The organism is Pseudomonas sp. COW5, assembly GCF_026240005.1.
Taxonomy (GTDB): domain Bacteria; phylum Pseudomonadota; class Gammaproteobacteria; order Pseudomonadales; family Pseudomonadaceae; genus Aquipseudomonas; species Aquipseudomonas kribbensis.
Window position 1 is genome coordinate 3,771,929 of the sequence record NZ_JAPHVP010000001.1, and the last position, 114,995, is coordinate 3,886,923.

Below are 114,995 nucleotides of genomic sequence, written 5' to 3' on the forward strand. Positions count from 1 at the left end.
GAGTTGCGTGTCTCGGTTATCAGTCCGGGCAATGAACAAGGTGATTTCTTTTCGTCATTACGCATTTCCCGCATCAACCTTCAATTGCACCTGCCGGCGACAAGGCTGCAAACACTGAGACTGGATGACCAGATGTTGCCGCTGGACCGGGTCTTGCCTTTGTGCCTGGGTGCGCTCGGCTCGTCTGCTCACCGATTCACGTGTGTGCCGGCGCAGGATGATCCGTGGCAGGGCACGCGGGCGTCCTTGAACATTGAGGCTAATCCACAAAACGCGATCGTCGCCGACCCGGACTGGGGCAAGGACAAGCCGCTGGATGACTATTCGAGTCTCTTGTGTCCGGATATCGATGGTGAGCCTCCGCATCTTTTCAAACTGCAACTACTGAACGAGTTCAACGCTCCACCCTACGACATTGCGGTCTCACTGGGTCACCACCGCTTGAAGTTCCTGGAGCTGGAGAGGGCGAAGCATTACGTGGTGCTGGAGTACGGCCAATCCGCAAAAGTTGGTGTTCGCGTTGGCTCTCACTACACCGACAGGGCGCTGGAAGGCCGGTTGGTAACCTGGACGGTTGAAGGCACAAACGTAAAAAGTACGACGCCGACCGATCCTGATGGATGGGCCTGGTTTGACCACAAACCGCTTGCCGCTGGCGATCTGCAAATTCTGGCATCGATTGAAAGTCCTTATTACGCCAGTGGTGTCGTGACTCAGGCTTTTGAGGCCAAGGTGCTGGCTACCGACCCGTTGAAGGAGGTCCGCACGCTAGTCGCAGAAGAGGAGCGGCCGTGGGAGCAGAAGGGCTATCCCAACCGGGGGACGATCTACAAGTTGCAGATCATATTTCCTGACGTTCTGCATAACACTCAAGCAACGTTGCGTTGGACCGGCACCACGCCCGAGCAGTTGGGCGTCAGAGTCACCCCGCCGCTTGAATCTGCCGTTGCGGTAGGTCCATCGGGAATGGTCGAGTATCAACTGGATAACGACGACAGACTGGATGGCCAGTTTTCTCTGCGGCTGATCTCTTCGCATTTGTTGGAGCATTCGCCCGAGAAACGGATGTCACTGGCCCGTAACGTCGTCAAGCCCGGGGATGTCCGTGAGCCTGACAGGGTTTGCGTGGTCGATGAAAACGAAAGTGCACGGATGTGGGTGCAGGTGCTGCACGATACGGCGCTCGGTGACGGCGATCCGGTCGAGCGCGCACTGGTTTTCTGGAAGGATCCGGACGGGACCGTAACGAAACGGTTTACGGGCGCGGGTGGTTGGTCCAGTCACAGCTATCAGCCGCTTGCTGCCGGAGAACACCCGGTCACTGCCACGATCAAGGCACACGAGGAGGCCGAGCCGAGTGAAAAAAACTTCATTGTGAAGGCGATTGCGACCAGTCTCTGGAAACAGCACGTGGAGATTCTTCTGGATGGAAAAACCGTCGATCTCAAGTCACTCGGTTTGATCTGTTGGCATGGCCAGATGCATACCTTGAGGGTTGTACCTGTTTCCGGAAGCTCATGGATCGGCACTAAAAGCATCAGCCTGGACTGGGGAGACGAGGACCCGAATATCGGCCTGAAGTCCGCTAACCTTGGCACTCCTTTTCCTCTGACGGCTGACGGCGTGAACTGGACGCTCGAATCCAATACGGAGGCCAGCATCAGCAGTCCGTTCGAGATGAGATTGAAGGCTGATGGTGTTGCGGATGATCGGGAATTGGTCGGCCGTTTCATCAATCCGGACCTGACGCGAGAGGTGAGCGTAAAGTTCGATCAGGTATCGGCAGCGCTCGACGGGCAAAAGCTTTATCCCTGCCTTGGAGCAGAACATCGTTTTTCAATCTGGCCTGCTGCCTTGAGCCCGTTGGTGGGACTGATGGCATCGTTGACATGGTCCGGGACGCCCGCCGATCAGCTGGGAGCAAGTGTTCTTCCTCCCTTGAGCGAGTCTCAACCATTGGGCGCCGAAGGTGCGTTCTGGGCGTTGGGTTTCATCTCCAGTACGGCGGCAGGCCAGTTTGCCCTGACGTTGAGTCTGCCTCAATTGGCGTTTGTCGCGACCGCCACGCCGATGGACCTGGGGCATCACGCGGTGAGTTTCAACCATCTGCTTGAATCGCCCGTGGATCCGGTGGTGGATCAAGATCCGGTCTGGACATGGGCGAATGTGATTTCGCGCTTTACCGGGAAGGTTGTTGCAGGTGTACCGGTGACATGGCAGGCCGCGGGTGACCCCGTTATCGCAAACACCGACGATGAAGGTAACTCCGGTTTTGGCTTTGTTCCGGCGAGTGCGGGCATTCATACAGTGCGGTCGTCGTTGATCAGCCTCTACGACAATTACACAGAAGAAAAAAGCACGACGATCCAGCCCTTGACGGTCGACCCGTGGTCGCAAGTGAAGATGAGCATCGACGGGCAGCCACAGCAGACCTGGGGCAACAGCACCGGATTTCCTCGCCGAAAAGGCGTGCACAGTGTCGTGGCATTTCTTCCAGAAGAACTGGAGGGTCAGGTTGTGCGTCTCGGGCAGACCGGAACCGCACCGTCGGTACTGGGCAATCGCTACGAGCCGGAATTGGGTGTGGCGCAGGTTGTCGCAAACGGGATCGCGAGGTTTTCGCTGCGAGCGGGCGACTTGAAGAACGGCAGCTTTGCGCTGCGGCTCTCTGCCGAGCGGCTGGCGCGGCTGTCACAGGCCCTGCCAATGTCCCAGGGCCCCGGTTCTCAAGTGCTGAAAATCAATACGGTCAGTCAGGCTCGTTCGGAGTTACTTTGGGGGGAGGATTTTGAAGCGAGCATAGAGGTCGTTTCGTCCATCAGCGGGAAGCCGATGGGAGATCTGCTCGTGAGGTTCAGTCATCCTGACTTGGGCGTTGTAGAAACGGTGACAGATTTTTACGGACGGGCGACGGTAAGGTTTGTTCCCGTAACGCCTGGTGCCAGTCAGGTGACCGCGACGGTCGGCGATACCCTGAATTCCGTTTCGGTCGAGATGGATCTTGACCTCGCAGAGCCGAGGCAAATCGTTGAACTGTATGAACCGACCGGTTCCAGACAACCACCGGATGTGTCTCAGGCGCACGCCAAAGCCAAGGTGACGTCTGCCTTGACGGGGTTGCCCTTGGCGGATGTTCCAGTGGCGTGGGAGTTTGCCGGGCACGCAATGAACTCGGTCACCAATGCTGAAGGCATCGCTGATTTGACCTTCACGTATTCGGATGAGGGCGATGGTGTGTTGTCGGCCACGGTACAAGGGGGGATTGGTGGTTGGGATATGGCGGTATTGGCGTATATCGGGGAGGTGCCGGTGATCGAGTCGATGACCAGTCCCGCTACAACGATCGTGTCAGGAGACTTGGCGAGGGCCGATGTCAAGATCGTTGATCGGCGTAACGGGCAGGCAATGGACAAGGTCAGGGTCTACTGGTTTATCGGGGAGGTCCCATTCACTTCTACATTGACGGGGCCTGATGGTAAGACGTTTTTTGAGGGATGGGTGGACGAACCCGGAGAGTTTGTAATCACCGCCAGGGTAGGATTTGGATATGAGAGGTTCTTGGAATTTATCGTAATCAGCGAGTTGGCTGACTTGCAGCTATCAATTTATGAAGTGCCACTTGGCGGTGATATTACGGTTGAGACTCGTGTAGTCCCTGCAATTGCTGGGGCGGAAGTTGTGCTGCGTTTTACAGGCGAGCTGGACCAACGTGTCACTACGAATGCCGCTGGTTTGGCGAGTGCTGTATTCACGGCAAACCAAATCCCGGAGGGGCAGTTTGCAACGGTAAGTGCTACGGTAGGTGCAACTGGCGATGCGGGGAAAGAGGCGGGAATGACGCTCGTGAGGATGGTCTGGGTCAAAGATCCTGCCGCGGCTAATACGATGTCATTTTTTTGGAACAGCCAACCTATCTCCAATCCTGGTACGGCTTGGCCCATTAAACCCAATACGCTTGTGGGACTGGGAATGAATACAGCGTCAGTAAACCGCAGCAAGGAATACGCAGTGTTTTGCAATCGGTCTGACGTTTCTATATCTCCTCCGCCAGGTTTCTTCAGAAGCTTTTATGATGCCCATCCTTTGAATTGGTCGGTGAATGTTAATCTCCCCAAGCACACGTCAATTATTATTGTTTTTGCCTCCAGAGACTCTACCGTGTCGGGGCGTTTAGCTCTCTATGTGAGCGAGTACGGAGATCAATTTGCTTGAAACCTCGATAAACCAGGGGAGACTAAAACTCCCCGACTCTTTTCCAACTCATATACCGTGTAACCAATGCCGCGCCCAGCCTTGTGGGTTCGACGTCCACCGCCAGCGCTCCATGAGTGCTCAACCGCTCATGGAGTTCTGCCCGAGTATTCAGATAGTCCACCGTCGCGCAGTAACTTAGTGTTTCTTGCAGCGTTTGTACCGACGTTTGGCGAGTGGTTTCGGATGTCACTTCGCACAAACTTGCAATCAGAACGCGATGCTGCCGAGATAGATGTCTGACGGCGCTGAGCAATTCATCATCGTCATCCCGTAAATTGGTCACCAGCACCACCAGTGCCCGACGTTTTTGTTTGATCAGCAGTTGAGTGGCGGCTGCCAAATAATCTGCCGCACGTTGCGTGCTATCCACATCGTAAACACCATTGAGCAACACCTTGAGCTGTCCCGCACCTTTGACCGGTGCAATAAATCGCGGCTGATCACTGGCAAAGGTGGACAGCCCCACTGCATCCCCCTGCCGCAACGCCACATAACTCAATAACAGACACGCATTCAACGCATGATCGAAATGCGACAGCTCTCCATCCTGACTGCGCATGTTCCGCCCGCAATCGAGCATGAAGATGATCTGCTGATCCCGTTCGTCTTCGTACTCCCGGGCAATCGGTGTGCGATGGCGGGCGGTGGCTTTCCAGTCGATCTGGCGCAGGCTGTCGCCTTCGCGAAACTCCCGCAGTTGATGGAATTCCATCCCCTGGCCACGACGTTGGCGCTGGCGTACGCCGAGCTGGCTGAGCCAGTTGTCGACCGCCAGCAACTGGCCGCCGTAGAGGCGGGCGAAGTCGGGGTAGACGCGGGTGTGATCGGTGAGGTTCAGCAGGCGTTTACCGGACCACAGGCCGAAGGGACTCGGCAGGTTGAGTTCGCAGGTGTCGAAGGTGAAGTGGCCGCGTTTGAGCGGGCGCAGGCGATAGCCGATCAGGCTGCGCTGGCCGGGCTGCAGCTCGGTGGAGAGCGGCAGGTTTTCGAAGCTCAGTCCATCGGGTACGTGGTCGAAGAGTTGAATGGTCAGTGGTTGGTCGAAATCGTGTTCGACTTCCAACCGGATTTCGCTCCAGCGACCGAGGGCCAGACTGCCGGGCATCTGTCGTTGCACCCGGGGCGAGGGCAGGCGTTTGAGGCGCAGCGCGTCCAGCAGGCTCAGCGCCAACAGAGCCAGCAACAATCCCCAGTTGATCGACAACAGGCTCGATGGCACCTCGACGTCCAGCGCCTGCAACGTGCCCAGCACTATGCCGATGGCCAGCAGGATCGCCAGCCAGTTCAACAACAGGCGCGAGGGTTTCACAGGCGCGGCACCGGGATCTGGTCAAGCAGTTGCTGAAGCACTTGATCGACTTGCAGCCCTTCGATGTCCAGCTCCGGCGCAAGGCGTACGCGGTGACGCAGCACCGCCAGCGCGCAACCCTTGATGTCGTCCGGGATCACGAACTCGCCGCCGCGCAACAGGGCCCGGGCGCGGGCGCAACGGACCAGTGCGATGGACGCTCGGGGGCCGGCGCCGAGGCTCAGCCCCGGCCAGGTGCGGGTGCTGCGGGCGAGGCGCACGGCGTAATCGAGCACTTGATCGTCCAGCGGCAAATCACTGGCGATGCGTTGCAGGGCTTGCACGTCCTTGGCTTGCAACACGGTGCGCAGCGGTTGCACGTCGAGCATGTCGGCGCGGGTCGAGCGGCTGACCTGGCGCACCATGTCCAGCTCCTGATCGGCGTCGGGGTAATCCATGCGCACCTTGAGCATGAAGCGGTCGAGCTCGGCTTCCGGCAGGGGGTAAGTGCCTTCCTGTTCGATCGGGTTTTGCGTGGCGAGCACCATGAACGGTTGGGCAATCGGCAGGGCGCGGCCTTCGAGGGTGACCTGACGTTCCTGCATTGCTTCGAGCAGTGCGGCTTGAGTCTTGGCCGGGGCGCGGTTGATCTCGTCGGCCAGCAGCAGATTGGTGAACAGCGGGCCTTTGCGCAGTTTGAATTGCTCGGTCTGCAGGTCGTAGACCGCGTGGCCGGTGACGTCGCTGGGCATCAGGTCCGGGGTGAACTGGATGCGCGCGAACTCGCCGCCGAAGCATTTGGCGAGGGCGCGTACCAGCAGGGTTTTGCCAAGGCCGGGAACGCCTTCGAGCAGCACGTGACCGCCGGCGATCAGCGCGGTCAGCACGTCGTCGATCACCGGGTTCTGGCCGATCAGCGCCTTTTGCAATTCACCGCGTACCGCTTGCGCCAACTGACTGGCTCGGTGGCGTTGCTGGGCCGCGTGGCTGGGCGAGCCGGGTTCGATGTGTTCGGTCATAGCGAGTTCCTCAAGGCTTGCAGGTGGGCGACCTGGCGGCAGAATTCGGCGCTGGACAGGCGCCGCTTCGGTGCCGGGCTCAGCGCCTGGCTGATGGCACGGGTCGGCTGGCGGGTCAGGCGCGACAGGGCCAGCCATTGTTCGGCGACGTTCAGTTGGTCGAAACCGGGATGTCGGTGACGGGCGCGGCGCAAGACGTCCTGCTGCAAGGCTTGCAGCAAGGTCTGTTGACCGTTGTGACGCAGGATGAAATCGGCGCTGGCGCGCAGGTGTTCCATCAACTGACGACGACCACTTGGGGCGGGCGCCTGCACCGGGCCTTGGCGTACGCCGACATGCCACAACCACAGTCCGATCAAAGTGAGCAGGGCGACGATGGCTTGCGGGAAATAGCGCCAGAGCAAGGTCAGCAGACCGTCGTGTTCGGTGTTGTACAGCAAGGTCACGGCGGTGTCGGCGCTCAGGTACCAGAGCAGCCACGCGTTGTCGTGTTGAGCGATGGCCGGGGTTTTCCACAGATCGGCATCGGTGACCACGGTGATCGTGCCGACGCCGTAGGGCAGTTGCATCATGTGCGTGGCGCGGGCGCTGTTGGCCCAGGCCTGGGCGAGGTTTTTCGGGTCGTCGAGGTGGAACGCGGTGTCGAACCCGGCGTAGGCGGGGGCGTCTTCGTCTTCCAGATAGAGCTTGGTCAGGTTGGGCCAGGGATCGTCGTCGGCATCCGGCGGCGGATCTTTCAGATCCTTGCTCAGGGACTGATGCAGCTGTACGCGGTCGAGCAGCAGGTCGTTGCTCTGGCCGGTCTTTTCATCCCACAGCGACTCGGCGACGAATACCAGCCGCCCGCCGGCCCGGGCCCAGTTCAAGACCTGATCGACCTGGCGCGGCGTCATTTTTGAACGGTCGTTGAACAGCAGCAGTGTGTGTCGGCGCGGGTCAATCTCGGGCAACACGGCGAGGCTCTCGGCATGGCCGACAGTTATCCCGTGACTGCGTAGAAACATCTCCGCCGCCAGATAAGGATTGGCTTGCGCGGCGGGGGAAGGGCCGTGATCGACCACGGCCTGGTAAGGCGTGGCCTTGAGGTACAGATAAACGCCCAGCGCACCCAACAAGGCAACAATCAATGCGCCGGTCAGCCAGAGTGCGCGCCGGTTCAACGGGCAGCTCCATGGCCGAACAGGGATCGCCAGCCATCGCACAATTCCTGTTGCAGATGCGCCGCCGGAACGCGGTGCCCGTAGGCCATGTTCTGCCAGTGGCCGGTGAGATGGCGGCTGTAAGCGAGCAAGTCCGGACGCTGCAAATGCTCGATCCGGGCCAGCACCTCGCTTTCGGTGTCAGCAGGTTTAAGGGTCAGGTTGAAGTCGTGCAGCAGATGACTTAGCAGCGCCCGATACAACAGGCCGAGCGCCGCACGGGGCTGGGTCTGCCAGAGCTGTTCGGCGCTGGCGGCGATATCGTCGGGCAGGGTTTCCCGGCTCAGGTCGAGGCCGAAGGCTTGCTGTGGCACGGGGCGTTTTATCCGCTCGGGCAATCGCGGGCGACGGTTGACGAATGTTTGCAGAAACTCTCGGTAGCGCCAGATCAACCAGCCGAGCGCCCCGATCACGACGGCCCAGAGCAACACTTCAATGGCCTTGGCCAGCCCGTTGAGGTGTTGACCATTGAGCCAGCCCAGCAAGGTTTTCAGCCATTGTGGGGCTTTGCTGTCCTTGGGTTTTTCGGCGGTGGCAGGATCTTCGCCGAAGCGATAACGGGTGACGGTTTCCTTGTTCTTGAACGGCGGTTGTTCCAGCAAGTCCTTGATGCTGTCGCGGGAGGCCTGACTGGTCAGTGGCTGATTCAGGAGCCGGGGCGCATCCGGGGCGGTGGCAGGGTCGGCGGCCCATGCCGAGGGCAATCCGGGCAGCAGCAGACAGACCACCAGCAGCAAACCGAGTGCGCTGCTGTTCAGGCGTTGGCGCAAACGGCGGAACACCAGTTCGATGTCCCACGCTTCCAATACCGTGCGCCGGTTCAGGTAGAGGCTGAAACCGCAGGCGACGTAGATCGGTTCCCAGATCACCAGTATCAGTGCGTAGAAGGCATTGGTCAGGTGCTCGAGCCAGCGCCATTGGTGGTCGGCGGCGAAGATCAGGCTTTGCCAGTCCCAATCGGTTTCGACCTGTTGCGGCAGAAGCAGGTAAAACAACACCATCAGGCCGATCCACAGTGCCGTTTCCAGATGGACGCCGATGATCGTCAGCCACTGGGCTGCGCCGGCATTGCGTTGCAGCAGCACCCGCAAACGCTGCTGACGTGCGAGGCCGTCCAGGCCTTCAAGCTGTACCACCGGCATCAGGAAGCTGCGACTGAAGCTCAGGCGTCGCCAGGTCAGACTCGCCAGCAGTTGAGGTTTGAGCAGTTTTGGCCATTGGCGTAATGCCTGTTTCAGCGTGGGTGTTTCGCCGAACAGCGCTTTGGACAGGATGTACAGCGGCAAGCGTTCGTACGCCGGTTTCAGCCACCAGAAGATGAACACCGCGAGCGACGGCGAATCCCAGAGCAACAGACTGAGCACCACGAACAGCGGCAGGGTGACGATGGCCCAACTGGTCATCAACAGACGCCGGTGCTGCTGGCTCATACGCACGCCCAGGTCCATGGCTTCCCAGGTATTGCGCGGACGGATCACCACAGTCGCGTCACTCAGGCGCATGGCGGGTCCTTCCGGCGAACAGCAGATACGTCGCCACGCAGAGCCAGAGCCCGGCGCCGACCAGGTATTTGGTCTGCGGCGTAACCCCGGTGCGTGACGACCAGTACGCCTCGATAAACGCGGCGATCAACAAAAACAGCATCACCCCGCAGATCAGCAGCACGCTCTGGCGCGCGGCATGTCTCAAGGCCTCGCCGCGTGTCAGGCGTCCCGGCGCGATCAACGCCCAGCCCAGTTTCAGCCCCGCAGCGCCGGCCAAAGCAATGGCGGTGAGTTCGAACGCACCGTGCCCGATCACGAACGACCAGAAGGTCTGGCCGTAGCCGATTTCACTGAGGTGCCCGGCCACGGTGCCGATGATCAAGCCGTTGTAAAACAGGAAAAACGCGCTGCCCACCCCCAGCAGCAATCCGCTGGCGAAGGTCTGAAAGGCGATGCCGATGTTGTGCATGATGTAGTAGCCGAACATCACCCAGTCTTCGCTGGCGGCGCGTTCGGCCGAACGCCCGAGGTGGCCGGCGGCGGGGTCGTACATGCTCTGCATCTCGCGCACCTGATCGGCGGGGATCAGGTTGTAGACCAGCTCGGGGAACAGGTAAACCAGCAACCCGAAACCGATCAGGCTGCCAAAAAACAGCAACCCGGCGGCCAGTACGAAGCGCCATTCGGCGCGTACCAGCCGTGGGAATCCGGCCAGGATGAAGCCCAGCAGGTTGGCGCCGAGCTGGCTGCGGTGACGGTAAAGTTGTTGATGACCGCGCAGCACGAGCTGCTGCAACGAATCGACGAGAAAACTGCTGTAGCCACGTTCCTGCGCCAGCGCCAGATGCTGGCAGAGTCGCCGGTAGGCCTTGGGAAATTCAGCCACCTGCGAAGTGTCCTTGCCTCGTTCCAGACGTTCGAGGGCGAGCGTAAAGCGCTCCCATTCGGCCTTGTGGCGGGTTTCGAAAAGGCTTTGCTTCATGTCGGCCCCAACAGGCCACGGGCGATGCCGTTGAGTTCACCGACGGCTTTCGGCGCGCTGACGTGCAGCGGCTGAGCCAGGAGTGCCGCGAGTTCGTTGACCCGCGCGGTCGACAGTTCACCCTGACGCTCGGCGAAAGCGAGCAGGGCCCGTTGTTCGGTCAGGGTCAGCGGGACCGGCGAGCGGCGGGGGGCGGCATCGGGCAATTGCGGGCGCTTGAGCGGGCGTTCGCTGTAGATCACCAGCGTGCCGGCAGCGATGTCGCCGAGGCGTTTGAAGGTCGGGTGTTGCAGGCAACTGATGGCGCCAAGGAAATAGCCGAACGGCATCAGGTCAACGAAACGCAGCAGGTTGCGCAGCAAGGAGGCCGACCAGCCCACCGGGGTTCCATCGTCGTGCACTACCCGCAGGCCCATCCATTGCTTGCCCGGCGAACGACCCTGACGCAGCACTTCGAACAGCACCATGTACCACCAGCTCACTGCAAACAACAGCAGCGAGCCCAGACCGATGCCGAGTTTGCCGAGCAGCGCCAGCAACATGAACAGCAGCCCCAGGATCAGCCCGCGCAAAACCAGATCGATGGTGAAGGCCACGGCACGCACCATCAGGCCGGCGGGACGCAGCGGCAGGTCGATGCCTTCCGGCGTTTCGACCTGATGCCGTGTGTCCAGCGGCGGGGCCAGCGTTGCTTTCCTTGGCGGTGCTGTGGTCTCGAGCATGGGCTACCTGATGTTGCCGGATCGGGATGCGAGTGAATCCGATGCTAGCAGCCTCTCGGGGGAAAACGACATAACTATGTCATTCACATCGTTCAACCAAAGGTGACTGAATGATGCGGTGCTGGCCGCGACGGCGGTCGAACGCCTAGACTTTGCCGATCTTCAGTTCAGGAACCGCCCGTGACTTCCATCTTCTGGTACGACTACGAAACCACCGGCATCAATCCGCGATGCGACCGACCGTTGCAGGTGGCCGGGATTCGCACCGACCACGATCTCAACGAAATCGACGAACCGGTCAATCTTTACTGCCAGCCCAGCGAAGACATCCTGCCGCACCCGGCGGCGTGCGCAATCACCGGCATCACCCCGAGTCGCCTTGCCGAACAAGGTTTGAGCGAAGCCGATTTCATGACCCGGGTCCACGCCCAGCTCGCGGCGCCCGGCACCTGCGGCGCGGGGTACAACACCCTGCGCTTCGATGACGAGATGACTCGTTACAGCTTGTATCGCAACTTTTTCGATCCTTATGCCCGTGAATGGCAGGGCGGTAACAGCCGCTGGGATCTGATCGATGTGGTGCGCGCCGCTTACGCATTGCGTCCCGATGGTCTGGTCTGGCCGACCGATGACGAAGGCAAGGTCACGCTCAAGCTCGAACGCCTGAGCGCCGCCAATGGCATCGATCACGGCAATGCCCACGAGGCGTTGTCGGACGTTCGCGCCACCATCGCTCTGGCCCGATTGATCCGCGAGAAGCAGCCGAAGTTGTATGACTGGTTGTTCCAGCTGCGCAGCAAACAGAAGGTCATGGACCAGATTCGTCTGTTGCAGCCGATGGTGCACATTTCCGGACGCTTCTCGGCGGCGCGCAGTTTTGTCGGTGTGGTGCTGCCGCTGGCCTGGCATCCGCGCAACAAGAACGCGCTGATTGTCTGTGATCTGCACCTGGACCCTCAGGGCCTGCTGGATCTGGATGCGCAGACCTTGCGCCAGCGCCTGTATACCCGCCGTGAAGATCTGGCCGAAGGCGAATTGCCGGTGCCGCTCAAGCTCATTCACATCAACAAGTGCCCGGTGGTGGCACCGTTGTCGGTGTTGAGGGCTGAAGATCAGCAGCGTCTGGGTCTGGACATGGCGCTGTATCAGGCCCGTGCATTGCGACTAAGTGACGCACAACAAGTTTGGAAAGATAAAGTCCCGACGATTTATGCCAGCGAAGATTTCACCCCGAGTGAAGATCCCGAACAACAGTTGTACGACGGATTTATCGGCGATCGTGATCGTCGTTTATGTGAGCAAGTGAGGACGGTGGATCCTGCGCAATTGGCGCGAGAGCAATGGCCGTTCGATGACGAACGTTTGCCTGAATTGTTGTTTCGATATCGCGCACGTAACTTTCCGGATACGTTGAATTTCGAAGAGCAAGAACGCTGGCAAATCTTTTGTCGGCAGCGCTTGTCCGAGCCTGAATGGGGTGCGCCTAATACCTTGCAATCTTTTACAGAGGCCGCGGAGCAATGGTTGCTTAGTGCCTCGCCATTACAGCGCGAGGTGCTGGGTGAATGGCAGAGTTATGTCCAGGCATTGCGCAAACGTTTGAATCTTTGAAATCGAACATGTCCGTTGCCTGAACGGCGGGCATAAAAAAACGCCAGCGGATGCTGGCGTTTCTTTGTGTCGCGGACGGGTCTGCGACAAGGGTTGCGGCTTAGCCCAGCAGGGTAGCCCAGCCTTCAACCACGTCACCGCCCCACTTGGCTTTCCACTCTTTCAGAGTCTTGTGGTTGCCACCTTTGGTTTCGATGACTTCGCCGTTGTGCGGGTTTTTGTATTGTTTAACTTTGCGTGCACGCTTGGTGCCGGTAGTTTTTACTGCGCCGCCACGTGGGGCCTTGGTTTTGGACTCTGGATCCAGCAGCGCGATGATGTCACGCAGGGACTTGGAGTATTCGCCCATCAGGGTGCGCAGTTTGCCTTCGAATTCCAGCTCGGCTTGCAGTTTGTCGTCTTGCGACAGGTTCTTCAAACGGGCTTGCAGCTCTTTGATGGCTTCTTCGGTGGCACGATATTCGTTGATCAAGGACATGATTACTACCTTATTGGGAGTGCGCGATGGCAGGGGACAGTGCGGCAATAATAGTCAGGCTGTTTCATCAAGTAAACATTTAACCGGGCTTTTTATTTGGATTAGTTACGTTGAAAAGCCCTGAATTGAATATTCAGTTAAATAATGTGATGCAGTCTTCACAGATATTCACAGAGACCGGTTGGTGCAGGGCTATTAGCGCGCCATCATCCTGACGATTGCCTGCGTCAAAAAAGCTGCGGCGAGGCCAGGCGGGGCCCAAGGCTCATCGATACTGCAGTTTTGCGGCGTAGTCGCTAGAATGTCCGCCTTTGCGAAGTTCTGGAGTTTCCCCCTCATGCGCACTTTTCGGCTGGTGATTTCTTGCCCGGACCGCGTTGGCATCGTTGCCAAAGTCAGTAACTTTCTGGCGGCCCACAATGGCTGGATCACCGAAGCGAGCCACCACTCGGACAATCAGGTCGGCTGGTTCTTCATGCGTCACGAAATCCGTGCCGATTCCCTGCCTTTCGGTATCGAGGTGTTGCGCGAGAAGTTTGCACCGATCGCCGAAGAGTTCTCGATGGACTGGCGCATCACCGACACCGAGCAGAAAAAACGTGTGGTGCTGATGGCCAGCCGTGAGTCCCACTGCCTGGCCGACCTGCTGCACCGCTGGCACAGCGATGAACTCGATTGCGAGATCTCCTGCGTGATTTCCAACCACGACGACCTGCGCAGCATGGTCGAGTGGCACGGCATTCCTTATTACCACGTTCCGGTCAATCCGCAGGACAAGCAACCGGCCTTCGACGAAGTGTCGCGTCTGGTCAAGCAGCACGACGCCGAAGTGGTGGTGCTGGCGCGCTACATGCAGATCCTGCCGCCGGACATGTGCCGCGAATACGCGCACAAGGTCATCAACATTCACCACAGTTTCCTGCCGTCGTTTGTCGGCGCCAAGCCGTATCACCAGGCGTCGCTGCGCGGCGTGAAACTGATCGGCGCAACCTGCCACTACGTGACCGAAGAGCTGGATGCCGGCCCGATCATTGAGCAGGACGTGGTGCGCGTCAGCCACAGCGACAGCATCGAAGACATGGTGCGTTTCGGCCGTGACGTCGAGAAGATGGTGCTGGCCCGCGGCCTGCGCTATCACCTGGAAGACCGCGTGCTGGTGCACGGCAACAAGACCGTGGTGTTCTGATTCAGGCTCGTTCCCACGCTCTGCGTGGGAATGCTTCTTCAGACGCTCCGCGTCTGCCTTGGGACGCAGAGCGTCCCGGGCTGCGTTCCCACGCAGAGCGTGGGAACGATCCACGATTCACGGACTTTGAGGGGATTCATATGAGCGATCCACTGGACAAAGCCACCTCCAAAGCGCCCGCCACTCTGGGCGAAGGCTGCCTGAGCCGCTATGACCCGGATGACCTGAGCCCGGAGGATGGCACGGACTTCCCCGACGCCGCCGCGTTGTGGGAACAGCTCAAGGAAGAGAAACCCGACGACGTCAAGCCTGGCGCACCTTCATCAGCTTCCTGAGCAGCGGGCGCCCGAGCATCAGCAGGAAAATCGGCCCGCCGACCAGCAAGTAGAAGTAAAACGTCATCGCCCGCCAGATCAGGATCGCCGCCGCAGCGGTCGACGCCCCCACCATGGGTGCCAGCAGCGCCGCCGACGTCAGTTCCGCCGCCCCGGCCCCGCCCGGCAGCAGGCTGAACTGTCCCGCCCCCAGTGAAAGCATCTGAATCAGAAACGTCCAGGCCCACTGCACATCCGCCCCCAGCCCCCGCAGCGCCAGATACAGCACGCTGTAACGCAGCGACCAATGCACGCACGTCAGGGCAAACACCTTGAACAGCGTTTGTCGCGGCAGTTTCAGAGCATCGGTGAACGCCGCGAGAAAATGCAGCAGCTTGCGCGCCCAGCGCCATCGCGTGGCGGTTTGCACGTTCATGCGCGCCAGCAACCGGCCACTCCAGCGAATCAGCATCCGGTGATAACGCGCCACCAGCACACAACCGAACAACCCGCCGAACAACGAAATGGCGCTGACAATCAGCAGCCATTCCATCCGGTCGCTCAGATGCTGGAACAAGGCATAAATCAGAATCCCGCCCAACGCACACAGAAAGAACAGCAGGTCGCTCAACTGATCCATTGCAAACACTGCGCTGCCCCGGGCCGGGCGCACCCCGCTGCGGGCCAGCAGCGCCATGATCGTCAACGGCCCGCCAGTGCCGCCGGGCGTGGCACACCAGGCGAACTCGGCGGCCATGACCACGCCAAGGCTCTTCAGCGGCGTGACCCGTTCACGCTGATCGCCGAGCAGCAGGCGCAGGCGCAAGGTATTGATGCCCCAGCACAGCAGAACCATGGCCAGCAGGATGGACAGCCAGTGCAGAGGAAAGGCTTGCAGCCGCGTCCAGGTTTCACCGCCGCCCAATAACGAAGGGATCAGCACGGCGGCCAGCAGACCGATCAGCAACAGAATGCCGCGACTCATGCGCGATGTCCGTGCTGGCGCGTTAGCGTGATTTCAGTGATTTGCACAGTGAACGCCCCTTCGCTCGTTGATTGCCGTCGATTGACCTTTATCAAGAATAGATGTTCGGTCGGGGTTTGCGGCGGGGGGGCAGCAGAGGGATTTGTGGTGGGGTTGAGGGCCTCAAGCCCTCACCCTAACCCTCTCCCAGAGGGAGAGGGGACTGACCGAGGTGTTTGGTCGTGATACATCGACCTGAAAGTCCGGAGTCGAGCTCGGGATTTGAAAAGCGTGGAGATCTGCTCCCTTTCCCCTCGCCCCCCTGGGGGAGAGGGCTGGGGTGAGGGGGGAGGCTTTTGATCTTGATCTTAGATTCGGAAACTACCCACCAACTGCTTCAGCCGCGAAGCCTGCTGTTCCAGATCCGAGCAGGCACGCAAGGTCGCCTGCAGGTTCTCGACGCCTTCCTGGTTCAGCGTATTGATCTCGGTGATGTCGACGTTGATCGATTCGACCACGGCGGTCTGTTCCTCGGTCGCGGTGGCCACCGACTGGTTCATGCCGTCGATTTCGCCGATGCGCTGGGTCACGCTGTTCAGGCGCTCGCCGGCGAGGTTGGCGATCTCCACGCTGTCCTGGCTGTGGCGCTGGCTGTCGCTCATGGTGCTGACCGATTCACGGGCGCCGACTTGCAGCTCCTCGATCATGGTCTGCACCTGCTGCGCCGATTCCTGGGTGCGGTGGGCGAGGTTGCGCACCTCGTCCGCCACCACCGCAAAACCGCGACCGGCTTCACCGGCCCGCGCAGCTTCGATGGCGGCGTTGAGCGCCAGCAGGTTGGTTTGCTGGGAGATGCTGGTGATCACTTCCAGAATCTGGCCGATGTTCACGGTTTTGCTGTTCAGCGATTCGATGTTGTTGCTCGACGCGCTGAGCATGCTCGACAACTGATTCATTGCCTTGATGCTGCGATCCACCACTTGCTGGCCGTCTTCGGCCAGGCCACGGGCGTCGCTGGCCTGGGTCGAGGCCTGTGCGGCGTTGCGGGCGATTTCCTGAGCGGCAGCGCCGAGCTGGTTGATTGCGGCGGCCACGCTGTTGGTGCGCGAGGCTTGCTGGTCAGAGTTGTACATCGACGAGTTCGAGGCCGCGACCACGCGCAGGGCGACTTCGTTGACTTGCCCGGTGGCGGACGACACTTCGCGGATCGAACCGTGAATCCGCTCGACGAAGCGGTTGAATGCCGTACCCAGCACGCCGAATTCGTCCTGATTCTGGATGGTCAGGCGTTTGGTCAGGTCGCCTTCGCCGTCGGCGATGTCTTCCATGGCGCGGGTCATGACGTGCAGCGGCTGGATCAGGATGCGGATCAGCATGCCGAGCAGGGCGATGATGATCGCCACGGCAATCACGGTCGCGATCACCGCCGAGGTGCGGAACTGGCTGAGCATCGAGAAGGCTTTGTCCTTGTCCACGGACAGGCCGATGTACCAGTTCACCGACGGCAGGCCCTTGATCGGGGCGAAGGTGACGATGCGGGTTTTTCCGTCGACAGTGATTTCACTGAAATCGCTGCTGATGCGCGGAGTGTCCTGCGGATAGGCTTCCTTGAGCGATTTCATTACCAGGGCCTTGTCCGGGTGCACCAGGATCTTGCCGTCGGCGCTGACCAGGAACGCGTAGCCCATGCCGGAGAAGTCCCGGGCGCTGAGGGTGTCGATCAGGGTTTGCAGGCTCAGGTCGCCGCCCACCACGCCGACGCTCTGACCGGCCTTTTTCGCGGAGGTGGCGATGGAAATGATGGTCTGGCCGGTGGCCGCGTCGATGTACGGTTCGGTCAGGGTCGAGGTGCTGCTGCTTTCGGCACCTTTATACCAGGGGCGGACCCGCGGATCGAAACCGTCCGGCATCTTCGCATCCGGACGGATGGTGAAGTGCCCGGTGGCGTCGCCGAGGTAGGACGCCATGAAGGTCGATGTCAGGGCTTTCTGTTCCAGCAGGCTGGCGACGGCGGACGGCTCGGGGTTGATCGCAATGTTCTGTGCGGCGTTCTCGATCAGCAGGATGCGCCCGCTGAGCCAGGTCTGGATGTTGTCGGCAGTGACCTCGCCCATCTCGTTGAGGTAGTTGTTCAGGTCGTCGCGGATTGCATTGCGCTGCAGCCAGTCGTTGTACAGCGTGAACGAGGCGAAGGCGGCAATGACGATAAGGGCGGCGGCAAGCAAGATTTTATGGCTGAAGCGTAGATTTTTGTTCATGGCTTGGGGTTCCGCTAAGGTCTTAATGTCCAGGGCGTGCTTTTATAAAGGCGCGCAATATGGGCAGGGGTGAAAGCTCACTGATATTTCCGTCTCTCCTTAGGGAAATCTCAGACCGGACTTTTGATCGGGTCTCTCACTCCTCTCTATCGGCCATGCTCGACAAAGATTAACTATTGGGTGACCAAATGCCTGACTCCTCGCAACTCGTTATCGGCGCCGATCTCGCCGGGCAACCGATCGCCCAGGCGATGCGCCTGGCCAACCGTCACGGACTGGTGGCCGGTGCGACCGGTACCGGCAAGACCGTTACTTTGCAGCGTCTGGCCGAAGCCTTCAGTGACGCCGGGGTCGCGGTGTTCGCCGCCGACATCAAGGGTGACCTGTGCGGCCTCGGCGCTGCCGGCAACCCTCAGGGCAAGGTCGCCGAGCGCATCGCCGGCATGCCATGGCTCAACTACAAGCCTCAGGCTTATCCCGTGACCTTGTGGGACATTCACGGGGAGTCCGGTCATCCGCTGCGCACCACGTTGAGTGAAATGGGACCGTTATTGATCGGTGCGTTGCTGGAGCTGACCGACAGCCAGCAGTCGGCGCTGTACGCAGCGTTCAAGGTCGCCGACCGTGAAGGGCTGTTGCTGCTGGATCTGAAAGACCTGAAAGCATTGCTCAATCACCTCAAGGACAACCCGCAACTGCTCGGCGACGACGCGGCGCTGTTCACCACTGGCTCCAGCCAGGCGCTGTTGCGGCGTCTGGCCATCCTCGAACAGCAGGGCGCCGAAGCTTTGTTCGGCGAACCGGCGCTGCAACTGGAAGACATCCTGCAACCGGCCGCCGACGGTCGCGGGCGCATTCATTTGCTGGATGCCAGTCGTTTGGTGCATGAAGCGCCGAAGGTCTATGCGACATTCCTGCTCTGGTTGCTCGCCGAGCTGTTCGAGCAACTGCCGGAGCGGGGCGACGCCGACAAACCGTTGCTGGCGCTGTTCTTCGACGAAGCGCACTTGTTGTTCGGTGATACGCCCAAGGCCTTGCAGGAACGTCTGGAACAAGTGGTGCGCCTGATCCGTTCCAAGGGCGTCGGGGTGTATTTCGTCACCCAGTCACCGGGCGATCTGCCGGACAACGTGCTGGCGCAACTCGGGTTGCGCGTGCAGCACGGTTTGCGGGCGTTCACCGCCAAGGAGCAGAAATCCCTGCGGGCGGTGGCAGACGGTTTCCGGCCGAATCCGGCGTTCGATACGTTGTCGGTGTTGACCGAACTCGGGATTGGCGAGGCGCTGGTCGGCACCTTGCAGGAAAAGGGCACGCCGGAAATGGTCCAGCGCGTGCTGGTGGCGCCGCCGCAGTCGCGGATCGGGCCGTTGACCGAGACTGAACGCACGGTGCTGATTGCCGGGTCGCCATTCAAGGGGCGTTATGACAAGCCGATCGACCGCGAGTCGGCTTATGAAATCCTCACCGGGCGCAAGAACCTGGGGCCTGAGGCCGAGGCGTTACCTGGCCAACCGGCGCCTGAAGAGCCGAGCCTGGCAGACAAGGCCGGGGAGTTCCTCGGGACAGCGGCGGGGCAGGCGTTGAAGTCGGCGATGCGTCAGGCGGCGAACCAGTTGGGCCGGCAGTTGGTGCGTGGATTGATGGGATCGTTGCTCGGTGGCAGCAAGCGCCGCTAAATCGGGTGGTATGGAGATCTGAATGTGGGAGCGGGCTTGCTCGCGAAGGCGTCCGTTCAGTCCGCATCGCGGTTAACTGACAGACCGCTTTCGTCGGATCGCCGCCCGGAGCAAGCCCGCTCCCACATTGATTGGGTTGATCTCAGGATTTGGCCTTGGCGTGCGCTGCGAGACGCTCCAGCGCCGCCCGCAGGCTCGGATCGCTGATCCCGTCGGCGGTGGATTGGATGGTCGCTGCGGCATCCGTCGACAGATCCATCGTGTGTCCGGCTGCTCTTGGCTGGATGACGGGTGGTCGCACCGAAAACTTGATCCGCGTCAGACCGGCGAACTCGTCGAACATCTGCAATTGCCGCAGCAGGCGTTTTTGTTGATAGCGCAGGCGAGTGGCCCAATGACCGTCGGTGACCACCAGCGACAGTTCGCCCTCGCGCCACTTGGCCACATGGCAGTGCTCGCGGGCGGCGGGTTGCAGCTGGCTGTCGAGCAGACGCTGCAGATGGGCCAGGCGTTGAGCATGGCCGAGGATGGCTTTCAACGGCCTGGCTTCGCGTAGCAGAACGGCGGGCGCTCTGGCTGTAAGAGGGCGAAATGCCATGATCCAACACCTGAAGTTGCAAAGGCGCCATGGTAGCAGATGGGCCCCATTTCACTCGCCCATTGCTTTTGTCCCTGCTTTGCCCATTAAATCAACGATTAACTTCTGCCGCCAACGGCTTGAAGTTGAGCAAAACGCCCCTATTTTAAGTGAGCCCCGTCAAAGCGCAGTGCCAGCATCGTGGAATATCCCCACTTTCCTCACCACCGTTTCCGGGTAGAATGCTCGTTCGCATGCGGCCATGAGGGCTGCACGGGCGACTCACGGGGCCGCCCTCCATCCCTTTAGTGTGGAAGATCCTGCCGATATGTTTGCGCCTTTGTTAAAGAAACTTTTTGGAAGCAAGAACGAGCGTGAAGTCAAACGCATGCTCAAGACGGTGCAGCTCGTCAATGCCTTCGAAGAGAAGATGGTCGCCCTCTCGGACGATCAACTGCGCGCCAAGACCGCAGAGTTCAAGGACCGCATTGCCAAGGGGGAGACCCTCGACAAGCTGTTGCCGGAAGCCTTTGCGGTCGCCCGCGAAGCCGGCAAGCGCGTCATGGGCATGCGCCACTTCGACGTCCAGCTGATCGGCGGCATGACGCTGCATGAAGGCCGGATCGCCGAAATGCGTACCGGTGAAGGCAAGACCCTGGTGGGTACCCTGGGCGTTTACCTCAACGCACTGTCCGGCAAGGGCGTGCACGTTGTGACCGTGAACGACTACCTGGCCCGCCGTGACGCCAACTGGATGCGTCCGCTGTATGAATTCCTCGGCCTGACCGTCGGCATCGTGACGCCGTTCCAGCCGCCGGAAGAGAAGCGCGCCGCCTACGCCGCCGACATCACCTACGGCACCAACAACGAATTCGGTTTCGACTACCTGCGCGACAACATGGCGTTCAGCATGGAAGAGAAATTCCAGCGCGAACTCAACTTTGCCGTGATCGACGAAGTCGACTCCATCCTCATCGACGAAGCACGTACTCCGCTGATCATTTCCGGTCAGGCCGAGGACAGCTCCAAGCTGTACATCGAGATCAACAAGCTGATCCCGAAACTCAAGCTGCACGTTGAAGAAGTCGAAGGCGAAGTCACCCAGGAAGGTCACTTCACCGTCGACGAGAAGACCCGTCAGGTCGAACTCAACGAAGCCGGTCACCAGTTCATCGAAGACCAGCTGACCAGCATCGGTCTGCTGGCCGAGGGCGAGAGCCTGTACTCGGCGCACAACCTGAGCCTGCTGACTCACGTCTACGCCGGCCTGCGTGCGCACAAACTGTTCAACCGCAACGTCGAATACATCGTGCAGGACGGTCAGGTCGTACTGGTCGACGAACACACCGGTCGTACCATGCCGGGCCGTCGTCTGTCCGAAGGCTTGCACCAGGCCATCGAGGCCAAGGAAAACCTGAACATCCAGGCCGAAAGCCAGACCCTGGCCTCGACCACGTTCCAGAACTACTTCCGTCTGTACGAAAAACTGTCCGGCATGACCGGTACTGCGGACACCGAAGCGTTCGAATTCCACCAGATCTATAACCTGCCGGTCATCGTGATCCCGACCAACAAGCCGTTGGCCCGTAAGGACTACAACGACCTGGTGTTCCTGACCGCCGAAGAGAAATACGCGGCGATCGTCAACGACATCAAGGAAAGCATGGCTGCCGGCCGTCCGGTGCTGGTGGGTACTGCGACCATCGAAACTTCCGAGCACATGTCCGCATTGCTCGTGAAGGAAGGCATCGAACACAAGGTTCTGAACGCCAAGTTCCACGAAAAAGAAGCCGAGATCATCGCGCAGGCCGGTCGTCCGGGCGCCCTGACCATTGCCACCAACATGGCCGGTCGTGGTACCGACATCCTGTTGGGCGGTAACTGGGAAGTGGAAGTGGCGTCGCTGGAAAACCCGACCCCTGAGCAGATCGCCCAGATCAAGGCCGACTGGCAGAAGCGTCACCAGCAAGTGCTGGAGTCCGGCGGTCTGCAGGTGATCGCGTCCGAGCGTCATGAATCCCGTCGTATCGACAACCAGCTGCGTGGCCGTGCCGGCCGTCAGGGCGACGCCGGTTCCAGCCGCTTCTACCTGTCGCTGGAAGACAGCCTGATGCGCATCTTCGCCTCCGACCGGGTGAAGAACTTTATGAAGGCCCTGGGCATGCAGCCTGGCGAAGCGATCGAGCACCGCATGGTGACCAACGCCATCGAGAAGGCCCAGCGCAAGGTTGAAGGTCGCAACTTCGACATCCGTAAACAACTGCTGGAGTTCGACGACGTCAACAACGAGCAGCGTAAAGTGATCTATCACATGCGCAACACGTTGCTGGCCGCCGACAACATCGGCGAAACCATCGCTGATTTCCGTCAGGACGTCCTGAACGCCACCGTCAGCGCGCACATTCCTCCGCAATCGCTGCCTGAGCAGTGGGACGTGGCAGGTCTGGAAGCTGCGATTGCCAGCGACTTCGGCGTGAAGCTGCCGATCCAGCAATGGCTCGACGAAGACGATCACCTGTACGAAGAAACCCTGCGCGAGAAGCTGATGAACGAGCTGATCGCCGCGTACAACGAGAAAGAAGACCAGGCCGGTGCCGACGCACTGCGCTCCTTCGAGAAGCAAATCGTGCTGCGCGTGCTGGACGACCTGTGGAAAGACCACCTGTCGACCATGGATCACCTGCGTCACGGCATCCACTTGCGTGGTTATGCGCAGAAGAACCCGAAGCAGGAATACAAGCGCGAGTCCTTCACGCTGTTCTCCGAGCTGCTGGATTCGATCAAGCGCGACTCGATTCGTGTGCTGTCGCACGTTCAGGTGCGCCGCGAAGATCCGGCTGAGGAAGAGGCGCGTCTGCGTCAGGAAGCCGAGGCACTGGCCGCTCGCATGCAGTTCGAACACGCCGAAGCCCCGGGTCTGGAGCAGCCGGAAGCACTGGTCGGTGAAGAGGTCGATGTGGCCCTGGCCACCGCACCGGTTCGCAACGAGCAGAAGCTGGGCCGCAACGAACTGTGCTACTGCGGTTCGGGCAAGAAATTCAAGCATTGCCACGGGCAGATCCAGTAAAACCCGTTTCAATCGCTGAAATACCCGCGCCGCGACCGGCACCAGCCGTCGCGGCGTTTTGCCATTTACACCACCGCCACTACGCTTGGCGGTGCTGACATCATTGAGTAAGGAGCGCATTCATGGCTGTTGGTCTTGGTCCTTTGCCAACGTTGCACCCGGTTGCCGGTTTTGAACTCGGTATCGCTTCGGCCGGCATCAAGCGCCCTGGGCGCAAGGATGTCGTCGTGATGCGTTGCGCCGAAGGTTCGACCGTGGCGGGCGTGTTCACGTTGAACGCTTTCTGTGCAGCGCCGGTGATCCTGGCCAAGAAGCGCGTGCAGAACGCTGTGCGCTACCTGTTGACCAACACCGGCAATGCCAACGCCGGCACTGGCGAACCAGGCCTGGCTGCCGCCGAGCGCACGACCGCCAAACTGGCTGAACTGACCGGCGTGGATGCCAGCCAGATCCTGCCGTACTCCACCGGCGTGATCGGCGAGCCGCTGCCGGTCGAGAAGATCGAAGGCGCCTTGCAGGCCGCGCTGGACGATCTGTCGGAAAACAACTGGGAAGTCGCCGCCACCGGCATCATGACCACCGACACCTTGCCCAAGGGCGCCAGCCGCCAGTTCCAGCATGACGACGTGACCATCACCGTCACCGGCATCAGCAAGGGCGCGGGCATGATCCGTCCGAACATGGCGACCATGCTCGGCTACATCGCCACCGACGCCAAAGTCTCCCGCGAGGTGTTGCATAACCTGATGCTGGACGGCGCCAACAAGTCGTTCAACCGCATCACCATCGACGGCGACACCTCGACCAACGACTGCTGCATGCTGATCGCCACCGGCAAGGCTGCGCTGCCGGAAATCACCCGCGCCGAAGGCGAGCTGTTCGCCAAGTTGAAGCAGGCCGTGTTCGAGGTGTGCATGGACGTGGCCCAGGCCATCGTGCGTGACGGCGAAGGCGCGACCAAGTTCGTGACCGTTGAAGTCAACGGCGGCGGCAATCACCAGGAATGCCTGGACGTCGGCTACACCGTGGCTCACTCGCCGCTGATCAAGACGGCACTGTTCGCCTCCGACCCGAACTGGGGCCGCATCCTCGCCGCTGTCGGCCGTGCCGGCGTGCCGGATCTGGACGTAAGCAAGATCGACGTGTTCCTCGGCGAAGTGTGCATCGCCAGCCGTGGCGCCCGCGCCGCGACCTACACCGAAGCCCAGGGCTCGGCAGTGATGCAGCAGGAGGAGATCACCATCCGTATCGAGCTGGGTCGCGGCGATTGCAGCGAAACCATCTGGACCACCGACCTGTCCCACGAGTACGTGAAGATCAACGCCGAATACCGCACCTGATCCCTGCCGAAGAGGGAGGTCTGCGGACCTCCTTTTCTTCTGTCCCATGAAAGGACCCGAACATGAGCCTTCACCTGATCATCGGCGACAAATTGCTTTCCTCATGGTCCCTGCGCGCGGCACTGGCGCTTGAGCTGACCGGCGCACCTTACACCGAAGAACTGATCAAGCTCGGCAAGCCCGACACCCGCGAGCGCCTGCTCAAGCATTCGCCCACCGGCAAGGTGCCGTTGCTGACCACCGCACGGGGCACCATCGCCGATTCCCTGGCGATTGCCGAATACCTGGCCGAACAGTTTCCATCCGAACAGCTCTGGCCGACCGATATAGCGGCTCGCGCTCAGGCGCGCTCTGCCTGCGCGCAGATGCACAGTGGCTTTTTTGCGATGCGCAATCACATGCCGTTCAACCTGAGCCACGATGCACCGCTCAACCCGGTGCCGCCGGAAGTGAAGGTCGATGTCGAGCGCATGCTGGCGCTGTGGGCCGAATGCCGCGCCGCGGCGACCGAAGCCGGGCCGTTCCTGTTTGGTCGCGTGTCGTTGGCGGATGCCTTCTTCGCACCGATTGCCGTACGCCTGCGTACCTATCAGGTGCAGCTGCCGACCGAAGATGAAGCCTATGTTGAAACCGTCTACCGATGGCCGGCCTTCAAGGCCTGGCAAAAGGCCGGACTGGAGGAGTTGCAGTCGTGAAACGTGTACACGTCGCTGCTGCCGTCATTCGTGACGACAGCGGCAAAATCCTGATCGCCCGCCGGGCTGACACTAAGCATCAGGGCGGTCTTTGGGAATTTCCCGGTGGCAAGGTCGAAGCCGACGAGTCGGTGCAGACCGCGCTGGCCCGTGAGCTGCACGAAGAACTGGGCATTGTCGTCGGCGCCGCCCGACCGCTGATCAAGGTGCGCCACGATTACCCGGACAAGCAGGTGTTGCTGGATGTCTGGGAAGTCTCGAGCTTTACCGGCGAACCTCACGGCGCCGAAGGCCAGCCGTTGGCCTGGGTGTCGGCGAAGGAACTGACGAGCTACGAGTTCCCGGCGGCCAACCAGCCGATCGTCGCGGCGGCGCGTTTGCCCGCTGAATACCTCATCACCCCGGAAGACCTGGAAGCCCCGGCCTTGTTGCGCGGCATCCAGAAGGCAATTGCCGGTGGCATCAAGCTGATCCAGCTGCGTGCGCCCAATGGCTATGACCCGAAATACCGCGACCTCGCGGTGGACGCGGTCGGCCTGTGTGCCGGCAAGGCGCAGTTGATGATCAAGGGCCCGTTCGAGTGGCTGGGGGATTTCCCGTCCGCCGGTTGGCACATCACTTCGGCTCAGTTGCGCAAGTACGCGGCAGCCGGGCGTCCGCTACCGGCGGAGCGCTGGCTGGCGGCGTCCTGCCACAATGCTGAAGAACTGGCGCTGGCCGAGCAGATGGGCGTGGATTTCGTCACCCTGTCGCCGGTGCAGCCGACCCTGACTCATCCGGATGCGCAGCCGTTGGGCTGGGAGCAGGCTTCGACACTGATCGAAGGCTTCAGCAAGCCGGTGTTTCTGTTGGGTGGAGTCGGCCCGGCTGAGCGCGAGAAAGCGTGGAATGCCGGGGCTCAAGGTGTGGCGGGGATTCGGGCGTTCTGGCCTGAGGCTTGATTTGGCATTGATGCATTTGGCCCCTTCGCGAGCAGGCTCGCTCCCACATTTGATTGCATTCCAACTGTAGGAATACATTTCCCTGTGGGAGCGGGCCTGCTCCGGGCGGCGTTCCGACGAAGGCGTCCTGACCGGCGCTACACCTCTGTGGGTTTCGCCGCCGGTTGCCACAGGATTTCTGCAATGCCCTGGCGCCGCGCAATCAGCCTCGCCACCACAAACAACAAATCCGACAAGCGATTGATGTAAGCCAGGCCAACCCCGGCCAACGGTTCGATCGCATTCAAATGCTGACAACGCCGCTCGGCACTGCGCGCCAGGCTGCGGCACACATGGGCCTGGGCAATCAGCATCGAACCACCGGGCAGAATGAAGTTCTCCAGCGGCCCCAATTCCTCGTTCCACACATCGATGGCGGCTTCCAGCCGTTCGATTTCTGCTTCGTTCAGCGCCTGATATTCCGGCATCGCCAGTTCGCCACCCAGGTCGAACAGTCGATGTTGGCAGGGCGCCAACACGTCGATCAATTCATTGAGTTCGGGGCAGTTTTCGCGTTCGGCGATCAACCCGGCCAGCAGCACGCCGACCTGGCTGTTCAGGGTGTCGACCTCGCCAATGGCCTCGATGCGCGGATGATCCTTCGGAACGCGGCGACCATCGCCGAGGCCGGTTTCGCCTTTGTCGCCGGTGCGGGTGTAGATCTTCGACAAGCGAAAGCCCATGGTTTACCTCGGTAGTTGATTGGTTTCGGCGGCAATGGGTGCAGGTTGCGCGAGCGGCAGGCGCAGGGTGAAGCAGGTGCCTTGGCCCGGTGCCGACTGCACTTCCATCTGCCCTTTGTGATTGTTGGTGATGATGAAGTACGACACCGAGAGCCCGAGCCCCGTGCCCTGGCCGATTTCCTTGGTGGTGAAGAACGGCTCGAAGGTGCGTTTGCGCACGTTCTCGCTCATGCCGATGCCGTTGTCTTCAACCTGAATCTCGGCCCACGGCGGATTGAGCTTCGTGCGCAGGATGATTCGCCCCGGCTCGCTGTCGTCTTCGCGCAGGTGGATCGCCTGTGCAGCGTTTTTCAGCAGGTTGAGCAGCACTTGTTCCAGCTCGTTGGCGGTGCCCGGAACCGGTCCCAGCGCCGGGTCAAACTGACGGATGATCGCCTGGCCCTTGAAGTCGAAGCCGATGGCCAGGTCGAAGTCGTTGCCGGCGATTTCCACGGCTTGATCGATCAGCGCCGGCAGGTCGCACGGCGCCATCTGGCGGGTGCTGCGGCGGCTGAAACTGAGCATGTGGGTGACGATTTTTGCCGCCCGGGCTCCGGCCTGCTGGATGCCGTCGAGCAGTTGCGGAACTTCCCGGCCTTGCAGGTAACGGTTCACGGTTTCCAGTTCGATGCCCAGTTGCTCGGCCTGTTCAAGGTTTTTCGGCAGGTCGGGTGACAGGCGCCGGCGAATGTTCTGCACGTTATGCAAGATCGCGCCCAGCGGGTTGTTGATCTCGTGAGCCATGCCGGCCGCGAGGCCGCCGACCGAGAGCATTTTTTCCGACTGCACCATCATGTCCTCCAGCGACAGGCGCTGGGTGATGTCGTCGATCCGGATCACTACGCCACGCCCGGCACCGCCCATCAGCGGGTAGAAGGTCAGGGCGTAATGCTTGGGCTCGTCGTCCTTGAACCAGGTCACCCGCTCGATTTTCGCCACGGTGTGTTGTTCGACGGTCTGCTTGAGCTGCGGCAGGAACGGCTTGAGCGGTTCGAACGCGAGGAAGATCGGCTGATTCAGTGCTTCGTCCAGCCGGGTGCCGGAGAGGGCACTGGCTTCCTGGTTCCACTGCGTGACGTAGAGCTGCTCGTCGAGGGCGATCAGCGCCGAGGGCATGGAGTCGATGATGCTGTTGAGGTAGTTCTGGAAACCCGTGAGCTTCTTCTCGATCTTGCTGCGCACCTGGACTTCCAGCTCCAGCTTGCGGTTGGTATGGCGGGTTTCTTCGGCCAGCCCCTGAGCCTGATCGTAGGCGGCTTGCGAGTCATCGCGGGCGCGCTTGAGCTGCTGCTCCCGGGCCTCGATGCGTGAAAGCATGGTGTTGAAGGCCTCGGCGAGGCTGCCGATTTCGTCGTGGTTGCCGCGCGAGGCGCGCAGGGCGTAGTTCTCCTCGCGGGTGACCTGACGGGACAGTTCTTCGAGTTCGTGGATCGGCCGGGTGATCAGGCGCTTGATCTGCCGGGCGATCACCAGCCACAACAGCACGCTGAAAATCAGGATTCCCAGACTCGCCGTCAGGGTGCCGGTGTAGAACGCCATCGGCAATTCACTGCTGGCCACCAGCAACAGATGACCCGGCGCTGTGCCGGGGCGGGGCAGGGTGATCAATTGATTGCTGCGAAACTCGGTGAGTTGCCAGGCTTCGATGTACCGGTAGCGCTCCGGCAGGTTGAGCTTGTCGCCGCGTTGCACCTGAGCGATGCGGTCGCCCTTGCCGTCATACAGGGCGGCGGCCCGCAGCGGCGAGTAGCTGTCGAGCTCCTTGAGCAGGCGTTCGGCACTCTGCGGTGATTGCAGCGCTTCGGCGATCAGGCTCGGGTTTGCGACCAGTCGGCCAATGGTCTGCAGCGCCTGGGGCGCCATGCTTTCCTGGGAAATGTAATAGGCCGCGCTGATGAAGGTCAGGTTGGCGACCAGTAACACGGTGGTCAACAGCACCAGCAGGGCGGCCAGCAGTTTCTGGCCGACCGGCAGGTTTTCGAGGCGCTGGCGCAATGGCATCGGGCTTATCGCAACAAAGGAACAAGTGGGCAGCGTAGCCGCTGCTCAGTCCACGGGCAATCCGAGACTGTGCAGATGGGCTGTCAGCCGCTGCTGCAATTGTTTCAGATGCGGCAGGTTGAGTTGATGCCGCTGCGCAGCCTTGCAGGCATGGCCCAGCAGATAGCTGATTTCGGTGCGGCGCTTGTTGGCCACGTCCTGATACATGGAGGAGAAATTGGCGGCGGTAGCCGAAATCACCCGCTCGACTTCCTGTTGCAGGTTGTCCGCCGCCGCAGGCTGGCCGCAACGCTCCAGCAACTCGGTCAGTTCGGCGCACAGAGTGGCGACTTCGCAATGGTGTTCCTGCAATCCGCCGTTGCGGCAGTCGTGCAACACCGTCAGTGGATTGATCGCACAGTTGAGCGCCAGTTTTCGCCACAGTCGGGTGAGGATGTCTGCGCTCCATTCATGAGGAATCTTTGCCGCCTCAAGATCATCCAGCCAGAACGGTGCCACGGGATGACCGACATCACCGAGCCAGGTGTAACCGTGGCCGGCGAACACAACGCGCCAGTCGCCGTCGCGAAACGCGCCTTCGGTGCTGGAGGCGCTGATGCAGCGGGCCTGCGGGACTTGCGCGGCAACTGTTTCCTGGCTGCCGAGGCCGTTTTGCAAAAGAATCAGTTCTGCGTCCGGCGCCAGACGATGAGCGACCCCGGCCACGGCGCTTTCGGCATCGTAGGCCTTGCACGCCACCAGCAGGCGGCGGATCGGACCGGGGCTGTCCGGGGTTTCGCCGGGGATGGCATAGCTGCTGGCCACGCCTTGCTCCACCAGCGTCAGGCCGCCCGCCGTCGCATAGTCATGCAAGCGGTCGATGTCGCGCAGGATCAACCGGACCGGCAATCCGGCCCGGGCCAGACGCGTGGCCCAGAGGGTGCCGAGACTTCCGGCGCCAAGGATGTGCCAGGGGGTGGACATCAGTTTTTCACTCGGTAAGGTACAGGCATGCAAGGCTCGCCGTGTCGGTGGGAAAAGACCCGTTATAATGAGCCCGATTTTAACCGCAAGCCAAGCGCGCCGCGTCCTGAACGAGCGCGCCTTTTTATTGGAGAGATTACATGCCGTCGTTCGACGTGGTATCCGAACTGGACAAACACGAACTCACCAACGCGGTCGAGAACGCCGTGAAGGAACTCGATCGTCGTTATGACCTGAAAGGCAAGGGCAGCTTTGAATTCAAGGAAAAGGACCTGACCGTCCACTTGACCGCTGAAGCCGATTTCCAGCTGGAAGCGATGATCGAGATCCTCAAGCTGGCCCTGGTCAAGCGCAAGATCGACGTGCAGTGCCTCGAGGTCAAAGACTCTTTCGCATCGGGCAAGCTGATGAAGCAGGACGCCGTTCTGAAGGAAGGCATCGACAAGGAACTGGCGAAGAAGATCGTCGGCCACATCAAGGAAGCCAAGCTCAAGGTGCAGGCCGCCATTCAGGGCGAGCAGGTACGGGTGACCGGCAAGAAGCGTGACGATCTGCAGGAAGCCATCGCTGCCCTGCGTGCCAAGGAATTCGGCATGCCACTGCAATTCAACAACTTCCGCGACTGAGCCATCCGAGTCGGGAACCTCTCGGCGTTTTCAGCGTCCGAGGCCCAAGCAGCGGCAGAAACGATTGAGCCCCAACAGGCCCGGTCGTTCTGCCGCTGATTTTTTCAGCCCGGGAAGCCGGCAATCAGGAGATAAAAGATGGATTTGAATGCTGAGGTAGACAACCTGGTCAAGGCGTCCCAGGCGTGGATTCCGATGATCATGGAATACGGCAGCCGTGTGCTGCTGGCGGTGATTACCCTGGCCATCGGCTGGTGGCTGATCAACAAGGTCACGCAAAAGCTCGGTGGCTTGCTGGCTCTGCGCAATGCCGATCTGGCACTGCAGGGTTTCATCAGCAGCCTGGCCAACATCATTCTCAAGGTTCTGTTGATCGTCAGCGTGGCGTCGATGATCGGCGTCGAGACCACTTCGTTCGTGGCGGCGATCGGTGCGGCCGGCCTGGCCATCGGCCTGGCGTTGCAGGGCAGCCTGGCGAACTTCGCCGGCGGCGTGCTGATTCTGCTGTTCCGTCCGTTCCGTATCGGTGACTGGATCGAAGCGCAGGGCGTGGCGGGTACTGTCGACAGCATCCAGATCTTCCACACCGTGCTGCGTACCGGCGACAACAAGACCATCATCGTACCGAACGGCAATCTGTCGAATGGCATCATCACCAACACCAACCGTCAGCCAACCCGCAAGGTTGTGTTCGATGTGGGTGTCGATTACGAAGCCGATCTGCAAAAGGCCCGTCAGGTACTGCTGGATCTGGCGAAAGATGATCGTGTGTTGCAGGATCCGGCGCCACAGGCTGTCATTTCGACGCTGGGTGATAGTTCGATCACTGTTTCCCTGCGTGTCTGGGTCAAGACAGCAGACTACTGGGATGTGATGTTCATGTTTAACGAACAGTCCCGTGATCGTTTAAAGACTGCCGGCATTGATATTCCATTTCCACAGCGTGTGATTCGTGTGGTTCAGGAATCGGCGGTGTAATGATAGGTTGCTAATTAAATGCCTGACTTGTTGGTCAGGCATTTATTGCAAGTGACAGATAACAAAAAAGGCCCATCCGAAGATGGGCCTTTTTCATTCAACCAAACTAACCACTGACGATTACAAGATGTTCAGTGGGTACTCGGTGATCAGACGGAACTCTTTAACGTCGCCTTCGCCTTGGTCGGCGTTGGCGGTGTGCCAGGCTTGACGAATGCGGAAGGACAGATCTTTCGCAGGGCCAGACTGAACTACGTATTTGGCTTCGAAGTTGGTTTCGTGGTGTTTGCCGTCTTCACCGTACAGCGGTGCGCCAGTGCTGGTGCGGTATTGGCTGTTTGCAGCCAGACCGGTACCGTCGATATCCCAACCTTTAACGTAACGAACCATGAAGCTCAGGCCAGGAACGCCGTACTCAGCCATTTTCAGGTCGTAACGCGCTTGCAGGGATTTCTCGCCTGGGCCGTTGAAGTCAGAGTACTGGATGGAGTTGGCGAGGAAGATCGAGTCGCCGCCACGGTTGTTCTTGCCCACGCCGACGTAGTCGAACGGAGTGTCACCGTTGACCTTCTGGAAGGCCAGGGTGAAGGTGTGTGCTTTCAGGAACGACAGCGCAGTTGCCAGGGAGAAGGCAGTGTTGCTGATGTCGCCAGCCAGCTTGTCACCGGTGTCGGTGGTGCGATAGATGTTGAAGTCAGTGTTCAACGAAGTGTCACCACCGAATGGAGTGGTGAGGTTCACGTTCGCGTAGTACTGGTTCCAGACGTCTTCCAGCTTGGCACCGTAGAGCGATGCGCTCAGGTTTTCGGTGATGCCGTACTTGCCACCGAAATAGTCGATGGTTTTGGCTTCTACGCCGGCGTAGTTCGCGAACAGGCCGCCATCACGGGCGTTCTTGTCCTGGCTGGTAGCCGAGTAGAAGTGACCGGCTTCGAGGTCAAGGTCTTTGACTTCGCTGCTCTGCAGCTGGAAGCCGCTGGCAGTTTGCGGAATGATACGGGAACCGCCGACAGCGAACACTGGAGCAGTGCTTGGCTGCTGGTCGCCGATTTTCAGCTCGGTTTTGGAAATGCGGAACTTGATGGCAGCGCCGGCTTTGCCTTGGCTGTTGTCAACGTCGTGGGCGTAACCGTTGGCTTTGACGACGTCGCTGCGGCTCATGTTGCCTGTGCCGGTGGTGCCATCGCCGCCATCCAGTTTGATGGCCAGGTAACCGAATGCATCGACACCGACGCCGACGGTGCCTTGGGTATAACCGGAGCTGAAGTTGCCGAGGAAGCCCTGGGTCCAGTCTTTCTGGTCGTGGCCGCCGTTCTTGTTGTCGCGGTTGAAGTAGTAGTTCTTCAACGTCTCGGTCAGTTTTGCGTCTTCAACAAAGCCTTTGGCTTCAGATTGATCACTAACAAACGGTGCGGCCGTAGCCAACTGAGTACTGGCTGCTGTAACGGCCAGTGCGATCATGCTCCACTTCATCACGCGCATCGTGATTTGCTCCTTTGGTTTTAGAAGAGTACTGCCGTCCCACCTGTTTTATTATCTGGGCGGCTCTTTCTTTTTGTGTCGGCGCAAACTTATATCACGCCGACAATGTTGGCGATACTTGCACATACAACCTTTCATGTTCTTTACGACGCTGTCGCAAATGGCTTGGTCGATGTCGCAAATTCACAGTACCCATGCAGTCGGGCTGACAACTTTATCGCTGTTTCTGGGCCTTTTTGCATCGGTAAAAAAGAGTCCCTGGCAAAACACTTGAATCTCCATCGGGCAACCCTGCCACTGTTTTTTTCGGGGTTTGAACCACCACTTCCCGTGGCGGGCTCATAGCCCATATGAGTACGAATGCAACAAGCGTGCACAAACCGCAAAATTGATGCGGTTATTTTTCCATGGCCCCGCTTGTTGCTGTAAAAGCCTTGTAAATGCGGGCCCGCGCGCCCCTTTTTTATCAGGGTTGACGCGCTTCCTCGCTTGGTGTTGCCTCGCTCGATTTTGCGCATGACAACCAAAAACGTTACCGGTTCACCCTGTCAGTGAGTATTTGGCGGATGCCCGAGCCATTGAGCGTAGACCCGCTGTACGGTTTTGGTGCAAATATTTTTTCCGGCTGTACTGAATTCAAACACTTGAGCCCTGTCATGACCCTGAACACGGTAGTGAGTCACGTTCATTTCGGCGGGTTGCTTGGCACGGCGGGTCTCGTGCTGGTGCGTGAGCGCCGGAAATGTTCCATGGCGGGGCGCCGCTTCATCGTGAAGGGCAGGGCATTCGAAGGTATGCTGCCGTCCTGTCGTTTAGTGCGCCGTCCACCGGGCAGGCCCACTAAGCTGAATATTGTCGACCAGCCGGGAGTACACCCAGTGTTTGCTTTAGATTCACGCCTTCAACAGGACACGCTGACCATCGGCGACTTCCCGCTCTGCCGGTTGCTGCTGTCCAACGACGCCAACTACCCGTGGTTCATCCTGGTGCCTCGTCGCGACGATATCAGCGAGTTGTTTCAATTGGATGTCGCCGATCAGCAGCGACTGTGGCAGGAAACCACGGCCCTGGCGGAGGTGCTCAAGGACTCGTTCGATGCCGACAAGATGAACGTTGCCACCCTGGGTAACGTCGTCAGCCAGTTGCACATGCATGTGATCGTGCGCAAACGTGATGACGCCGCGTGGCCGGCGCCGGTCTGGGGCAAGCACCCGGCCAAGCCTTACAGCGCCGGACAGGTGGCCGCGATCCGCGAGCGCCTGCGCCTGGTGCTGGACGAAGATTTCAAGTTTCTGGAGGGCTGATCATGGGCCTGGAACAACGCGTTACCGATCTGGAAAGCCGCCTGGCATTTCAGGACGACACCATTCAGGCGTTGAATGATGTGCTGGTGGAGCAGCAGCGAGTCGTGGAGCGTCTGCAGTTGCAGATGGCCGCGCTGCTCAAGCGCCAGGAAGAAATGGTCGGCCAGTTCGGCTCCTTTGAGGAAGACGCACCGCCGCCGCACTACTGAGTTTGCGTATTTCGCAAGGGCAATAAAAAACCGCGAGCAGCCAGGCTGTTCGCGGTTTTTTCGTTCTGGATCAGCGACGCGGCAGGGCGGCGATCACGTCTTCGGCTTGCAGGCCTTTGTCACGGTTCATCACCGAGAACTCCACGCGCTGGCCTTCGACCAGGACGCGGTGGCCTTCGCCACGGATGGCGCGAAAGTGCACGAAAATATCATCGCCGGAATCCCGGGAGATAAAGCCGAAGCCCTTGGAGGTGTTGAACCACTTGACGGTGCCGGTATCGCGGTTGCTCATGTCGTAGCTTTGCGCGGCGGCGGCCGGTGAGGATTTGTAGAAGCTGACGGCCAGGTGCAGGATCACGGCGACCAGGGCGATCACCAGGCTGAACAGCACGGCTGGCTGGCCGGCGATGACAGGCATCGGCGCGATCAGGGTCAGGGTTTGCAGGACGACGGTCAGCACCAGCAGTGCGCTGACCAGATTTTGCAGATGCTGGCGCGGGCCTTTGTTCCAGTAAGGGATCACCGGGGCAATGACCAGGTTCAGCAGGCCGAAAAAGGCCAGGTAAAGTGCATCGGGTTGTTGCAGGTAAGGAACGGCTTCGGATTTCAAGCTGGGTATGAACGACAGCAGCAACGCCGCTGCGCCCATTAGCAGGTGGACGATTTTCAACATTTTTATTGACTCACGTTATGACGGCTCACAAGGAAGAGCTGAAGGCGCACGGTTCGCTTCGAAACAATAAGAGGCGTTGGACACGTGCCCGGCATCAGCCTATGCGCAACGCCCGGAAAACAGGGCGTAGCGACACACTGCCTATTTAACAGCAAAGCCCACAGCTACTCAAATCACGCCGGCCAGCGGCAAGGCGTGGGGCTATTTGTCGCCTCTATCGGGTCGATACGGGGGCTGCCATGGGAGGAAGGCCTTGCTACAGTGAACCGACACCTGCTGGATGAATTCAATCGCCGTTAGGGGGTAAGCATGGCAATCGATATCGGTATCAGTGAAGAAGACCGCAAATCCATCGTCGAAGGGCTGTCGCGTCTGCTGTCGGACACCTACGTGCTCTATTTGAAGACCCACAACTTCCACTGGAACGTCACCGGACCGATGTTCCGGACCCTGCACCTGATGTTCGAGGAGCAGTACAACGAACTGGCACTGGCCGTGGATTCGATCGCCGAACGCATCCGCGCCCTGGGTTTTCCAGCGCCGGGCGCCTATGCGACCTACGCGCGTCTTTCCTCTATTAAAGAAGAGGTGGGCGTGCCGAGTGCCGAAGACATGATCAAACAGCTGGTCGAAGGCCAGGAGGCAGTCACTCGCACGGCGCGGGGGATTTTCCCGCTGCTGGATAAGGTCAGTGACGAGCCGACGGCTGATCTTCTGACTCAGCGCATGCAAGTCCACGAGAAAACCGCGTGGATGCTCAGGGCGCTGCTCGAAGCCTGATCGCCCGTGGCGCACGGACACGAATTGTCGGCCGTGCGCCCGTCCTGGCGAGGAAAAAGCACTCGCGTTTGTAGGATGCGAGGAAAGCACTTCGCTGGTCCATGATCCTCCCTTTTCTGTTGGCTTATCCTACGAGGACGGTCAAAAAGTCGTCTGGCCATGCCTTTGTCCCTGCGCTTTTAATGAGGTCACAGGATGTTGCCTTGGCAACAAGCAGAGATGGCAAAGGAGTGTCAACGATATGGAAGTTGGAGACAGGCGAAGCGGAATCATCATCGGCTCGCGGCAGGACAGGGCCGTGGCGCCGTTTCTTGAAGAGTTCGACATGGCATTGATCCGGCCCTTGGCCCGATCGGTGCGTTTGAACGGGTTTGCGACCTGCATGCGGCTGGAGCAGGTCTATTGGAATATTCTGGGCCGTATGGCCGAGGATAATTGCTGTTCGGTCGGCACCTTGCTGTCCCGTGTCGATCGAGAGGTGCACTTGCGTCACGGTGGGGTGAAGAACTTCAGCGGTCTGGTGCGGGTGGTATGTGTCGTGCACGGCCTGCGGGATGCGCCGGTGACCATCGGGGGTTGCCAGTGACTAGGCGGCCCGTGCAGTCTTCCGGCTGCACAGGCCGCATTTAATGGATATAATCCCGCTCTTTCGCCACACCGCCCTGCGGGAGCTGGCAATCTGATCGCCGAGACAACTCCATGCCGATGTACGATTACCAATGTGCTTCCTGTGGTCATCAGTTGGAAGCCATTCAAAAGATCAGTGATGCACCGCTGGTCGATTGCCCTGCCTGTCAGGCACCAGAGCTCAAGAAACAGCTGTCCATGCCAGGCTTTCGCCTCAGCGGCAGCGGTTGGTACGAAACCGATTTCAAGACCGGCGCGAAGAAGAATCTGGCCGGTGGCGACAAATCTGACTAGGGTTCAGGCCCAGGTCTTACGACACGCGCGAGCATCCACCGGTCGCACAGAGCTTGAGTGCGGCGGATCTCCACCGAATTTCGAATTACGAGAAGCGAAACCACTACCATGATGCGCAGCCATTATTGCGGCCAACTGAACGAAAGCCTGGAAGGCCAGGAAATTACCCTTTGCGGATGGGTTCACCGTCGCCGCGACCACGGCGGGGTGATTTTCCTCGATATCCGTGATCGTGACGGTCTGGCCCAGGTGGTCTTCGATCCGGATCGCGCCGAGAGCTTCGCCGCCGCCGATCGCGTGCGCAGCGAATACGTCGTGAAGATCACCGGCAAGGTGCGTCTGCGTCCGGCCGGTGCCACCAACGCCAACATGGCGTCGGGCATGATCGAAGTCCTGGGCTACGAACTGGAAGTGCTGAACGAGTCGGAAACCCCGCCGTTCCCGCTGAACGAGTTCTCCGACGTCGGTGAAGAAACCCGTCTGCGCTATCGCTTCCTCGACCTGCGTCGTCCGGAAATGGCCGAGAAGCTGCGTCTGCGTTCGCGCATGACCACCAGCATCCGTCGCTACCTCGACGAGAACGGCTTCCTCGACGTGGAAACGCCGATCCTGACCCGTGCGACTCCGGAAGGCGCGCGTGACTACCTCGTGCCGAGCCGTACCCACGCCGGTTCGTTCTTCGCTCTGCCGCAATCGCCTCAGCTGTTCAAGCAACTGCTGATGGTCGCCGGCTTCGACCGTTACTACCAGATCGCCAAGTGCTTCCGCGACGAAGACCTGCGTGCCGACCGTCAGCCTGAGTTCACTCAGATCGACATCGAGACCAGCTTCCTCGACGAAAAAGACATCATGGGCCTGACCGAAGGCATGATCCGCAACCTGTTCAAGGAAGTGCTGGATCTGGAATTCGGTGAATTCCCGCACATGACTTTCGAAGAAGCCATGCGCCGCTACGGTTCCGACAAGCCTGACCTGCGTAACCCGCTGGAACTGGTGGACGTTGCCGATCAACTGAAAGAAGTTGATTTCAAGGTGTTCAGCGGCCCGGCCAACGATCCGAAATGCCGTATCGCCGCACTGCGCGTTCCAGGCGGGGCGAGCATGCCGCGCAAGCAGATCGACGACTACACCAAGTTCGTCGGCATCTACGGTGCCAAGGGTCTGGCATACATCAAGGTCAACGAGCGTGCTGCCGGTGTTGAAGGTCTGCAGTCGCCGATCGTGAAAAACATCCCGGAAGCCAACCTGAACGTGATCCTCGATCGCGTCGGTGCAGTCGACGGCGACATCGTGTTCTTCGGCGCCGACAAGGCCAAGATCGTCAGCGAAGCCCTAGGCGCGCTGCGTATCAAGCTCGGTCACGACCTGAAGCTGCTGACCTGTGAATGGGCACCGATGTGGGTCGTCGACTTCCCGATGTTCGAAGAGAACGATGACGGCAGCTTCTCCGCCCTGCACCACCCGTTCACCGCGCCGAAGTGCACCCCGGAAGAGCTCGAAGCCAACCCGGCTGGCGCGCTGTCCCGTGCCTATGACATGGTCCTGAACGGCACCGAGCTGGGTGGCGGTTCGATCCGTATCCACCGCAAAGAGATGCAGCAAGCGGTATTCCGTCTGCTGGGCATCAACGAAGCGGAACAGGAAGAGAAGTTCGGCTTCCTGCTCGACGCGCTGAAGTACGGTGCACCGCCGCACGGTGGTCTGGCCTTCGGTCTGGACCGTCTGGTGATGCTGATGACCGGCGCCCAGTCGATCCGTGAAGTGATCGCCTTCCCGAAAACCCAGAGTGCTGCCGACGTGATGACGCAGGCACCGGGTGTCGTGGACGCCAAGGCACTGCGCGAACTGCACATTCGTTTGCGTGAAACACCAAAGGCTGAGTAAGACGGGCCTGAAGGCGCATCTTCGGATGCGCCTTTTTTCTTTCTATAGAGAGCAGGTCGAGATTTTTTTGTTTGCTGGCTGTGCGATGTGCGCGGCGGGCAACGTTTCAAAGAGAATTCGGAGCGAGATATGGCAGGTCATTCCAAGTGGGCGAACATCAAGCACCGCAAAGAACGTCAGGATGCCAAACGAGGCAAGATCTTCACCAAGTGGATCCGTGAACTGACCGTTGCGGCCCGTCAGGGCGGCGGCGATCCGGGTTCCAACCCGCGTCTGCGTCTGGCCCTGGACAAGGCGCTGGGCGCCAACATGAGTCGGGACATCATCGACCGTGCGGTGGCCCGTGGTGCCGGTGCGACCGAAGCCGACAACGTTGAAGAGCTGACCTACGAAGGTTACGGCCCGGGTGGCGTGGCGGTGATGGTCGAGTGCATGACCGACAACCGCAACCGTACCGCCGCGGCCGTGCGCCATGCGTTCAGCAAGTGTGGCGGCAACCTCGGAACTGACGGTTCGGTGGCCTACCTGTTCGAACGCAAGGGCCAGATCAGCTTCGCACCGGGTGTCGACGAAGATGCGCTGACCGAAGCGGCACTGGAAGCCGATGCCGACGACGTGGTCACTCATGAAGACGGCTCGATTGATGTGTTCACGTCGTTCACCAGTTTCTATGCCGTGCGAAACGCGCTGGAAGCGGCCGGTTTCAAGGGTGATGACGCGGAAATCGTCATGCAGCCGACCACCAGTGCCGAACTGGATCTGGAAGGCGCGGAGAAGGTGCTCAAGCTGATCGACATGCTCGAGGATCTGGATGATGTGCAGAACGTCTATTCCAATGCCGACATTCCGGAAGACGTGGCGGCTCAGCTCGGCTGATAACGGCTAGGCTTCAATGTGGGAGATTCCATGTTTGAGGGTTCATCTCGAACATGGAATCTCCCACATTTGTTTTTGTGTTTTTTCGAAACCAGCAGGCTTATGACTTTAATTCTTGGTATCGACCCCGGTTCACGCATCACCGGATATGGCGTGGTACGCGATACCGGGCGTGGTTGTGTCTACGTGGCTTCCGGCTGCATTCGTACCGGTGCCGGCGAGTTGCATGAGCGTTTGCAGATCGTCTATCGCGGTGTGCGGGAAATCATCCAGACCTACGGTCCGGTGACCATGGGCATCGAAAAGGTGTTCATGGCGAAAAACGCCGACTCGGCGCTGAAGCTCGGGCAGGCCCGTGGGGCCGCGATCGTCGCGGGTGCCGAAGAGAGCCTGGAGATCGCCGAGTACACAGCCACTCAGGTCAAACAGGCCGTAGTCGGCACCGGTGCAGCCAATAAGGAGCAGGTGCAGATGATGGTCATGCACATGCTCAAACTGACCAGCAAGCCACAAATCGATGCCTCGGACGCCCTGGCCATTGCCATTTGCCATGCGCACACCCGCTCCAGCCTGTTGCCTCACGGCCTGGGAACCGCACGCAGTCGTGGCGGGCGCCTGCGTCTCTGATAGCATCAGCAATCAATTTTCCGGTATATGGATTTTGTGCCTGGGTCGTCGGCCCGAATCCGTATTCCGTTTTGTCGCCAGCCCGCGGCTGGCCAACGCTCAAGGATCTGAAACGTGATTGGACGCTTGCGCGGCACCCTCGCTGAAAAACAGCCGCCGCACCTGATTCTGGATGTAAACGGCCTCGGGTATGAGCTGGAAGTGCCCATGACCACCCTGTATCGCCTGCCGTCGGTCGGTGAACCGCTGACCTTGCACACCCATTTGGTCGTACGCGAAGACGCGCAGTTACTCTATGGTTTCGCTGGCAAGCGTGAGCGAGACTTTTTTCGCGAGTTGATCCGTCTCAATGGTGTGGGCCCGAAACTGGCCCTGGCCTTGATGTCGAGTCTGGAAGTCGATGAGCTGATCCGTTGCGTGCAGTCCCAGGACACTTCGGCGCTGACCAAAGTGCCGGGTGTGGGCAAGAAAACCGCCGAGCGTCTGCTGGTCGAACTCAAGGACCGCTTCAAGGCCTGGGAAACCTCGCCGGCCATGTTTGCGCTGGTACCGAACCAGCCGGACGGCCCGGCACCGGTCAATACCGCCGAGAACGACGCGGTCAGCGCGCTGATTTCCCTGGGCTACAAGCCACAGGAAGCAAGCAAGGCGATTTCCGCGATCAAGGAGAAAGGCTTGAGCAGTGAAGACATGATCCGACGCGCCCTGAAGGGAATGATTTAAGTGATTGAAGCTGATCGTCTGATCGCCGCCACGCACAGTCCGCGTGAGCGCGAAGAAGTCCAGGATCGGGCGATACGTCCCGTCAGTCTGGCCGAATACATTGGCCAGCCGACCGTTCGCGAGCAGATGGAACTGTTTATCCAGGCCGCCCGTGGCCGTAGCGAATCCCTCGACCACACCCTGATCTTCGGCCCGCCGGGGTTGGGCAAGACCACCCTGGCCAACATCATTGCCCAGGAAATGGGCGTGTCGATCAAGAGCACTTCAGGCCCGGTGCTCGAACGGCCGGGGGATCTGGCCGCGCTGTTGACCAACCTTGAACCCCACGATGTGTTGTTCATCGATGAAATCCATCGTCTGTCGCCGATCGTCGAAGAAGTGCTGTACCCGGCGATGGAAGACTTCCAGCTCGACATCATGATCGGTGAGGGGCCGGCAGCGCGTTCGATCAAACTTGATCTGCCGCCGTTCACCCTCGTTGGCGCGACGACGCGGGCGGGGATGCTGACCAATCCGTTGCGTGACCGTTTCGGTATTGTCCAGCGTCTCGAGTTCTACAGCACCGCCGACCTGGCGACGATTGTCAGCCGTTCGGCGAACATCCTCGGTCTGCCGCTGGACCCGGAAGGCTCTTTCGAGATTGCCCGCCGTGCCCGTGGCACGCCGCGGATCGCCAACCGCCTGCTGCGCCGGGTGCGGGATTTCGCCGAAGTCCGGGCCAAGGGTCATATCACCAAATCCGTTGCCGACCTGGCACTGAATCTGCTGGATGTCGATGAACACGGCTTCGATCATCAGGACCGGCGATTGCTGCTGACCATGATCGAGAAGTTCGATGGTGGCCCTGTCGGCATCGACAGCCTGGCGGCTGCGATCAGTGAAGAGCGCCACACCATCGAAGATGTGCTGGAGCCATACCTGATTCAGCAGGGCTACATCATGCGTACGCCTCGGGGCAGGGTGGTGACCCGGCACGCGTATCTGCATTTTGGTTTAAACATTCCGTCACGAATGGGCGAAATGCCCGTGGCAGACGAGTTTCTCGATGCCGTGGATGATTGAAACACATTTATTGGCGATTTATTCAGCGTTTGTACTGTCTCAGGACGGTACTTTTGCGGTAAAGCCTTCGAACTATGAAAAACAGTTGCCTGGCCGGATTGGCAACCCGAGGAGTAAGCACTAGAGTATGCGCGCGCAAAACGGGCTTGAGCCGTTCGCACATCGTTGTCGCGTTTATTACGAGGACACCGATGCGGGCGGCATCGTGTATTACGTTAATTACCTCAAGTTTATGGAACGGGCTCGAACCGAGCGGCTCCGGGAGCTGGGCTTTGCCCAGTCGGCGCTGGCAGGGGAGGACCTGTTGTTCGTCGTGCACTCCAGCGAAGCGCGTTATCACGCGCCGGCGCGACTGGACGACGAGCTGCTGGTAAGCGCTGATGTAATCGAATTGAACCGTGCCAGCCTGCGCTTTCGACAGCAGGTCAGGCGGGCAACGGATAATGTGCTGCTCTGTGAGGGGCAGTTTCTGGTGGCCTGTGTGCGCACTAACAGTTTGAAACCCCGGGCCCTTCCCGAAGACTTGCGTGCGGCTTTCGCCGACGCGGTCGGCACGGGTACACACTTGAAGCAGGAGATAAAGCGTGGAAGCTAACGTCGTCGACCATTCCTCCATGTGGAGCCTGGTCAGCAATGCCAGCATCGTGGTGCAGTTGGTAATGTTGACCCTGGTAGCCGCATCGGTGACCTCATGGATCATGATCTTTCAGCGCAGCAATCTGCTGCGCGCCGGTCGACGTGCCCTGGAGAGCTTCGAGGAGCGCTTCTGGTCGGGTATCGACCTGTCCAAACTGTACCGCCAGGCCGGCAGCAACCCGGATCCGGATTCGGGCGTCGAGCAGATCTTCCGTGCCGGTTTCAAGGAATTCTCGCGTCTGCGCCAGCAGCCGGGCGTCGACCCTGAAGCGGTCATGGAAGGCGTGGCCCGTGCCATGCGCGTAGCGATCTCCCGCGAGGAAGAGAAGCTCGAGCAAAGCCTGCCATTCCTCGCCACCGTCGGTTCGGTCAGCCCGTACATCGGTCTGTTCGGTACCGTGTGGGGGATCATGAACTCCTTCCGTGGTCTGGCCAGTGCACAACAGGCCACCCTGGCCACTGTGGCCCCAGGTATCGCCGAAGCCCTGATCGCCACCGCGATCGGCCTGTTCGCCGCGATCCCGGCCGTTATCGCTTACAACCGTTTCTCTGCCCGCAGTGAAACCTTGCTGAGCCGCTACTACACCTTCGCCGATGAATTCCAGGCGATCCTGCACCGCAAAGTGCACACCAGCGAAGAATAAGCAGGTATTTACCGATGGCTTTAATCACTCGAGCCCGACACAAGCGCAAGCCGGTCGCCGAGATGAACGTAGTGCCTTACATCGACGTGATGCTGGTGCTGCTGGTCATCTTCATGGTGACTGCGCCGATGCTCAATCAGGGCGTGAAAGTGGATCTGCCCAAGGTTTCCAGCGAAGCCTTGCCGCAGGACAACAACACCCAGGTGCTGACCATTTCGATCAAGGCTGACAAGACCTACTACTGGAACCTTGGCAGCGAAGTCGACACCGAAAAGCAACAGGACCGGGCCATGACCCTGCCACAGATGACCGACGCGGTGACCAAGATCATCCGCGCCGGCACTGAAGGCGGCAAGCGTACCCAGGTCTTCATCCGTGGCGACAAGTCCGTCGATTATGGTTCCGTCATGGGCGCCATGGGCGGGTTGCAGAAAGCCGGGGTCGGTAATGTTGGCTTGATCACCGAGGCCCCCTGATGCAGCAACAGCGAGAGCCGTCCGCCTCGGAAAGCTACTTCTGGCCCAGTGTCTGGGCGATTGGCTTGCACGTGCTGGTGTTCGGCATGCTGTTCGTCAGTTTCGCCATGACACCGGAGCTGCCGCCGGCCAAGCCGATTGTCCAGGCAACCCTTTACCAGCTGAAATCGAAAAGTCAGGCAACCACCCAGACCAATCAGAAGATTGCGGGTGAGGCGAAGAAATCCGCCGCGCGCCAGACCGAAGTCGAGCAGATGGAGCAGAAAAAGGTCGAGCAGGAAGCGGTGAAGGCTGCGGAACAAAAGAAAGAAGAAGCGGCTCAAAAGGCCGAGGAAGCCAAGAAGGCCGATGAGGCGAAGAAAGCGGAACAGGCGAAGAAGGCTGACGAAGCCAAGAAAGCCGAAGACGCGAAGAAAGCCGCCGAAGCCAAGAAGGCAGAAGAGAAACAATTGGCTGATATAGCCAAGAAGAAAGCTGAAGAAGAAGCCAAGAAGGCTGCTGAAGAAGAGGCCAAGAAAGAGGCCGCTGAAGAAGCCAAGAAGAAAATCGTCGAAGACGCGAAGAAGAAAGCCGCCGAAGACGCCAAGAAGAAAGCCGAGGCTGAAGAGGCGAAGAAGAAAGTCGCCGATGAAGCCAAGAAGAAAGCTGCTGCCGATGCTGCGAAGAAGAAAGCGCAGGACGCGGCACGCAAATCGGTCGAGGACAAGAAGGCCCAGGCTCTGGCCGACCTGCTGTCCGACAAGACCGAGCGTCAGCAGGCTTTGGCGGATGAACGTGGTGACGAAACCGCAGGCAGCTTCGATGACTTGATTCGTGCGCGGGCAGCGGAAGGTTGGGCACGTCCTCCTTCGGCACGCAAAGGCATGACGGTTGTACTGCAGATCGGCATGTTGCCGGACGGTACGGTGACTACGGTCAGCGTGGCCAAGTCCAGTGGCGACGGTCCGTTCGATGCGTCGGCAGTGGCGGCGGTCAAGAATATTGGACGTTTGACGGAAATGCAGGGAATGAAGCCGAGCGATTTCGCTCCGTATCGTTCATTCAAGATGACATTCACACCTGAGGATCTAGCCTTGTGAGAAACCTTCTTCGAGGAATGCTGGTCGTGATCTGCTGCATGGCAGGGATCGCGATGGCGGATGAAAAGAACATTCTGGTCACCAGCGGCAGCGATCGGGCGACCCCGATCGCCGTCGTACCGTTCGGTTTCCAGGGCGGTGCCGTCCTGCCGGATGACATGGCTGAAATCATTGGCAACGACCTGCGGAACTCGGGTTATTACTCGCCGATTCCAAAACAGAACATGATCAGCCAGCCAAGCCAGCCGAGCGAAATCATCTTCCGTGACTGGAAGGCAGTAGGTGCCCAGTACATGATGGTCGGCAATATCACGCCGGCCGGTGGTCGCCTGCAGGTTCAGTGGGCGTTGTTCAACGTTGCCACCGAACAGAAAGTGGCGGACGGCAGTGTTTCCGGTACGACCGAGCAAATTCGGGACATGGCGCACTTCATCTCTGACCAGTCGTTCCAGAAACTGACCGGTATCGACGGTGCGTTCTCGACTCGCCTGCTGTACGTGACGGCTGAACGCTTCTCCGAGAAGAACACCCGTTACACCCTGCAGCGTTCGGACTATGACGGTGCCCGCGCCGTGACTCTGCTGCAATCGCGCGAGCCGATCCTGTCGCCGCGTTTCGCACCGGACGGCAAGCGTATTGCCTATGTATCGTTCGAGCAGAAGCGTCCGCGCATCTTCATGCAGAACATCGACACCGGTCGCCGCGAGCAGATTACCAACTTCGAAGGCCTGAACGGCGCTCCGGCCTGGTCGCCGGATGGCAATCGCCTGGCGTTCGTGCTGTCGAAGGACGGTAACCCGGACATCTACGTGATGAACCTCGGTTCGCGCCAGATCACTCGTGTGACTGCCGGTCCTGGCATCAACACCGAACCGTACTGGGGCAAGGATGGCTCGACCATCTACTTCACTTCCGACCGTGGCGGCAAGCCGCAGATCTACAAGACCAGCGCCAATGGCGGTGGTGCCGAGCGCGTGACGTTCGTGGGCAACTACAACGCCAACCCGAAGCTGTCGGCTGATGAAAAGACCCTGGTGATGATCCATCGTCAGGACGGTTTCACCAATTTCAAAGTGGCGGCTCAGGATTTGCAGCGCGGAAGTGTAAAAATCCTCACTGATAGCACTCTGGACGAGTCGCCTACTGTTGCGCCCAACGGCACCATGGTAATCTACGCCACCCGCCAACAGGGCCGGGGAGTCTTGATGCTCGTGTCCATTAATGGACGCGTTAGGCTCCCGCTTCCTACCGCTCAAGGCGAAGTCAGAGAACCGTCCTGGTCCCCTTACCTGAAGTGAGCGGGCGCTACACGTTTTACTTAACACACTGGGGTTCATTAGGAGTTTCACGATGGAAATGCTGAAGTTTGGTAAATTTGCTGCGCTGGCTCTGGCCATGGCTGTAGCTGTAGGTTGCTCGTCCAAAGGCGGCGACAACGCCGGTGAAGGCGCTGTTGATCCAAACGCTGGTTACGGCGCAAACACCGGTGCCGTTGACGGTTCCCTGAGCGAAGAAGCTGCTCTGCGCGCAATCACCACCTTCTACTTCGAATACGACAGCTCGGACCTGAAGCCAGAAGCCATGCGCGCTCTGGACGTTCACGCCAAAGACCTGAAAGCAAACGGCGCTCGCGTTGTTCTGGAAGGCAACACCGACGAACGTGGTACTCGTGAGTACAACATGGCACTGGGCGAGCGTCGTGCGAAAGCCGTTCAGCGCTACCTGGTACTGCAAGGTGTTTCCCCAGCTCAGCTGGAACTGGTTTCCTACGGCGAAGAGCGTCCAGTTGCTACCGGCAACGACGAGCAGTCCTGGGCTCAAAACCGTCGCGTCGAACTGCGTAAGTAATTCGATATGCGAACGTGCCGTCGTGCTGTAACTGTTCTGGCTCTCAGCCTAGCGCCGCTTGCGGCGTGGGCTGCGGTTCCTGTGGTCGATGACAACTCCGGTTATAACAATAGCGGGAGCAGTTATCCGCCTGCAGGTTACGGTACGAACGGCGCCTATGCCGGGGGAGCGGCTTCGGCCCCTGCCTCGGCACAAGGCATGCTGTTCAACCAATTGCAACAAATGCAGGATCAGATATCGCGCCAGCAGGGCGTGATCGAAGAACTGCAGAATCAGGTTGCGCGCATGAAGCAGGAATCCCTGGAGCGATACCAGGATCTTGATCGGCGCATAGGGTCCGGTGCTGCACCTGCCGCGACTCCCGAGAATTCTTCTGCCGGTGGCGATGCAAGTGCTGCTGCCGGTGCCGCTGCTGGAGCCGGGGCTGCTGCCCAGGCACCTGCCGCGAGTGGCGAACCGGCTGATCCGGCCAAGGAAAAGCTGTATTACGATGCAGCCTTCGACCTGATCAAGGCCAAGGATTTCGACAAGGCCAGCCAGGCTTTCGCCGCGTTCCTGCGTAAATACCCGAACAGCCAGTACGCGGGCAATGCCCAGTACTGGTTGGGTGAAGTGAACCTGGCCAAAGGCGATCTGCAAGGTGCAGGTCAGGCTTTTGCCAAGGTTTCGCAGCTGTATCCCAAGCATGCCAAAGTGCCGGATTCGCTGTACAAGCTGGCTGACGTAGAGCGCCGCCTCGGTCACACCGACAAGGTCAAAGGCATTCTGCAACAAGTGGTGTCCCAGTATCCGGGTACCTCCGCTGCCCAGTTGGCCCAACGCGATCTGCAACGCATGTAATACTGTTTGACCCGTTTGGAAGAAACCCGCGCTTGTCGCGGGTTTTTTCGTTAGAATTCACGCCCTTTTATGAAACACGCTTCTGGTGATCTACGCGTTGGCGGGGTTGCCTGAAGTGCCTGACGGAGGCGGACAGCCTGTTTAGCTGTTACGCCCGTGGCGACTATGCAAGACACATTGAGAATCACCGAAGTTTTCTACTCGTTGCAGGGGGAAACGCGGACTGCCGGGCTGCCCACTGTTTTTGTGCGCCTGACCGGTTGCCCGTTGCGTTGCCAATACTGCGACAGTGCCTACGCGTTCAGCGGTGGCACCATTCGTGCACTCGACGACATCCTCGAGCAGGTGGCCGGGTTTCGCCCGCGCTACGTTTGTGTCACTGGCGGTGAGCCGCTGGCACAGCCCAATGCCATCCCTTTGCTCAAACAATTGTGCGATGCCGGCTACGAAGTCTCGCTGGAAACCAGCGGCGCCCTCGACATTTCAGCGGTTGATCCGCGGGTCAGTCGGGTCGTCGATCTGAAGACGCCCGATTCGAAAGAAGCCCATCGCAACCGTTACGAGAACATCGAACTGCTGACGCCCAACGATCAGGTGAAGTTTGTCATCTGCTCGCGGGACGACTATGACTGGGCGGTTTCCAAGCTGATCCAGTACGGGCTTGACCGGCGTGCCGGCGAAGTCCTGTTTTCTCCAAGTCACCATGACCTGAACGCAAGGGATCTGGCGGACTGGGTGGTGGCGGATAACCTGCCAGTGCGCCTGCAACTGCAGCTGCATAAATATCTATGGAATGATGAGCCGGGGCGCTGAGATGACTGAACAACTGAACACCAACGAAAAACGTGCGGTAATCCTGCTGTCGGGTGGTCTGGACTCGGCCACCGTGGTGGCAATGGCCCGTGCTGAAGGCTACGCCTGCTACACCATGAGCTTCGATTACGGTCAGCGTTCCCACGCTGAATTGCACGCCGCTGCTCGCGTTGCCCGCGATCTGGGCGTGGTCGAGCACAAGGTCATTGGCCTGAACCTGAATGGCATGGGCGGTTCGGCCCTGACCGACACCAGCATCGATATCCCTGAAGAGCTGGGCGAGGGCATTCCGGTCACTTACGTGCCGGCGCGCAATACGGTGTTCCTGTCGCTGGCATTGGGCTGGGCTGAAGTGCTCGGCGCCCGTGACATCTTTATCGGCGTCAACGCGGTGGATTACTCCGGTTACCCGGACTGCCGTCCCGAGTTCATCGAGTCGTTCGAGCGTATGGCCAATCTGGCGACCAAGGCCGGTGTGGAAGGCAATGGTTTCCGCATCCAGGCGCCGCTGCAGAACCTGAGCAAGGCACAGATCGTTCAGACTGGCGTGAAGCTGGGTGTTGATTACGGGCTGACGGTTTCCTGCTATCAGGCGGACGATAACGGCCGTGCCTGCGGCAAATGCGACAGCTGCCGACTGCGTGCGGAAGGCTTCGCAGCAGCCGGAATCAGTGACCCGACACCTTATTTTTGATTTTTTTCAAATTAGGTGTTGAATAGTCCTTAAAAATCAGTATTATACGCGCCACCACACAGCGGGTCGTTAGCTCAGTTGGTAGAGCAGTTGGCTTTTAACCAATTGGTCGTAGGTTCGAATCCCACACGACCCACCATATTTGGCGGTTTAGAAAATCCGGAAGGCCCACGAAAGTGAGGATTTCCGGGTTTTTTTTTGCCTGCGATTCGGCGTCACTCCTTTTGGCAGCCGTTGCGCTGACACAGGTCAGAATCATCTTTTGCATCATCGGGATATTCTGTAGCCTTGCGCAGCTTCAACGCTGTCCGTGCCTGATAAAACTCACTCTCCCGGCGGTACCCTCAAGCGGTCCGGAGCCGGGTGTATACTCGACTTTCGCGCGAATGCGCCTGCAGGTCTTGCGAACATGACGCAGATTTCCGAACGCCTCCTGGTACAAGCCCACCTCGACGCCAAGCAGCCCAAGCCGCTGACGACCGAGGAAGAGGCTTATTACCGTTCCGCCATCGCCGCCGAGCTCAAGGCTCAGGACGCGGTGCTGGTTGCCCACTTTTATTGCGATCCGATCATTCAGGCCCTGGCCGAAGAAACCGGTGGTTGCGTTTCCGACTCTCTGGAAATGGCCCGCTTCGGCAACGCCCATCCGGCCAAGACCGTGGTGGTTGCCGGCGTGAAATTCATGGGTGAAACCGCGAAGATTCTCAACCCGGAAAAACGCGTGCTGATGCCGACTCTGGAAGCGACCTGCTCGCTGGACCTGGGTTGCCCGGTGGATGAGTTCTCGGCGTTCTGCGATCAGCATCCCGAGCGCACCGTGGTGGTGTACGCCAACACCTCGGCCGCGGTCAAAGCCCGGGCCGACTGGGTGGTGACATCGAGTTGCGCGCTGGAGATCGTCGAAAGCCTAATGGATAACGGTGAGACCATCATCTGGGGCCCGGACAAGCACCTGGGCACCTACATTCAGCGTCAGACCGGCGCCGACATGCTGCTCTGGGACGGTGCCTGCATCGTTCACGAAGAGTTCAAGTCCAAACAGCTGGAAGACATGAAGGCGCTGTACCCGGACGCGGCCATTCTGGTGCACCCGGAGTCGCCGACGTCGGTGATCGAACTGGCGGACGCCGTCGGTTCCACCAGCCAGTTGATCGCCGCCGCGCAATCGCTGCCGAACAAGACCCTGATCGTGGCCACCGACCGTGGCATCTTCTACAAGATGCAGCAGTTGTGCCCGGACAAGGTCTTCATCGAGGCGCCAACGGCGGGTAACGGTGCGGCATGCCGCAGTTGCGCACATTGCCCGTGGATGGCCATGAACACCCTTGAGCGCACGCTGAAGTGCCTGAAGGAGGGTTCGAACGAGATCTTCGTCGACTCGGCGCTGATTCCCCAGGCGATCCGCCCGCTCAAGCGCATGCTCGACTTCACTCAGGCTGCTCGGATGAAGGTGGCAGGCAACGCCTGACCTTGAGCCGCAAACAAAAACGCCCCGATTCGATCGGGGCGTTTTTGTATCTGCCGGGTTACTTCGCTTTCTTCGGGATCCGCACCAGTTGCGTGTCCGAATAGATGTCATGCCAGGCGCGCTTGCGCTTGTCGAACAGCGACCAGAAGAACCCCACCCCGAGGCACAGCCACGACGCGATCGACACCATGAACCGCAGCAGCGCCTGCCACAGGCTGATCGCGGTGCCATCGGCGTTCTGTACGCGGATGCCCCAGACCTGCATGCCCAAGGTCTGGCCGGCGTGAGTCCAGAATTTGGCGAAGAAACCGAACAGCACCAGCAGCAGCACGGTGGAGTACAGCGGGTCGCCGTCCAGTTTGCCGGCGTCGGTCATTGCGCGCAGACGTTCTTCGCCGATGATTGCGGCCTGGATCAGCTTATAGATGAAGCCCGTGACGATCAGCAGGGCGGTGCACAGCAGAAAATCGTAGAACATCGCTGCCAGACGACGGCCGAGACCAACGGCAGGAAAGTCGCCCTGGGGAAGGAGCAGGTGTTTCGACATGGCAGCCTCTGGACGGAAAATGAAGCGCCATTTTACGGATTCGCGCGCACAAAAAAGCCCCTGATATCAATATCAGGGGCTTTTTCGTTACAGAAAATCAGGCTTCAGCGATGACTTCATCAGCCTGCATGCCTTTCTGGCCTTGTACGGCAACGAAAGTCACTTTCTGGCCTTCTTTCAGGCTCTTGAAGCCGTTGCCCTGAATAGCGCGGAAATGCACGAACAGATCCGGACCGCTTTCTGGAGTGATAAAACCAAAACCTTTCTCGTCGTTAAACCACTTGACGGTACCGCTCTGACGTGTGGACATTTCTTATTTCCTTTGACGCAAAAATTGATGACAGTCTCTTCCTCATGAAAGAGTACTGGGGCTGGTTGCAGGAGAGTAAGAAGACGTCGAACGGGATGTAGCTAACTTGTAGGCTACTGCCCAGGTCACGATTCCAAGCTGACCCATGCAAACACAGTGGACAAACTCTACGCCAACTACAGGAGGAAAAACAAGCCCCGTGAAGGCCCCGGTTTTCCTGTGCTTGCCGGCTGTTAGTCAGTCCACTAGTCGGGCTTATACGATTAGCTTGTTCAATTGTTTTCGAACGTTATAAGCCAAGTTCATATTCGAATCGAATGTAAGGGAAGTGCACTGTTTTATGGCGATTGCGTTACACATTAGTGCACGCATAACGCAATCGCGTTACTTATAGAAACAGTCAATCAACCACGATAGTAGCGTTGTGGAACGAATGGCATTTTGCTTACAAGCATTTGCACCTTTTTCCCACGAACGATGGCCCAGACTGGTGTGTCCAGTGCGACATAAGCGCTGTCGAGGTAACCCATCGCCAATGGCCCGCCCAGGGTCGGGCCGAAACCGCCGCTGCACACGCTGCCGATGATTTCGCCGGCTTCGTTGACGATCTCCGCACCTTCACGGACCGGCGTGCGCTCCTGCGGAAGCAGGCCGACGCGTTTGCGTGCGACACCGTTCTGCTGCTGGCCGAAAACCTGTTCTGCACCCGGGAAGCCGCCGGCCCGCGCACCGTCGGCACGACGTGGCTTGGAGATTGCCCACAGCAGGCTGGCTTCGATTGGCGTGGTGTCGGTGTTCATGTCGTGGCCGTACAGGCACAGGCCGGCTTCCAGGCGCAGAGAATCGCGGGCACCAAGGCCGATGGCGGCGACTTCCGGTTCGGCCAGCAGGGCGCGGGCGAGTTTTTCCGCATCGGCTGCCGGTACGGAGATTTCGAAACCGTCCTCGCCGGTGTAGCCCGAGCGGCTGACGAAGCAATCCACACCCAGCAGCGTCACGCGGGCGAACTGCATGAAGGTCATCTTCGCCACTTCCGGCGCCAGGCGTGCCAGTACGGTTACGGCCGCCGGACCTTGCAGCGCGAGGAGTGCGCGGGCTTCGAACAGCTCGGTAATGGTGCACTGATCGCCGATGTGTTTTTGCAGATGCGCCAGGTCCTGATCCTTGCACGCGGCGTTGACCACCAGGAACAGTTCGTCGTTGCCCAGATTGGCGACCATCAGGTCATCGAGGATGCCGCCGGTTTCGTTGGTGAACATCGCGTAGCGCTGCATGCCCACCGGCAGGTCGATGATGTCCACCGGCACCAGGGTTTCCAGGGCTTTGGCGGCGTTGGCGCCGGTCAGGCGGATCTGGCCCATGTGCGAGACATCGAACAGCCCGGCCTGCTCACGGGTGTGCTGGTGTTCTTTCATCACGCCCAGCGGGTATTGCACCGGCATGTCGTAGCCGGCGAACGGCACCATGCGGGCGCCGAGTTCGATGTGCAGAGCGTGCAGCGGGGTTTTCGACAGTTGTTCGGTGGACATGCGTGACTCCTTGATTCACACCAACCCTCTCCCGGCGGGAGAGGGGGCTAATTAACACTCGATAATGTTGACCGCCAGACCGCCACGGGCGGTCTCCTTGTATTTGCTTTTCATGTCGGCGCCGGTCTGGCGCATGGTGCGGATGACCTTGTCGAGGGAGACGAAGTGCTGTCCGTCGCCGCGCATGGCCATGCGCACAGCGTTGATCGCCTTGACCGAGCCCATGGCGTTGCGCTCGATGCACGGCACCTGCACCAGCCCGCCAATCGGATCGCAGGTCAGGCCGAGGTTGTGTTCCATGCCGATTTCAGCGGCGTTTTCCACTTGTTGCACGCTGCCGCCGAGGACTTCGCACAACGCACCGGCCGCCATCGAACAGGCCACGCCGACCTCGCCCTGACAGCCGACTTCGGCGCCGGAAATCGAGGCGTTTTCCTTGTACAGAATGCCGATGGCCGCCGCGGTCAGCAGGAAGCGCACCACGCCGTCATCGTTGGCGCCGGGAATGAAGCGCATGTAGTAATGCAACACGGCCGGAATGATCCCTGCCGCGCCGTTGGTCGGTGCCGTGACCACGCGTCCGCCATTGGCGTTTTCTTCATTGACGGCGAGGGCGTACAGGTTGACCCAGTCCAGCACCGACAACGGATCGCGCAGCGACGATTCCGGGTTCTTGCACAGTTGCCGGTGCAACGCCGCCGCCCGCCGTTTGACCTTCAGGCCACCCGGCAGAATGCCTTCGTTGCGACAGCCGGCAGCCACGCAGTCCTGCATCACTTGCCAGATTTTCAGCAGGCCGGCGCGGGTTTCCGCTTCCGGGCGCCAGGCGCTTTCGTTGGTCAGCATTACCTGACTGATCGACAGACCATAGGTGGCGCAGTGACCGAGCAAGTCCTTGGCACTCTTGAACGGGAAGGTCAGTGGTGTGGCGTCCTCGACGATGCGGTCGGCTCCGGCCGCATCTTCGTCGACCACAAAACCGCCGCCGACCGAGTAGTACTCGCGGCTGCGGATCTGCAATCCCGCCGCATCGAAGGCACGGAAGATCATGCCGTTGGGGTGATAGGCCAACGGCTTGCGGATCATTGCCAGGTGTTCTTTCTCGTTGAACGCAATGCTGTGTTCACCGAGCAGGTTCAAATGCCCGCTGCCACGAATCTGCGTGAGACGTGCGGCGACGGTTTCGGTATCCACGATATCCGGGTGTTCACCTTCCAGGCCCAGCAGCACAGCCTTGTCGCTGCCGTGACCCTTGCCGGTGGCGCCGAGGGATCCGTACAGCTCGACCCTGACGCTGGTGGTGGCCGACAACAGGTTTTCCCGGCGCAGGCCTTCGACGAAACGCGCCGCTGCGCGCATCGGGCCGACGGTGTGGGAGCTGGAGGGGCCGATGCCAATCTTGAACAGGTCGAACACGCTTAACGACATGGTTGTTCTCCGGTTTCTTGTTATAGGCACATCAGGCACGCATGAAAGGGGCGGGTGAACCCGCCCCCCTCACAGGTCAAGCGTAGCTTTCGATCGACGGGCAGGCGCAGACCAGGTTGCGGTCGCCGAACACGTTGTCGACGCGACCGACCGGCGGCCAGTATTTGCCTTCGATCAACGACGCCACCGGGTACACCGCTTGTTCGCGGCTGTACGGGTGAGTCCACTCGCCGACCAGCTCTGCGGCAGTGTGTGGAGCGTTCTTCAGCGGGTTGTCGTCCTTGTCCAGGGTGCCGTTTTCCACTGCGCGGATTTCTTCGCGGATGCGGATCATGGCGTCGCAGAAGCGGTCCAGTTCTTCTTTGGATTCGCTTTCGGTCGGCTCGATCATCAGCGTGCCGGCCACCGGGAACGACATGGTCGGGGCGTGGAAACCGAAGTCGATCAGACGCTTGGCAACGTCATCGACGCTGATGCCGCTGCTGTCTTTCAACGGACGCAGATCGAGGATGCACTCGTGTGCCACCAGACCGTTGCTGCCGGTGTACAGCACCGGGTAGTGCTCTTCCAGGCGACGGGAAATGTAGTTGGCATTGAGGATCGCCAGTTGCGAAGCGCGCTTCAGACCTGCGCCACCCATCATGCGAATGTACATCCAGGTGATCGGCAGAATGCTCGCGCTGCCGAACGGTGCCGCGCAGACCGCGCCTTCCTTACGTTCCATGTGGCCGTGGCCCGGCAGGAACGGGGTCAGATGCGACTTCACGCCGATCGGGCCGACACCCGGGCCGCCACCGCCGTGGGGGATGCAGAAAGTCTTGTGCAGATTCAGGTGCGAGACGTCGCCGCCGAACTTGCCCGGGGCGCAGAGGCCGACCATTGCGTTCATGTTGGCGCCGTCGATGTACACCTGGCCGCCGTTGTCGTGAATGATGCCGCAGATTTCACGGATGCCTTCTTCGAACACGCCGTGAGTCGACGGATAGGTGATCATCAGCGCCGCGAGGTGTTCGCGGTGCTCGATGGCCTTGGCGCGCAGGTCTTCGATGTCCACGTTGCCACGGGCGTCGCAGGCGGTCACGACCACGCGCATGCCGGCCATGTTGGCGGTGGCCGGGTTGGTGCCGTGGGCGGACGACGGAATCAGGCAGATGTCGCGACGGTCTTCGCCACGGCTCTGGTGGTAGGCGCGGATCGCCAGCAGACCGGCGTACTCACCCTGGGAACCGGCGTTCGGTTGCAGCGAGATCGCGTCGTAACCGGTGGCGGCGCAGAGCATCGCTTCCAGTTCGTCGGTCAGTTGCTGGTAACCGGCGCTTTGCTCGGCCGGGGCGAACGGGTGCAGGGCGCCGAACTCCGCCCAGGTCACCGGGATCATTTCGCTGGCGGCGTTGAGCTTCATGGTGCACGAGCCCAGCGGGATCATGGTGCGATCCAGTGCCAGGTCCTTGTCCGCCAGTTTGCGCAGGTAGCGCATCAGCTCGGTTTCCGAGTGATAACGGTTGAACACCGGGTGACTGAGGATCGGCGACTGACGAACCAGCGAAGCCGGAATCGTGCTTTGCGCGGTCGCGGCGAGAGCTGCGAAATCCGGCAGAGTCTTGCCGTCGGCGAACAGGCTCCACAGGGTTTCGATGTCAGCCTGGGTGGTGGTTTCGTCGACCGACAGGCCCAGACGCTGGGCATCGATCACACGCAGGTTGATCTGTTGGGCACGGGCCTTGTCGTGCAGCGCGGCGGTTCGCGCGCCGGTGGCCAGGGTCAGGGTGTCGAAGAAGCTGGCTTGCTCGACGGTCACGCCCAGTGCGCTCAGGCCCTTGGCCAGGATCGCGGTCAGGTGATGCACGCGGTTGGCGATCTGGGTCAGGCCTTTCGGGCCGTGGTACACGGCGTACATGCTGGCGATGTTGGCCAGCAGCACTTGCGCTGTGCAGATGTTCGACGTGGCCTTCTCGCGGCGGATGTGTTGCTCGCGGGTCTGCATCGCCAGACGCAGGGCCGGCTTGCCGAAGCGGTCAACCGAGACACCGACCAGACGGCCCGGCATGTCGCGCTTGAACGCATCTTTGGTGGAGAAGTAGGCCGCGTGCGGGCCACCGAAACCCAGCGGTACGCCGAAGCGTTGGGCGCTGCCGATGGCCACGTCCGCGCCGAATTCGCCCGGCGGGGTCAGCAGGGTCAGGGCCAGCAGGTCAGCGGCGACGGCCACCAGTGCGTTGGCGGCGTGGAAGCGCTCGGTCAGTTCGCGGTAGTCGAACACATCACCGTTGCTCGCCGGGTATTGCAGCAGTGCGCCGAAGAACGGCGTCACGTCGGTCAGTTCGCGCTCGTCGCCGACAACCACTTCAATGCCCAGAGGCTCGGCACGGGTGCGCAGTACGTCGAGGGTTTGCGGGTGGCTGTGGATCGAGGCGAAGAACTGGTGGCTGCCCTTGTTCTTGCTCAGGCGTTTGCAGAAGGTCATGGCTTCGGCAGCGGCGGTGGCTTCGTCGAGCAGGGAGGCGTTGGCGATCGGCAGGCCGGTGAGGTCGCTGATCAGGGTCTGGAAGTTCAGCAGCGCTTCGAGACGGCCCTGGGAGATTTCTGGCTGGTACGGGGTGTAAGCGGTGTACCAGGCCGGGTTTTCCAGCAGGTTGCGCAGGATCGGCGACGGCGTGTGGCAGTTGTAGTAGCCCTGGCCGATGTAAGTCTTGAACAGCTGGTTCTTGCCGGCGATGCCTTTGATCATTGCCAGGGCATCGGCTTCGCTCAGGCCGTCGTCCAGACCGAGCACGCTGGTGCCCTTGATGCTTTCCGGGATGACGCTGGCGCTCAAGGCTTCGAGCGAGTCGAAACCGAGGCTGTTGAGCATCGCTTGCTCGTCACCGGCGCGCGGGCCGATGTGACGGGCGATGAATTCGTTGGCGGTGCCGAGATTTACTTGGGTCATGTCAGGTTCCTCAGGCTTCGGCTTGGGCTTTGATCAGACGGTCGTAGGCGTCCTGATCCAGCAGCTTGGCGACGGCGGTCGCGTCGGCTGGCTTGAAGCGGAAGAACCAGCCTTCGCCCAGCGGATCTTCGTTGACCAGTTCAGGGCTGTCTTCCAGGGCCGGATTGGTGGCCAGGACTTCACCGTCCAGCGGCATGTAAACGCCGCTCGCGGCTTTTACCGATTCCACGGTGGCGGCTTCGGCGCCTTTCTCGTAAGCCTGCAATTCAGGCAGTTGCACGAACACCACGTCGCCCAAAGCGTTCTGCGCGAAAGCGGTGATGCCAACGGTGACAGAACCATCGGCTTCGGCGCGCAGCCATTCGTGATCTTCAGTAAAACGCAACTCGCTCATGGAATCTCCTAAGGGCCAGACTCGTCTGGTGGACGCGGTGGATTACTTGGGGCGGTAATGCCCTGATTTTATGAACGGTTACTTAGCAAGAACGCGGCCAACGTAAAAATATCGTTATAAATCAATGTGTTGACATTTTGTCGATGGACTTTAAGTGTGGGGCTTGTAGCGAAATCGCTACAGCTCGGGGCGAAGAAAAAAGCTGAAGCGGATCAAAGCCTTGCACGGCGGTGATCGGAGGAGGGTGTAGCGATATCGTTCCGCTGTAGCGCTTTCAGTACAGATGGAGGTCGCTTTTGAACGGATTTCGAATCCGTCACATACCCTGTGGGAGCGGGCTTGCTCGCGAATGCGGTGTGTCAGTCACCATAAATGCTGGCTGACCCGACGCCTTCGCGAGCAAGCCCGCTCCCACATTTTTGACCGCGTTCGACTACGGTTTGTTGGGGATGCCGTATTTGCGCAATCGGTGCGCGATTGCGGTGTGCGAAGTCTGCAGACGGCCGGCCAGCTGGCGGGTCGAGGGGTAGCTGACGTAGAGTTTTTCCAGCAGCGATTTCTCGAAGGCTTCCACGGCTTCTTCCAGGCTGTCGACGTCGGTGTCGGTCTGCCTTGCCACGGAAGTGCCGGCGATGTCGAGGTCGCCGATGTCCACCAGGCTGCTTTCGCAGATGGCGGCGGCGCGGAAAATCACGTTCTGCAATTGCCGCACGTTGCCCGGCCAGCGGTTGCCGAGCAGCGCCGGATAGGTGCCGGGCGCGAGGCGGCAGACCGGACGCTGAATCTGCGCGCAGGCCTGCTGCATGAAATAGCGCGCCAGCAACAGAATGTCCTGACCGCGTTCGCGCAATGGCGGCACTTCGACGTTGAGTACGTTGAGGCGGTAGAACAGGTCTTCGCGGAACAGGCCTTCGCTGACCATTTTTTCCAGGTCACGGTGGGTCGCGCTGAGGATGCGCACATCGACCTTCACTTCGCGATCACCGCCTACCCGGCGGAAGCTGCCGTCGTTGAGAAAACGCAGCAGTTTGGCCTGCAAGTACGGCGACATTTCGCCGATCTCGTCGAGAAACACCGTGCCCTGGTTGGCCAGTTCCATCAGCCCCGGTTTGCCGCCCCGTTGTGCGCCGGTGAAGGCGCCGGGGGCATAGCCGAACAGTTCGCTCTCGGCGAGGTTCTCCGGCAGGGCCGCGCAGTTCAGCGCCAGAAACGGTGCGTTGTGCCGGGCGCTGATGGCGTGACAGGCGCGGGCCACCAGTTCCTTGCCGGTACCGGTTTCGCCCTGGATCAGCAGCGGCGCATCGAGGGCCGCCACGCGCTGCGCCCGGGCCTTGAGCGTGCGGATCGGCGGCGACTCGCCGAGCAGTGCATCGAAACCTTCGGCATGGTCGTGGTGCAGCGCCGAGAGTTGTTCGCCGATACGGTTCGGTTGATACAGGGTCAGCAGGGCGCCGGCGTCGGTGATCGGCGTGGCATCCAGCAACAGGGTCTGGCCGTTGACGGTGATCTCCCGCAGCGGCAGGCGGAAACCCTGTTCGAGCAAGGTTTCGAGCAGGCCTGGATCGTTGAACAGCTCCGAGACACTTTCGCCCGCCGGCTCGCGACCGTACAGGGCGATCAGCGCCGGGTTGGCCAACAGCACCTTGCCGGCGCTGTCGAGGGCCAGCACCGGGTCGGTCATCGCCGCGAGCAACGCGTCGAGCTGCAAGTGCCGGCGCTGGCCGGGGAGGATGTCGACGACGACCACGGCCTCCACGCCGCGCACCCGGAACAGCGCGTCTTTCAACTCTTCGAGCACTTGCGGGCTGAGGGTCGGGGCGTCGATGTAGACGTTCGGCGGGACCATTTCCACCGCATCCAGATTGAGATTGCGTCCACCGAGAATCGCCAGGACTTCCTGGGTGATGCCGACGCGGTCGATGAAACTGACGTGGATGCGCATGGGGTGGTTCTGGGTTCTGGAGTGCGGAGGGGGGCAAGTATGCCTTGGGGCGATGGCGGAGGTGAAATCAAAAGCACCCTCACCCCAGCCCTCTCCCGGAGGGAGAGGGGGCCTACCGAGGTGTATTGCGTGATACATCGACCTGAAAGATCGAGTTGATTATGGATTCAGCGAAGAGCTTTCAGGTCGGCGTATCCCTGAAGCATCCCCGGATCAGCTCCCTCTCCCTCTGGGAGAGGGCTGGGGTGAGGGGAAGCTTTGGGGGTCACTCGAAATGCTCCGGATTGACCGGATCCCCGGATTTCATATTCAGCTGCGTACGAATGTCTTCAAACATCAGGTCGTAATGCTTGTGCACCGAGCCGATCTGGCTGTGGCTCTTGGGGATGCCGTACTTTTCGGCAATCTGCGTCACGTTGCGAGCGAAGTTGTAGGCCTCTTCCTTGGGCAGAAAGAATGGTTCGTTGACCTCTTTGCCCTGGATGCTTCCAACCAGCCGGAACTGTATCCCTTTGCCTTTTTGCGGATCCTGCGACACCTCGTATTCGAGGCGGATGTTGTAGTTGACGTCATCTTTGGTCAACGCGTGCCGCTCGATGTGCAAATGACCGGGTTCGAACTGGGCCATGGTGTTCTCTCCTTTCAAGGCATGGGAGAAGGGCAGACCTGGAGTCTGCCCCAGTATTTCTTTTTTATCGGTAGGTGATGCCGGGTTTCGAGGTGCTCACCCGCGTACCGGCGGTGCCCTGGACGATGGCTTCGATGTCCGCCAGCGAACCGATTACCGCGACCTTGCCAGTATGGCGTGCAAATTCGCAAGCTGCCTGCACCTTCGGCCCCATGGAACCGGCGGCGAAGCCCAGGCGTTCGAGTTCGTCCGGGTGGGCCTGGGCTATGGCTTTCTCGGTGGGTTTTTTGAAGTCGATGTACGCCGCGTTGACGTCGGTGGCGATTACCAGCAAGTCCGCTTCCAGCTGTTCGGCGAGCAGCGACGAGCACAGGTCTTTGTCGATTACCGCCTCAATGCCTTTGAGGTTGCGCTTCTCGTCGTACATGGTCGGGATGCCGCCACCGCCGGCGCAGATCACGATGCTGCCCTTGTCCAGCAGCCACTTGATCGGGCGGATTTCGAAGATGCGCTTGGGTTTCGGGCTGGCAACCACGCGACGGTATTTGTCACCGTCGGCCTTGACCACCCAGCCTTTCTCTTTGGCCAGGCGCTCGGCTTCTTCTTTGGCATAGACCGGGCCGATGAATTTGGTCGGGTCCTTGAAAGCCGGATCCTTGGGATCGACTTCGACCTGGGTGAGCAGGGTGGCGAACGGGACTTCGAAGTCCAGCAGGTTGCCCAGTTCCTGTTCGATGATGTAGCCGATCATGCCTTCGGTTTCGGCACCGAGCACGTCCAGAGGGTAGGCTTCATCGGGTTTATAGGAGAGGCCCTGCAACGACAGCAGGCCGACTTGCGGGCCATTGCCGTGGGCGATGACCAGTTGATTGCCGGGGTGGATCTTGGCGATTTGCTCGGTGGCGATGCGGATGTTGGCGCGCTGGTTGTCAGCGGTCATCGGCTCACCACGGCGGAGCAGGGCGTTACCGCCCAGAGCTACGACGATACGCATAATGCAGTCCTTTCAGAATTCAGTGAGCCTGCGGGTGCAGCCTTCGGCGGCGCCCGCAGGTCAGGGGTAACGCTTACAGATCAGCCAGGGTCGATACCAGAATCGCCTTGATGGTGTGCATGCGGTTTTCCGCTTGCTCGAAGGCGATGCAGGCCGGCGACTCGAACACGTCGTCGGTCACTTCGATGCCGTTGGCCAGGTGCGGATACTGTTCGGCGATCTGTTTGCCGACCTTGGTATCGCTGTTGTGGAACGCCGGCAGGCAGTGCATGAACTTGGTGCGCGGGTTGCCGGTGGCTTTCATCAGTTGTGCGTTGACCTGGTACGGCAGCAGTTGCTCGATGCGCTCGGCCCAGGCTTCAACCGGTTCACCCATCGATACCCAGACGTCGGTGTGGATGAAGTCCACGCCTTTGACGGCGGCTTTCGGGTCTTCGGTCAGGGTGATGCGGGCGCCGCTTTCTTCCGCGTATTTTTTGCAGCGCTGTACCAGATCATCGTGGGGCCACAGGGCTTTCGGCGCGCAGATGCGCACGTCCATGCCGAGTTTTGCGCCGACCAGCAACAGCGAGTTGCCCATGTTGTTGCGGGCGTCACCCAGGTAGGCGTAGCTGATCTCGTGGATCGGCTTGTCGGCGTGCTCACGCATGGTCAGCACGTCGGCGATCATCTGGGTCGGGTGATATTCATCGGTCAGGCCGTTGAACACCGGTACGCCGGCGAACTTGGCCAGCTCTTCGACGATTTCCTGCTTGAAGCCACGGTACTCGATGGCGTCGTACATGCGACCCAGCACGCGGGCCGTGTCCTTCATGCTTTCCTTGTGGCCGATCTGCGAGGAATTCGGGTCGATGTAGGTGACGTTGGCGCCCTGGTCATAGGCAGCGACTTCGAACGCGCAGCGGGTGCGGGTCGAAGTTTTTTCGAAGATCAGGGCGATGTTGTTGCCCTTCAGGTGTTGCTGCTCGGTGCCGGTGTACTTGGCGCGTTTCAGGTCGCGGGACAGGTCGAGCAGGTAACGCAGCTCACGTGGGGTGTGGTGTTCCAGGCTGAGCAGGTTACGGTTGTGGATATTGAAAGCCATGATGGATCTCCTTCGGTGTCGGTTATCCCCCTGGCCGCGCTCGGTTAGCGGCGGCCAGGGCTCAGAGTTTTAGTAGTCGATCGGGTCGCGGATGATCGGGCAGGTCATGCAGTGGCCGCCGCCACGGCCACGGCCCAGTTCGCCGGCGCTGATGGTGATGACTTCCACACCTGCCTTGCGCAGCAGGGTGTTGGTGTAGGTGTTGCGGTCGTAGCCGATGACCACGCCCGGTTCCACGGCCACCACGTTGTTGCCGTCATCCCACTGCTCGCGTTCGGCGGCGAAGCTGTTGCCGCCGGTTTCCACCACGCGCAGATTCGGCAGGTTCAGCGAGTTGGCCACGACTTCGAGGAACGTTTTGTTCTCCCGTCGTACGTCCAGACCGTAAGGTTTGCTTTCGTCAGGACGGATGATGAACGGCACGATTTCCTTGACCACTTCCGGGAAGATCGTGACCAGGTCGCGGTCGCAGAAGCTGAACACGGTGTCCAGGTGCATCGCCGCGCGGGATTTCGGCAGGCCGGCGACCACGACTTTTTCCACCGCGCCCTTGGCGAACAGCGATTGTGCGAGTTGGCCGATGGCCTGGCGCGAGGTGCGTTCGCCCATGCCGATCAACACCACGCCATTGCCGATCGGCATCACGTCGCCGCCCTCGAGGGTGGCTTTGCCGTGGTCCTTGTCCGGATCGCCGTACCAGACTTCGAAGTCGGCACCGGTGAAGTCAGGGTGGAATTTGTAGATGGCGGTGGTCAGCAGGGTTTCCTGACGACGGGCCGGCCAGTACATCGGGTTGAGGGTCACGCCGCCGTAGATCCAGCAAGTGGTGTCGCGGGTGAACTGGGTGTTGGGCAGCGGGTCGAGCAGGAAGCTGGAGTGGCCCAGGTAGTCGCGATACATCTTGATCACGCTGGCGCCTTCGCTGTCCGGCAGATCCTCGCCGGCCACGCCGCCGATCAGGAACTCGGCGAGCTTGCGTGGCTCCAGGCCTTCGAGCCAGCTGCGCACTTCGTTGGTCAGGCCGACGCCGACGGTGTCGGGGGTGATCTTGCGATCCAGAATCCATTTCAGCGCTTCGGGGTTGCCGACGATGTCGGTCAGCAGGTTGTGCATTTCCAGCACTTCGATCCCGCGCTCGCGCATCTTGGTGACGAAGTCGAAGTGGTCGCGCTTGGCCTGATTGACCCAGATCACATCGTCGAACAGCAGCTCGTCGCAGTTGCTCGGGGTCAGCCGCTGGTGGGCCAGACCTGGGGAACAAACCATGACTTTGCGCAGTTTGCCGGCTTCGGAATGGACGCCGTACTTAACTTTTTCCGTGGTCATTTCAGTGATCCTCCAGAGATAAAACGTTTGGCAATTACAGAGTCAGGAAGCCGTCGTAGAGACCGTAGGCCGCCACCAGGGCACCCACGACCACCGCGGCGAAAATCAGCTTCTCGACGTTGGTGAAAACCGGTTGTTTGAGTTCGAGCTTGGCCTTGGCGAACAGGATCGCGCCGGGTGCATAGAGCAGGGCCGAGAGCAGCAGGTACTTCACGCCGCCGGCGTAGAGCAGCCAGATCGCGTAGATCAGGGCGATGCCGCCGATGATCAGATCCTTGCGGCGCTCGGCCGCGAAGCCCTCGTAGCTTTCGCCGCGTACCGCCAGCAGCAGGGCGTAGGCCGCCGACCATAGGTACGGCACCAGAATCATCGAAGTGGCGAGGTAGATCAGCGACAGGTAAGTGCTGGCCGAGAACAGGGTGATGACCAGGAACAGCTGGACCATCGCGTTGGTCAGCCACAGGGCGTTGACCGGCACGTGGTTGGCGTTCTCCTTGCGCAGGAACTCCGGCATGGTGTGGTCCTTGGCGGCGGCGAACATGATCTCCGCGCACAGCAGCACCCACGACAGCAACGCCCCCAGCAGCGAGATGATCAGACCGACGCTGATCAGCACCGCGCCCCAGTGACCGACCACGTGCTCCAGGACGGCGGCCATCGACGGGTTCTGCAGTTTGGCCAGTTCCGGTTGGGTCATGATGCCCAGCGACAGCACGTTCACCAGCACCAGGAACAGCAGCACGGTGATGAAACCGATCACGGTGGCTTTACCCACGTCCGAACGTTTTTCCGCCCGGGCCGAGAAGATGCTCGCGCCTTCGATACCGATGAACACCCAGACGGTGACCAGCATCATGTTGCGCACCTGGTTCATCACGCTGCCCAGATCCGGGTTTTTCACACCCCAGATGTCGGCGGTGAAGATGTCCAGTTTGAAGGCGAAAATCGCGATCAGGACGAACAGCAGCAGCGGCACGACCTTGGCGACGGTGGTCACGAGGTTGATGAACGCCGCTTCCTTGATCCCGCGCAACACCAGAAAGTGCACGGCCCACAGCAGCACCGAGGCACCGATCACGGCGGCAACGGTGTTGCCTTCACCGAAAATCGGAAAGAAATAGCCGAGGGTACTGAACAGCAGCACGAAGTAACCGACGTTGCCCAGCCAGGCACTGATCCAGTAGCCCCAGGCGGACGAGAAACCCATGTAGTCGCCGAAACCGGCCTTGGCGTAGGCGTACACGCCGCCGTCCAGGTCAGGTTTGCGATTGGCGAGGGTTTGAAAGACGAAAGCGAGGGTGAGCATGCCGACGGCGGTGATGGCCCACCCGATCAGTACCGCACCGACGTCGGCGCTGGCGGCCATGTTTTGTGGCAAAGAGAATATCCCGCCACCGATCATTGATCCGACTACCAGGGCAACCAGTGCACCTAGTCGTAGTTTTCCGGGAGCTTCAGACATTGCATGACTCCATTGCAGGAGAGAAGAGTTCACAGCGTAGTTCTGTTGACTGTTCAAACAGCTGACATAGATCAGTGCATGGCCACATTCCATTGTTAATGAATGACTTATGAATCCACTGCAGGCATAAGGCTACTGTCTGGAAGGCCCGTCCCAGAGGCCTTTGATCGATTTGATTGGGAATGGATCCTATTACTTTCGAGTTATGACGCTAGTTGCTTTTCGGGTTTTGGCAAATTTTTCACATCTGTTTTCAGTACAGAATTGATTTATTAGGATCCGCGCACAAAACTGACTTAACGTGCTAGGCGTTAGCGTCATCCGCTATATATAAGTGGGCGTTTGTTGGCATTACCTGATAAACGTCTTCGACTGTTAGCCGTTTAGTTAATAGTTGTTACAAATAAAACCTCACCACATCTTTCAAGGAGATTTGTATGTCGCAACCGACGCAAAAGCTGCGCCTTGGCGCGCTGATCGCCCTGGTGGTGGGTTCGATGATTGGCGGGGGGATTTTTTCCTTGCCGCAGAACATGGCGGCGCGAGCCGATGCCGGTGCCATCCTGATCGGCTGGGGAATTACCGCCATCGGCATGCTGACCCTGGCGTTCGTGTTCCAGACTCTGGCCAACCGCAAGCCGGAGCTGGACTCCGGCGTCTATGCCTACGCCAAGGCCGGGTTTGGCGACTACATGGGGTTCTCTTCGGCGTGGGGTTACTGGATCAGTGCCTGGCTGGGCAACGTCGGGTATTTCGTGCTGCTGTTCAGCACCCTCGGCTACTTCTTTCCGGTGTTCGGCCAGGGCAACACACCGATCGCCATCGGTTGCGCCTCGGTGCTGCTGTGGGCCGTGCATTTTCTGGTGATGCGCGGGATCAAGGAGGCGGCGTTCATCAACCAGTTGACCACCGTGGCCAAGATTGTGCCGCTGGTCATGTTCATCGTCATCGCTGCCGTGGCGTTCAAGGCTGACGTGTTTACCCGCGATATCTGGGGCCGCAGCAACCCGAATTTCGGCGGGGTGATGGATCAGGTGCGCAACATGATGCTGGTGACAGTGTTCGTGTTCATCGGTATCGAAGGCGCCAGCGTTTACTCGGCGCGAGCCGAGAAACGTTCGGATGTCGGCCGGGCCACGGTGATCGGTTTCATTGGCGTGCTGGCGCTGCTGGTGCTGGTCAACGTGCTGTCGCTGGGGATCATGAGCCAGCCGGAACTGGCGACCCTGCAGAACCCGTCACTGGCGGCGGTGCTGGAACACATCGTCGGGCCGTGGGGCGCGCTGGCGATCAGCATCGGTCTGGCGATTTCGTTGCTCGGCGCATTGTTGTCATGGGCGCTGCTGTGCGCCGAGATTCTCTTCGCCACGGCCAAGGACAAGACCATGCCGGCGTTCCTGAAAAAGGAAAACGCCAACCATGTGCCGGTCAACGCGCTGTGGCTGACCAACGTGATGATCCAGATTTTCCTGCTGATCACGCTGTTTTCCGCCGGCACTTACACCAGCCTGATCTACCTCGCGTCGTCGATGATTCTGGTGCCGTACCTGTGGTCGGCGGCCTATGCGGTGCTGTTGAGCGGGCGCGGCGAAACCTACGAACATGCCTCGGCCGAACGCACCAAGGACCTGCTGATCGGCGGCATCGCCCTGTGCTACGCGGTGTGGTTGTTGTACGCCGGCGGGGTGAAATACCTGCTGTTGTCGGCGCTGCTGTATGCCCCGGGGGTGATCCTGTTTGCCAAGGCCAAGCATGAGCAGGGTGAGCCGCTGTTCACCACCATCGAAAAGGGGATTTTCACCTGCGTGATCGCCGGGGCCGGGCTGGCGGCCTACGGCTTGTACAGCGGCTTGTTGTCACTGTGAGGCTGCGGCTCGAATACCAGGCGCCCTACGACTGGCCGGCGATGCTTGGGTTTCTCGCGGCGCGGGCGGTGGTCGGGATGGAGACAGTAGTCGATGGCGTGTATTCGCGCAGCATCGGTTTGGACGGTGTTCACGGCACGGTTTCCGTCTGGCCCGGTGACGGCAATGCGCTGGAGGTGGAACTGGATTTTCCGGATGCGGCGGCGGTTCCCGAGATCGTTGCGCGCTTGCGACGGTTATTCGATCTGGACGCGGATCTGCCGAGGATGCAACAGCATTTGAAGGCAGACCCGCTTCTGGCGCGGTTGATTGCCGAGCGTCCGGGGTTGCGGGTGCCGGGGGCGTGGGACGGACTGGAACTGGCGTTTCGGGCGGTGCTGGGGCAGCAGATTACCGTGGTCGGGGCGATCCGGCTGGCGGGGAAACTGCTGGCGCAGTATGGCGAACCGTTGCATTCATCGGTGCCTGGACTGACTCACGTCTTTCCTCGGGCAGCCGTTTTGGCGAACGCCGATCTGGCGACGCTGGGCATGCCGAAAAGTCGCGGGCGCACCTTGTCCGGGGTGGCGCAGGCGTTGCTGGATGATCCGCTGCTGTTTGAATCAGGAACGGCGCGGTTGCTGGCGCTGCACGGGATTGGCGACTGGACGGCGCAGTACATCGCGCTTCGGCAATTGCGGGATATGGACGGGTTTCCAACCGGGGATGTGGGGTTGTTGCGGGCACTGGAAGTGCTGGAAGGGGAACGGATGACGGCGCGGGAATTGTCTGCCCGCGCCGAGGCCTGGCGGCCGTTTCGCGGTTATGCGGCGCAGGTGTTGTGGACGTCTTTGAGTCGCTTTGACTGATTTTTTGGTGTACGGCTTGAGATCGCTGCCCTCACCCTAACCCTCTCCCGGAGGGAGAGGGGACCAGACCGAGGCGTCTTTCGATATGCGTACACCTGAAAAGGTCGTGTCGATTATGGATTCGGTAAAGCAGGATCAGGTCGATGCATCTTTAAAGCATCCCCCAATCGGCCCCCTCTCCCTCCGGGAGAGGGCTGGGGTGAGGGCAGCAGTCTCAATCTAAGCAAAAACCTTAAAACCACTGCGGTCGATGTGAGCCCAATTCCGTGGCCGGCAAAGCCCACTGCAGAGGCGTCCCGCTGATCTTAAGCGGGGCTTTAAGCCGATGTGCCGCCCCCCACGGTGTTTGCTCCGCCGTCAAACTTTGATCCTGTGGATTTTCCGGACGCAACGCTTCATCCGTCCCAGCCCCATGTTCAACCAACAACTTCGCCGTCCGCGCCAGCGACAATCTTGCGGACCCACCTCGACCACTGCGCAGCCGCTCGGCCAGCAACCTGATCACACTCGCCGCCATCAGATACCCCGTCGCATGATCCAGTGCCTGCACCGGCAACGGCGTCGGCTTGTCCGCCTGCTTCCAGCGCCGCCCGGCTTCGGCAATCCCGCTGCTCATCTGCACCAGACTGTCGAAGCCCCGACGGTTCTGCCACGGGCCGCTCCAGCCGTAGGCGTTGAGGCAGACATCGATCAGCCCCGGTGCCAGTTGTCGGCGACGTTCGGCGCCGAAACCGAGGTGTTCAAGCGCATCGGCGCGATAGCCGTGCAGCAGAATGTCGGCATCCTTGAGCAAACCTTCAAACACCGCCCGATCTGCCGGTTGATGCAGATCCAGCCGCGCACAGCGTTTACCGAGGGTGACTTCCGGCACCACGCCGGGTTCGTTCCAGGTCGGCGGGTCGATGCGCAGGACGTTGGCGCCGAGCCCTGCGAGAAAGCGGCTGGCAGTCGGGCCGGCGAGGACGCGGGTCAAATCGAGCACCTTGAGCCCGGCCAATGGCTGCGCCACCGAGCCTTGCCAGAGTTGACGACTTTCATCTTTCCCATCACTGAAATGCACCAGGGGTTCGGCGTTCACCGCCAATCCTTGCGGGTGTTTCTGCCACTGTTCCCAACTACGCATTTCGGCAGCACAACCCTTGGCATCGACCACCGCTTGCTCCAGATCGGCACTGGCCCATTGCGCGACTTTCGCTGCCATGGCCGCGCGGTCGGCGCAGGCACCGAGCACGCTTTCAGCGGCGGCGCGATGATGCGGGGCGTTGGTGTGCAGGCGAATCCAGCCGTCCCGGGTCGCGTAGTCTCCGGCCACCGGATCCCACAGCGGCGGGACCTCCCAGCCGATCGGTCGCAGCGAGGTGGCGAACCAGAACGAGGCGAGGCGGCGGTCAACTTCGACACTGGGCAGGTGGCCGGTCTGTTGCCGGAGCAATTCGCCGACCGCTTGCCCGGCCGCGGCAATGCTCGCGCAGGCAAGGTCAGTGACGGCAAACGCCGAGGGCAGGGCGCCCTCGGCGGTAAAAGGAATCGGCGTGCTGGGCAAACCGAGTGCGGCTTGAATGGACGTGAGCAGATCAGTCATCGAAGGCCCTCCGGAACGAGAGGGCAGAATAGTGCAAAACGCTGTCGGCTTAGATGAAACACACTGTCCCCTGTGGGAGCTGGCTTGCCAGCGATTACGGAGTGTCAGTCAGCAATGTATCGACTGATCTACCGCCATCGCTGGCAAGCCAGCTCCCACAGGGATTCAGGGCGACCGCAATTACACGCGGAACTGATCCATCAATTTCATCTGCTGGCTGGCCAGGGCGTTGAGCTGGCTGCTGATCGCCGCTGATTCAGTAGCCTGTTCGGTCAGGGTTTCGGTGACGGTGCGGATTGCCGAAACGTTGCGGTTGACCTCTTCGGCCACCGCACTCTGCTGTTCGGCGGCGCTGGCGATCTGCAGGTTCATGTCGCTGATGACGGTGACCGCGTCGCTGATCTTGCCGAGCGCGTCCACGGCCTGGCGGATCTGCCCGGCGTTGTTGTGGGCCTGGGTCTGGCTCGAATGCATGGTCGCGACCACGCCACGGGTGCCGGTCTGGATGCGTTCGATCACCACGCGGATTTCTTCCACCGAATCCTGAGTGCGCTTGGCCAGGTTACGCACTTCGTCGGCCACCACCGCAAAACCGCGACCGCTTTCACCGGCACGGGCCGCTTCGATTGCGGCGTTCAGCGCCAGCAGGTTGGTCTGTTCGGCGATGCTGCGGATCACTTCCAGCACCGAACCGATCTGTTCGCTGTTGACCGCCAGCTCTTCGACTTCGGTCACCGCTTTGCTGACTTCGTCGGCCAGTTGATTGATGTCGCGGGTGCTGCGCTCGATGATCGACATCCCGTCCTTGGCCGACTGATCGGCGCCTTTGGCCGCGTTGGCGGCGTTCGAGGCGCTGTTGGCCACGTCGTGGGCGGTGGCGCTCATTTCGTTGGAGGCGGTGGCCACCTGATCGATCTCGCGGAATTGCACCTGCATGCCTTCGCTGGTCTGGCGGGCGATTTCCGACGACTGATCGGCGGTGCCACGGGCTTCAGTGATGCTTTGTTTGATCTGGGCGATGGTCGGCTGCAGCTTGTCGAGGAAGCGGTTGAACCAGTTCACCAGCTCGCCGAGTTCATCCTTCTTGGTGTAGTTCAGGCGCTGGGTCAGATCGCCTTCGCCGCTGGCGATGTTCTTCAGCATTTCGGCGACGCTGTTGATCGGACGGGTCACGCCGGAGGCGGTGAGCCAGATCAGCACCAGGCCGATCAGGCCGGCGATCACGGCCACCGCCAACGCGGTCATCACGCCGGTTTGTTGAGCGTCGTCGAGCACCGCTTGCAGCTTGACCGAGTCGGCCAGCAGTACTTGTTTCGGCAAGTCGATGACCACGCCCCAGGCGCGAGAGTTGCCGATCGGGTCGACCGGGTACACGGCGCGGATCAGGTCGCCCTGTTCGAGAATCTTCGGTGTGCCGGCGCTCAGCAGTTGCAGGATGTCCTTGCCTTCGGCGCCCAGGGTTTCGGCGATGCCTTTGCCGACCTTGGTCGCGTCGGTGCTGTAGGCGCCGAGCACGCCGCTGCCGGAGACGATCAGCATGTGCCCGGCACCGTTGAACAGTTCGCGCTGGGAGCCCACAGCCGCCGCTTGCAGGGCGTCGAGGGCGATGTCGATACCGACCACGCCGATGGCCTTGCCGTCCACCAGCAACGGCACGGAAATGGTGGTCATGAGCATTTCCTTGGCGCCCACGGTGTCGGCGTACGGGTCGAGCAGGCAGGTGCGCTTGTTGTCGCGAGGGCAGGTGTACCAACTGTTGTAGGGCGTGCCGCTGACGCTGAGGGTGGTCTTGGTCATGTCTTCTTCGACCATGATCGTGTTCAGCGCAGAACCGGCGGCGCGGCTCCAGTAAGTAGCGAAGCGCCCGGCTTCGTTGGACTGGCGTGCGGCGTCGTTGACGAACTCGCTGTCCTTGCCGTCCAGGCCGTTGGGTTCGAAGGCCAGCCAGATGCCCAGCACCTTGCTGTTGCGCTCGAACGCGGTTTTCAGGCTCAGGTTCAACTCTTCGCGCAAGGCCCCGGCGTCCAGCGAACGCTTGGCGGCCATGACGCGCATGTCCTTGATCTGGTCGGCCAGTGCGGTGATCACCAGCAGGCTCTCGCCGAAGGTTTTCTGCACCTGCACCGCCTGTTCGGCCGCCTTGGCCTGCAGCAGGTTCTGCACGCTGGCGGTGAGCATCTTGCTGCTCGAATCGCTGACCAGTTCGTCGTTCTGGTTGGTCTGGTAGATGTTGATGCCGACGATCAGCGCAACCACGCCGAGCAGGCAGAGCCCGGACAGCAGGACGATTTTCAGGCGAATGGACAGGGAGTCGAACATGGGGTGTTCTCGCGAATGAATGAACTGTTGGCTACGGGGCACGGAGTTGCCCGATTCGCCAAATCCATTCAGCGCCATTCATTGCTCATCGGCGCGGGGCGAGGGTGCATGAGGCGTATGCCGACGAACGGTCGCGGCAAAACGTTTGCGCGGGCAAAAGCCCTGAAAAGAAGGGAAAAATCAGGAAATCTTCGGCAGCGATTCCGGCCGCGACCAGATCCACAGGTTACCCAGGGTCATGCCGGCAATTGCCAGATAGACCGGCCAGCCGTGATCGAGCACCACCAGCATCAGAGTCGCGCACAGCAGCATGCTGACGGTGGCACTGACCTTGGCCTTGCGGGCGATGATCTTGCCGTTGCGCCAGTTGCTCAGAATCGGCCCGAACAGCCGATGGTTTTCCAGCCAGGCACTCAGGCGCGGCGAACTGCGGGTCGCGGCCCAGGCGGCGAGCAGAATGAATTCGGTGGTCGGCAGGCCGGGCACGACGATGGCGATCAGGCCGATGCCGAGGCTGACATAGGCGAGCAGGCCGAACAGCAGGCGGGCGAGTCGGGAGGAGGCGGGTTGGGGCATGGGCTCGAAGTGTGTGAGGCGAAACGGGGATTCTACAGACTTGCGCTGTTCTCATGTGGGAGCGGGCTTGCTCGCGAAAGCGGCGTATCAGTCACCTTCAATGTTGAATGACAGATCCCATTCGCGAGCAAGCCCGCTCCCACATTGGGGAGTCGCGTGGCTTCAGGCCGGTTCGGCTTCCGTGGCGTAAGCCTGTTCCAGCAGCACGGTGAAGCGGTTGAACGCGTCGATCGCGCCTTGCTCCACTTCGGCTTCTTCTTCTGCGCTGAATTGCAGCGAATCGAGGGTACGCACGAAGCTCTTCCAGCCTTCGGCGCGGCCGCCTTCAGGCTCGCCCAGGTGACGGGCGCCGAAGGTTTCGCTCAGTTCCAGGGCAACGGCGCGTTTGATCAGGAACGCCGCGCCGAGCTTGGAACCCTCGGACACGAAGATCCAGCCCAGGGCGCGGGCCTTGCTCGGGTTTTTCACCGCGCCGGCAACGGGCGCAGGCACTTCGGTGTCGAGGTCGGCGAGGTCGGCCTTGGCCGCTTCAGCGCGGCAGCGGGCCGGCAGGTCAGGGACGATGGCGGTGAGTTCGGCATCGTTGTACAGCGAGACCAGCTCCGACTGGAACAGGTACTGCGCGACCACGAAGCGGGCAAAATTGGCGCGAGTCTCGAACGGCGCATGGGCTTTCACCAGCGCATCGAGCTTGCTGTGCGGCTCGTGAGTGATCTGGTTCAGGCGTTGCGAACGCAGGGCTTTTTCCGGGGTGCTCATGAGATGTCCTTGATAAAAGAGGCGCTTGATAACGAGACGAACGGGCAAGCGCCGGACAGTAAAAAAAACCTCACGGCGCGGCAATTCGCTCGCGCCGTGAGGTCATCCGGATCAGATATCCCAGACCAGGTTGATCGCGAAGTTGCGACCCGGCTGGGTCAGGCGGTCGAGGTTGGCCGGTTGTGTCACCGACGCTTCGCCGACGCTGTCGTAACCGCGTACGTCATCCCACAACCAGTACTTCTTGTCCGTCAGGTTGTAGATGCCGCCGCTGACGGTGACGTCGTCGGTCACCTTGTAGTAGCCGGCCAGATCGAGAATGCCGAAGCCCGGGGATTTGAATTGACTGCTGACACCGTCCGGCGACTTGAAGTTGCTGTCGTCGACGCGATCCTTTTTCTTCACCACGGTCCAGCTCAGCAGGCCGCCGTAGTTGTCCTGGTCGTAACCCAGACCGAATACGCCGGTCAGCGGATTGACGCTGTTCAACGGCTCGCCGTTGTCGTTGTTGCGTCCGTAGGCGTAGGAGATTGAACCCTGAGTGTACAGACCTTGCGGCGCGCCGAACGAATCCAGGTTCAGTCGGCCTTTGACTTCGGCACCCTTGATGGTGGCGTGCTTGATGTTGCTGGACTGGAAGGTCAGCTCGCTGTAGCCCGGGGTGACGGCGTCTTCGTTGATGAAGTCGCGGTACTTGTTATAGAACACCGCCACGTCGAACGAGCCTTGCTCGAAGTTGCCGCGCAGACCGGTTTCATAGCTCTTGCTTTTTTCCGGTTCCAGGTTCGGGTTCGGCGCCACGTTGTAGCCGGTGGTGCTGTTCTCGAAGCGACCGTACAGCGCTTTCGCGGTCGGAGTGCGGAAGCCTTCGGCGTACTGGCCGTACCAGGTGTAGTTGTCGGTCAGGGCGTAGGTCAGGCCGAATTTCGGCGAGACTTTATGCCAGGTCTTGTTCTCGTCGCTGACCGTGCCTTTGCCATCGGCAGCCACGGTGTTGAGGAATTCCTGAGTGATGTGCGGCTTGAGCTGGGTGTAGTCGTAGCGCAGGCCCGGCAGGAAGGTCCACTTGTTCCAGCTGATCTGATCCTGGGCGAACAGGCTGTAGGTGTTGATGGTCGGGTCCGGGAAATCGCTGGACTTCTTCAGCACGTCCGCCGCACTGGTGGCACCGATGGCGGTGCAGCCGCGACCGACTGCCAGGCACTTGCCGTCGCCGCTGCGTGAACCGGTGACTTTCTGCTGTTTGATCGTGGTACCGTAGGTCAGCACGTGATCGGTGTCACCGATGGCGAATGCCTTGTCCAGTTGCGCATCGAACACCCATTGTTTTTCCTCGTAGATCGTGTCGCGGGTACGCAGCACTTTACGGGTCATCGGGTAGTAAAACTCTTCGGTGCTCTGGTCGGTCTTGGCGACCTGGTGGTTGAGGCTCCACTTCACGTTGTCCGCCAACAGGCTGTCGAGGGCGAAGCTGTGTTCCAGGCCGAAACGCTCACGGGTGACGGTATCGTTGCCGGTACGCCACTGGTACATGCCGCCGGGCAGCACGCTGTTGGGAATGGTCGGGGCACCGTTGAAGAACGGGCCGCCGTAAGCACTTTTCTGATCGGTGTCGCGATCGTCCTTGTACTTTTCGTAGGTCAGGCCCAGACGCGAACCTTCGTTGTAGCTCCAGCCGATCTTGGCCAGCACGTTGGAGGCTTTCACGTCTTCCGGGTTGGCGGCGGTGCGCTCGAGGCTGGTGCCGTTGTTGCTGCCGTAGGAATCGGTTTCATGACCGTCGCGCTGGCTGTAGTGCAGCAAGCCGTCGAACTGGTCGGCGCGACCGGCGACGGTGGCGGATTTCAGCCAGCTGTCGTCGGCGGAGCTGTAGCCGGTCTTCAGGCGGGCGCCGACGTCTTGGCCGGGCTTGATGATGTCATCCGGGTCGAGGGTGTAGTAGCTGACCGCGCCGCCGATGGCGTTGCTGCCGTACAGCACCGAGGCCGGGCCGCGAAGGATTTCCACGCGTTTGACGATTTCCGGGTCGACGTAGTTGCGCTGGGTCTTGGCGTACGGGCCGTTGAAGAAGCCGTCCGGCACTTCGACACCATCCACTTGAGTCAGGATGCGGTCACCGTCGATGCCGCGGATGTTGTAGCCGCTGATACCGCCGCGCTGGCCGGCGCCGCCGACGGAGACGCCCGGCTCGTAGCGCACCAGATCCTTGATGGTATTGACGTTGTTGCGGTCCAGATCCTGACGGGTCTGCACGGTGACGGTGGCCGGCACGCTGTTGACCGACTGTTCCTGACGGGTGGCGCTGATGGTCACCTGGTCGAGATTGAGTGCGCCGCTGTTATTGCGCTTTTCCAGCACGACGTTGTTGTTGCTCAGTTTGCGGAAGCTCAGGTTGGTCCCCACCAACAGGCGCTCCAGGGCTTTTTCCGGTGGCAGCGAACCGCGCACGCCCGGCGACGACACGCCTTTACCCAGTTCAGCCGGCAAGCCGACCTGCCAGCCGGTGACGGCGGTGAACGCGTTGAGCGCCGACACCAGCGGTTGCTGGCTGATGGCGAACGAGTAATCGCCCATGTTGCGTGCCGGTTGCTCGGTGGCAGCCATCAACGGCGCGGTGCCGGCCATCAGGATGGCGGCGGTCAGCAACGACAGCACGCGGGAAGGGGAAGAAGTCTGGCGGGTAAGGCGTGAGGACATCGATAGCGCTCCGTGTCGCACGAATCTTTATAGGTGCTGATTCACGTCCGAAGATGCGAATCAATTGCATTGGCTATAACGAGACGAACGAGCTTCGGCTATCGAGTAAAAATAATTCTCATTTAGTTCAGAATCACCAGCGCCGGGAATTCCTGAAGCTTGGCCGAGGTGATGTGAGCGAGCGAACGCACCACGTCCAGCGGCTGGTCGAGGCGGTAATTGCCGGTGACGGCTACGTCGGCCAGATGTTCGTTGGTGTTGATGATGAAACCCGGATAGTAGCGGCGCAGTTCCGCCAGCACCTGGTTCAACGGGCAGTTTTCGAAGATCAACCGACCCTGCACCCACGCCAGATCGGTGGCGGCGTCGACCTTGGCCGGCCGGTCGAAACCGTTCGGGCCGATGCGGATGCTTTCCCCGGCGGACAAACGCACCCGGGCATCGTCACGGGTCGCACGCAGATCGACATCGCCACGCTGCACCCGCACCTGCGCCACGCCATCCAGATAACGCACGGCGAACGCGGTGTCGCGCACACTGGCCTTCACCGGGCCGGCGTCGATTTCCAGCGGCTGGCTGCGGCTGGCCGGGATCTCGAAAAACGCTTCGCCCTGATACAGCCGCGCAACGCGCTGACGATCGTTGATCGTGCTGGAGAAGGCGGAATTGGTGTTGAGCAGGACTTTCGAACCGTCCTCAAGCTGCAAGCGTTGCCGCTCGCCGACCACGGTCAGGTGATCGGCCTGCAGGCGCATCGGCAGGTTGCTGAAACTGAACAGACCGAGAATCAGCACCGCAGCGGTGGCCAGCGGCTTCCAGTGCGGGCGCAGGCGTGTGAGGACAGTAACTTTCTTCGGTCTGGCCGCGAGGTTCTGCGCGCACTGGGCGATCTGCGGGCCGTCCCAGATCGCCTGGGCCTTGGCGAACGCCTGGGCGTTCAACGGATCGGCCGCCAGCCAGGCATGAAACTGCCGGGTCTGCTCCTCGTCCGGGCTGCCGAGCACGATGAGCCAGTCCAGAGCCTGGTCCATTGCGTTGGCGGCGTCCTGCGCCGTGTCGGGCGAAGGAGGGCGGTGGGTGTCCGTCACGGTGTTTCCTCGGCAGTGTCTGTGCACGGCTGTTTTTTTAGTGAAGCGTAAAAGTCGGGCAAGGGTAACAAAGGCCGATGATCAGTGCAGTCGATCCTGTCGTTTACCGAAAAAGCCTACGGCATCAGTCGCCATTCAAGCGCTCGGCGACACCGATGCAAATGGTCATGATCAATTTGAGTTCTTTCTGCACCGTGCTGAGGGAAACGCTGAGTTCTTCGGCGATTTCCTGGTAGCTGTGCCCGTGCAGGCGGCTGAGGATGAAGATTTGCTGCTGTCGGGGGCTGAGTTCACCGAGGCTCACGTTCAAGCGCTCCAGCAATTGTTCGGCGTGGGCGGCGTCTTCGGCGCTGCTGGCGGGGGCGGCGACGCTGTGCACTACGTCCTGCGGCACGTCGTCGACCATGGTCCGCGAATAAATCTTGCGCGCACGCAAGTGATCCAGCGCCAGGTTGCGCGCGGTCTGGAAGACAAAGGGTTCAAGGTGATCGATGGCCCGTTCGCTCAGCGCCCGCGTGACGCGCAGGTAGGTTTCCTGCAGCAGGTCTTCGGCGGTGCTGTGGTTGTTGACCATGCGTTCCAGCGTTCGCAGCAATGAAGTGCGCTGGGCGAGGAAAACGTGATTGAACTGCGACTGACTCACGGGAGGACCTGATCCATTTCGAGCGAATGATAATGCTTATCATCCGCCCGAGTGGTCAAGTGTTGATTTGTCAAAGGTTGGTAAAGCCACTACCCGCCTTCAAATCGGCAGCAGCGGTTTTATTCCGCGTTGCACAGCGCCAGGCAGTTATCGAGCATGCGGTTGGAGAAGCCCCACTCGTTGTCGTACCAGGCCAGCACTTTCAGCAGTTTGCCGCTGGATTTGGTGTGGTTGGCGTCGAAGATCGACGACAGCGGATTGTGGTTGAAGTCGCTCGATACCAGCGGCAGGGTGTTGTAGCCGAGGATTTTCGAATGCTGGCTCGCGGCTTTCATCAGTGCGTTGACTTCATCGGCCGAGGCTTCACGCTTCAGCTGCACAGTCAGGTCAACCAGCGACACATTGATTACCGGCACACGCACGGCCATGCCGGTCAGCTTGCCCGCCAGTTCCGGCAGCACCAGGCCCACGGCTTCGGCGGCGCCGGTCTTGCTCGGGATCATGTTCTGGGTGGCGGAGCGGGCGCGGTACGGGTCGGTGTGATAGACGTCGGTCAGGTTCTGGTCGTTGGTGTAGGCGTGAATCGTGGTCATCAGACCGCTTTCGATGCCCAGTTCGCGGTGCAGCACCTGGGCCACCGGGGCCAGGCAGTTGGTGGTGCATGAGGCGTTGGAAATGATCTGGTGCGACTGGCGCAGAATGTCGTGGTTCACACCATAAACGACGGTGGCGTCGGCGCCTTTCGCCGGGGCCGAGATGATGACTTTGCGCGCACCGGCAGTAATATGCGCGGCGGCTTTGGCCCGGTCGGTGAACAGACCGGTGCATTCGAAGACCACATCAATCTTTTCCGCAGCCCATGGGAGTTCGGCCGGGTTGCGGATGGCGCTGACCGAAATACGGTCACCGTTGACGGTCAGACTCTCGTTGTCGTGCGCAACTTCGGCATCGAACGTGCCGTGAACGGTATCGTATTTGAGCAAGTGCGCATTGATCGCGCTGTCGCCCAGATCGTTGATGGCGACGATCTGCAAATCCTGTCGATAGCCTTGGGTATACAGTGCGCGCAGGACATTACGGCCGATGCGGCCAAAACCATTGATTGCGATTCGAAGAGTCATTGAACAGCGCCGCCGTCGTTTTGTTGTTGGAATTACAAGATTATTCGCATAAAAATAGAAAACAAGCCTTTTTAGTGGCAATATTTTGTTTTATCTACAACGAGTGACCTGAATCAACTGGTCCGAATGGTCAAGGAAACCGCCCGTCATCCCACGCGTGCGGGCGCTTTGGTCAGCATAGACAATCAGGTCGCCACATCCGTTAGCCTGGAGTTCTACACATGCATCCCCGCGTTCTTGAGGTCACCGAACGGCTTATCGCCCGCAGCCGCGCCACGCGTCAGGCTTACCTTGCGCTCATTCGCGGCGCCGCAACCGACGGGCCGATGCGCGGCAAACTGCAATGCGCCAACTTCGCCCACGGCGTGGCCGGGTGTGGCAGCGAAGACAAACACAGCCTGCGGATGATGAACTCGGCGAACATCGCCATTGTGTCGTCTTATAACGACATGCTTTCGGCGCACCAGCCGTACGAAGTCTTCCCGGAACAGATCAAGAACGCCCTGCGCGAAATCGGCTCGGTCGGCCAGTTCGCCGGCGGTACGCCTGCCATGTGCGACGGCGTGACCCAGGGCGAACCGGGTATGGAGCTGAGCTTGCCGAGCCGCGAAGTGATCGCGATGTCCACGGCTGTGGCGCTGTCCCACAACATGTTCGACGGCGCGCTGATGCTTGGCATCTGCGACAAGATCGTGCCGGGGCTGATGATGGGCTCCCTGCGTTTCGGTCACCTGCCGACGATCTTCGTGCCGGGCGGGCCGATGGTCTCGGGGATTTCCAACAAGGAAAAAGCCGACGTGCGGCAGAAGTACGCCGAAGGCAAGGCGACCCGCGAAGAGTTGCTGGAATCGGAAATGAAGTCCTACCACAGCCCGGGCACCTGCACCTTCTACGGCACCGCCAACACCAACCAGTTGCTGATGGAAGTCATGGGCCTGCACTTGCCGGGCGCTTCTTTCGTCAACCCGAACACGCCGCTGCGCGAGGCCCTGACCCGCGAAGCCGCGCATCAGGTCACGCGCCTGACCAAACAGAACGGCAACTTCCTGCCGATTGGCGAAATCGTCGACGAGAAGGCGCTGGTCAACTCGATCGTCGCGCTGCACGCCACCGGCGGCTCGACCAACCACACCCTGCACATGCCGGCCATCGCCATGGCGGCGGGCATTCAACTGACCTGGCAGGACATGGCCGACCTCTCCGAAGTCGTGCCGACCCTGAGCCACGTCTATCCGAACGGCAAGGCTGACATCAACCACTTCCAGGCGGCGGGCGGTATGTCGTTCCTGATCCGCGAACTGCTGGAAGCCGGCCTGCTGCACGAAGACGTCAACACCGTGCTCGGCCACGGCTTGAGCCAGTACACCAAGGAGCCGTTCCTCGATAACGGCAAACTGGTGTGGCGCGAAGGCCCGACCGAAAGCCTCGACGAAAACATCCTGCGTCCGGTGGCCCGTGCGTTCTCGGCAGAGGGCGGCTTGCGGGTGATGGAAGGCAACCTCGGTCGTGGCGTGATGAAGGTGTCCGCCGTGGCGCTGGAAAACCAGATCGTTGAAGCACCGGCCATGGTGTTCCAGGATCAACAGGATCTGGCCGACGCCTTCAAGGCCGGTTTGCTGGAGAAGGATTTCGTCGCGGTGATGCGCTTCCAGGGCCCGCGCTCCAATGGCATGCCGGAACTGCACAAGATGACGCCGTTCCTCGGCGTGCTGCAGGATCGCGGCTTCAAGGTCGCGCTGGTGACTGACGGACGCATGTCCGGCGCCTCGGGGAAAATCCCGGCGGCGATCCACGTCAGCCCGGAGGCTTATGTCGGCGGCGCTTTGGCTCGCGTGCAAGAGGGCGATATCATCCGCGTCGATGGCGTCAAAGGCACCCTGGAACTCAAGGTGGACGCCGCCGAATTTGCAGCGCGCGAACCCGCCAAAGGCCTGTTGGGCAACAACATCGGCAGCGGTCGCGAACTGTTTGGCTTCATGCGTATGGCCTTCAGCTCGGCAGAGCAGGGCGCCAGCGCCTTCACTTCTGCCCTGGAGACGCTTAATTGAAACTGGCTTTGGTCGGTGACATCGGAGGCACCAACGCGCGGTTTGCGTTGTGGAAAGATCAGCAGCTCGAATCGGTGCAGGTGCTGGCCACGGCCGACCATGCCAGCCCGGAAGAGGCGATCAACCTCTACCTGAGCGGGCTCGGCCTGGCGCCGGGCGCCATCGGTTCGGTGTGCCTGTCGGTGGCAGGCCCCGTCAGCGGCGATGAATTCAAGTTCACCAATAACCACTGGCGCCTGAGCCGCAAGGCGTTCTGCCAGGCGTTGCAGGTCGAGCAGTTGCTGCTGGTCAACGACTTCTCCGCCATGGCACTGGGCATGACCCGTTTGCAGCCCGGCGAATTCCGCGTGGTCTGCGAAGGCGAGCCGGAGCCGTTGCGCCCGGCAGTGGTGATCGGCCCGGGCACCGGCCTGGGCGTCGGCACCTTGCTCGATCTGGGCGAAGGCCGGTTTGCCGCGCTGCCGGGGGAGGGCGGTCACGTCGATCTGCCGCTGAGCAGCCCGCGTGAAACCCAGCTCTGGCAGCACATCCACAACGAAATCGGCCACGTCAGCGCGGAAACCGCGTTGAGCGGCGGTGGCCTGCCTCGGGTATACCGGGCGATCTGCGCGGTGGATGGCCACGAGCCAAAACTCGACACTCCGGAGGCCATCACCGCAGCCGGCCTTGCCGGTGACCCGATTGCCCTGGAAGTGCTGGAGCAATTCTGCTGCTGGCTCGGCCGCGTGGCAGGCAACAACGTGCTGACCACCGGTGGCCGTGGCGGGGTGTACATCGTTGGCGGCGTGATTCCGCGCTTCGCCGATTTCTTCCTCGAAAGCGGTTTCGCCCGCAGCTTCGCCGACAAGGGTTGCATGAGCGATTACTTCAAGGGGATTCCGGTGTGGCTGGTGACCGCGCCGTATTCCGGTCTGGTCGGTGCAGGAGTGGCGCTCGAACAATCCGGTAAATGAACATTCCCACGCCGAGCGTGGGAACCCTCGGCACATCAGGCATAATCCGCCCAATTCCAACAACAAGGATGCCTTCGAAGTGAGTTCAGTCAACAAGTCGATTTTGTTGGTCGATGACGACCAGGAGATACGCGAGTTGCTGGAAACCTACCTGACCCGCGCGGGTTTTCAGGTACGGGCCACGGCCGACGGCGCCAGTTTCCGCCAGGCGCTGAACGAGGCGCCGAGCGATCTGGTGATCCTTGATGTGATGCTGCCCGATGAAGACGGCTTCAGCCTGTGCCGCTGGGTGCGCCAGCATCCGCGTCAGGCTCAGGTGCCGATCATCATGCTCACCGCCAGTTCCGACGAGGCCGATCGGGTGATCGGTCTGGAGCTGGGGGCCGACGACTACCTCGGCAAACCTTTCAGCCCCCGCGAACTGCAAGCGCGAATCAAAGCCCTGCTGCGCCGTGCCCAGTTCGGACAGGAACGCAGTGGCAGCGAAGTGTTGGCGTTCGACGAGTGGCGACTGGACATGGTCAGCCATCGGCTGTTTCACACCGACGGAGAGGAAGTGATTCTGTCCGGCGCCGACTTCGCCCTGCTCAAGCTGTTCCTTGATCACCCCCAGGAAATCCTCGACCGCGACACCATCGGCAACGCCACCCGTGGCCGCGACCTGATGCCCCTTGATCGTATCGTCGACATGGCGGTCAGCCGCTTGCGCCAGCGTCTGCGCGACACCGAAAAGCCGCCACGGCTGATCCGCACCGTGCGCGGCAGCGGCTACCAACTGGCAGCCAATGTGGTTGCCGGCAATGGTCACTGAGTTCCTGCGCAACACCGCGCGCAAAGTGCCGATGCCCCGTTCGCTGCTCGGACGAATGCTGCTGCTGACATTGCTCGCGGTGTTGTTCGCCCAGACCTTGTCCAGTGTGATCTGGGTGTCCCAATTGCGCGCGACCCAGCTCGAAGGCCTGGTCACCAGCGCCCGCAGCCTCGCCCATTCGATGACCGCCAGCGTCAGCTATTTCCGCTCGCTGCCGGTGGCTTATCGGCCGTTGGTGCTCGATCAGTTGCGCAGCATGGGCGGCACCCGATTTGTGGTGACGCTGAATGACAAACCGCTGGGTATGGAAGTTTTGCCGGTTACACCGCGCAAGGCAGCGGTGCTTCAAGCCGTGGATGAAGTACTGCGTCAGTCGTTGGGCCAGGACACCGACATTCTGGTGACCTTCGTCAGCCCCGATGACCTGCGGATCTTCAACGCCGGGTTGAAACTCGACGAGTTGCCACGCTCCTGGGCGCATTACGCGCTGACCCTGGAACCGGTGAATCCGCCGGTGCTGGTGACCCAGATCCAGTTGGCACCGGGTGAATGGCTGTACATCGCCTCGCTGTTGCCCGAGCCCTACACCAGTCTTGAAGAACAGGGCCTGCCGACCCAGCAGGTGTGGTTCATCGTGTTCACCAGCGGATTTCTGTTGCTGTTCATCGGTCTGCTGGTGCATTGGCAGAGCCGACCGCTCAAGCGTCTGGCGCGGGCCGCACGGGACTTGTCGCTGGGTGCCGACGTCGAGCCGGTGGCCGAGGGTGGCGGCAGCGAAGTGGTGGAGGTGGGCCGCGCCTTCAACACCATGCGCGAGCGCATCAGCCGTTACCTGACCGAGCGCAGCCAGTTGTTCAGCGCGATTTCCCATGACCTGCGTACACCGATCACCCGTCTGCGTCTGCGGGTCGAACTGCTGGAAGACGAACAGCTGCAAACCAAGTTCGGCCGCGATCTGGATGAGCTGGAGCTGCTGGTCAAAGGCGCGCTGCAATGCGTCAAAGACACCGACATCCACGAGAACATCGAGCCGGTGGATCTGAACCATGTGCTCGACTGCTTGGTAGAACCCTATCTGGCGCCCAACGGCAACGGCCGCGTCACCCAGCAGGGGCGGGCGCTGGCGGCGTATCCGGGCAAGCCATTGGCGTTGAAGCGCTGCATCGGCAACCTGATCGACAATGCGTTGAAGTACGGGCAGAACGCTCATCTGCATATCGATGATGACGAGAGTGCGTTTGTCCTGCACGTTGATGACGAAGGGCCGGGCGTGCCGGAGCAGCGGCTGGAACAGGTGTTCGAACCGCACTTTCGGCTGGCGGGGCAGCAGCAGGGCTACGGTCTCGGTCTGGGGATCGCCCGCAACATTGCTCATAGTCATGGGGGGGAAGTGACGTTGCAGAATTTGCGTGAAGGTGGGTTGCGCGTGACTCTGCAATTGCCGCGTTCGGCGGACTGAAGATCAAAAGAGCCCTCACCCCAGCCCTCTCCCGGAGGGAGAGGGGGCCGACCGAGGTGTCTGGCGTCATACATCGACCTGAAAAACTGAGTCGATTATGGATTCGGTAAAGCAGGATCAGGTCGATGCTTCTTTAAAGCATCCCCCGATCGGTCCCCTCTCCCTCCGGGAGAGGGCTAGGGTGAGGGTAGGCTCTTTGTCACGATCCGGTGACAAAACCTGCCCCCTTCGTTACAAGCCAACCCCGGCCCGTTGTTTAGACTGCCCGCAGTCATAACAACAAAAAAAGGCCTTCCATGGATCACTTCAATCCGGGCTTCAGCAGTTGGCTGAACGCCCCTGCCCACCAGCAATGGCTCGCCGACGAAGGCCTGCGTCTGCTGGCGTTCGCCAAGGCTTCGCGATTGCCCGAAGGCTTCGGCAATCTCGATGAGCGCGGCCAGCTCCAGGCCGGTGCGCAAGCCGAAACCATGAACACCGCGCGCATGACCCACAGCTTCGCCATGGCCCACATTCAGGGCCTGCCGGGTTTCGCCGAGCTGGTCGATCACGGCATCCAGGCGTTGCGCGGCCCGTTGCGCGATGCGCTGCATGGCGGCTGGTTCGCCGTCGCCGAGCACCGCGACGGCAACACCGGCAAGAACGCTTATCTGCATGCATTCGTCGCGCTGGCGGCAAGTTCCGCTGTGGTCGCGCAACGTCCCGGCGCACAGGCGTTGCTGGATGACGCCATCGACATCATCGACACGTATTTCTGGAGCGAAGAAGAGGGCGCCCTGCGCGAATTCTTCAACCGTGACTGGAGTGAAGAAGAAGCCTATCGCGGCGCCAACAGCAACATGCACGCCACCGAAGCGTTTCTCGCGCTGGCCGACGTCACCGAAGACCCGCGCTGGCTGGTGCGTGCGCAACGCATCGTTGAACGGGTAATCCACGGTCACGCCGCTGCCAACGACTATCTGGTGATCGAGCATTTCGACCGAAACTGGCAGCCGCTGCGCGAATACAACCAAGACAATCCCGCCGACGGCTTCCGTCCCTACGGCACCACACCGGGCCACGGTTTCGAGTGGGCGCGGCTGTTGCTGCACCTCGAAGCGGCGCGGGTCCAGGCCGGCATGCTCACGCCGGGCTGGCTGGCCACCGATGCGCAGAAGCTGTTCGAGAACAACTGCCGTCATGGCTGGGACGTCGATGGCGCCCCGGGCATCGTCTACACCCTCGACTGGGACAACAGGGCCGTGGTGCGCCATCGCCTGCACTGGACGCATGCCGAGGCCAGCGCCGCCGCCAGTGCCCTGCTCAAACGCACCGGCGATGCGCAGTACGAATCCTGGTACCGGCTATTCTGGGAATTCTGCGAAGCGAATTTCATCGACTGCTGCGACGGCAGCTGGCATCACGAACTCGATCCGCAGAACCGTCCAAGTGCCGATATCTGGGCGGGCAAACCGGATCTGTATCACGCCTGGCAGGCGGTGCTGATCCCGCGTCTGCCGCTGGCGCCGAGCATGGCGACTGCGCTGGCACAGTTGTCCCGGCCCGTTCCTGTGTAACCATGCGGTGACATTTGCGCGTCCCTTCGTTACCTGCGAGGGGAAACGCCCTGTTTAAACTCGTGTGCAGCGCAAGCACCAGACTTGCATGCATAACAACAAGAAAGGTACATCTCAGATGAATGCGATTTCTCGCCTCGCTACTGTCATTTCTGTCGCCTCCCTGTTCCCGCTCGCTGTGCTGCCCCTGAGTGTTTCCGCTGCCGAATCCAAAGGTTCGGTGGAAGTCGTGCATTGGTGGACGTCCGGTGGCGAAAAAGCCGCCGTCGATGTGCTCAAGGCACAAGTGGAAAAAGACGGTTTCACCTGGAAAGACGGCGCTGTCGCCGGTGGTGGCGGTGCGACTGCCATGACCGTGCTGAAAAGCCGTGCCGTCGCCGGCAACCCGCCGGGCGTGGCCCAGATCAAAGGCCCGGACATCCAGGAATGGGCGTCCACCGGTCTGCTCGACACCGACGTGCTGAAGGACGTTTCCAAGTCCGAGAAGTGGGACAGCCTGCTCGACAAGAAAGTCTCCGATACCGTGAAGTACGACGGTGATTACGTGGCCGTGCCGGTGAACATTCACCGGGTGAACTGGCTGTGGATCAACCCGGAAGTCTTCAAGAAAGCCGGTATCGCCAAAGCCCCGACCACCCTCGAAGAATTCTACGCCGCCGGCGACAAGCTGAAGGCTGCGGGCTTCATCCCGCTGGCCCACGGCGGTCAGCCTTGGCAGGACAGCACCGTGTTCGAAGCGGTCGTGCTGTCGGTGATGGGGGTTGATGGCTACAAGAAAGCCCTGGTCGACCTGGACAACGCTGCCCTGACCGGTCCGGAAATGGTCAAGGCCCTGACCGAGCTGAAGAAAGTTGCGACCTACATGGACGTCGACGGCAAGGGCCAGGACTGGAACCTCGAAGCGGCCAAGGTCATCAACGGCAAGGCCGGCATGCAGATCATGGGTGACTGGGCCAAGTCCGAATGGACCGCCGCCAAGAAAGTCGCCGGCAAGGACTACGAGTGCGTAGCCTTCCCGGGCACCGACAAGGCGTTCACCTACAACATCGACTCGCTGGCCGTGTTCAAGCAGAAGGACGCGGGCACCGCGGCCGGTCAGCAGGACATTGCCAAAGTCGTGCTGGGTGAAAACTTCCAGAAAGTCTTCAGCATCAACAAGGGCTCGATCCCGGTGCGCAACGACATGCTTGCCGACATGGGCAAGTACGGTTTCGACTCCTGCGCCCAGACCGCTGCCAAGGACTTCCTGGCAGACGCCAAGACCGGCGGCCTGCAGCCGAGCATGGCGCACAACATGGCGACCACGCTGGCCGTACAGGGCGCCTTCTTCGATGTCGTGACCAACTTCATCAACGACCCGAAAGCCGACCCGGCCGACGCTGCGAAGAAACTCGGCACCGCCGTCAAGGCTGCCAAGTAACACCGGCGTAGAGCAGCTGCCAGCTTCAAGTCGCGCATCGGCTTGAGGCTGGGAGCTTGCAGCGGTCCCTCATCTTTTTTACTGGATCTTCCCATGAGTTCTGTTGCTGTGTTCAGCAAGGCCTCGCCGTTCGACGCATTGCAGCGCTGGCTACCGAAACTGGTGCTGGCGCCGAGCATGTTCATCGTTCTGGTGGGCTTCTATGGCTATATCCTCTGGACGTTTGTCCTGTCGTTCACCACATCGACCTTCCTGCCGAACTACAAGTGGGCAGGTCTGGCGCAATACGCGCGGCTGTTCGACAACGATCGCTGGTGGGTGGCGAGCAAGAACCTGGCCGTGTTCGGCGGCATGTTCATCGCTATCACTCTGGTGATCGGCGTGACGCTGGCGATTTTCCTCGACCAGAAAATCCGTCGCGAAGGCTTTATCCGCACTATTTACCTGTACCCGATGGCGCTCTCGATGATCGTTACCGGTACCGCGTGGAAATGGCTGCTCAACCCGGGCATGGGCCTGGACAAGTTGCTGCGGGACTGGGGCTGGGAAGGCTTCCGTCTCGACTGGCTGATCGACCCGGATCGCGTGGTGTATTGCCTGGTGATCGCGGCGGTCTGGCAAGCTTCGGGCTTCATCATGGCGATGTTCCTCGCCGGCCTGCGTGGTGTTGATCAATCGATCATCCGTGCCGCCCAGATCGACGGCGCGAGCATGCCGCGCATCTACTGGAAAGTGGTGCTGCCAAGCCTGCGTCCGGTGTTCTTCAGTGCGGTGATGATCCTCGCGCACATCGCGATCAAGAGCTTCGACCTGGTAGCGGCCATGACGGCCGGCGGCCCGGGTTATTCCTCCGATTTGCCGGCGATGTTCATGTACTCGTTCACGTTCAGCCGTGGGCAGATGGGCATGGGCTCGGCCAGTGCGATTCTTATGCTCGGTGCGATCCTCGCGATCATCGTGCCTTACCTGTACTCCGAGCTGAGGACCAAGCGTCATGACTAGTCTCGCCTCCAAACCGGCCATCAGCCTGAGTCGCATCGCGATCTACGCGGTGCTGATCCTTGCGGTTCTGCTGTATCTGGTACCGCTGGTGGTCATGCTGTTGACCAGCTTCAAGACCCCGGAAGACATCTCCACCGGCAACCTGCTGAGCTGGCCGACCGTGGTCAGCGGCATCGGCTGGGTGAAAGCCTGGGCTACCGTTGACGGCTACTTCTGGAACTCGATCAAGATCACCGTTCCGGCCGTGATCATCTCCACCGCCATCGGTGCGTTGAACGGCTATGTGCTGTCGTTCTGGCGCTTCAAGGGGTCGCAGCTGTTCTTCGGTTTACTGCTGTTCGGCTGCTTCCTGCCGTTCCAGACCGTGTTGCTGCCGGCGTCGTTCACCCTCGGCAAGATGGGCCTGGCGAGCACCACCACCGGCCTTGTGTTCGTGCACGTGGTCTACGGCCTGGCGTTCACCACGCTGTTTTTCCGTAATTACTACGTAAGCATTCCGGATGCGCTGATCAAGGCTGCACGCCTGGACGGTGCCGGGTTCTTCACCATCTTCCGGCGGATCATCCTGCCGATGTCGACCCCGATCATCATGGTCTGCCTGATCTGGCAGTTCACCCAGATCTGGAACGACTTCCTGTTCGGCGTGGTGTTCTCCAGCGGTGATTCGCAACCGATCACGGTGGCGCTGAACAACCTGGTCAACACCAGCACCGGGGCCAAGGAATACAACGTGGACATGGCGGCGGCGATGATCGCCGGGCTGCCGACCCTGCTGGTCTATGTGGTCGCAGGCAAGTATTTCGTGCGCGGGCTGACGGCCGGCGCAGTCAAGGGGTAATCATGGCTACGCTCGAACTTCGCAATGTAAACAAGACTTACGGTGCCGGCCTGCCGGACACCCTTAAGAACATCGAACTGTCGATCAAGGACGGTGAGTTCCTGATCCTTGTCGGGCCATCGGGCTGCGGCAAGTCGACCCTGATGAACTGCATCGCCGGCCTGGAAACCATCACCGGCGGCGCGATCATGATCGGTGACCAGGACGTCAGCGGCATGAGCCCGAAAGATCGCGACATCGCCATGGTGTTCCAGTCCTACGCGCTGTACCCGACCATGAGCGTGCGCGAGAACATCGAGTTCGGTCTGAAGATCCGCAAGATGAGCCAGTCGGCCATCGACGAGGAAGTTGCCCGCGTGGCCAAGCTGCTGCAGATCGAGCACCTGCTCAATCGCAAGCCGGGCCAGCTCTCCGGTGGTCAGCAACAGCGTGTCGCCATGGGCCGTGCCCTGGCGCGTCGTCCGAAGATCTATCTGTTCGACGAACCGCTGTCCAACCTCGACGCCAAGCTGCGCGTCGAGATGCGTACCGAAATGAAACTGATGCACCAGCGCCTGAAAACCACCACGGTCTACGTGACTCACGACCAGATCGAAGCGATGACCCTGGGCGATAAAGTGGCGGTGATGAAGGACGGGATCATTCAGCAGTTCGGTACGCCGAAAGAGATCTACAACGACCCGGCCAACCTGTTCGTGGCGAGCTTCATCGGTTCGCCGCCGATGAACTTCATCCCGCTGCGCCTGCAACGCAAGGACGGCCGTCTGGTGGCGCTGCTCGACAGCGGCCAGGCCCGTTGCGAGCTGCCGATGGCGATGCAGGACGCCGGTCTCGAAGACCGCGAAGTGATCCTCGGCCTGCGTCCTGAGCAGATCGCGCTGGCGAACGGCGAGGGCAACGGCCTGCCGAGCATCAAGGCTGAAGTGCAGGTCACCGAGCCGACCGGTCCGGACACACTGGTGTTCGTCAACCTCAACGACACCAAGGTCTGCTGCCGACTGGCGCCGGACGTGGCGCCGCAGGTGGGCGAAACCCTGACCCTGCAGTTCGATCCGTCGAAAGTGCTGCTGTTCGACGCCAAGAGCGGCGAGCGCCTGGGGGTTGCGGGTCATTCGCAGACCGAAGCGCGATCTGCAAACGTAGCGCAATTCAAAGGGCGCTGAAGAACAAGGTGGGAGCGGGCTTGCTCGCGAAAGCGGAGTGTCAGGCAACACATATGTCGACTGACATGAAGCCTTCGCGAGCAAGCCCGCTCCCACAGGGGAAAAGTGGTGTTCGTTCTGTCGTTCACTGCACTTTTTATGTAAACCGCGTTGGAAAAAAACAGTTAATAACAATAAAGACGAGGATGTAGGGATGAAAAAGAAACACGTCAATGCCCGGTTGATCTGCCAAGTGTCAGCCGCGGCCGCATTGGTCATGGCCGGCAATGCCATGGCCGCCGATGCATTCAGCTCCGATTCCAAATGGATGACGGGCGACTGGGGTGGTGAGCGGACCAAGCTGATCGAGCAAGGCATCGACATCAAGGCCGACTACGTTGGCGAAATGGGCGCCAACCTGCATGGCGGCTACAACGACGACAAGACCGGCCGCTACAGCGACCAGTTCGGTCTGGGCGTGGCGCTGGACCTGCAAAAACTCTGGGGCTGGGACAACACGCAGGCCAAGATCCAGCTGACCAACCGTAACGGTCAGAACATCTCCAACGACCGCGTTGGCGACCCGCGTGCCGGCACCCTGTCTTCCTCGCAGGAAGTCTACGGTCGTGGCCACATGGTGCGTCTGACCCAACTGTGGATTCAGCACCAGTTCTTCGACAACAAGCTCGACGTCAAGGCCGGTTACTTCGGTGAAGGCGAAGACTTCAACACCTTCCCGTGCGAATTCCAGAACCTGGCGTTCTGCGGCTCGCAGGTCGGTAACTGGGCGACCAACATCTGGTACAACTGGCCCGTCAGCCAGGCCGCGATCCGCGTGAAGTACAACATCAACGACGAGCTCTACGCGCAGATCGGCGCGTACAACCAGAACCCGTCGCAGCTGGAACACGGCAACGGCTTCAAACTCAGCGGCAGCGGCACCGCCGGTACCGTGCTGCCGGTCGAGCTGGTCTGGTCGCCGAAGGTCAACAGCCTGCCGGGCGAATACCGCGTTGGTTACTACAAGAGCACGGCTGATGCCGCTGACGTCCGCGAAGACATCAACGGCAACGACGCTGCAACCACCGGCAATGCCTACCGCACCCACAGCAGCAAACACGGCTACTGGTTCGTTGCGCAACAGCAACTCACCAGCCACAACGGCGACGCTTCCCGTGGTCTGAACATCGCGGCCAACGCCACGTTCCACGACAAGGACACCAACTTCATCGACAACTACCAGTCGGTGATGTTTGTTTACAAAGGCCCGTTCGACGCCCGTCCGAAGGATGACGTCGGTATCGGTGCGGCGCGTATCCACGTCAACGACGACGTGAAGAAAAACGCCGAACTGCTGAACGCTTCCAACGGTGTTTCGGACTACGACAATCCGGTGTTCTCGCCGATTCGCGAGACCGAATACAACTACGAGATCAACTACGGCTTCCACGTTACCAACTGGCTGACCGTGCGTCCTAACCTGCAATACATCACTCACCCGGGTGGTGTGGATCAAGTGGACAACGCTTTGGTCGCTGGCCTGAAAATTCAGTCTACGTTCTAACGCGTCTGCGATAAGCTCCTCTCTATGTGCGCATATTTGCGGACAGCCCAGGCTGTCCGCTTTTTTTTGCAAAGGGGTGTCGCAGCCCATGAAAGTTGAATCTGGAACCGTGGCCCATGCATGAGCATCCGCTGCAACGCTTCTTCAAATCCTTGCGCGAACGACCGGTGTTCGCCTGGGAGCGCTATCAGATGCGCGATGTGCTGGTGATCGACCATCCGCTGTGTCAGGCGGTGTTCAGTCGTCAGGGCGCGCAGTTGCTGCACTTTCAGCCGCGCGGGCAAAAGCCGTGGCTGTGGTGCGCGGCGAAGTGGCCGCATGTCGGCGCGATCCGTGGCGGTGTGCCGGTTTGCTGGCCGTGGTATGGCCGCCATCCGAGCGAAAACGCGTGGCCGTCCCACGGCTGGGCGCGACTGCTGGACTGGAAACTGCTCGACAGCAGCACCGCCGATGACGGCGTGCGTCTGCATTGGCAATTGCAGTTGTGCGACTGGCAGGTGGACCTGCACGCGCACCTGGGCGAACGCATGGAATTGCGCCTGAGCACCGAGCATCAGGACGACATGCCGTGCCAGTTGAGCCAGGCTTTGCACGCTTACTGGCGTATTGGCGATGTGAGTGAGATAGCGCTGTCTGGGCTCGAAGGGGCGCAGGGTTATGACCAGTTGAACCGTGAAGCCTGTCAGCAGGAAGGCGAGTTGCGGGTTGATGGTGGCTGTCAGCGGGTGTTCCAGCACGACGGCGAATTGCAGCTCAAGGATCATGCCTGGCAGCGCGAGTTGTGCATCGATACCGGCGAGAGCGCGGACACGGTGGTCTGGCACCCGGGGGCGCGGCCGTTGCTGGGCGTGACCTGGGATGAAATTTCGGAATTTGTCTGTGTTGAAGCGGCGGCGGGGGGCACCGACAGCCTGCATCTGGCGCCGGGGGAGAAGGCGCATTTGAGTTTGCAGGCTTGGGCGGGGGCTTGAGTGGGTCAGTTCGACCGCTGCCCTCACCCTAACCCTCTCCCGGGGGGAGAGGGGACTGACTGCGGGATGCTGACGAGTTACGCCGACGTGAAATTGCAGTACCGAATCCATAATCGACCCAATCTTTCAGGTCGATGTACAGCCCGAGACACCTCCGTCGGCGCCCTCTCCCTCCGGGAGAGGGTGGGGGTGAGGGTGGGCTTTTAACGCCTCAGTTGAACTCATCCCCGACCGGATACCGGCTCGCATTCAAACTCTCTTTGATCTTGCGCAGATGCGGCTGGAAATCCACTCCACGACGCAAGGTCATCCCCGTCGCCAGCACATCCAGCACCGTCAACTGAATGATCCTCGAAGTCATCGGCATATAGATGTCGGTGTCTTCCGGCAGCGGAATGTTCAGGCTCAGGGTGCTGGCCTTGGCCAGTGGCGAGTTCTCGGCGGTCAGGCCCAGTACCGAAGCGCCGTTCTCCCGGGCGATGCGCGCCACTTCCACCAGCTCGCGGGTGCGGCCGGTGTAGGAAATGATCACGAACAGCTCGCCGGTGTGTGCCACCGAAGCAATCATTCGCTGCATCAGCACATCGGCGTGGGCGGTGACCGCCAGGTTGAAGCGGAAGAACTTGTGTTGCGCATCCAGAGCCACCGGGGCCGAGGCGCCGAGACCGAAGAAGTGGATCTGCCGGGCCTGGATCAACAGGTCGACGGCGCGGCTGATCAGGTTCGGGTCCAGCGCCTGGCAGGCGCTGTCCAGCGAGGCGATGGCACTGCCGAAAATCTTCTGGGTATAGGCCTCGGGATTGTCGTCGGCCTCCACTGCGCGGCTGACGTAAGCCGCGCCGCTGGCCAGGCTCTGGGCCAGTTGCAGCTTGAGTTCGGGGTAGCCGCTGACGCCGAACGAACGGCAGAAACGGTTGACCGTCGGTTCACTGACCGATGCCGCCTGGGCGAGGGCGGCGATACTGAAGCGGGTGGCCTGCTGCGGGTTGAGCAGGATCACTTCGGCGACTTTGCGTTCGGCCTTGTTCAGCTCTTCAAGGCGACTCTGGATCTGTTCCAGTAAATTTCGCACGCGGTCCATAAGAATTCCTAGATTCACCGGCGCCGATAAGCGCGCGGCTATGCAAATTGGGCCTTTGATGTGGCCCGTGACGGTGGCCTATCCTACTGATGGCTCCGACCGACCACCACTCGGAATCTGTATTTTGCGAAAATGTTGTGGTTATTACTACATTTTCCCTTGAGTGATGCCTTGAAAAAAGGTATTTGTAGCTTAACTTGATAAAAGAACAAACATCATGCCTTCGATTACGGTAGAACCGTGCACCTTCGCCTTGTTCGGCGCCCTGGGCGATCTGGCCCTGCGCAAGCTGTTTCCTGCCCTTTATCACCTGGATGGCGCCGGCCTGCTGCACGAGGACACGCGTATTATCGCGCTGGCCCGTGAAGAAGGCACCGAGCAGCAGCACATGGCGTTCATCGCCGCCGAACTGCGCCGCTATGTGGGCAAGGAACTGGACGAGGCCGTGGCCGAGCGCTTTCTGGCGCGCCTGACCTATCTGCACGTCGACTTCCTCAAGGCTGAAGACTATGCGGCGCTGGCCGATCTGGCGGGCACCAAACAACGCATGATTGCCTACTTCGCCACCCCGGCGGCGGTGTACGGCGCGATCTGCGAGAACCTGGCGAAGGTCGGTCTGGCCGAAAACACCCGTGTGGTGCTGGAAAAACCGATCGGCTCGGACCTCGAATCCTCGCGCAAGGTCAACGATGCCGTGGCGCAGTTCTTCCCTGAGAACCGCACCTACCGCATCGACCACTACCTGGGCAAAGAGACGGTGCAAAACCTGATCGCCCTGCGTTTTGCCAACAGCCTGTTCGAAACCCAGTGGAACCAGCATTACATCTCCCACGTGGAAATCACCGTGGCCGAGAAGGTCGGCATCGAAGGTCGCTGGGGCTATTTCGACAAGGCCGGCCAGCTGCGCGACATGATCCAGAACCACCTGTTGCAACTGCTTTGCCTGATCGCCATGGATCCGCCGGCCGACCTGTCCGCCGACAGCATCCGTGACGAAAAAGTGAAAGTGCTCAAGGCCCTGGCGCCGATCAGCCCGGAAGGCCTGACCACTCAGGTAGTGCGCGGTCAGTACATTGCCGGCCACAGCGAAGGCAAATCCGTACCGGGCTACCTTGAAGAGCCGAATTCCAATACCCAGAGCGACACCGAAACCTTCGTCGCCCTGCGCGCCGACATCCGCAACTGGCGCTGGGCCGGCGTGCCGTTCTACCTGCGTACCGGCAAGCGCATGCCGCAGAAACTGTCGCAGATCGTCATCCACTTCAAGGAACCGTCACACTACATCTTCGCCCCGGAGCAGCGCCTGCAGATCAGCAACAAACTGATCATCCGCCTGCAACCGGACGAAGGCATTTCCCTGCGAGTGATGACCAAGGACCAAGGCCTGGACAAGGGCATGCAGCTGCGCAGCGGCCCGTTGCAACTGAATTTCTCCGACACCTGGCGCAGCGCGCGGATCCCCGACGCCTACGAGCGGTTGTTGCTGGAAGTGATGAACGGCAATCAGAACCTGTTTGTCCGTAAAGATGAAATCGAAGCCGCGTGGAAGTGGTGTGACCAGCTGATCGCCGGATGGAAAAAATCCGGTGATGCGCCCAAGCCGTATGCGGCCGGGTCGTGGGGGCCGATGAGCTCCATTGCATTGATCACGCGGGACGGGAGGTCGTGGTATGGCGATATCTGATGTGAAACTGCCCGCGGGCGTGAATGCCCACGAGTTCAAGAGCCCGGTGCTGCTCGCCGAAGGCCTGGCGCTGAATGTCGCCAAGCAGTTGAGCGACGCACTGGCGGCGCGCGGCAACGCGGTGCTGGTGGTATCCGGCGGTCGCAGCCCGGTGGCGTTTTTCCAGCACCTGGCCAAGCAGGAACTGGACTGGTCGAAGGTCTTCGTGACACTGGCCGACGAACGCTGGGTGCCGGTTGAACACGCCGACAGCAACGCCGGGCTGCTCAAGCAGTATCTGCTCAAGGGCCCGGCGGCCAAGGCGCAGTTCCTCAGCCTCTACAGCGCGGCGGCCAACGTCGAGCAGGCGGCGGAGCAGGCCGATCGGTTGCTCGCCGAGTTGCCGCCCATCGACGTGCTGGTGCTGGGCATGGGCGATGACGGCCATACCGCGTCGTTGTTCCCGGACAGCCCGAACCTGGCTGAAGCCCTGCAAGCCGATGGCACCCGTCGTTGCTGGCCGATGCTGGCGCCGAGCGTACCGCGTCAACGCCTGACCATGAGCCGGGCGCTGCTGGCTTCGGCGAAGCACAAGATTCTGTCGATTTCCGGTCAGTCGAAACTGACCACCCTGAATGCCGCACTGGCATCCAACGACGTCGCCGCCATGCCGGTTCGCGCGTTTCTGCAACCTACGTTAGAGATTTACTGGTGCCCATGAGCCAAGGAACAGCCGCTATGACAACCCCATCCCCGACCGTTTCCATGGCGGACAAAGTTGCCCTGATCGACAGCCTCTGCGCCAAGGCGCGGATCCTGCCGGTGATCACCATCGCCCGCGAACAGGACGTGCTGCCGCTGGCCGACGCCCTGGCTGCCGGTGGTCTGACTGCGCTGGAAGTGACCCTGCGTTCGCAGTTTGGCCTCAAGGCGATCCAGATCCTGCGCGAACAGCGTCCGGAACTGGTAACCGGCGCCGGCACCGTGCTCGACCGCAACATGCTGGCCGCAGCCGAAGCGGCCGGTTCGCAATTCATCGTCACCCCGGGCATCACCCGTGACCTGCTGGAAGCCAGTGTCGAAAGCCCGATCCCGCTGCTACCGGGCATCAGCAACGCCTCCGGCATCATGGAAGGCTATGGCCTGGGTTATCGCCGCTTCAAGCTGTTCCCGGCTGAAGTCAGCGGCGGCGTGGCAGCGATCAAGGCCCTCGGCGGCCCGTTCGGCGAAGTGAAATTCTGCCCGACCGGCGGCGTCGGCCCGGCCAACATCAAGAGCTACATGGCGCTGAAAAACGTCATGTGCGTGGGCGGTAGCTGGATGCTGGATCCGGAGTGGATCAAGAATGGCGACTGGGCCCGTATTCAGGAATGCACCGCCGAGGCACTGGCGCTGCTGGACTGATCGCTTCACCCGACACTTCGTTGTGTGTTCTACGGCTTTAACGGTGCGCTTGGTCGGTGCACCGTTTTTTTTTGCCTGAAAAAGCTTTCGTTATCTCGCGATACGTTATTTGGAGATACATAGTTACCGCACCTGGCTTGGCGTGTGACGCTAACCTGCGTTCATCTTATGGAAGAGAGAACGCGTCATGGACAACCAGCCTTCAGCTCCACCGGTTTATCAACTGGCCCCCGAGCAAGTCGCCGGGCCGTATTTTCGCAATCCCAAGCTGTTGCGCCGCAATATCAGCGAAGGTGCCGAGGGCCTGCCTTTGCTGTTGCGCCTGACCATCGTCGATGCCATGACCGCCGAGCCGGTCAGCGGCGCTCTGGTGGATATCTGGCACTGCAACGCACGTGGTGCTTATTCCGGGTGGAGCCGGGTCAACCCGGATCAGGAAGTCGACGTTGAAGACATCGGTTCAATCCCGCGAACCGACGACGACACCTACCTGCGCGGTGGTCAGTTCAGCGATCACAAGGGCAGGGTGCGCTTCACCACGATCTATCCGGGTTTTTATGCCGGACGTGCCCTGCACATTCACGTGGCGGTGCGCATCGTCGCCGGCAACGAATATCTTGATGAGCGCAATGTGGCCTGGGTCGGGCAGCTGTACTTTCCGGAAGTGGTTTCTCGCGGTGTGCTCAACGCCAAGGCTTATCGTGGGCGGGCGTCCTCACCGCTGAACAACTGCCAGGACCACTACTACACCCGGATGTGCGGGGAGGCCTCGACGCTGACGGTCTGGCCGATCGGCCGTGAATCCCACGAGGACGGCTACTTCGGCCACCTCACGATCGGCATCGACACCTTTGCGGTGTCGTCGCAGATCAAGCCCGAGGACTTCGATAAATACACGGTTTAACGCAGTTCATTCAGCGCCAGAACCAGCGACTGAATCTCCGCCGCCGTCGTGGTCAATGACGGCGTGATGCGGATGCACGGCCCGCAGGCCGCGCCGTTGCGCACCACGGTAAACAGGTTGTAGTCGTTGAGCAGGCGTTCAACCATCGCCTGCTGGTTGGCATGCCGGGTAAAGCGCATCGAGGTGATGCCGCAATACAGACGCGGGTCGTCCGGGGTGGTGACCTCGATGCCCGGCAGGTTGCGCACGGCACTGACCCACAGATTGCGCAGGTAGTTCACCCGTGCACCCTTGGCCGCCGCGCCACCGAGCGCACGGTGTTCCTCGAACACCAGCGGCAGGGTCATCAGCGCCGGAATGTTCGGCGTGCTGTAAGGCGTGCGTGAGCGAATGTCGTTGAGCGGGAAATGCATCTCGCCCATGTCCGGGTCGATGTCCGCCAGACGCTGCGGAGCGATATACAGAAAGCCCAAGGTCAGCGGCGAGCCGATCCATTTGTGCAGGTTGTATCCGGCGAAGGCGATGCCCAGCGCTTCCAGATCGAACTCCATCTGGCCGAGGGCGTGGGCGCCGTCGAGGATGATATCGACGCCATGTTCCTTGGCCAGCGAGGCGATCGCCTGCACCGGCATCACCAGTCCGGTGCGGTGGGTGACGTGGGTCAGCGCCATCAGCTTGAGCTTTGGATGGCGAATGAACGCATCACGATAAGTTGCCAGCAGGCTGTCGAAACTGGCCGGGTGCGTGTGTTCGATCTCGATCACCTCGACCCCGCGATGGCGGCCCAGCCAGCGCATGGCGCCCTTGACCGTGTCGTATTCCAGATCACAGATCAGCACCTGATCGCCAGGCTCCAGCCGGTTGTAGTTGCGGATCAGCGACTGCAGGCCGGCGGTAGCGTTTTGAGTGAAAGCGATGCTTTGCGCGCGCACGCCGATCAGCTCGGCCAGTTGCGCGCGGATGTCGAGGCTGTCGTGCTGTTCGAAACGCTGGCGCACGTACACCGAGTTGCTGTTGTTGATCAGCTCGATGTGGCGCTGATAGTCCTCGACCACGGTGCGCGACATGCGTCCGAAGTAGCCGTTTTCCAGGTTTACGGGGCCGGGGTGGCGGTCGTAACGGTCGGCGAAGGTTTGCCAGAAGGCTTCGTCTCGGGCGCGGCGGGTGTTATCGGGCATGGTCGACTCGGATCAGGATGCGCCTCAGTGGCGCGGGGAGGGTTTGCCATGTTTGGCGCGCAGCGGTTCCAGCAGCTCCGACAGACCGTTGTGATCGATTTCCTGCATTAGCGCCAGCAGGCCGCCGAGTTCGCCGTGGGGGAAACCTTCCCGGGCGAACCAGTTCAGGTACGGGCCGGGGAGGTCGGCAATGATCCGTCCTTTGTACTTGCCGAAGGGCATTTCGCGGGTGATCAGCAACTCAAGTTTTTCAGGGTTCATCAAAGGTATCGTCTTGATTCGAAACAGTCTGGAAAATACAGGCATTCTGCATGCAGGCCAAATGACAGATCATGCAAATAACAGGCATACAGTTTTTTGTTTTATTTATAACTCATTGAAAATTAACAATTAAATTCCTTATCAAAAGCTGGCACGACCACTGCAACACTCCTTGCATCTTTCACCCACGCAAGGAATTGAAAAATGACTGACATGAATAAAGAAGCCATCTCCGTCCTCAACGACCTGATCGAAACCAGCAAGGACGGTCAGGAAGGGTTCAAGACCTGCGCTGAAGACATCAAGCACCCTGAGCTGAAAACCCTGTTCGTGAAACGCTCCGCCGACTGCGCTACCGCTGCTGCCGAATTGCAGGCGACTGTGCGTTCAATGGGTGGCGATCCGGAAACCTCCACCAGCGTCAGCGGTGACCTGCATCGTCGCTGGGTCGACGTCAAAGCGATGTTCACCGGCAAGGACGAAGAGGCAGTGCTCAACGAAGCCGAGCGCGGCGAAGACCACGCCCTGAAGGCTTATCGTGAAGCGATCGAGAAGATCAACAAGCACAACCTGGTCGGCATTCGTGATCTGGTCGAGCGTCAGTACCACGGCGTGCAACGCAATCATGATCAGGTGAAAGCGCTGCGCAATCAGGCGCGTGCCCGCTCGTAAGCGTCACCTGAAAAAAACTGTGGGAGCGAGCCTGCTCGCGATGACGGACTGATATTCAACAGTGATGTTGACTGATCTGGCCCCATCGCGAGCAGGCTCGCTCCCACTTTGTTTTTTTTGCAGAAAGATTCAGCCGATGCTGATGGCCGGCAAGGTCGGCAGGGTAACGGTCTGTTGCTTGCGTGGCGCCAGGATCTCGGCCTCGCCATCCACCACCAGCTCATCGCGCTGGTTGAACACGCGAGTGGCGATACGTACGCGGAACTTCGGCAGTTTCTCGAGGATTTCCAGGCGCACGGTCAGGGTGTCGCCGATCTTCACCGGCTTCTGGAAACTCATTTGCTGACCGATATAAATCGTGCCCGGTCCAGGCAGCTCGCACGCCACCGCCGCACTGATCAGCGCGCCGCTGAACATGCCGTGGGCGATGCGTTCCTTGAACATGCTGGCGGCGGCGAACTCGGCGTCCAGGTGCACCGGGTTGTGATCGCCGGACATCGCGGCGAACAGCTGAATGTCGCGCTCCTCGACGGTCTTGCTGTAGCTGGCGGTCTGGCCGACTTCGAGGGCTTCGTAAGGGATGTTGGTAACCTGGGTCATCGGTCTTGATTCCTGTGACGGATTAAATGAATCCACAAAAAATTATTCGCTACGGTGCGGACGGGGATGGCTCAGCGCCTGGTCGATCCAGGCCAGCACATCGGCGGTCACTTCGTCGCGGTTGGTCTCATTGAACAATTCGTGCCGCGCCTGCGGGTAGATCTTCAGTTGCAGGTTCTGGCTGCCGGCCGAGCGCAAGGCATTGGCCAGATCAGTCAGACGCTTGCCTTCACTCACCGGATCACATTCGCCGCCAATCACCAGCAGCGGCAGGCCCGGGTCGATCTGGGCGAGATTGGACGCTTTGCTGATTTGCTGCAACCCGCCGAGCAGGTCGATCCACAACTGATTGGTGCAGCGAAAGCCGCACAGCGGATCGGTGGCGTACTTGTCGACTTCGGCCGGATCGCGACTCAGCCAGTCGAACGCGGTGCGCGCCGGTTTGAATTTTTTGTTGAACGAGCCGAACGACAGCCATTCGATCAGCACGCTGCGACCCTTGGCGCCCTGGCGCAGCTTTTCGAACCGGGCGATTTGCCGGGCCGCGCGGTACAGCGCAACCGGCTGGAAATTCGAGCCGCTTAGAATCGCCCCATGCAGGCTGGCGCTGTGATGCAGCAGATAAGCCTGCGCGATGTAGCTGCCCATGCTGTGCCCGAGCAGCACGATCGGCACGCCGGGATGGCGCTGGCCGATGTGCTGGTTGAGGTTTGCCAGATCACCGACCACCTTGCACCAGCCATCGTCGTCGGCGAAATGCCCGAGCGTCCCATGATCGGCGGTTTTGCCATGGCCGCGTTGATCGGGCGCATACACACCGTAGCCTTCGGCGCAGAACGATTCGGCCAGTCGCGCATACCGGGCGCTGTGCTCGGCCATGCCGTGGGCCAGCAGAATCACCGCCTTCAGCGGCGCGTTCGGCAGCCACTGGTTGACGAAGAGGCGGCTGCGGTCACTCGCGTCCAGCCAGAAAGTGTCGTGGATCATGGCGATTCCTTTTGCGGCATGCTTTTGTTGCAGGGGATTGCAGAGATTGCATTGTATAGCGCGTCCGATCAGCCCACGCCACGGCAGGAAGATTCACACGATCAATGAGGACGTCGCCCATATTTGCCTGAATGACCATAGCTGCTAGTGTCCGTGAAGCCCCGCTTTTTGCTCTCGGCTTTTTCAGGGATAGAAAGAAATGACAGCGAAGCGGCCCCGGATCGGCTCAGGTAAAGAGGACAAGAACAATGCAACCTGATTTCTGGAATGACAAACGCCCGGCGGGCGTACCCCTGGACATCGATGCAAATGAATTCAAGTCGGTGATCGAGGTGTTCGAGCGTTCCTGCAAGAAATTCGCTGACCGCCCGGCGTTCAGCAACATGGGCGTGACCCTGACCTACGCCGAACTCGAGCGCCAGAGCGCCGCGTTCGCCGGTTACCTGCAAGCCCATACCGATCTGGCGCCGGGGGATCGCATCGCGGTGCAGATGCCCAACGTCCTGCATTATCCGATTGCCGTGTTCGGTGCCCTGCGCGCCGGGCTGATCGTGGTCAACACCAACCCGCTGTACACCGCGCGGGAGATGCGTCACCAGTTCAAGGACTCCGGTGCCCGGGCGCTGGTGTACCTGAACATGTTCGGTCAGAAGGTCCAGGAAGTGCTGCCGGACACCGACATCCAGTACCTGATCGAAGCGAAGATGGGCGACCTGATGCCCACCGCCAAGGGCTGGCTGGTCAACACCGTGGTCAGCAAAGTGAAGAAAATGGTCCCGGCGTATTCGCTGCCCCAGGCGATTTCCTTCAAGAGCGCCTTGCGCATGGGCCGAGGCTTGGGCATCAAGCCGTTGAAGGTCGGCCTGGACGACATCGCCGTGCTGCAATACACCGGCGGCACCACTGGCCTGGCCAAGGGCGCGATGCTCACCCACGGCAATCTGGTGGCGAACATGCAGCAGGTGCGCGCCTGTCTCGGCCAGTTCGGCAGCGACGGTCAACCGTTGTTGCGCGAAGGGCAGGAAGTGATGATTGCGCCGCTGCCGCTTTACCACATCTATGCCTTCACCGCGAATTGCATGTGCATGATGGTGTCCGGCAACCACAACGTCCTGATCACCAATCCGCGGGACATCGGTGGCTTCATCAAGGAGCTGAAGAACTGGAAGTTCTCGGCACTGCTGGGGCTCAACACCCTGTTCGTCGCGCTGATGGATCATCCGGACTTCAAGACCCTGGATTTCTCCACGCTCAAGCTCACCAACTCCGGCGGCACCGCGCTGGTCAAGGCCACCGCCGAGCGCTGGGAGCAGCTCACCGGTTGTCGCATCACCGAAGGTTACGGCCTGACCGAAACCTCGCCGGTAGCCTGCACCAACCCGTACGGCGAGCTGTCACGGATCGGCACGGTCGGCCTGCCGGTGCCGGGCACCCGGTTGAAAGTCATCAATGACGACGGTGTAGAGCAACCTTTGGGTGAGCGCGGCGAACTGTGCATCAAGGGCCCGCAGATCATGAAGGGCTACTGGCAGAAACCCGAGGCCACCGCCGAAGTGCTGGATGCCGAGGGCTGGTTCAAATCCGGCGACATTGCGGTGATCGACCCGGATGGCTTCGTGCGCATCGTCGACCGCAAGAAAGACATGATCATCGTCTCCGGTTTCAACGTGTACCCGAACGAAATCGAAGACGTGGTGATGGCTCATCCGAAAGTCGCCAACTGTGCCGTGATCGGTGTGCCGGACGAGCGTTCCGGGGAAGCGGTGAAGCTGTTTGTGGTGGCGCGGGAAACCGGGGTCAGCCTGGAAGAGCTGAAGGCCTACTGCAAAGAAAATTTCACCGCGTACAAGGTGCCGAAACACATCGTGCTGCGTGAGTCGCTGCCGATGACGCCTGTCGGGAAGATCCTGCGGCGGGAGCTGCGCGATATCGCCTGATCGGTGAATGGCCGCGCTTCGCGCGTTCGCGGGCAAGCCCGCTCCCACAAGGACGACAAAGTTCCCTGTGGGAGCGGGCTTGCCCGCGATGCTTTTAGGCGTACGACCCCGAAATTCGGGACTTTCAGGGTGTTATAGGATTTTTGCTCTAAAATGACTGCCAATGGTTCTTGAGTCATTAAAATGACCATGCGGGCCACTTTTGGCTCTGGTCGACCCTTGGCAAAGCTGCTACTCTCGGCGCGCTTTGTGACTTCTCGGCCTGATAAAAAGCCAGATTCACCAATACAAAACAAACACCAATAATAATCGCATCAAATGCGGTGCTGAATTCGCGTTGCTGAGGAGTGGGCTTCCATGATCGAAGACTTTTGGAAGGATAAGTACCCCGCTGGAATTGCTGCCGACATCAATCCAGACGAGTACCCGAATATTCAGGCAGTGTTGAAGCAATCCTGCCAACGCTTCGCCGACAAACCGGCGTTCAGCAACCTGGGCAAGACCATCACCTACGGTGAACTGTACGAATTGTCCGGTGCGTTTGCCGCTTATCTGCAACAGCATACCGATTTGCAGCCCGGTGATCGAATCGCCGTGCAACTGCCCAACGTGTTGCAGTACCCGGTCGCCGTCTTCGGTGCCATCCGTGCCGGGCTGATCGTGGTCAATACCAACCCGCTGTACACCGCGCGGGAAATGGAGCACCAGTTCAATGACTCCGGTGCCAAGGCGCTGGTGTGCCTGGCGAACATGGCGCACCTGGCCGAAGCCGTGGTGCCGAAAACCGGCGTCAAACACGTCATCGTCACTGAAGTCGCCGACCTGCTGCCGCCGCTCAAGCGTCTGCTGATCAACAGCGTCATCAAGTACGTGAAGAAAATGGTTCCGGCCTATCACCTGCCAAAAGCCGTCAAGTTCAACGACGTGCTGAGCAAGGGCCAGGGCCAGCCGGTCGCCGAAGCCAACCCGAACAGCGGCGACGTCGCCGTGCTGCAATACACCGGCGGCACCACCGGCGTGGCCAAGGGCGCGATGCTCACCCATCGCAACCTCGTCGCCAACATGCTGCAGTGCAAGGCGCTGATGGGCTCCAACCTCAATGAAGGTTGCGAGATCCTGATCACTCCGCTGCCGCTGTACCACATCTATGCGTTCACTTTTCATTGCATGGCGATGATGCTGATCGGCAACCACAACATCCTGATCAGCAACCCGCGCGACCTGCCGGCGATGGTCAAGGAACTGTCGAAGTGGAAGTTCAGCGGTTTCGTCGGCCTCAACACGCTGTTCGTGGCCCTGTGCAACAACGAAGGTTTCCGCAAGCTGGATTTCTCGGCGCTGAAAGTCACCCTGTCCGGCGGCATGGCCCTGCAACTGGCCGCTGCCGAGCGCTGGAAGGCGGTCACCGGTTGCCCGATCTGCGAAGGCTACGGCATGACCGAAACCAGCCCGGTGGCGACGGTCAACCCGATCCAGAACATCCAGATCGGCACCATCGGCATTCCGGTGCCGTCGACCCTGTGCAAAGTCATCGACGACGCCGGTGTCGAGCAGCCGCTGGGCGAAATCGGCGAGCTGTGCGTCAAGGGGCCGCAAGTGATGAAGGGCTACTGGCAGCGTCAGGAAGCCACCGACGAGATGCTCGACAGCGAAGGCTGGCTGAAAACCGGTGACATCGCGGTGATCCAGCCGGACGGCTACATGCGCATTGTCGATCGCAAGAAAGACATGATCCTGGTTTCCGGTTTCAACGTGTACCCGAACGAGCTGGAAGACGTGCTGGCGACCCTGCCGGGCGTGTTGCAGTGTGCAGCCATCGGTATTCCGGACGAGAAATCGGGCGAGGCGATCAAGATCTTCATCGTCGCCAAGCCAGGCGTCACGCTGACCAAGGAAACGGTGATGGAGCACATGCGCGCCAACGTCACCGGCTACAAAGTGCCGCGTTCGGTGGAGTTCCGCGATGCATTGCCGACCACCAACGTCGGCAAGATCCTGCGCCGCGAACTGCGCGACGAAGAGCTGAAGAAGATCAAGGCCAAGAGCGCCGCCTAAAACCAAAAAGCCCCGCAGATGCGGGGCTTTTTGTTGAAGCAGGAATCGCTTACTGGCGGAACGGCGCAAAGTTCACATTGGTCCCCGCCGGGCGCATGTCCTGCAGGTACGAGTCCTTGTCGGCGCTCAGTTCCAGGCTCAGGGCTGCCTTGCGTTTGCCTTCGTTGCGGATCACCAGACCTTCGAGTTTCTCGCGCAGAAACACGGTCGGCACTTTCAGGTGCAGCAGTTCGTCAGTGGCCGGGGTGTGCATCAACAGGTGAATCCACTCGTACTGACCGATGGCCAGACGCGACACCGGCAAGTCGAACCACCAGATGTTGCGGTTGCGGTTCAGTTCGGCGAAGTGGCAGTTGTTGGTGCCGAGCACGGCACCGCCCAGTTCCTGGTTGCGACGGGCGATGGCCTGCTTTTTATCGAGTTTCATAACATTCCTGCGGGATCGGTTCTGCGGCGCTTGGCGCCCTTATGGTGGGCATTCTCGGGGGTACGCTCGCAAACATAAAGCGCAACCTGCACGCCGCGACGAAATGAAGCCCTGAAAATAAATGAAACTTGGCGCAAACCGGGTCAGTCAATCATTACGTACTGACTTTTCCCCTTCAATGCACCAAGGAGAAACACCATGAGTAGCACAGGCGATAAAGTAAAAGGCATGGCCAACGAAGCGGTCGGCAACATCAAGCAAGGTGTCGGTAAAGCCACCGACAACACCAAGCTGCAAGCCGAAGGCAAACTGCAAGAGAAGAAAGGCGAGGCCCAGCAAGCGGTGGGCAAAGCCAAGGACGCGATCAAGAAAGGCGTCGACAAGGCTTGATCCAGCCTTGAACGAAACACCGAAGCGGCCATCCAAGGATGGCCGTTTTTGTGTGTCGTTCACATGCAGTCACGGATCACAGTGTTTCAGAGTCGCCAAGTAGGCTACTTTGATGAGAGAAAACGGCCCCTGAGTCGCCACGACTTCAACCTGTTTTGCGGCGAAAGGAGACGCGAATGATTTTCCCCGACATGAAAGGCCTGCCCCTGCACCGGGTCATCGTGCGTACTGTCACCGAGTTCATGGAAGACGAGATGTCGACCTATGCCTCGGCACTGGCCTACCAGATGCTGTTCTCGCTGTTCCCGTTCATTCTGTTCCTGATCGCCCTGATCGGTTTCCTGCATCTGCCGGACTTCTTCTCCTGGCTGCGCCTGCAATCGGAGCTGGTGTTGCCGCCTCAGGCGCTGGAGCAGGTCAACCCGGTGATAGACCAGTTGCAACAGTCCAAGGGCGGTCTGCTTTCCGTGGGTATCGTCATCGCCCTGTACACCGCTTCCGCCGGCGTGCGCCTGATGATGAGCGCGATGAACGCCGCCTACGACGTGGTCGAGGGCCGGCCGATCTGGAAGCGCTTCCCGCTGTCGATTTTCTACACCGTCGGCATCGCCGGCATGTTGCTGGCCGCCGCCGCGTTGATGGTACTTGGACCGCAGGTGATGGGCTGGATCGCCGGTCAGTTCGGGCTGGAAGATTTCATCGTCACGGTGTGGACCATCGCCCGTTGGCCGGTGATCGTGATCCTGATGATGGTCGCCGTCGCGTTGATCTACTACGTGATGCCCGACGTCAAACAGGAATTCCGTTTCATCACCCCGGGCTCGGTGCTGGCGGTGGTGGTGTGGATCGTCGCGTCCCTGGGGTTCGCGTTCTACGTCAAGACGTTCGCCAACTACAACGCCATGTATGGCAGCATCGGTGCGATCATCGTGTTGCTGCTGTATTTCTACATTTCCGCCGCGGTGCTGTTGCTGGGGGCGGAGATGAATGCGGTGATCGAACACATGTCCAGCGAGGGCAAGGACCCGGGCGAGAAAGTCCCCGGCGAACTCGATGAGCATCCCAAACAACACGTTTCCGGCCTGGGGCGCGATCAGTCGCTCAAGCCGAACACTGACGAAGCCTGACCATGATCCGTGAAATCCTGAAGATGGGCGACGAGCGCCTGCTGCGCATAGCCCCGCCGGTGCCCGCTGAGATGCTCGACAGCCCGGAGCTGTGGCAACTGATCGACGACATGTTCCAGACCATGGAAAGCGTCGGCGGTGTCGGCCTGGCCGCGCCGCAGATCGGCGTCGACCTGCAACTGGTGATCTTCGGCTTCGAGCACAGCGAGCGTTACCCGGACGCCGAAGCCGTGCCGCAGACGATCCTGATCAATCCGCTGATCACGCCGCTCAGTCCGCTGATGGAAGAGGGCTTCGAAGGATGCCTGTCAGTGCCCGGCCTGCGAGGAGCGGTGGATCGTTATCAGCAGATCCGCTACGAAGGTGTCGACCCGAAAGGGCAGCCGATCGTGCGTGTGGCTTCGGGGTTCCATGCAAGGGTGGTACAGCATGAGTGCGATCACCTGATCGGGCGGCTGTACCCGTCGCGCATCACCGATTTCAGCAAGTTCGGTTTTACCGAAGTGATGTTCCCGGATCTCGATCCCAACGCTGACGATTGATCTTCCGAACACCGCCAATCTTTGTGGGGGCGGGCTTGCTCGCGAAGGCGTTGTGTCAGTCGCTGCATCTGTTGACTGACTCGCCGCCTTCGCGAGCAAGCCCGCTCCCACATTTGATCTTTATGGCGCAAGCTCCATGGCAATCATCGGCTTGCTCCGCGCATAACGGCTCAAGCGCTCGGCCATCGCCTGGGGCAGGGCGGGGTCGAAGGTGAAGCCGCGTCGCTCGTAGAAACCGCGCAAGTCCGGGTGGCAGAACAGCCACACCGGCGCCTCCACATCCTTTACTGCCGCCGCGATCAATTGCGCGGCAATGCCTTGTTCGCGACAGGCCGGATCAACGAACAACCCGGTCAGCCAGTGCCCGCCGAACACCGGCCGCAGGCACAGCGCAGCCACGATCTCCTCGCGCCGCGCCACCCACAATTGCGCCTCGCGCACCGCTTTCATCGACGATTGATGCTGGCGGTAGAACTTGTTCATCAAAGGCCAGGATAGGTCGTCGAGCTGGCTGTAGCGGGTGTCGGTCATGAATCGGACTGCCGGTGCAAAAGTCGCGGATTATAAAACAACGGACTCGCCGGGATAGGTGTATACCTGATCTCACATCCCCTTCAGAGGAGTACGCGTCATGTCCAAAGGTATGGATGCGAAGAAAGCTGCGAAGAAGAAACCGGCCAAGACCGCCATCGAGAAGCGCCACGAGAAAAGGGCGAAGAAAGTCGATATTTTTGGCCATTGATACCGTTCCACGGGAGCCCGCTTTTCGGGCTCCTTTCTTCTCTGCAAAAAATAATCTGCAAGATTTCCCGCTGGTGTTGCACAGAACGATCAGACCTTCGTTCCGAGCCACGCCATGCCCCACTATTTCGACGATGCCCATCGCCAACAGATCGAAACCCTACGCCAACGCTTCACCGCCCGTACCGACTGGCCGACCTGGCTGCTGCTGATTGGCGTGTACGGCGGTTGGTTCGCGATTGTTCTGGGCAGCGAACGGCTCGGCCTCTGGTGGAGCACGTTGCTGCTGATTCCGTTGCTGGTGCTGTGGCTGTCAGTGCAGCACGAATTGCTCCATGGCCATCCGACGCGCTGGACCTGGGTGAACAAAGTCCTCGGCTACGCGCCGTTCGCCGTGTGGTATCCGTACACGCTCTATCGCGACAGTCATCTGCAGCACCATCGCGATGAAGACCTGACGATCCCCGGCGTCGACCCCGAAAGCCGCTACCTGAGCGCCAAGCGCTGGCAGGGCAGTTCGCTGTTCGAACGCGGCCTGCATTGGCTGAACAAGACCATGCTCGGCCGATTCATCCTCGGCGCACCGCTGGCCTTGCTGGCGCTGGCCGATGAAGAACTGCGACGCCTGAAAAGCGGCGAGCGCCAGGCCTGGCTGATGTGGCTGACCCACGGTGCCCTGACTGTGCTGATGCTGGTGTTCATCGCCCGCTACAGCGTATTGCCGGTCTGGCATTACCTGCTGCTGATCAGCATCCCCGCGCTGTCGATCGCGATGGTCCGCTCTTACTATGAACACCGGCCGCACACACAACCGGAGCAACGCACCGTGCTCAACGAGGCCGGATGGCCGTGGCGCTGGCTGTTCCTGAACCTGAATTTCCATCTGGTGCACCACGATTTGCCGAAGCTGGCGTGGTATGACTTGCCCAATGCCTACCGCATGCGGCGGGAGCAATGGATCGAACGCAGCGGAGGATTTCTGGTGCAGGGTTATGGGCAATTGTGGCGCCGGCACGGCCTCAAGCCAATCGACAGTCCGCAGCACCCATTCATTTGAGGTCACCATGTCGTCAGGTTACGCAGAGCTGTTGATGTACATCGCCCCTGAGCCGATCCGCGCGGCGAACGAACAGTGGCTGGCGAGGATTCTCGATCACCTGGGCCATTCGCGGCTCAGTGCCGAAGGCTTGTCGTTGCCCGAACTCTGGCTGTCGCCGCAATTGCTGCTGACCCAGACCTGCGGCTATCCGCTGATGACCGCGTTGCGCGGGCAGGTCAGGCTTGTCGGCCGTCCGCGCTACGAATTACCGGACGCCACGACCGGCAATCATTGCAGCCTGATCCTTGCCCGCGCCGATGATCCGCGCCGCAGTCTGGCGGAGTTCTTCGACAGTCGCGGGGTGATCAACAGCGAGGACTCCAACAGCGGCATGAACCTGTTGCGCCAGCGCTTGGCGCCATTGCAGCGGGACGGGCGGTTTTTCGCTTCGGTCGGCCTCAGTGGCGGTCACCGCGAGAGCCTGCGCTGGTTGCGCGAAGACCTTGCCGATCTGGCGGCCATCGACAGCGTGACCTTTGCCTACCTGGCGCAACACGTCGCTGAAGAGGTCAGTGGGTTGCGGGTGGTGGCGCGCAGTGCGTTCAGCCCGACCTTGCCCTTCATCACCGCTGCCAGCACGACGGACCGGCAGATCGAGCAACTGCGCCGGGCCATGAACCGCAGCCTGCAAGACTTGCCGGATGTGGCCCGCACCCTTGGCCTGGCCGAAGTCCTGCCGGCCAGCGAAAGCGATTACCAAGTCCTGCTGGAGTACCAGCGCGAGGCCGAAGAACTGGGTTATGGCCGCTTGCGCTAGCGGTCGCGATTAATTCATTAATGGAATATAAAAATTCTTTTTAAGTATTTTTAACGCATAAGGCACCTTGCTAGGATCGCGCCACCGGACGACCGGACATTCAGCGACCCTTGACCAAGGAGCCCCCATGTCCGGCGCCGACGCATCCCATCGCAATCATGTGAACACGTTGTTTCGCGACCATTACCAGTGGTTGTGCACACGCCTGCGTCGGCAATCGAACGATGCAGCCAGTGCCGAAGACATCGCCGCCGAAACCTTCGCGCAACTGCTCGAAGCACCAGGCCTGACCGCCATCCGCGAACCCCGCGCCTTGCTTACCACCATCGCCCAGCGCCTGCTTTACGAGCGCTGGCGGCGGGGCGATCTGGAGCGTCGGCATCTGCATCAACTGCAACAGAGTGACCTCGATCACGCGCCGTCTCCCGAAGATCTGGCCGATCTGTCGCAAAGCCTCAAACATCTGGACCGGACGCTCCAGCGCCTGCCGGGCAAGGTGCGCTCGACCTTTCTGCTGGCGCGCATCGATGGCCTGACCTACCCGCAAATCGCCGTCGAGCTGGGTATCTCCCAGCGTTCGGTGAGCATGTACATGACCCGTTCCCAAGCCCTGTGCAACCGCCACAGCGCCAACCAAACCCTGATTTCCTCCCAGAACAAGAGGTCCGCATGAGATCGATCAAAACCCTGCTCGGCAGTTCGCTGCTGGCCCTGACCCTGACGGCAGGCCATGTTGTCGCTGCGGAAACGAAAGCGCCAATTCACTTCGGTGACATCACCTGGGAAAGCGGCAGTTTCATCACCGAAGTGCTGCGCCTGATCGTCGAAAAAGGCTACGGCTACCCGACCGACACGCTCCCGGGCAGCACCGTCAGCCTCGAAGCGGCGCTGGCGAAAAACGACATTCAAGTGATCGGCGAAGAATGGGCCGGGCGCAGCCCTGCGTGGGTCAAGGCTGCGGCCGAAGGCAAGGTGTTCGGCCTCGGCGACATGGTGAAGGGCGCCACTGAAGGCTGGTGGGTGCCGGAATTCGTGATCAAGGGCGACGCCGAGCGCGGGATCAAACCGCTGGCACCGGAGCTGAAATCCGTGGCCGACCTGCCGCGCTACAAGGATGTATTCAAAGATCCAGAAGACCCGAGTCGCGGGCGTTTCCTCAATAGCCCGACCGGCTGGACCTCGGAGATCGTCAACAGTCAGAAGCTCAAGGCCTATGCGCTGAACGACAGCTTCGTCAATTTCCGCACCGGCTCCGGTGCGGCGCTGGATGCCGAGGTGGCGTCGTCGATCAAGCGCGGCAAGCCGGTGCTGTTCTACTACTGGTCGCCGACGCCGTTGCTCGGTCGCTTCAAACTGGTGAAGCTGGAGGAGCCGCCGTTCGACGCCGAAGCCTGGAAAACCCTGGCCGACGCCAACAACCCCAACCCGAAAGGCACCCGCTCGATGCCGGCGAGCCTGGCGATTGGCGTCTCGGCGCCGTTCAAGGCGCAGTACCCGGAACTGGTGACGTTCTTTGAGAAAGTCGATTTGCCGATCGATCTGCTGAACCAGACCCTGGCCGGGATGAGCGAGAAGCGCCAGCAGCCACGTCAGGTGGCCGAAGCATTTCTGCGCGATCAACCACAAGTCTGGAAACCATGGGTACCGGGTGAAGTGGCGAATAAAGTCAGCGGAAGTCTGTAGTTCTTTTCCGATTATTGTGTCGTTTCAAAAGTTGCCATTGCGAGTCGGTCGCAATGGCAACAAACATCCCGCCCGCTGAACCGATTCTTGTCCGTTTTTTGTCCTTAATCCCCGTGGTACTGGCCGACTAGTGGCCTTGCGCAAGGCTTTGCGCTGTCTATGCTCACCTGTAACTAACTATGTCGACCGCCATCCAAAGCGCCTCGACGGCAATCGGTTAGCCGAGAACAAAGCTGCCAGAGTGCGCAATCCAAGGCACCGACACTTAACCGGCAAGGAGCATGTTTTTTAAATGGAAGTTCTTCTACACGTTAGGAATGGCCCGTTCGCGGGCTATCAAGAGAAGGATGTCTTGATTAGAGCGTCGCTGCATGGACTCTTTGATTAATCATCGTTTATCACCTGACAACTTCCTCCCGTGGAGGAATGCGTGTGCCTGTTCTGTGGAACGTAGTGGTGGATTCTGAAAGACCTGAACTTTCATCAAATCAAAAGACCGCGCTCAAGGTGATAGAGACATGTTCAACCTACATCACAAGGCTGACCTGCAGGAAATCGAACGCTTCAGCTGTGCCCTGACCGAAGCCAATGCCAAGCTGGAGGCGATCAGCCGCTCGATGGCAATGATCGAATTCACCCCCGACGGCATCGTGCTGGATGCCAATGACAACTTCTGCAAGACCATGGGCTACAGCGCCGAGGAAGTACGGGGCAAACATCACCGGATCTTCTGTGAGGAAGAGTTCTATCGCAGCGAGGAATACGCCAAGTTGTGGCGTGACCTGGCCCGAGGCGAACCGCTCAGCGGGACCTTCCTGCGCCTGAACAAGCGTGGCCAGGAGATCTGGCTGGAAGCGAGTTACATGCCGGTGTACGGCCCGGACAAACAGGTTCGAAGTGTGATCAAAGTGGCGTCGGACATTACCGCGCGAGTGAACAAGGAAAAAGAAGAGGAAAGCATGCTCGCCGCCATCAGCCGTTCGATGGCGGTGATCGAGTTCACCCCGGAAGGCAATGTGATCTCGGCCAACGACAACTTCCTCAAGACCATGCAGTACTCGCTCAACGAAATCGTCGGTCATCACCACAGTCTGTTCTGTCACCGTGCCGAAGCCGAGTCGGCGCAGTACAAGGCGTTCTGGGCTTCGCTCAATCGCGGCGAATATCACTCGCACCGCTTCGAACGCAAGAACAAGTCCGGACAAACCGTTTACCTCGAAGCCTCGTACAACCCGTTGTTCGACGCCAAGGGCCGCTTGTACAAAGTGGTGAAGTTCGCCAGCGACATCACCCACCAGATGACGACCTTGCAGACCGCTGCGGAATCGGCCCACAGCACCTCGGTACAAAACGACGCCTGCGCGCAAAAAGGCTCACAGGTCGTGCAGCAAACGGTGCAGATCATTCAGGACATTTCCCGCGACCTCAACGAAGCGGCGCTGAGCATCGATGCGGTGAGCAAGCAGTCGGACATCATCGGCACCATCGTCCAGACCATTCGCGGAATTGCCGACCAGACCAACCTGCTGGCACTCAACGCGGCCATCGAAGCGGCGCGGGCCGGCGAGCACGGACGTGGTTTTGCGGTGGTGGCGGATGAGGTGCGCAGCCTCGCGGCGCGGACCAGTCAGGCGACCCTTGAGATTGTCGATGTGGTGCGCAAGAACCACGAGTTGTCACTGAGTGCGGTGTCGAGCATGCAGTCGAGCCTGAGCCGCACCGGGCTTGGAGTGGAACTGGCGAACGAGGCGGGGGACGCGATCCGCGAGATCCAGCAGGGCTCGCGGCATGTGGTGGATGCGATCAGCCAGTTCAACGAGACGTTGCAGTTGAACTGACGGTTTCACGGCTGAAAAAAAAGGATCCCCGCAGGGATCCTTTTTTCATTGCGCCGTTCGTTAGAGCGAAGCGAGGAACTTGTCAGCCGACTGGTCGCTGAGCTTCACCGAATTGGCGTCCTGCTTGTTCTGCTTCTCGGCTTCGGCCAGTTTCATCTTGTCCTGCAGGCGATCGGCGATCTCTTTGCCGATGGCCAGTTGTTTCTCCGGCGGCATGGCTTTGATGTCGTCCTCGGTCAGACCCATCTCCTTCAGGATACTGTCGCGCAGGCGCTGTTCCGGCGACTTGCTCATGTAGTCCTTGAATTCGTCCGTGGCGGAGGTGCCGGCGGTTTTGGTCTGCGAAGCGTCAGAGGTCTGCAGGCCGACGCGGGTCTTGGCGAACGCCTCATCGACGTTGTCGCTGATGCGCGTGGCTTCGCTGACTTGCTGGGTGGCGAGTTGCGTGGCCGAGGTTTGCACCTGATTGGTGGCGTCGGTGGTTTGCGCCTGCGCCTGGTTTTGCAGGGTTTGCAGCATGGCGCCGTGGAGCCCGCCTTGCAGACCGGCCGCTGCCGTGGCGGTTGCATCGTCATTCAGCTGCTTGGGCAGGTGGATGATTTGCTGTTGTTTTGCACTGACCAACATGATGAAAGAACCTGTAGGTAATGACTGTCAGTCTTTGGCAGCAAATACCGTGCCTATCCAATAAATCCCTTTATTTCAATGAGTTGTGTTTCTCGTGGACAGGCTAAGCGGTCATCCCTTGCCGGAGGGTGGCAGAAGATGACCGTTGTCCGTCAGCGATGGGCGATGTTTTCCAGCGCCAGGTTGCGGGTGCGGGGGCCGAAATAACCGATGGTCAGTATCACGATCAGCATGCTGGCAACGATGAACGCCAATACGCCCGGTGTGCCGAAGTGATCGAGGAACAGACCGATCAACAGGCTGCTGAACACCGTCGACAAGCGACTGAACGAATAGCAGAACCCCACCGCCCGGGCGCGGATGTTGGTGGGGAACAGTTCGCTCTGATAGGAGTGATAACTGAAGCTCAGCCAGGCGTTGCAGAAGGTGATCATCACGCCGCAGAAGATCAGGCCGAAGGCGTTGGTCTGCAACGCAAACAAGGTGCCGAAGGTCATGGCGCCAAGGGCCGAGCCGACGATCTGCCATTTGTTCTCGAAGCGGTTGGCGAATTTCACGAACAGCAGCGGCCCGAGCGGGTAGGCGAGAGTGATGATGAACGCGTACATCAAGCTGTGAGTGACGCTGACGCCCTGACCGGAAAGCAACGCCGGCAGCCAGTTGCCGAAACCGAAGAAGCCGATGGCCTGGAAGATGTGGAAGACGATCAGCATCAGCGCGCGGCGGCGGTACGGCGGTTGCCAGATATCGGCAAAGCGACCCTT

103 protein-coding genes, 1 tRNA gene and 1 pseudogene (2 of these 105 running past the window's edge) are annotated in these 114,995 nt (G+C 60.4%); 60 read left to right on the forward strand and 45 right to left on the reverse strand.

The window, feature by feature from the left end; translation table 11 throughout:
• On the forward strand, positions 1-4,212 hold the 3' portion of the coding sequence (locus OQ248_RS17185) for a hypothetical protein (protein ID WP_265813410.1). Its footprint begins 435 nt before the window's first position; only the last 4,212 of its 4,647 coding nucleotides appear in the window; its start codon lies off the left edge, out of view; the stop codon is at positions 4,210-4,212.
• A 22-nt stretch (positions 4,213-4,234) separates the two neighbouring features.
• On the opposite strand, the gene OQ248_RS17190 is transcribed toward OQ248_RS17185, so the two are convergent.
• From OQ248_RS17190 to OQ248_RS17215, 6 genes are read right to left on the reverse strand one after another with little or no spacing between them, the layout of a single operon-like run.
• Positions 4,235-5,563 (reverse strand): DUF58 domain-containing protein, encoded by a 1,329-nt coding sequence (locus tag OQ248_RS17190; RefSeq protein WP_265813411.1) that lies wholly within the window; start codon positions 5,561-5,563, stop codon positions 4,235-4,237.
• Positions 5,560-6,561: a MoxR family ATPase gene (locus OQ248_RS17195; protein WP_265813412.1), complete on the reverse strand. Its 1,002-nt coding sequence runs from the start codon at positions 6,559-6,561 to the stop codon at positions 5,560-5,562. The genes OQ248_RS17190 and OQ248_RS17195 overlap by 4 nt, the downstream gene beginning before the upstream one ends.
• Positions 6,558-7,721, reverse strand: coding sequence for a DUF4350 domain-containing protein (locus OQ248_RS17200; RefSeq protein WP_265813413.1), 1,164 nt, complete (start codon positions 7,719-7,721; stop codon positions 6,558-6,560). Before OQ248_RS17200 ends, OQ248_RS17195 begins: the two co-directional genes overlap by 4 nt.
• On the reverse strand, positions 7,718-9,262 hold the full coding sequence (locus OQ248_RS17205) for a DUF4129 domain-containing protein (protein WP_265813414.1): 1,545 nt from the start codon (positions 9,260-9,262) through the stop codon (positions 7,718-7,720). The genes OQ248_RS17200 and OQ248_RS17205 overlap by 4 nt, the downstream gene beginning before the upstream one ends.
• Positions 9,249-10,226 carry a stage II sporulation protein M gene (locus OQ248_RS17210; RefSeq protein WP_265813415.1) on the reverse strand — a complete coding sequence of 326 codons (978 nt, stop codon included), beginning with the start codon at positions 10,224-10,226 and terminating at the stop codon, positions 9,249-9,251. Before OQ248_RS17210 ends, OQ248_RS17205 begins: the two co-directional genes overlap by 14 nt.
• Positions 10,223-10,948 carry an RDD family protein gene (locus tag OQ248_RS17215; protein WP_265813416.1) on the reverse strand — a complete coding sequence of 242 codons (726 nt, stop codon included), beginning with the start codon at positions 10,946-10,948 and terminating at the stop codon, positions 10,223-10,225. The genes OQ248_RS17210 and OQ248_RS17215 overlap by 4 nt, the downstream gene beginning before the upstream one ends.
• A gap of 180 nt (positions 10,949-11,128) precedes the next feature.
• On the opposite strand from OQ248_RS17215, the gene sbcB reads away from it, so the two are divergent.
• Complete coding sequence (sbcB, locus tag OQ248_RS17220; protein WP_265813417.1) at positions 11,129-12,559, forward strand: exodeoxyribonuclease I; 1,431 nt, start codon at positions 11,129-11,131, stop codon at positions 12,557-12,559.
• A gap of 100 nt (positions 12,560-12,659) precedes the next feature.
• Here sbcB and mvaT read toward each other — a convergent pair whose 3' ends face one another.
• Positions 12,660-13,037, reverse strand: a complete 378-nt coding sequence (mvaT, locus tag OQ248_RS17225) for a histone-like nucleoid-structuring protein MvaT (RefSeq protein WP_046054737.1) — start codon at positions 13,035-13,037, stop codon at positions 12,660-12,662.
• Positions 13,038-13,374: 337 nt separating this feature from the next.
• Here mvaT and purU point away from each other — a divergent pair, with 337 nt between their 5' ends.
• Together purU and OQ248_RS17235 are read left to right on the forward strand one after the other, a co-directional pair.
• Entirely contained in the window at positions 13,375-14,223 is an 849-nt protein-coding gene (gene purU / locus OQ248_RS17230; RefSeq protein WP_007912774.1) for a formyltetrahydrofolate deformylase, read from the forward strand.
• A 140-nt stretch (positions 14,224-14,363) separates the two neighbouring features.
• Positions 14,364-14,558 (forward strand): hypothetical protein, encoded by a 195-nt coding sequence (locus OQ248_RS17235; protein ID WP_265813418.1) that lies wholly within the window; start codon positions 14,364-14,366, stop codon positions 14,556-14,558.
• Here the strand turns inward: OQ248_RS17235 and OQ248_RS17240 are convergent.
• A complete protein-coding gene (locus tag OQ248_RS17240; RefSeq protein ID WP_265813419.1) occupies positions 14,527-15,522 on the reverse strand; it encodes a lysylphosphatidylglycerol synthase transmembrane domain-containing protein in 996 nt (331 codons plus the stop codon). The genes OQ248_RS17235 and OQ248_RS17240 overlap by 32 nt on opposite strands.
• 347 nt (positions 15,523-15,869) lie before the next feature.
• Positions 15,870-17,759: a methyl-accepting chemotaxis protein gene (locus OQ248_RS17245; protein ID WP_265813420.1), complete on the reverse strand. Its 1,890-nt coding sequence runs from the start codon at positions 17,757-17,759 to the stop codon at positions 15,870-15,872.
• Between the two features lie 188 nt (positions 17,760-17,947).
• Here OQ248_RS17245 and OQ248_RS17250 point away from each other — a divergent pair, with 188 nt between their 5' ends.
• Complete coding sequence (locus OQ248_RS17250) at positions 17,948-19,435, forward strand: helicase HerA-like domain-containing protein (protein WP_265813421.1); 1,488 nt, start codon at positions 17,948-17,950, stop codon at positions 19,433-19,435.
• 142 nt (positions 19,436-19,577) lie between these two features.
• Here the strand turns inward: OQ248_RS17250 and OQ248_RS17255 are convergent, their stop codons facing one another.
• Positions 19,578-20,033, reverse strand: a complete 456-nt coding sequence (locus OQ248_RS17255; RefSeq protein ID WP_085709608.1) for a DciA family protein — start codon at positions 20,031-20,033, stop codon at positions 19,578-19,580.
• A 307-nt stretch (positions 20,034-20,340) separates the two neighbouring features.
• On the opposite strand from OQ248_RS17255, the gene secA reads away from it, so the two are divergent.
• From secA to OQ248_RS17275, 4 genes are all read left to right on the forward strand, one after another.
• Entirely contained in the window at positions 20,341-23,079 is a 2,739-nt protein-coding gene (gene secA, locus OQ248_RS17260; RefSeq protein ID WP_085709609.1) for a preprotein translocase subunit SecA, read from the forward strand.
• A gap of 122 nt (positions 23,080-23,201) precedes the next feature.
• Entirely contained in the window at positions 23,202-24,419 is a 1,218-nt protein-coding gene (argJ, locus tag OQ248_RS17265) for a bifunctional glutamate N-acetyltransferase/amino-acid acetyltransferase ArgJ (RefSeq protein WP_265813422.1), read from the forward strand.
• A gap of 62 nt (positions 24,420-24,481) precedes the next feature.
• The gene (locus tag OQ248_RS17270) at positions 24,482-25,114 is read left to right on the forward strand and encodes a glutathione S-transferase family protein (RefSeq protein ID WP_265813423.1); all 633 of its coding nucleotides are present in this window, start codon (positions 24,482-24,484) and stop codon (positions 25,112-25,114) included.
• Positions 25,111-26,055 (forward strand): Nudix family hydrolase, encoded by a 945-nt coding sequence (locus OQ248_RS17275; RefSeq protein WP_265813424.1) that lies wholly within the window; start codon positions 25,111-25,113, stop codon positions 26,053-26,055. The genes OQ248_RS17270 and OQ248_RS17275 overlap by 4 nt, the downstream gene beginning before the upstream one ends.
• 137 nt (positions 26,056-26,192) lie before the next feature.
• Here OQ248_RS17275 and OQ248_RS17280 read toward each other — a convergent pair whose 3' ends face one another.
• From OQ248_RS17280 to OQ248_RS17290, 3 genes are read right to left on the reverse strand one after another with little or no spacing between them, the layout of a single operon-like run.
• Positions 26,193-26,777: a cob(I)yrinic acid a,c-diamide adenosyltransferase gene (locus OQ248_RS17280; protein ID WP_265813425.1), complete on the reverse strand. Its 585-nt coding sequence runs from the start codon at positions 26,775-26,777 to the stop codon at positions 26,193-26,195.
• A 3-nt stretch (positions 26,778-26,780) separates the two neighbouring features.
• Positions 26,781-28,817, reverse strand: a complete 2,037-nt coding sequence (locus tag OQ248_RS17285; protein WP_265813426.1) for an ATP-binding protein — start codon at positions 28,815-28,817, stop codon at positions 26,781-26,783.
• Positions 28,818-28,862: 45 nt separating this feature from the next.
• On the reverse strand, positions 28,863-29,780 hold the full coding sequence (locus tag OQ248_RS17290) for a putative 2-dehydropantoate 2-reductase (RefSeq protein WP_265813427.1): 918 nt from the start codon (positions 29,778-29,780) through the stop codon (positions 28,863-28,865).
• 140 nt (positions 29,781-29,920) lie between these two features.
• On the opposite strand from OQ248_RS17290, the gene OQ248_RS17295 reads away from it, so the two are divergent.
• Both OQ248_RS17295 and OQ248_RS17300 read left to right on the forward strand, forming a co-directional pair.
• On the forward strand, positions 29,921-30,406 hold the full coding sequence (locus OQ248_RS17295; protein ID WP_007951218.1) for a YajQ family cyclic di-GMP-binding protein: 486 nt from the start codon (positions 29,921-29,923) through the stop codon (positions 30,404-30,406).
• Between the two features lie 138 nt (positions 30,407-30,544).
• Positions 30,545-31,384: a mechanosensitive ion channel domain-containing protein gene (locus OQ248_RS17300; protein ID WP_007951217.1), complete on the forward strand. Its 840-nt coding sequence runs from the start codon at positions 30,545-30,547 to the stop codon at positions 31,382-31,384.
• Positions 31,385-31,504: 120 nt separating this feature from the next.
• On the opposite strand, the gene OQ248_RS17305 is transcribed toward OQ248_RS17300, so the two are convergent.
• Positions 31,505-32,866 carry an OprD family porin gene (locus tag OQ248_RS17305; protein WP_248742556.1) on the reverse strand — a complete coding sequence of 454 codons (1,362 nt, stop codon included), beginning with the start codon at positions 32,864-32,866 and terminating at the stop codon, positions 31,505-31,507.
• Between the two features lie 878 nt (positions 32,867-33,744).
• Here OQ248_RS17305 and OQ248_RS17310 point away from each other — a divergent pair.
• On the forward strand, positions 33,745-34,170 hold the full coding sequence (locus OQ248_RS17310; protein ID WP_265813428.1) for an HIT domain-containing protein: 426 nt from the start codon (positions 33,745-33,747) through the stop codon (positions 34,168-34,170).
• A 2-nt stretch (positions 34,171-34,172) separates the two neighbouring features.
• Positions 34,173-34,379, forward strand: a complete 207-nt coding sequence (locus OQ248_RS17315; RefSeq protein ID WP_265813429.1) for a SlyX family protein — start codon at positions 34,173-34,175, stop codon at positions 34,377-34,379.
• A 70-nt stretch (positions 34,380-34,449) separates the two neighbouring features.
• Here the strand turns inward: OQ248_RS17315 and OQ248_RS29025 are convergent, their stop codons facing one another.
• On the reverse strand, positions 34,450-35,052 hold the full coding sequence (locus OQ248_RS29025) for a cold-shock protein (RefSeq protein ID WP_085709619.1): 603 nt from the start codon (positions 35,050-35,052) through the stop codon (positions 34,450-34,452).
• A 309-nt stretch (positions 35,053-35,361) separates the two neighbouring features.
• Between OQ248_RS29025 and OQ248_RS17325 the strand changes: the two genes are divergently transcribed.
• The 19 genes from OQ248_RS17325 (at position 35,362) to nadA (ending at position 50,423) form a co-directional block, all read left to right on the forward strand.
• The gene (locus OQ248_RS17325; protein ID WP_039766007.1) at positions 35,362-35,832 is read left to right on the forward strand and encodes a Dps family protein; all 471 of its coding nucleotides are present in this window, start codon (positions 35,362-35,364) and stop codon (positions 35,830-35,832) included.
• 241 nt (positions 35,833-36,073) lie between these two features.
• Complete coding sequence (locus OQ248_RS17330; RefSeq protein WP_265813430.1) at positions 36,074-36,418, forward strand: ribbon-helix-helix domain-containing protein; 345 nt, start codon at positions 36,074-36,076, stop codon at positions 36,416-36,418.
• 113 nt (positions 36,419-36,531) lie between these two features.
• Positions 36,532-36,753 carry a zinc ribbon domain-containing protein gene (locus OQ248_RS17335; RefSeq protein ID WP_007951210.1) on the forward strand — a complete coding sequence of 74 codons (222 nt, stop codon included), beginning with the start codon at positions 36,532-36,534 and terminating at the stop codon, positions 36,751-36,753.
• A gap of 108 nt (positions 36,754-36,861) precedes the next feature.
• Positions 36,862-38,637, forward strand: a complete 1,776-nt coding sequence (gene aspS / locus OQ248_RS17340) for an aspartate--tRNA ligase (RefSeq protein WP_085709621.1) — start codon at positions 36,862-36,864, stop codon at positions 38,635-38,637.
• A gap of 129 nt (positions 38,638-38,766) precedes the next feature.
• Entirely contained in the window at positions 38,767-39,513 is a 747-nt protein-coding gene (locus tag OQ248_RS17345) for a YebC/PmpR family DNA-binding transcriptional regulator (RefSeq protein ID WP_085709622.1), read from the forward strand.
• A 102-nt stretch (positions 39,514-39,615) separates the two neighbouring features.
• Entirely contained in the window at positions 39,616-40,140 is a 525-nt protein-coding gene (ruvC, locus tag OQ248_RS17350; protein ID WP_065258525.1) for a crossover junction endodeoxyribonuclease RuvC, read from the forward strand.
• 114 nt (positions 40,141-40,254) lie between these two features.
• Positions 40,255-40,863, forward strand: a complete 609-nt coding sequence (gene ruvA / locus OQ248_RS17355; protein WP_007951205.1) for a Holliday junction branch migration protein RuvA — start codon at positions 40,255-40,257, stop codon at positions 40,861-40,863.
• The gene (ruvB, locus tag OQ248_RS17360; protein WP_085709623.1) at positions 40,864-41,925 is read left to right on the forward strand and encodes a Holliday junction branch migration DNA helicase RuvB; all 1,062 of its coding nucleotides are present in this window, start codon (positions 40,864-40,866) and stop codon (positions 41,923-41,925) included. It begins immediately after the preceding gene.
• Positions 41,926-42,052: 127 nt separating this feature from the next.
• On the forward strand, positions 42,053-42,520 hold the full coding sequence (gene ybgC, locus OQ248_RS17365; protein WP_085709624.1) for a tol-pal system-associated acyl-CoA thioesterase: 468 nt from the start codon (positions 42,053-42,055) through the stop codon (positions 42,518-42,520).
• Positions 42,510-43,205: a protein TolQ gene (gene tolQ, locus OQ248_RS17370; RefSeq protein WP_007912733.1), complete on the forward strand. Its 696-nt coding sequence runs from the start codon at positions 42,510-42,512 to the stop codon at positions 43,203-43,205. Before ybgC ends, tolQ begins: the two co-directional genes overlap by 11 nt.
• Before the next feature lie 23 nt (positions 43,206-43,228).
• Positions 43,229-43,681 (forward strand): protein TolR, encoded by a 453-nt coding sequence (tolR, locus tag OQ248_RS17375; protein ID WP_162803534.1) that lies wholly within the window; start codon positions 43,229-43,231, stop codon positions 43,679-43,681.
• Complete coding sequence (gene tolA, locus OQ248_RS17380; protein ID WP_085709625.1) at positions 43,681-44,760, forward strand: cell envelope integrity protein TolA; 1,080 nt, start codon at positions 43,681-43,683, stop codon at positions 44,758-44,760. Before tolR ends, tolA begins: the two co-directional genes overlap by 1 nt.
• A gap of 17 nt (positions 44,761-44,777) precedes the next feature.
• The gene (gene tolB, locus OQ248_RS17385; protein WP_162803533.1) at positions 44,778-46,058 is read left to right on the forward strand and encodes a Tol-Pal system beta propeller repeat protein TolB; all 1,281 of its coding nucleotides are present in this window, start codon (positions 44,778-44,780) and stop codon (positions 46,056-46,058) included.
• 52 nt (positions 46,059-46,110) lie between these two features.
• Positions 46,111-46,608, forward strand: coding sequence for a peptidoglycan-associated lipoprotein Pal (gene pal, locus OQ248_RS17390; protein ID WP_003178634.1), 498 nt, complete (start codon positions 46,111-46,113; stop codon positions 46,606-46,608).
• 6 nt (positions 46,609-46,614) lie between these two features.
• Positions 46,615-47,448 (forward strand): tol-pal system protein YbgF, encoded by an 834-nt coding sequence (gene ybgF / locus OQ248_RS17395; RefSeq protein WP_114885069.1) that lies wholly within the window; start codon positions 46,615-46,617, stop codon positions 47,446-47,448.
• Between the two features lie 165 nt (positions 47,449-47,613).
• A complete protein-coding gene (gene queE / locus OQ248_RS17400; protein ID WP_265813432.1) occupies positions 47,614-48,261 on the forward strand; it encodes a 7-carboxy-7-deazaguanine synthase QueE in 648 nt (215 codons plus the stop codon).
• Position 48,262: 1 nt separating this feature from the next.
• Positions 48,263-48,955 (forward strand): 7-cyano-7-deazaguanine synthase QueC, encoded by a 693-nt coding sequence (queC, locus tag OQ248_RS17405; RefSeq protein ID WP_265813433.1) that lies wholly within the window; start codon positions 48,263-48,265, stop codon positions 48,953-48,955.
• Between the two features lie 63 nt (positions 48,956-49,018).
• A tRNA-Lys gene (locus tag OQ248_RS17410) sits at positions 49,019-49,094 on the forward strand.
• A gap of 270 nt (positions 49,095-49,364) precedes the next feature.
• Complete coding sequence (nadA, locus tag OQ248_RS17415; protein ID WP_265813434.1) at positions 49,365-50,423, forward strand: quinolinate synthase NadA; 1,059 nt, start codon at positions 49,365-49,367, stop codon at positions 50,421-50,423.
• 58 nt (positions 50,424-50,481) lie between these two features.
• Here nadA and OQ248_RS17420 read toward each other — a convergent pair whose 3' ends face one another.
• The 13 genes and pseudogenes from OQ248_RS17420 to arcD (OQ248_RS17480) all read right to left on the reverse strand — a co-directional run bounded on the left by OQ248_RS17420 (position 50,482) and on the right by arcD (OQ248_RS17480) (position 64,996).
• The gene (locus tag OQ248_RS17420; protein WP_085730269.1) at positions 50,482-50,970 is read right to left on the reverse strand and encodes an RDD family protein; all 489 of its coding nucleotides are present in this window, start codon (positions 50,968-50,970) and stop codon (positions 50,482-50,484) included.
• A gap of 97 nt (positions 50,971-51,067) precedes the next feature.
• Entirely contained in the window at positions 51,068-51,280 is a 213-nt protein-coding gene (locus OQ248_RS17425; protein WP_007951194.1) for a cold-shock protein, read from the reverse strand.
• 404 nt (positions 51,281-51,684) lie between these two features.
• The gene (gene gcvT, locus OQ248_RS17430) at positions 51,685-52,809 is read right to left on the reverse strand and encodes a glycine cleavage system aminomethyltransferase GcvT (protein ID WP_248739187.1); all 1,125 of its coding nucleotides are present in this window, start codon (positions 52,807-52,809) and stop codon (positions 51,685-51,687) included.
• A 51-nt stretch (positions 52,810-52,860) separates the two neighbouring features.
• On the reverse strand, positions 52,861-54,237 hold the full coding sequence (locus tag OQ248_RS17435) for an L-serine ammonia-lyase (protein WP_265813435.1): 1,377 nt from the start codon (positions 54,235-54,237) through the stop codon (positions 52,861-52,863).
• Positions 54,238-54,313: 76 nt separating this feature from the next.
• Entirely contained in the window at positions 54,314-57,166 is a 2,853-nt protein-coding gene (gene gcvP / locus OQ248_RS17440; RefSeq protein ID WP_265813436.1) for an aminomethyl-transferring glycine dehydrogenase, read from the reverse strand.
• 10 nt (positions 57,167-57,176) lie between these two features.
• The gene (gene gcvH / locus OQ248_RS17445) at positions 57,177-57,560 is read right to left on the reverse strand and encodes a glycine cleavage system protein GcvH (protein ID WP_011335630.1); all 384 of its coding nucleotides are present in this window, start codon (positions 57,558-57,560) and stop codon (positions 57,177-57,179) included.
• Between the two features lie 325 nt (positions 57,561-57,885).
• Positions 57,886-57,975: pseudogene (locus OQ248_RS17450) on the reverse strand (metal ABC transporter ATP-binding protein); the annotation flags it as partial.
• An 18-nt stretch (positions 57,976-57,993) separates the two neighbouring features.
• Positions 57,994-59,502, reverse strand: coding sequence for a sigma-54-dependent transcriptional regulator (locus OQ248_RS17455; protein ID WP_085709635.1), 1,509 nt, complete (start codon positions 59,500-59,502; stop codon positions 57,994-57,996).
• 265 nt (positions 59,503-59,767) lie between these two features.
• Entirely contained in the window at positions 59,768-60,130 is a 363-nt protein-coding gene (locus tag OQ248_RS17460) for a DUF5064 family protein (protein WP_085709636.1), read from the reverse strand.
• A gap of 64 nt (positions 60,131-60,194) precedes the next feature.
• The gene (gene arcC, locus OQ248_RS17465; RefSeq protein ID WP_248739185.1) at positions 60,195-61,124 is read right to left on the reverse strand and encodes a carbamate kinase; all 930 of its coding nucleotides are present in this window, start codon (positions 61,122-61,124) and stop codon (positions 60,195-60,197) included.
• Positions 61,125-61,197: 73 nt separating this feature from the next.
• The gene (locus OQ248_RS17470) at positions 61,198-62,208 is read right to left on the reverse strand and encodes an ornithine carbamoyltransferase (protein WP_025126828.1); all 1,011 of its coding nucleotides are present in this window, start codon (positions 62,206-62,208) and stop codon (positions 61,198-61,200) included.
• A gap of 69 nt (positions 62,209-62,277) precedes the next feature.
• Positions 62,278-63,534, reverse strand: coding sequence for an arginine deiminase (gene arcA, locus OQ248_RS17475; RefSeq protein WP_085709638.1), 1,257 nt, complete (start codon positions 63,532-63,534; stop codon positions 62,278-62,280).
• 34 nt (positions 63,535-63,568) lie between these two features.
• The gene (arcD, locus tag OQ248_RS17480; protein WP_265813437.1) at positions 63,569-64,996 is read right to left on the reverse strand and encodes an arginine-ornithine antiporter; all 1,428 of its coding nucleotides are present in this window, start codon (positions 64,994-64,996) and stop codon (positions 63,569-63,571) included.
• Positions 64,997-65,433: 437 nt separating this feature from the next.
• Between arcD (OQ248_RS17480) and arcD (OQ248_RS17485) the strand changes: the two genes are divergently transcribed.
• Positions 65,434-66,861 carry an arginine-ornithine antiporter gene (gene arcD / locus OQ248_RS17485; protein ID WP_248739184.1) on the forward strand — a complete coding sequence of 476 codons (1,428 nt, stop codon included), beginning with the start codon at positions 65,434-65,436 and terminating at the stop codon, positions 66,859-66,861.
• Entirely contained in the window at positions 66,858-67,709 is an 852-nt protein-coding gene (locus tag OQ248_RS17490; RefSeq protein WP_265813438.1) for a DNA-3-methyladenine glycosylase, read from the forward strand. Before arcD (OQ248_RS17485) ends, OQ248_RS17490 begins: the two co-directional genes overlap by 4 nt.
• A gap of 232 nt (positions 67,710-67,941) precedes the next feature.
• Here OQ248_RS17490 and OQ248_RS17495 read toward each other — a convergent pair whose 3' ends face one another.
• The 8 genes from OQ248_RS17495 to gap form a co-directional block, all read right to left on the reverse strand.
• Positions 67,942-69,291 carry a CoA transferase gene (locus tag OQ248_RS17495; RefSeq protein ID WP_265813439.1) on the reverse strand — a complete coding sequence of 450 codons (1,350 nt, stop codon included), beginning with the start codon at positions 69,289-69,291 and terminating at the stop codon, positions 67,942-67,944.
• 180 nt (positions 69,292-69,471) lie between these two features.
• Entirely contained in the window at positions 69,472-71,610 is a 2,139-nt protein-coding gene (locus OQ248_RS17500) for a methyl-accepting chemotaxis protein (protein WP_265813440.1), read from the reverse strand.
• Between the two features lie 180 nt (positions 71,611-71,790).
• On the reverse strand, positions 71,791-72,186 hold the full coding sequence (locus tag OQ248_RS17505; protein WP_085709643.1) for a YbaN family protein: 396 nt from the start codon (positions 72,184-72,186) through the stop codon (positions 71,791-71,793).
• A 162-nt stretch (positions 72,187-72,348) separates the two neighbouring features.
• On the reverse strand, positions 72,349-72,945 hold the full coding sequence (locus OQ248_RS17510; RefSeq protein WP_085709644.1) for a biliverdin-producing heme oxygenase: 597 nt from the start codon (positions 72,943-72,945) through the stop codon (positions 72,349-72,351).
• Between the two features lie 111 nt (positions 72,946-73,056).
• Positions 73,057-75,642: a TonB-dependent receptor gene (locus tag OQ248_RS17515; protein ID WP_265813441.1), complete on the reverse strand. Its 2,586-nt coding sequence runs from the start codon at positions 75,640-75,642 to the stop codon at positions 73,057-73,059.
• A gap of 122 nt (positions 75,643-75,764) precedes the next feature.
• The gene (locus OQ248_RS17520) at positions 75,765-76,730 is read right to left on the reverse strand and encodes a FecR domain-containing protein (protein WP_265813442.1); all 966 of its coding nucleotides are present in this window, start codon (positions 76,728-76,730) and stop codon (positions 75,765-75,767) included.
• A 124-nt stretch (positions 76,731-76,854) separates the two neighbouring features.
• Positions 76,855-77,373 (reverse strand): RNA polymerase sigma factor, encoded by a 519-nt coding sequence (locus OQ248_RS17525; protein ID WP_265813443.1) that lies wholly within the window; start codon positions 77,371-77,373, stop codon positions 76,855-76,857.
• A gap of 119 nt (positions 77,374-77,492) precedes the next feature.
• Complete coding sequence (gene gap / locus OQ248_RS17530) at positions 77,493-78,494, reverse strand: type I glyceraldehyde-3-phosphate dehydrogenase (RefSeq protein ID WP_085709648.1); 1,002 nt, start codon at positions 78,492-78,494, stop codon at positions 77,493-77,495.
• Between the two features lie 221 nt (positions 78,495-78,715).
• Here gap and edd point away from each other — a divergent pair, with 221 nt between their 5' ends.
• From edd to OQ248_RS17585, 11 genes are all read left to right on the forward strand, one after another.
• Positions 78,716-80,542, forward strand: coding sequence for a phosphogluconate dehydratase (gene edd, locus OQ248_RS17535; RefSeq protein WP_119427875.1), 1,827 nt, complete (start codon positions 78,716-78,718; stop codon positions 80,540-80,542).
• Entirely contained in the window at positions 80,539-81,495 is a 957-nt protein-coding gene (locus OQ248_RS17540) for a glucokinase (protein ID WP_265813444.1), read from the forward strand. Before edd ends, OQ248_RS17540 begins: the two co-directional genes overlap by 4 nt.
• A gap of 79 nt (positions 81,496-81,574) precedes the next feature.
• Complete coding sequence (locus OQ248_RS17545) at positions 81,575-82,306, forward strand: response regulator transcription factor (RefSeq protein ID WP_025112821.1); 732 nt, start codon at positions 81,575-81,577, stop codon at positions 82,304-82,306.
• Positions 82,307-82,337: 31 nt separating this feature from the next.
• A complete protein-coding gene (locus OQ248_RS17550; RefSeq protein ID WP_162803532.1) occupies positions 82,338-83,765 on the forward strand; it encodes an ATP-binding protein in 1,428 nt (475 codons plus the stop codon).
• Between the two features lie 296 nt (positions 83,766-84,061).
• Positions 84,062-85,321: an AGE family epimerase/isomerase gene (locus tag OQ248_RS17555; protein WP_265813445.1), complete on the forward strand. Its 1,260-nt coding sequence runs from the start codon at positions 84,062-84,064 to the stop codon at positions 85,319-85,321.
• 118 nt (positions 85,322-85,439) lie between these two features.
• Positions 85,440-86,741 carry an ABC transporter substrate-binding protein gene (locus OQ248_RS17560; protein ID WP_085709652.1) on the forward strand — a complete coding sequence of 434 codons (1,302 nt, stop codon included), beginning with the start codon at positions 85,440-85,442 and terminating at the stop codon, positions 86,739-86,741.
• A 93-nt stretch (positions 86,742-86,834) separates the two neighbouring features.
• Positions 86,835-87,743, forward strand: a complete 909-nt coding sequence (locus tag OQ248_RS17565; protein WP_085709653.1) for a sugar ABC transporter permease — start codon at positions 86,835-86,837, stop codon at positions 87,741-87,743.
• A complete protein-coding gene (locus OQ248_RS17570; RefSeq protein ID WP_085709654.1) occupies positions 87,736-88,581 on the forward strand; it encodes a carbohydrate ABC transporter permease in 846 nt (281 codons plus the stop codon). Before OQ248_RS17565 ends, OQ248_RS17570 begins: the two co-directional genes overlap by 8 nt.
• Before the next feature lie 2 nt (positions 88,582-88,583).
• On the forward strand, positions 88,584-89,744 hold the full coding sequence (locus tag OQ248_RS17575; protein WP_265813447.1) for an ABC transporter ATP-binding protein: 1,161 nt from the start codon (positions 88,584-88,586) through the stop codon (positions 89,742-89,744).
• Positions 89,745-89,937: 193 nt separating this feature from the next.
• On the forward strand, positions 89,938-91,287 hold the full coding sequence (locus OQ248_RS17580; protein ID WP_085709656.1) for a carbohydrate porin: 1,350 nt from the start codon (positions 89,938-89,940) through the stop codon (positions 91,285-91,287).
• A gap of 116 nt (positions 91,288-91,403) precedes the next feature.
• The gene (locus OQ248_RS17585) at positions 91,404-92,258 is read left to right on the forward strand and encodes a D-hexose-6-phosphate mutarotase (protein WP_265813448.1); all 855 of its coding nucleotides are present in this window, start codon (positions 91,404-91,406) and stop codon (positions 92,256-92,258) included.
• A gap of 211 nt (positions 92,259-92,469) precedes the next feature.
• Here OQ248_RS17585 and OQ248_RS17590 read toward each other — a convergent pair whose 3' ends face one another.
• Complete coding sequence (locus OQ248_RS17590) at positions 92,470-93,330, reverse strand: MurR/RpiR family transcriptional regulator (protein ID WP_169842436.1); 861 nt, start codon at positions 93,328-93,330, stop codon at positions 92,470-92,472.
• A gap of 226 nt (positions 93,331-93,556) precedes the next feature.
• On the opposite strand from OQ248_RS17590, the gene zwf reads away from it, so the two are divergent.
• From zwf to OQ248_RS17610, 4 genes are all read left to right on the forward strand, one after another.
• Complete coding sequence (gene zwf, locus OQ248_RS17595; protein ID WP_114885036.1) at positions 93,557-95,023, forward strand: glucose-6-phosphate dehydrogenase; 1,467 nt, start codon at positions 93,557-93,559, stop codon at positions 95,021-95,023.
• Complete coding sequence (gene pgl, locus OQ248_RS17600; protein ID WP_265813449.1) at positions 95,010-95,723, forward strand: 6-phosphogluconolactonase; 714 nt, start codon at positions 95,010-95,012, stop codon at positions 95,721-95,723. Before zwf ends, pgl begins: the two co-directional genes overlap by 14 nt.
• A 17-nt stretch (positions 95,724-95,740) precedes the next feature.
• Positions 95,741-96,406 carry a bifunctional 4-hydroxy-2-oxoglutarate aldolase/2-dehydro-3-deoxy-phosphogluconate aldolase gene (locus OQ248_RS17605; protein ID WP_011335602.1) on the forward strand — a complete coding sequence of 222 codons (666 nt, stop codon included), beginning with the start codon at positions 95,741-95,743 and terminating at the stop codon, positions 96,404-96,406.
• Positions 96,407-96,593: 187 nt separating this feature from the next.
• Positions 96,594-97,310, forward strand: coding sequence for an intradiol ring-cleavage dioxygenase (locus OQ248_RS17610; RefSeq protein WP_265813450.1), 717 nt, complete (start codon positions 96,594-96,596; stop codon positions 97,308-97,310).
• Here OQ248_RS17610 and OQ248_RS17615 read toward each other — a convergent pair.
• Entirely contained in the window at positions 97,307-98,488 is a 1,182-nt protein-coding gene (locus OQ248_RS17615) for an aminotransferase class V-fold PLP-dependent enzyme (protein WP_265813451.1), read from the reverse strand. The genes OQ248_RS17610 and OQ248_RS17615 overlap by 4 nt on opposite strands.
• Positions 98,489-98,512: 24 nt before the next feature.
• Positions 98,513-98,749, reverse strand: coding sequence for a DUF3820 family protein (locus OQ248_RS17620; RefSeq protein ID WP_265813452.1), 237 nt, complete (start codon positions 98,747-98,749; stop codon positions 98,513-98,515).
• A 204-nt stretch (positions 98,750-98,953) separates the two neighbouring features.
• On the opposite strand from OQ248_RS17620, the gene OQ248_RS17625 reads away from it, so the two are divergent.
• Positions 98,954-99,421 carry a PA2169 family four-helix-bundle protein gene (locus tag OQ248_RS17625; RefSeq protein WP_085709662.1) on the forward strand — a complete coding sequence of 156 codons (468 nt, stop codon included), beginning with the start codon at positions 98,954-98,956 and terminating at the stop codon, positions 99,419-99,421.
• 129 nt (positions 99,422-99,550) lie between these two features.
• Here OQ248_RS17625 and OQ248_RS17630 read toward each other — a convergent pair whose 3' ends face one another.
• Together OQ248_RS17630 and OQ248_RS17635 are read right to left on the reverse strand one after the other, a co-directional pair.
• The gene (locus OQ248_RS17630; RefSeq protein ID WP_003227420.1) at positions 99,551-100,021 is read right to left on the reverse strand and encodes a MaoC family dehydratase; all 471 of its coding nucleotides are present in this window, start codon (positions 100,019-100,021) and stop codon (positions 99,551-99,553) included.
• Positions 100,022-100,063: 42 nt separating this feature from the next.
• The gene (locus tag OQ248_RS17635; RefSeq protein ID WP_265813453.1) at positions 100,064-101,008 is read right to left on the reverse strand and encodes an alpha/beta hydrolase; all 945 of its coding nucleotides are present in this window, start codon (positions 101,006-101,008) and stop codon (positions 100,064-100,066) included.
• Positions 101,009-101,256: 248 nt separating this feature from the next.
• On the opposite strand from OQ248_RS17635, the gene fadD2 reads away from it, so the two are divergent.
• Complete coding sequence (fadD2, locus tag OQ248_RS17640; RefSeq protein ID WP_114885026.1) at positions 101,257-102,945, forward strand: long-chain-fatty-acid--CoA ligase FadD2; 1,689 nt, start codon at positions 101,257-101,259, stop codon at positions 102,943-102,945.
• A 357-nt stretch (positions 102,946-103,302) separates the two neighbouring features.
• Entirely contained in the window at positions 103,303-105,000 is a 1,698-nt protein-coding gene (gene fadD1 / locus OQ248_RS17645; protein ID WP_114885024.1) for a long-chain-fatty-acid--CoA ligase FadD1, read from the forward strand.
• Positions 105,001-105,049: 49 nt separating this feature from the next.
• Here the strand turns inward: fadD1 and OQ248_RS17650 are convergent, their stop codons facing one another.
• The gene (locus OQ248_RS17650) at positions 105,050-105,427 is read right to left on the reverse strand and encodes a hypothetical protein (RefSeq protein WP_007951149.1); all 378 of its coding nucleotides are present in this window, start codon (positions 105,425-105,427) and stop codon (positions 105,050-105,052) included.
• A gap of 198 nt (positions 105,428-105,625) precedes the next feature.
• Here OQ248_RS17650 and OQ248_RS17655 point away from each other — a divergent pair, with 198 nt between their 5' ends.
• The 3 genes from OQ248_RS17655 to def all read left to right on the forward strand — a co-directional run bounded on the left by OQ248_RS17655 (position 105,626) and on the right by def (position 107,486).
• The gene (locus OQ248_RS17655) at positions 105,626-105,817 is read left to right on the forward strand and encodes a CsbD family protein (RefSeq protein WP_248742534.1); all 192 of its coding nucleotides are present in this window, start codon (positions 105,626-105,628) and stop codon (positions 105,815-105,817) included.
• A 176-nt stretch (positions 105,818-105,993) separates the two neighbouring features.
• A complete protein-coding gene (locus OQ248_RS17660) occupies positions 105,994-106,944 on the forward strand; it encodes a YihY/virulence factor BrkB family protein (RefSeq protein WP_085709666.1) in 951 nt (316 codons plus the stop codon).
• A 2-nt stretch (positions 106,945-106,946) separates the two neighbouring features.
• Positions 106,947-107,486 (forward strand): peptide deformylase, encoded by a 540-nt coding sequence (gene def, locus OQ248_RS17665; protein WP_114885021.1) that lies wholly within the window; start codon positions 106,947-106,949, stop codon positions 107,484-107,486.
• 120 nt (positions 107,487-107,606) lie between these two features.
• Here the strand turns inward: def and OQ248_RS17670 are convergent, their stop codons facing one another.
• Positions 107,607-108,017 carry a GNAT family N-acetyltransferase gene (locus OQ248_RS17670; RefSeq protein WP_265813454.1) on the reverse strand — a complete coding sequence of 137 codons (411 nt, stop codon included), beginning with the start codon at positions 108,015-108,017 and terminating at the stop codon, positions 107,607-107,609.
• A 325-nt stretch (positions 108,018-108,342) separates the two neighbouring features.
• Here OQ248_RS17670 and OQ248_RS17675 point away from each other — a divergent pair, with 325 nt between their 5' ends.
• The 5 genes from OQ248_RS17675 (at position 108,343) to OQ248_RS17695 (ending at position 113,604) form a co-directional block, all read left to right on the forward strand.
• Complete coding sequence (locus OQ248_RS17675) at positions 108,343-109,284, forward strand: fatty acid desaturase (protein WP_265813455.1); 942 nt, start codon at positions 108,343-108,345, stop codon at positions 109,282-109,284.
• Between the two features lie 7 nt (positions 109,285-109,291).
• Positions 109,292-110,083 carry a PhnD/SsuA/transferrin family substrate-binding protein gene (locus tag OQ248_RS17680; protein WP_265813456.1) on the forward strand — a complete coding sequence of 264 codons (792 nt, stop codon included), beginning with the start codon at positions 109,292-109,294 and terminating at the stop codon, positions 110,081-110,083.
• A 127-nt stretch (positions 110,084-110,210) separates the two neighbouring features.
• Entirely contained in the window at positions 110,211-110,756 is a 546-nt protein-coding gene (locus OQ248_RS17685) for a sigma-70 family RNA polymerase sigma factor (RefSeq protein ID WP_265813457.1), read from the forward strand.
• Positions 110,753-111,766, forward strand: a complete 1,014-nt coding sequence (locus OQ248_RS17690; protein WP_265813458.1) for an ABC transporter substrate-binding protein — start codon at positions 110,753-110,755, stop codon at positions 111,764-111,766. Before OQ248_RS17685 ends, OQ248_RS17690 begins: the two co-directional genes overlap by 4 nt.
• A 518-nt stretch (positions 111,767-112,284) precedes the next feature.
• The gene (locus tag OQ248_RS17695) at positions 112,285-113,604 is read left to right on the forward strand and encodes a PAS domain-containing methyl-accepting chemotaxis protein (RefSeq protein WP_085709673.1); all 1,320 of its coding nucleotides are present in this window, start codon (positions 112,285-112,287) and stop codon (positions 113,602-113,604) included.
• 60 nt (positions 113,605-113,664) lie between these two features.
• On the opposite strand, the gene OQ248_RS17700 is transcribed toward OQ248_RS17695, so the two are convergent.
• Together OQ248_RS17700 and OQ248_RS17705 are read right to left on the reverse strand one after the other, a co-directional pair.
• Complete coding sequence (locus tag OQ248_RS17700; RefSeq protein WP_265813459.1) at positions 113,665-114,231, reverse strand: hypothetical protein; 567 nt, start codon at positions 114,229-114,231, stop codon at positions 113,665-113,667.
• Between the two features lie 152 nt (positions 114,232-114,383).
• A protein-coding gene (locus tag OQ248_RS17705) for an MFS transporter (RefSeq protein ID WP_265813460.1) crosses the window boundary here: on the reverse strand, positions 114,384-114,995 show its final stretch. It continues 813 nt past the right edge of the window; the window shows 612 of its 1,425 coding nt (coding positions 814-1,425); the start codon falls outside the window, past its right edge; it ends in the stop codon at positions 114,384-114,386.

What these genes read in the sequence shown, in the direction of transcription:
- OQ248_RS17195 (WP_265813412.1), bottom strand. Translation starts at nt 6,561, where the DNA reads ATGACCGAACACATCGAACCCGGCTCGCCCAGCCACGCGGCCCAGCAA.
- OQ248_RS17205 (WP_265813414.1), bottom strand. Translation starts at nt 9,262, where the DNA reads ATGCGCCTGAGTGACGCGACTGTGGTGATCCGTCCGCGCAATACCTGG.
- OQ248_RS17210 (WP_265813415.1), bottom strand. Translation starts at nt 10,226, where the DNA reads ATGAAGCAAAGCCTTTTCGAAACCCGCCACAAGGCCGAATGGGAGCGC.
- OQ248_RS17215 (WP_265813416.1), bottom strand. Translation starts at nt 10,948, where the DNA reads ATGCTCGAGACCACAGCACCGCCAAGGAAAGCAACGCTGGCCCCGCCG.
- mvaT (WP_046054737.1), bottom strand. Translation starts at nt 13,037, where the DNA reads ATGTCCTTGATCAACGAATATCGTGCCACCGAAGAAGCCATCAAAGAG.
- purU (WP_007912774.1), top strand. Translation starts at nt 13,375, where the DNA reads ATGCGCACTTTTCGGCTGGTGATTTCTTGCCCGGACCGCGTTGGCATC.
- OQ248_RS17235 (WP_265813418.1), top strand. Translation starts at nt 14,364, where the DNA reads ATGAGCGATCCACTGGACAAAGCCACCTCCAAAGCGCCCGCCACTCTG.
- OQ248_RS17240 (WP_265813419.1), bottom strand. Translation starts at nt 15,522, where the DNA reads ATGAGTCGCGGCATTCTGTTGCTGATCGGTCTGCTGGCCGCCGTGCTG.
- OQ248_RS17245 (WP_265813420.1), bottom strand. Translation starts at nt 17,759, where the DNA reads ATGAACAAAAATCTACGCTTCAGCCATAAAATCTTGCTTGCCGCCGCC.
- OQ248_RS17250 (WP_265813421.1), top strand. Translation starts at nt 17,948, where the DNA reads ATGCCTGACTCCTCGCAACTCGTTATCGGCGCCGATCTCGCCGGGCAA.
- OQ248_RS17255 (WP_085709608.1), bottom strand. Translation starts at nt 20,033, where the DNA reads ATGGCATTTCGCCCTCTTACAGCCAGAGCGCCCGCCGTTCTGCTACGC.
- secA (WP_085709609.1), top strand. Translation starts at nt 20,341, where the DNA reads ATGTTTGCGCCTTTGTTAAAGAAACTTTTTGGAAGCAAGAACGAGCGT.
- argJ (WP_265813422.1), top strand. Translation starts at nt 23,202, where the DNA reads ATGGCTGTTGGTCTTGGTCCTTTGCCAACGTTGCACCCGGTTGCCGGT.
- OQ248_RS17270 (WP_265813423.1), top strand. Translation starts at nt 24,482, where the DNA reads ATGAGCCTTCACCTGATCATCGGCGACAAATTGCTTTCCTCATGGTCC.
- OQ248_RS17280 (WP_265813425.1), bottom strand. Translation starts at nt 26,777, where the DNA reads ATGGGCTTTCGCTTGTCGAAGATCTACACCCGCACCGGCGACAAAGGC.
- OQ248_RS17285 (WP_265813426.1), bottom strand. Translation starts at nt 28,817, where the DNA reads ATGCCATTGCGCCAGCGCCTCGAAAACCTGCCGGTCGGCCAGAAACTG.
- OQ248_RS17290 (WP_265813427.1), bottom strand. Translation starts at nt 29,780, where the DNA reads ATGTCCACCCCCTGGCACATCCTTGGCGCCGGAAGTCTCGGCACCCTC.
- OQ248_RS17295 (WP_007951218.1), top strand. Translation starts at nt 29,921, where the DNA reads ATGCCGTCGTTCGACGTGGTATCCGAACTGGACAAACACGAACTCACC.
- OQ248_RS17300 (WP_007951217.1), top strand. Translation starts at nt 30,545, where the DNA reads ATGGATTTGAATGCTGAGGTAGACAACCTGGTCAAGGCGTCCCAGGCG.
- OQ248_RS17305 (WP_248742556.1), bottom strand. Translation starts at nt 32,866, where the DNA reads ATGCGCGTGATGAAGTGGAGCATGATCGCACTGGCCGTTACAGCAGCC.
- OQ248_RS17315 (WP_265813429.1), top strand. Translation starts at nt 34,173, where the DNA reads ATGGGCCTGGAACAACGCGTTACCGATCTGGAAAGCCGCCTGGCATTT.
- OQ248_RS29025 (WP_085709619.1), bottom strand. Translation starts at nt 35,052, where the DNA reads ATGTTGAAAATCGTCCACCTGCTAATGGGCGCAGCGGCGTTGCTGCTG.
- OQ248_RS17325 (WP_039766007.1), top strand. Translation starts at nt 35,362, where the DNA reads ATGGCAATCGATATCGGTATCAGTGAAGAAGACCGCAAATCCATCGTC.
- OQ248_RS17330 (WP_265813430.1), top strand. Translation starts at nt 36,074, where the DNA reads ATGGAAGTTGGAGACAGGCGAAGCGGAATCATCATCGGCTCGCGGCAG.
- OQ248_RS17335 (WP_007951210.1), top strand. Translation starts at nt 36,532, where the DNA reads ATGCCGATGTACGATTACCAATGTGCTTCCTGTGGTCATCAGTTGGAA.
- aspS (WP_085709621.1), top strand. Translation starts at nt 36,862, where the DNA reads ATGATGCGCAGCCATTATTGCGGCCAACTGAACGAAAGCCTGGAAGGC.
- OQ248_RS17345 (WP_085709622.1), top strand. Translation starts at nt 38,767, where the DNA reads ATGGCAGGTCATTCCAAGTGGGCGAACATCAAGCACCGCAAAGAACGT.
- ruvC (WP_065258525.1), top strand. Translation starts at nt 39,616, where the DNA reads ATGACTTTAATTCTTGGTATCGACCCCGGTTCACGCATCACCGGATAT.
- ybgC (WP_085709624.1), top strand. Translation starts at nt 42,053, where the DNA reads ATGCGCGCGCAAAACGGGCTTGAGCCGTTCGCACATCGTTGTCGCGTT.
- tolA (WP_085709625.1), top strand. Translation starts at nt 43,681, where the DNA reads ATGCAGCAACAGCGAGAGCCGTCCGCCTCGGAAAGCTACTTCTGGCCC.
- tolB (WP_162803533.1), top strand. Translation starts at nt 44,778, where the DNA reads ATGCTGGTCGTGATCTGCTGCATGGCAGGGATCGCGATGGCGGATGAA.
- pal (WP_003178634.1), top strand. Translation starts at nt 46,111, where the DNA reads ATGGAAATGCTGAAGTTTGGTAAATTTGCTGCGCTGGCTCTGGCCATG.
- ybgF (WP_114885069.1), top strand. Translation starts at nt 46,615, where the DNA reads ATGCGAACGTGCCGTCGTGCTGTAACTGTTCTGGCTCTCAGCCTAGCG.
- queE (WP_265813432.1), top strand. Translation starts at nt 47,614, where the DNA reads ATGCAAGACACATTGAGAATCACCGAAGTTTTCTACTCGTTGCAGGGG.
- queC (WP_265813433.1), top strand. Translation starts at nt 48,263, where the DNA reads ATGACTGAACAACTGAACACCAACGAAAAACGTGCGGTAATCCTGCTG.
- nadA (WP_265813434.1), top strand. Translation starts at nt 49,365, where the DNA reads ATGACGCAGATTTCCGAACGCCTCCTGGTACAAGCCCACCTCGACGCC.
- OQ248_RS17420 (WP_085730269.1), bottom strand. Translation starts at nt 50,970, where the DNA reads ATGTCGAAACACCTGCTCCTTCCCCAGGGCGACTTTCCTGCCGTTGGT.
- OQ248_RS17425 (WP_007951194.1), bottom strand. Translation starts at nt 51,280, where the DNA reads ATGTCCACACGTCAGAGCGGTACCGTCAAGTGGTTTAACGACGAGAAA.
- gcvT (WP_248739187.1), bottom strand. Translation starts at nt 52,809, where the DNA reads ATGTCCACCGAACAACTGTCGAAAACCCCGCTGCACGCTCTGCACATC.
- OQ248_RS17435 (WP_265813435.1), bottom strand. Translation starts at nt 54,237, where the DNA reads ATGTCGTTAAGCGTGTTCGACCTGTTCAAGATTGGCATCGGCCCCTCC.
- gcvP (WP_265813436.1), bottom strand. Translation starts at nt 57,166, where the DNA reads ATGACCCAAGTAAATCTCGGCACCGCCAACGAATTCATCGCCCGTCAC.
- gcvH (WP_011335630.1), bottom strand. Translation starts at nt 57,560, where the DNA reads ATGAGCGAGTTGCGTTTTACTGAAGATCACGAATGGCTGCGCGCCGAA.
- OQ248_RS17455 (WP_085709635.1), bottom strand. Translation starts at nt 59,502, where the DNA reads ATGCGCATCCACGTCAGTTTCATCGACCGCGTCGGCATCACCCAGGAA.
- OQ248_RS17460 (WP_085709636.1), bottom strand. Translation starts at nt 60,130, where the DNA reads ATGGCCCAGTTCGAACCCGGTCATTTGCACATCGAGCGGCACGCGTTG.
- arcC (WP_248739185.1), bottom strand. Translation starts at nt 61,124, where the DNA reads ATGCGTATCGTCGTAGCTCTGGGCGGTAACGCCCTGCTCCGCCGTGGT.
- OQ248_RS17470 (WP_025126828.1), bottom strand. Translation starts at nt 62,208, where the DNA reads ATGGCTTTCAATATCCACAACCGTAACCTGCTCAGCCTGGAACACCAC.
- arcA (WP_085709638.1), bottom strand. Translation starts at nt 63,534, where the DNA reads ATGACCACGGAAAAAGTTAAGTACGGCGTCCATTCCGAAGCCGGCAAA.
- arcD (WP_265813437.1), bottom strand. Translation starts at nt 64,996, where the DNA reads ATGTCTGAAGCTCCCGGAAAACTACGACTAGGTGCACTGGTTGCCCTG.
- arcD (WP_248739184.1), top strand. Translation starts at nt 65,434, where the DNA reads ATGTCGCAACCGACGCAAAAGCTGCGCCTTGGCGCGCTGATCGCCCTG.
- OQ248_RS17495 (WP_265813439.1), bottom strand. Translation starts at nt 69,291, where the DNA reads ATGACTGATCTGCTCACGTCCATTCAAGCCGCACTCGGTTTGCCCAGC.
- OQ248_RS17500 (WP_265813440.1), bottom strand. Translation starts at nt 71,610, where the DNA reads ATGTTCGACTCCCTGTCCATTCGCCTGAAAATCGTCCTGCTGTCCGGG.
- OQ248_RS17505 (WP_085709643.1), bottom strand. Translation starts at nt 72,186, where the DNA reads ATGCCCCAACCCGCCTCCTCCCGACTCGCCCGCCTGCTGTTCGGCCTG.
- OQ248_RS17510 (WP_085709644.1), bottom strand. Translation starts at nt 72,945, where the DNA reads ATGAGCACCCCGGAAAAAGCCCTGCGTTCGCAACGCCTGAACCAGATC.
- OQ248_RS17515 (WP_265813441.1), bottom strand. Translation starts at nt 75,642, where the DNA reads ATGTCCTCACGCCTTACCCGCCAGACTTCTTCCCCTTCCCGCGTGCTG.
- gap (WP_085709648.1), bottom strand. Translation starts at nt 78,494, where the DNA reads ATGACTCTTCGAATCGCAATCAATGGTTTTGGCCGCATCGGCCGTAAT.
- edd (WP_119427875.1), top strand. Translation starts at nt 78,716, where the DNA reads ATGCATCCCCGCGTTCTTGAGGTCACCGAACGGCTTATCGCCCGCAGC.
- OQ248_RS17550 (WP_162803532.1), top strand. Translation starts at nt 82,338, where the DNA reads ATGCCCCGTTCGCTGCTCGGACGAATGCTGCTGCTGACATTGCTCGCG.
- OQ248_RS17555 (WP_265813445.1), top strand. Translation starts at nt 84,062, where the DNA reads ATGGATCACTTCAATCCGGGCTTCAGCAGTTGGCTGAACGCCCCTGCC.
- OQ248_RS17560 (WP_085709652.1), top strand. Translation starts at nt 85,440, where the DNA reads ATGAATGCGATTTCTCGCCTCGCTACTGTCATTTCTGTCGCCTCCCTG.
- OQ248_RS17565 (WP_085709653.1), top strand. Translation starts at nt 86,835, where the DNA reads ATGAGTTCTGTTGCTGTGTTCAGCAAGGCCTCGCCGTTCGACGCATTG.
- OQ248_RS17570 (WP_085709654.1), top strand. Translation starts at nt 87,736, where the DNA reads ATGACTAGTCTCGCCTCCAAACCGGCCATCAGCCTGAGTCGCATCGCG.
- OQ248_RS17575 (WP_265813447.1), top strand. Translation starts at nt 88,584, where the DNA reads ATGGCTACGCTCGAACTTCGCAATGTAAACAAGACTTACGGTGCCGGC.
- OQ248_RS17580 (WP_085709656.1), top strand. Translation starts at nt 89,938, where the DNA reads ATGAAAAAGAAACACGTCAATGCCCGGTTGATCTGCCAAGTGTCAGCC.
- OQ248_RS17585 (WP_265813448.1), top strand. Translation starts at nt 91,404, where the DNA reads ATGCATGAGCATCCGCTGCAACGCTTCTTCAAATCCTTGCGCGAACGA.
- zwf (WP_114885036.1), top strand. Translation starts at nt 93,557, where the DNA reads ATGCCTTCGATTACGGTAGAACCGTGCACCTTCGCCTTGTTCGGCGCC.
- pgl (WP_265813449.1), top strand. Translation starts at nt 95,010, where the DNA reads ATGGCGATATCTGATGTGAAACTGCCCGCGGGCGTGAATGCCCACGAG.
- OQ248_RS17605 (WP_011335602.1), top strand. Translation starts at nt 95,741, where the DNA reads ATGACAACCCCATCCCCGACCGTTTCCATGGCGGACAAAGTTGCCCTG.
- OQ248_RS17610 (WP_265813450.1), top strand. Translation starts at nt 96,594, where the DNA reads ATGGACAACCAGCCTTCAGCTCCACCGGTTTATCAACTGGCCCCCGAG.
- OQ248_RS17615 (WP_265813451.1), bottom strand. Translation starts at nt 98,488, where the DNA reads ATGCCCGATAACACCCGCCGCGCCCGAGACGAAGCCTTCTGGCAAACC.
- OQ248_RS17620 (WP_265813452.1), bottom strand. Translation starts at nt 98,749, where the DNA reads ATGAACCCTGAAAAACTTGAGTTGCTGATCACCCGCGAAATGCCCTTC.
- OQ248_RS17625 (WP_085709662.1), top strand. Translation starts at nt 98,954, where the DNA reads ATGACTGACATGAATAAAGAAGCCATCTCCGTCCTCAACGACCTGATC.
- OQ248_RS17630 (WP_003227420.1), bottom strand. Translation starts at nt 100,021, where the DNA reads ATGACCCAGGTTACCAACATCCCTTACGAAGCCCTCGAAGTCGGCCAG.
- OQ248_RS17635 (WP_265813453.1), bottom strand. Translation starts at nt 101,008, where the DNA reads ATGATCCACGACACTTTCTGGCTGGACGCGAGTGACCGCAGCCGCCTC.
- fadD2 (WP_114885026.1), top strand. Translation starts at nt 101,257, where the DNA reads ATGCAACCTGATTTCTGGAATGACAAACGCCCGGCGGGCGTACCCCTG.
- fadD1 (WP_114885024.1), top strand. Translation starts at nt 103,303, where the DNA reads ATGATCGAAGACTTTTGGAAGGATAAGTACCCCGCTGGAATTGCTGCC.
- OQ248_RS17650 (WP_007951149.1), bottom strand. Translation starts at nt 105,427, where the DNA reads ATGAAACTCGATAAAAAGCAGGCCATCGCCCGTCGCAACCAGGAACTG.
- OQ248_RS17655 (WP_248742534.1), top strand. Translation starts at nt 105,626, where the DNA reads ATGAGTAGCACAGGCGATAAAGTAAAAGGCATGGCCAACGAAGCGGTC.
- OQ248_RS17660 (WP_085709666.1), top strand. Translation starts at nt 105,994, where the DNA reads ATGATTTTCCCCGACATGAAAGGCCTGCCCCTGCACCGGGTCATCGTG.
- def (WP_114885021.1), top strand. Translation starts at nt 106,947, where the DNA reads ATGATCCGTGAAATCCTGAAGATGGGCGACGAGCGCCTGCTGCGCATA.
- OQ248_RS17670 (WP_265813454.1), bottom strand. Translation starts at nt 108,017, where the DNA reads ATGACCGACACCCGCTACAGCCAGCTCGACGACCTATCCTGGCCTTTG.
- OQ248_RS17675 (WP_265813455.1), top strand. Translation starts at nt 108,343, where the DNA reads ATGCCCCACTATTTCGACGATGCCCATCGCCAACAGATCGAAACCCTA.
- OQ248_RS17680 (WP_265813456.1), top strand. Translation starts at nt 109,292, where the DNA reads ATGTCGTCAGGTTACGCAGAGCTGTTGATGTACATCGCCCCTGAGCCG.
- OQ248_RS17685 (WP_265813457.1), top strand. Translation starts at nt 110,211, where the DNA reads ATGTCCGGCGCCGACGCATCCCATCGCAATCATGTGAACACGTTGTTT.
- OQ248_RS17690 (WP_265813458.1), top strand. Translation starts at nt 110,753, where the DNA reads ATGAGATCGATCAAAACCCTGCTCGGCAGTTCGCTGCTGGCCCTGACC.
- OQ248_RS17695 (WP_085709673.1), top strand. Translation starts at nt 112,285, where the DNA reads ATGTTCAACCTACATCACAAGGCTGACCTGCAGGAAATCGAACGCTTC.
- OQ248_RS17700 (WP_265813459.1), bottom strand. Translation starts at nt 114,231, where the DNA reads ATGTTGGTCAGTGCAAAACAACAGCAAATCATCCACCTGCCCAAGCAG.